At 67.0% G+C, this 115343-nt stretch carries 94 protein-coding genes, 2 pseudogenes and 1 riboswitch (2 of these 97 running past the window's edge); of the genes and pseudogenes, 31 read left to right on the plus strand and 65 right to left on the minus strand.

The genetic code is table 11. The features are described from left to right. Positions 1–325 carry the 5' portion of a 3,4-dihydroxy-2-butanone-4-phosphate synthase gene (gene ribB, locus VG556_RS15480; RefSeq protein WP_053495656.1) on the minus strand. It extends 776 nt beyond the left edge of the window, so only the first 325 of its 1101 coding nucleotides appear in the window; its start codon is at positions 323–325; the stop codon falls past the left edge of the window. Continuing rightward, complete coding sequence (locus VG556_RS15485; protein WP_014645921.1) at positions 322–948, minus strand: riboflavin synthase; 627 nt, start codon at positions 946–948, stop codon at positions 322–324. Before VG556_RS15485 ends, ribB begins: the two co-directional genes overlap by 4 nt. A 77-nt stretch (positions 949–1025) precedes the next feature. Beyond that, positions 1026–1171: riboswitch (FMN riboswitch) on the minus strand. Positions 1172–1548: 377 nt separating this feature from the next. On the opposite strand from VG556_RS15485, the gene VG556_RS15490 reads away from it, so the two are divergent. The 3 genes from VG556_RS15490 to VG556_RS15500 all read left to right on the plus strand — a co-directional run bounded on the left by VG556_RS15490 (position 1549) and on the right by VG556_RS15500 (position 3732). Next, a complete protein-coding gene (locus tag VG556_RS15490; protein WP_014645920.1) occupies positions 1549–2169 on the plus strand; it encodes a hypothetical protein in 621 nt (206 codons plus the stop codon). Between the two features lie 154 nt (positions 2170–2323). Further along, positions 2324–3208: a hypothetical protein gene (locus VG556_RS15495; protein WP_100449334.1), complete on the plus strand. Its 885-nt coding sequence runs from the start codon at positions 2324–2326 to the stop codon at positions 3206–3208. 95 nt (positions 3209–3303) lie between these two features. Beyond that, positions 3304–3732 carry a hypothetical protein gene (locus VG556_RS15500; protein ID WP_080376398.1) on the plus strand — a complete coding sequence of 143 codons (429 nt, stop codon included), beginning with the start codon at positions 3304–3306 and terminating at the stop codon, positions 3730–3732. A 35-nt stretch (positions 3733–3767) separates the two neighbouring features. Here VG556_RS15500 and ribD read toward each other — a convergent pair whose 3' ends face one another. From ribD to VG556_RS15530, 6 genes and pseudogenes are all read right to left on the minus strand, one after another. Then, positions 3768–4853, minus strand: a complete 1086-nt coding sequence (gene ribD / locus VG556_RS15505; protein WP_053495308.1) for a bifunctional diaminohydroxyphosphoribosylaminopyrimidine deaminase/5-amino-6-(5-phosphoribosylamino)uracil reductase RibD — start codon at positions 4851–4853, stop codon at positions 3768–3770. Positions 4854–4973: 120 nt separating this feature from the next. Then, on the minus strand, positions 4974–5495 hold the full coding sequence (gene nrdR / locus VG556_RS15510; RefSeq protein ID WP_010481984.1) for a transcriptional regulator NrdR: 522 nt from the start codon (positions 5493–5495) through the stop codon (positions 4974–4976). 152 nt (positions 5496–5647) lie between these two features. Then, complete coding sequence (locus VG556_RS15515; RefSeq protein ID WP_032962449.1) at positions 5648–6097, minus strand: hypothetical protein; 450 nt, start codon at positions 6095–6097, stop codon at positions 5648–5650. A 27-nt stretch (positions 6098–6124) separates the two neighbouring features. Further along, on the minus strand, positions 6125–6544 hold the full coding sequence (locus VG556_RS15520) for a hypothetical protein (RefSeq protein ID WP_049442181.1): 420 nt from the start codon (positions 6542–6544) through the stop codon (positions 6125–6127). A gap of 124 nt (positions 6545–6668) precedes the next feature. After that, entirely contained in the window at positions 6669–7922 is a 1254-nt protein-coding gene (gene glyA, locus VG556_RS15525) for a serine hydroxymethyltransferase (protein ID WP_014645914.1), read from the minus strand. Positions 7923–8108: 186 nt separating this feature from the next. Further along, positions 8109–8578 (minus strand): annotated as a pseudogene (locus tag VG556_RS15530) (RcnB family protein). A gap of 254 nt (positions 8579–8832) precedes the next feature. Between VG556_RS15530 and ettA the strand changes: the two are divergent. From ettA to VG556_RS15545, 3 genes are all read left to right on the plus strand, one after another. Further along, positions 8833–10497, plus strand: coding sequence for an energy-dependent translational throttle protein EttA (ettA, locus tag VG556_RS15535; protein ID WP_005415249.1), 1665 nt, complete (start codon positions 8833–8835; stop codon positions 10495–10497). A gap of 92 nt (positions 10498–10589) precedes the next feature. Further along, positions 10590–11906 carry an NCS2 family permease gene (locus VG556_RS15540; protein ID WP_032962452.1) on the plus strand — a complete coding sequence of 439 codons (1317 nt, stop codon included), beginning with the start codon at positions 10590–10592 and terminating at the stop codon, positions 11904–11906. A gap of 139 nt (positions 11907–12045) precedes the next feature. Next, positions 12046–13050, plus strand: coding sequence for a DUF4434 domain-containing protein (locus tag VG556_RS15545; protein WP_230548470.1), 1005 nt, complete (start codon positions 12046–12048; stop codon positions 13048–13050). Here VG556_RS15545 and VG556_RS15550 read toward each other — a convergent pair. The 8 genes and pseudogenes from VG556_RS15550 to VG556_RS15585 form a co-directional block, all read right to left on the minus strand. Continuing rightward, a complete protein-coding gene (locus VG556_RS15550) occupies positions 13044–15878 on the minus strand; it encodes an NfrA family protein (RefSeq protein WP_100449333.1) in 2835 nt (944 codons plus the stop codon). The genes VG556_RS15545 and VG556_RS15550 overlap by 7 nt on opposite strands. After that, on the minus strand, positions 15875–18022 hold the full coding sequence (locus tag VG556_RS15555; protein WP_053495311.1) for a glycosyl transferase family protein: 2148 nt from the start codon (positions 18020–18022) through the stop codon (positions 15875–15877). The genes VG556_RS15550 and VG556_RS15555 overlap by 4 nt, the downstream gene beginning before the upstream one ends. A 6-nt stretch (positions 18023–18028) precedes the next feature. Beyond that, on the minus strand, positions 18029–20230 hold the full coding sequence (locus tag VG556_RS15560) for a hypothetical protein (RefSeq protein WP_100449332.1): 2202 nt from the start codon (positions 20228–20230) through the stop codon (positions 18029–18031). Continuing rightward, positions 20227–21410: pseudogene (gene wecB / locus VG556_RS15565) on the minus strand (non-hydrolyzing UDP-N-acetylglucosamine 2-epimerase). Before wecB ends, VG556_RS15560 begins: the two are co-directional and overlap by 4 nt. Positions 21411–21676: 266 nt before the next feature. Further along, complete coding sequence (locus tag VG556_RS15570) at positions 21677–22714, minus strand: fimbrial protein (protein ID WP_046428755.1); 1038 nt, start codon at positions 22712–22714, stop codon at positions 21677–21679. Further along, the gene (locus VG556_RS15575) at positions 22705–25269 is read right to left on the minus strand and encodes a fimbria/pilus outer membrane usher protein (protein ID WP_053495314.1); all 2565 of its coding nucleotides are present in this window, start codon (positions 25267–25269) and stop codon (positions 22705–22707) included. The genes VG556_RS15570 and VG556_RS15575 overlap by 10 nt, the downstream gene beginning before the upstream one ends. 92 nt (positions 25270–25361) lie before the next feature. After that, entirely contained in the window at positions 25362–26090 is a 729-nt protein-coding gene (locus tag VG556_RS15580; RefSeq protein WP_014645904.1) for a fimbrial biogenesis chaperone, read from the minus strand. Positions 26091–26175: 85 nt separating this feature from the next. Beyond that, positions 26176–26715 (minus strand): fimbrial protein, encoded by a 540-nt coding sequence (locus VG556_RS15585; protein WP_014645903.1) that lies wholly within the window; start codon positions 26713–26715, stop codon positions 26176–26178. A 458-nt stretch (positions 26716–27173) separates the two neighbouring features. Between VG556_RS15585 and VG556_RS15590 the strand changes: the two genes are divergently transcribed. After that, the gene (locus VG556_RS15590) at positions 27174–27539 is read left to right on the plus strand and encodes a hypothetical protein (RefSeq protein WP_100449331.1); all 366 of its coding nucleotides are present in this window, start codon (positions 27174–27176) and stop codon (positions 27537–27539) included. Between the two features lie 16 nt (positions 27540–27555). On the opposite strand, the gene pncB is transcribed toward VG556_RS15590, so the two are convergent. The 18 genes from pncB to purL form a co-directional block, all read right to left on the minus strand. Then, positions 27556–28737, minus strand: a complete 1182-nt coding sequence (gene pncB, locus VG556_RS15595) for a nicotinate phosphoribosyltransferase (RefSeq protein WP_014645901.1) — start codon at positions 28735–28737, stop codon at positions 27556–27558. A 101-nt stretch (positions 28738–28838) separates the two neighbouring features. Then, on the minus strand, positions 28839–29678 hold the full coding sequence (locus tag VG556_RS15600; protein WP_032962463.1) for a glycosyltransferase family 2 protein: 840 nt from the start codon (positions 29676–29678) through the stop codon (positions 28839–28841). Continuing rightward, positions 29675–30526, minus strand: a complete 852-nt coding sequence (locus VG556_RS15605; RefSeq protein ID WP_100449330.1) for a glycosyltransferase family 2 protein — start codon at positions 30524–30526, stop codon at positions 29675–29677. Before VG556_RS15605 ends, VG556_RS15600 begins: the two co-directional genes overlap by 4 nt. 610 nt (positions 30527–31136) lie before the next feature. Further along, positions 31137–33356 carry a type II secretion system secretin GspD gene (gene gspD / locus VG556_RS15610; protein ID WP_100449329.1) on the minus strand — a complete coding sequence of 740 codons (2220 nt, stop codon included), beginning with the start codon at positions 33354–33356 and terminating at the stop codon, positions 31137–31139. A gap of 9 nt (positions 33357–33365) precedes the next feature. Further along, on the minus strand, positions 33366–34154 hold the full coding sequence (locus VG556_RS15615) for a hypothetical protein (RefSeq protein ID WP_014645897.1): 789 nt from the start codon (positions 34152–34154) through the stop codon (positions 33366–33368). Next, positions 34144–34857, minus strand: coding sequence for a type II secretion system protein GspM (gspM, locus tag VG556_RS15620; protein WP_049404735.1), 714 nt, complete (start codon positions 34855–34857; stop codon positions 34144–34146). The genes VG556_RS15615 and gspM overlap by 11 nt, the downstream gene beginning before the upstream one ends. Continuing rightward, complete coding sequence (locus VG556_RS15625) at positions 34832–35977, minus strand: PilN domain-containing protein (protein WP_014645895.1); 1146 nt, start codon at positions 35975–35977, stop codon at positions 34832–34834. Before VG556_RS15625 ends, gspM begins: the two co-directional genes overlap by 26 nt. Continuing rightward, positions 35974–36837, minus strand: coding sequence for a general secretion pathway protein GspK (locus VG556_RS15630; protein ID WP_032957949.1), 864 nt, complete (start codon positions 36835–36837; stop codon positions 35974–35976). The genes VG556_RS15625 and VG556_RS15630 overlap by 4 nt, the downstream gene beginning before the upstream one ends. Continuing rightward, positions 36834–37466 (minus strand): type II secretion system protein J, encoded by a 633-nt coding sequence (locus tag VG556_RS15635; protein WP_100449328.1) that lies wholly within the window; start codon positions 37464–37466, stop codon positions 36834–36836. Before VG556_RS15635 ends, VG556_RS15630 begins: the two co-directional genes overlap by 4 nt. Next, positions 37463–37882, minus strand: coding sequence for a type II secretion system protein XpsI (gene xpsI, locus VG556_RS15640; RefSeq protein WP_032956500.1), 420 nt, complete (start codon positions 37880–37882; stop codon positions 37463–37465). The genes VG556_RS15635 and xpsI overlap by 4 nt, the downstream gene beginning before the upstream one ends. Beyond that, on the minus strand, positions 37879–38373 hold the full coding sequence (gene xpsH, locus VG556_RS15645; RefSeq protein WP_014645891.1) for a type II secretion system protein XpsH: 495 nt from the start codon (positions 38371–38373) through the stop codon (positions 37879–37881). Before xpsH ends, xpsI begins: the two co-directional genes overlap by 4 nt. Positions 38374–38379: 6 nt before the next feature. Continuing rightward, the gene (gene gspG / locus VG556_RS15650; protein ID WP_014645890.1) at positions 38380–38823 is read right to left on the minus strand and encodes a type II secretion system major pseudopilin GspG; all 444 of its coding nucleotides are present in this window, start codon (positions 38821–38823) and stop codon (positions 38380–38382) included. A gap of 49 nt (positions 38824–38872) precedes the next feature. Beyond that, a complete protein-coding gene (gene xpsF, locus VG556_RS15655; protein WP_032956504.1) occupies positions 38873–40093 on the minus strand; it encodes a type II secretion system protein XpsF in 1221 nt (406 codons plus the stop codon). Between the two features lie 24 nt (positions 40094–40117). Further along, positions 40118–41839 carry a type II secretion system ATPase GspE gene (gene gspE / locus VG556_RS15660; protein WP_014035931.1) on the minus strand — a complete coding sequence of 574 codons (1722 nt, stop codon included), beginning with the start codon at positions 41837–41839 and terminating at the stop codon, positions 40118–40120. Positions 41840–41975: 136 nt separating this feature from the next. Next, positions 41976–43829: a S8 family peptidase gene (locus VG556_RS15665; protein ID WP_100449327.1), complete on the minus strand. Its 1854-nt coding sequence runs from the start codon at positions 43827–43829 to the stop codon at positions 41976–41978. Between the two features lie 157 nt (positions 43830–43986). Beyond that, a complete protein-coding gene (locus tag VG556_RS15670; protein ID WP_100449326.1) occupies positions 43987–51168 on the minus strand; it encodes an ESPR-type extended signal peptide-containing protein in 7182 nt (2393 codons plus the stop codon). Positions 51169–51458: 290 nt separating this feature from the next. Continuing rightward, entirely contained in the window at positions 51459–51650 is a 192-nt protein-coding gene (locus VG556_RS15675) for a hypothetical protein (RefSeq protein WP_141098899.1), read from the minus strand. Continuing rightward, complete coding sequence (gene purL, locus VG556_RS15680; protein WP_099476194.1) at positions 51608–55492, minus strand: phosphoribosylformylglycinamidine synthase; 3885 nt, start codon at positions 55490–55492, stop codon at positions 51608–51610. The genes VG556_RS15675 and purL overlap by 43 nt, the downstream gene beginning before the upstream one ends. Positions 55493–56323: 831 nt before the next feature. Here purL and VG556_RS15685 point away from each other — a divergent pair. Continuing rightward, positions 56324–58423: a glycosyl hydrolase family 18 protein gene (locus tag VG556_RS15685; RefSeq protein WP_100449325.1), complete on the plus strand. Its 2100-nt coding sequence runs from the start codon at positions 56324–56326 to the stop codon at positions 58421–58423. A 121-nt stretch (positions 58424–58544) separates the two neighbouring features. Here the strand turns inward: VG556_RS15685 and VG556_RS15690 are convergent, their stop codons facing one another. Further along, entirely contained in the window at positions 58545–59330 is a 786-nt protein-coding gene (locus VG556_RS15690) for a thioredoxin fold domain-containing protein (protein ID WP_014645882.1), read from the minus strand. Positions 59331–59430: 100 nt separating this feature from the next. Further along, the gene (gene xerD / locus VG556_RS15695) at positions 59431–60408 is read right to left on the minus strand and encodes a site-specific tyrosine recombinase XerD (protein WP_053495973.1); all 978 of its coding nucleotides are present in this window, start codon (positions 60406–60408) and stop codon (positions 59431–59433) included. 56 nt (positions 60409–60464) lie between these two features. On the opposite strand from xerD, the gene VG556_RS15700 reads away from it, so the two are divergent. Beyond that, positions 60465–60956, plus strand: coding sequence for an RDD family protein (locus VG556_RS15700; protein WP_100449377.1), 492 nt, complete (start codon positions 60465–60467; stop codon positions 60954–60956). A gap of 179 nt (positions 60957–61135) precedes the next feature. On the opposite strand, the gene lptG is transcribed toward VG556_RS15700, so the two are convergent. Both lptG and lptF read right to left on the minus strand, forming a co-directional pair. Next, entirely contained in the window at positions 61136–62242 is a 1107-nt protein-coding gene (gene lptG / locus VG556_RS15705; protein WP_032962258.1) for an LPS export ABC transporter permease LptG, read from the minus strand. After that, positions 62239–63321, minus strand: coding sequence for an LPS export ABC transporter permease LptF (gene lptF / locus VG556_RS15710; RefSeq protein ID WP_100449324.1), 1083 nt, complete (start codon positions 63319–63321; stop codon positions 62239–62241). Before lptF ends, lptG begins: the two co-directional genes overlap by 4 nt. Before the next feature lie 104 nt (positions 63322–63425). Between lptF and VG556_RS15715 the strand changes: the two genes are divergently transcribed. The 5 genes from VG556_RS15715 to VG556_RS15735 all read left to right on the plus strand — a co-directional run bounded on the left by VG556_RS15715 (position 63426) and on the right by VG556_RS15735 (position 69463). Next, positions 63426–64904, plus strand: coding sequence for a leucyl aminopeptidase (locus VG556_RS15715; protein WP_046428424.1), 1479 nt, complete (start codon positions 63426–63428; stop codon positions 64902–64904). Positions 64905–64986: 82 nt separating this feature from the next. Further along, the gene (locus tag VG556_RS15720) at positions 64987–65412 is read left to right on the plus strand and encodes a DNA polymerase III subunit chi (protein WP_014645876.1); all 426 of its coding nucleotides are present in this window, start codon (positions 64987–64989) and stop codon (positions 65410–65412) included. Between the two features lie 19 nt (positions 65413–65431). After that, positions 65432–65623 carry a YqaE/Pmp3 family membrane protein gene (locus VG556_RS15725; RefSeq protein WP_014035920.1) on the plus strand — a complete coding sequence of 64 codons (192 nt, stop codon included), beginning with the start codon at positions 65432–65434 and terminating at the stop codon, positions 65621–65623. Between the two features lie 33 nt (positions 65624–65656). Continuing rightward, complete coding sequence (locus VG556_RS15730) at positions 65657–68485, plus strand: valine--tRNA ligase (protein ID WP_100449323.1); 2829 nt, start codon at positions 65657–65659, stop codon at positions 68483–68485. Between the two features lie 156 nt (positions 68486–68641). After that, entirely contained in the window at positions 68642–69463 is an 822-nt protein-coding gene (locus VG556_RS15735; RefSeq protein WP_032962266.1) for an EamA family transporter, read from the plus strand. Between the two features lie 45 nt (positions 69464–69508). Here the strand turns inward: VG556_RS15735 and rimI are convergent, their stop codons facing one another. The 3 genes from rimI to pssA are packed head-to-tail and all read right to left on the minus strand — an operon-like array spanning position 69509 to position 71279. Then, complete coding sequence (rimI, locus tag VG556_RS15740) at positions 69509–70006, minus strand: ribosomal protein S18-alanine N-acetyltransferase (protein WP_014645873.1); 498 nt, start codon at positions 70004–70006, stop codon at positions 69509–69511. Continuing rightward, positions 70003–70506 carry a hypothetical protein gene (locus VG556_RS15745; RefSeq protein WP_100449322.1) on the minus strand — a complete coding sequence of 168 codons (504 nt, stop codon included), beginning with the start codon at positions 70504–70506 and terminating at the stop codon, positions 70003–70005. Before VG556_RS15745 ends, rimI begins: the two co-directional genes overlap by 4 nt. Beyond that, the gene (gene pssA / locus VG556_RS15750) at positions 70503–71279 is read right to left on the minus strand and encodes a CDP-diacylglycerol--serine O-phosphatidyltransferase (RefSeq protein WP_005415206.1); all 777 of its coding nucleotides are present in this window, start codon (positions 71277–71279) and stop codon (positions 70503–70505) included. The genes VG556_RS15745 and pssA overlap by 4 nt, the downstream gene beginning before the upstream one ends. An 80-nt stretch (positions 71280–71359) precedes the next feature. Between pssA and VG556_RS15755 the strand changes: the two genes are divergently transcribed. The 3 genes from VG556_RS15755 to VG556_RS15765 all read left to right on the plus strand — a co-directional run bounded on the left by VG556_RS15755 (position 71360) and on the right by VG556_RS15765 (position 74703). Next, positions 71360–71737, plus strand: a complete 378-nt coding sequence (locus VG556_RS15755) for a DUF4124 domain-containing protein (protein ID WP_100449376.1) — start codon at positions 71360–71362, stop codon at positions 71735–71737. Between the two features lie 657 nt (positions 71738–72394). Then, complete coding sequence (locus VG556_RS15760) at positions 72395–74098, plus strand: proline--tRNA ligase (RefSeq protein WP_046428415.1); 1704 nt, start codon at positions 72395–72397, stop codon at positions 74096–74098. Positions 74099–74319: 221 nt separating this feature from the next. Then, entirely contained in the window at positions 74320–74703 is a 384-nt protein-coding gene (locus tag VG556_RS15765; protein ID WP_010480700.1) for an H-NS family nucleoid-associated regulatory protein, read from the plus strand. Between the two features lie 92 nt (positions 74704–74795). Here the strand turns inward: VG556_RS15765 and VG556_RS15770 are convergent, their stop codons facing one another. Beyond that, complete coding sequence (locus VG556_RS15770) at positions 74796–76055, minus strand: threonine/serine ThrE exporter family protein (protein ID WP_032957924.1); 1260 nt, start codon at positions 76053–76055, stop codon at positions 74796–74798. A 92-nt stretch (positions 76056–76147) separates the two neighbouring features. Between VG556_RS15770 and VG556_RS15775 the strand changes: the two genes are divergently transcribed. Genes VG556_RS15775 through VG556_RS15790 form a run of 4 tightly spaced genes read left to right on the plus strand, consistent with a single transcriptional unit; the run spans position 76148 to position 79666 of the window. After that, complete coding sequence (locus tag VG556_RS15775) at positions 76148–77269, plus strand: MlaE family ABC transporter permease (RefSeq protein WP_014645867.1); 1122 nt, start codon at positions 76148–76150, stop codon at positions 77267–77269. Between the two features lies 1 nt (position 77270). Further along, on the plus strand, positions 77271–78098 hold the full coding sequence (locus VG556_RS15780) for an ABC transporter ATP-binding protein (protein WP_046428302.1): 828 nt from the start codon (positions 77271–77273) through the stop codon (positions 78096–78098). Between the two features lie 3 nt (positions 78099–78101). Beyond that, positions 78102–79028 (plus strand): MlaD family protein, encoded by a 927-nt coding sequence (locus VG556_RS15785; RefSeq protein WP_014645865.1) that lies wholly within the window; start codon positions 78102–78104, stop codon positions 79026–79028. Next, positions 79025–79666, plus strand: coding sequence for an ABC-type transport auxiliary lipoprotein family protein (locus tag VG556_RS15790; RefSeq protein ID WP_100449321.1), 642 nt, complete (start codon positions 79025–79027; stop codon positions 79664–79666). Before VG556_RS15785 ends, VG556_RS15790 begins: the two co-directional genes overlap by 4 nt. A 75-nt stretch (positions 79667–79741) precedes the next feature. On the opposite strand, the gene VG556_RS15795 is transcribed toward VG556_RS15790, so the two are convergent. The 3 genes from VG556_RS15795 to VG556_RS15805 are packed head-to-tail and all read right to left on the minus strand — an operon-like array spanning position 79742 to position 81746. Beyond that, positions 79742–80329 carry an alpha-ketoglutarate-dependent dioxygenase AlkB family protein gene (locus VG556_RS15795; protein WP_014645863.1) on the minus strand — a complete coding sequence of 196 codons (588 nt, stop codon included), beginning with the start codon at positions 80327–80329 and terminating at the stop codon, positions 79742–79744. A 48-nt stretch (positions 80330–80377) separates the two neighbouring features. Continuing rightward, complete coding sequence (locus tag VG556_RS15800; protein WP_032957921.1) at positions 80378–81010, minus strand: CoA transferase subunit B; 633 nt, start codon at positions 81008–81010, stop codon at positions 80378–80380. 1 nt (position 81011) lies between these two features. After that, positions 81012–81746: a CoA transferase subunit A gene (locus VG556_RS15805; RefSeq protein ID WP_049405964.1), complete on the minus strand. Its 735-nt coding sequence runs from the start codon at positions 81744–81746 to the stop codon at positions 81012–81014. 140 nt (positions 81747–81886) lie between these two features. On the opposite strand from VG556_RS15805, the gene VG556_RS15810 reads away from it, so the two are divergent. Both VG556_RS15810 and VG556_RS15815 read left to right on the plus strand, forming a co-directional pair. Beyond that, positions 81887–83233: a phosphomannomutase gene (locus tag VG556_RS15810; RefSeq protein WP_423180030.1), complete on the plus strand. Its 1347-nt coding sequence runs from the start codon at positions 81887–81889 to the stop codon at positions 83231–83233. An 11-nt stretch (positions 83234–83244) separates the two neighbouring features. Continuing rightward, complete coding sequence (locus VG556_RS15815; RefSeq protein ID WP_049405968.1) at positions 83245–84648, plus strand: mannose-1-phosphate guanylyltransferase/mannose-6-phosphate isomerase; 1404 nt, start codon at positions 83245–83247, stop codon at positions 84646–84648. A 103-nt stretch (positions 84649–84751) separates the two neighbouring features. Here VG556_RS15815 and rfbD read toward each other — a convergent pair whose 3' ends face one another. Genes rfbD through rfbB form a run of 4 tightly spaced genes read right to left on the minus strand, consistent with a single transcriptional unit; the run spans position 84752 to position 88153 of the window. Continuing rightward, on the minus strand, positions 84752–85645 hold the full coding sequence (rfbD, locus tag VG556_RS15820; protein ID WP_100449320.1) for a dTDP-4-dehydrorhamnose reductase: 894 nt from the start codon (positions 85643–85645) through the stop codon (positions 84752–84754). Further along, the gene (gene rfbC / locus VG556_RS15825) at positions 85642–86199 is read right to left on the minus strand and encodes a dTDP-4-dehydrorhamnose 3,5-epimerase (RefSeq protein WP_014645857.1); all 558 of its coding nucleotides are present in this window, start codon (positions 86197–86199) and stop codon (positions 85642–85644) included. The genes rfbD and rfbC overlap by 4 nt, the downstream gene beginning before the upstream one ends. Next, the gene (gene rfbA / locus VG556_RS15830; RefSeq protein ID WP_014645856.1) at positions 86196–87083 is read right to left on the minus strand and encodes a glucose-1-phosphate thymidylyltransferase RfbA; all 888 of its coding nucleotides are present in this window, start codon (positions 87081–87083) and stop codon (positions 86196–86198) included. The genes rfbC and rfbA overlap by 4 nt, the downstream gene beginning before the upstream one ends. A gap of 14 nt (positions 87084–87097) precedes the next feature. Further along, complete coding sequence (gene rfbB, locus VG556_RS15835; protein ID WP_014645855.1) at positions 87098–88153, minus strand: dTDP-glucose 4,6-dehydratase; 1056 nt, start codon at positions 88151–88153, stop codon at positions 87098–87100. A 280-nt stretch (positions 88154–88433) separates the two neighbouring features. Between rfbB and VG556_RS15840 the strand changes: the two genes are divergently transcribed. The 4 genes from VG556_RS15840 to VG556_RS15855 all read left to right on the plus strand — a co-directional run bounded on the left by VG556_RS15840 (position 88434) and on the right by VG556_RS15855 (position 91298). After that, entirely contained in the window at positions 88434–89180 is a 747-nt protein-coding gene (locus VG556_RS15840) for an electron transfer flavoprotein subunit beta/FixA family protein (protein ID WP_014035896.1), read from the plus strand. Further along, a complete protein-coding gene (locus VG556_RS15845) occupies positions 89180–90118 on the plus strand; it encodes an electron transfer flavoprotein subunit alpha/FixB family protein (protein WP_100449319.1) in 939 nt (312 codons plus the stop codon). Before VG556_RS15840 ends, VG556_RS15845 begins: the two co-directional genes overlap by 1 nt. A 97-nt stretch (positions 90119–90215) precedes the next feature. After that, positions 90216–90338: a hypothetical protein gene (locus VG556_RS15850; protein WP_258391320.1), complete on the plus strand. Its 123-nt coding sequence runs from the start codon at positions 90216–90218 to the stop codon at positions 90336–90338. A 3-nt stretch (positions 90339–90341) separates the two neighbouring features. Continuing rightward, positions 90342–91298, plus strand: coding sequence for an acyltransferase family protein (locus VG556_RS15855; RefSeq protein WP_258391319.1), 957 nt, complete (start codon positions 90342–90344; stop codon positions 91296–91298). A 54-nt stretch (positions 91299–91352) separates the two neighbouring features. Here VG556_RS15855 and VG556_RS15860 read toward each other — a convergent pair whose 3' ends face one another. The 14 genes from VG556_RS15860 to VG556_RS15925 all read right to left on the minus strand — a co-directional run bounded on the left by VG556_RS15860 (position 91353) and on the right by VG556_RS15925 (position 107562). After that, positions 91353–91835 carry a hypothetical protein gene (locus VG556_RS15860; protein ID WP_141098653.1) on the minus strand — a complete coding sequence of 161 codons (483 nt, stop codon included), beginning with the start codon at positions 91833–91835 and terminating at the stop codon, positions 91353–91355. A 46-nt stretch (positions 91836–91881) separates the two neighbouring features. Beyond that, on the minus strand, positions 91882–92817 hold the full coding sequence (locus VG556_RS15865) for a glycosyltransferase family 2 protein (protein WP_032957905.1): 936 nt from the start codon (positions 92815–92817) through the stop codon (positions 91882–91884). Continuing rightward, complete coding sequence (locus VG556_RS15870; protein WP_049405977.1) at positions 92814–93185, minus strand: GtrA family protein; 372 nt, start codon at positions 93183–93185, stop codon at positions 92814–92816. The genes VG556_RS15865 and VG556_RS15870 overlap by 4 nt, the downstream gene beginning before the upstream one ends. Then, entirely contained in the window at positions 93182–94489 is a 1308-nt protein-coding gene (locus tag VG556_RS15875) for a DUF6056 family protein (protein ID WP_014645849.1), read from the minus strand. Before VG556_RS15875 ends, VG556_RS15870 begins: the two co-directional genes overlap by 4 nt. A gap of 206 nt (positions 94490–94695) precedes the next feature. Further along, positions 94696–95616: an NAD-dependent epimerase/dehydratase family protein gene (locus VG556_RS15880; RefSeq protein WP_014645848.1), complete on the minus strand. Its 921-nt coding sequence runs from the start codon at positions 95614–95616 to the stop codon at positions 94696–94698. Positions 95617–95620: 4 nt separating this feature from the next. After that, the gene (locus VG556_RS15885) at positions 95621–98989 is read right to left on the minus strand and encodes a glycoside hydrolase family 99-like domain-containing protein (RefSeq protein WP_100449317.1); all 3369 of its coding nucleotides are present in this window, start codon (positions 98987–98989) and stop codon (positions 95621–95623) included. Positions 98990–98992: 3 nt separating this feature from the next. After that, positions 98993–100483 carry a methyltransferase domain-containing protein gene (locus VG556_RS15890; RefSeq protein ID WP_049406241.1) on the minus strand — a complete coding sequence of 497 codons (1491 nt, stop codon included), beginning with the start codon at positions 100481–100483 and terminating at the stop codon, positions 98993–98995. A 35-nt stretch (positions 100484–100518) separates the two neighbouring features. Then, positions 100519–101940: an ABC transporter ATP-binding protein gene (locus VG556_RS15895; RefSeq protein WP_014645845.1), complete on the minus strand. Its 1422-nt coding sequence runs from the start codon at positions 101938–101940 to the stop codon at positions 100519–100521. Beyond that, positions 101930–102790, minus strand: coding sequence for an ABC transporter permease (locus tag VG556_RS15900; protein ID WP_099475629.1), 861 nt, complete (start codon positions 102788–102790; stop codon positions 101930–101932). Before VG556_RS15900 ends, VG556_RS15895 begins: the two co-directional genes overlap by 11 nt. Then, positions 102787–103959, minus strand: coding sequence for a cystathionine gamma-synthase (locus VG556_RS15905; RefSeq protein ID WP_032957893.1), 1173 nt, complete (start codon positions 103957–103959; stop codon positions 102787–102789). The genes VG556_RS15900 and VG556_RS15905 overlap by 4 nt, the downstream gene beginning before the upstream one ends. Positions 103960–104082: 123 nt before the next feature. Beyond that, positions 104083–105453: a pyridoxal-phosphate dependent enzyme gene (locus VG556_RS15910; protein WP_014645842.1), complete on the minus strand. Its 1371-nt coding sequence runs from the start codon at positions 105451–105453 to the stop codon at positions 104083–104085. A gap of 301 nt (positions 105454–105754) precedes the next feature. Then, the gene (locus tag VG556_RS15915; protein ID WP_005407964.1) at positions 105755–105991 is read right to left on the minus strand and encodes a YdcH family protein; all 237 of its coding nucleotides are present in this window, start codon (positions 105989–105991) and stop codon (positions 105755–105757) included. A 324-nt stretch (positions 105992–106315) separates the two neighbouring features. After that, positions 106316–107200: an OmpA family protein gene (locus VG556_RS15920; RefSeq protein ID WP_080281838.1), complete on the minus strand. Its 885-nt coding sequence runs from the start codon at positions 107198–107200 to the stop codon at positions 106316–106318. After that, positions 107197–107562: a DUF4398 domain-containing protein gene (locus VG556_RS15925; RefSeq protein ID WP_005415160.1), complete on the minus strand. Its 366-nt coding sequence runs from the start codon at positions 107560–107562 to the stop codon at positions 107197–107199. The genes VG556_RS15920 and VG556_RS15925 overlap by 4 nt, the downstream gene beginning before the upstream one ends. A gap of 121 nt (positions 107563–107683) precedes the next feature. Between VG556_RS15925 and VG556_RS15930 the strand changes: the two genes are divergently transcribed. The 3 genes from VG556_RS15930 (at position 107684) to VG556_RS15940 (ending at position 111667) form a co-directional block, all read left to right on the plus strand. After that, positions 107684–108811, plus strand: a complete 1128-nt coding sequence (locus tag VG556_RS15930) for a PilT/PilU family type 4a pilus ATPase (RefSeq protein WP_014645840.1) — start codon at positions 107684–107686, stop codon at positions 108809–108811. Positions 108812–108942: 131 nt separating this feature from the next. Next, the gene (locus VG556_RS15935; RefSeq protein ID WP_100449316.1) at positions 108943–110226 is read left to right on the plus strand and encodes a putative DNA modification/repair radical SAM protein; all 1284 of its coding nucleotides are present in this window, start codon (positions 108943–108945) and stop codon (positions 110224–110226) included. After that, on the plus strand, positions 110207–111667 hold the full coding sequence (locus tag VG556_RS15940) for a UdgX family uracil-DNA binding protein (RefSeq protein ID WP_049406236.1): 1461 nt from the start codon (positions 110207–110209) through the stop codon (positions 111665–111667). The genes VG556_RS15935 and VG556_RS15940 overlap by 20 nt, the downstream gene beginning before the upstream one ends. Positions 111668–111711: 44 nt before the next feature. Here VG556_RS15940 and maiA read toward each other — a convergent pair whose 3' ends face one another. Continuing rightward, entirely contained in the window at positions 111712–112395 is a 684-nt protein-coding gene (maiA, locus tag VG556_RS15945) for a maleylacetoacetate isomerase (RefSeq protein ID WP_049406234.1), read from the minus strand. 14 nt (positions 112396–112409) lie between these two features. Next, complete coding sequence (locus VG556_RS15950) at positions 112410–113399, minus strand: fumarylacetoacetate hydrolase family protein (protein WP_049406232.1); 990 nt, start codon at positions 113397–113399, stop codon at positions 112410–112412. A gap of 892 nt (positions 113400–114291) precedes the next feature. Here VG556_RS15950 and VG556_RS15955 point away from each other — a divergent pair. After that, positions 114292–115343, plus strand: partial view of a DEAD/DEAH box helicase gene (locus VG556_RS15955; RefSeq protein ID WP_014035874.1) — the 5' portion only. It continues 370 nt past the right edge of the window; only the first 1052 of its 1422 coding nucleotides appear in the window; it begins with the start codon at positions 114292–114294; its stop codon lies off the right edge, out of view.

Genomic DNA, 115343 nt, shown 5'->3' on the forward strand with positions numbered 1-115343 from the left:
GGATGGTATGCGCGCGGTCATGCGCCGAAATGCCGGTGGTGACGCCCTCGGCGGCCTCGATGCTGACCGTGAAGTTGGTCTGGAACTGGGCGGTATTGGCCTGCACCATCGGCGCCAGGCCGAGGTCGGCGGCGCGGCTGCGGGTCAGCGGCAGGCACACCAGGCCGCGGCCGTGGGTGACCATGAAGTTGATGTCCGACGGCTTGACCAGCTCGGCGGCCATGATCAGGTCGCCTTCGTTCTCGCGGTCTTCGTCATCGACGATGACCACCATGCGGCCCAGGCGGATGTCTTCCAGGATTTCCGGAATCGGGGCGAAGTTCATGCTGCGTCTCCCTGTGGGTGCTGACCGTTGCTCGGCACACCCATCAATCGCTCGACGTAACGGGCCACCAGATCGATTTCCAGATTGACCGCGCTGCCCACGCCGGTGGCGGAGAAGGCGGTGTTGGCCACGGTGTGCGGGATCAGGGCGACTTCAAAACCGTCGTCGTCCACTTCGTTGACGGTGAGGCTGACGCCGTCAACGCAGATCGAGCCCTTCTTGGCGATATAGCGGCGCAGCGAGGCCGGCGCGGCGAAACGCCAGCGCTGGGCCCGCGCGTCGTCATGGATGGACAGCACCTGGCCGAGGCCGTCGACGTGGCCGCTGACCAGATGGCCGCCCAGGCGGTCGGTCGGGCGCATGGCGCGCTCCAGATTGATGACCGCCCCTTCGCCCAACTGGCCCAGCGTGGTCAGGCCCAGGGTCTCGGTGGAGGCATCGGCCTGGAAGCTGCTGGCGTCGAACGCGATGACGGTGAGGCAGACGCCGTTGATGGCGATGCTCTCGCCCATCTGCACGTGGTCGAACGGCAGATTCCCGACGTGGAAGGTGAAGCGGACATCGCCGCCGATGGATTCGCGTGCAGCCAGACGGCCGACGCCTTCGATGATTCCAGTAAACAAGTAACGTTCTCCGCGAAAAGTGAGCGAAAAACGCCGCAAGGCAAACAGGCGGGCGCAGGGCCGCGAAGGCCCTGTGGCACCGTCTTCTTTCATCCGGACTATGACCGTCGGCTCCGGCATTGGACCGGATCTGCTGACCCCCGGCCGTGGGCCGGGGCGCTCGCGGGCTCGTGCTTGCGCACCTACCGCCGGTGGGGAATTGCACCCCGCCCTGAAGACGTTTGTGTACCGGCGAACCGGCGTGGCTAGTGTACCAGCCCGTGCTGAACGGGGTGGGGATGACCGGGGTCTGATCCCTTTCCGCAGGCAAGGGCTCTGGCCCCGGCCCTCTCGAAATCGCTACGGGTCAGAGCCGTTTTCCGACGGAAAACGGATCCGACCCCGATGCAGGCCGGCTCGGCCGGCTCGCATTCTGATGACCGGGGTCGGATCCCTTTCCGCAGGAAAGGGCTCTGACCCCGGCCAAGCCAGACCAGCTTGTGACGGCCGTCTCTCGCATTTTGTAAAACTTTCATTAAAATCCGCAGCGGACGACATGAGGTCGCCACGGGCAGCCGCGAGGGCAGGCCCGCCAATGGACTGAAATTCACAGGAATTCCCATGCGCAAGATCCTGATCGTGGCCGCCCTGCTGGCCGCTGCTCCGTTCTCGGCTTCGGCCGACGCCCTGAGCTACACCTACGTGGAAGGCGGCTGGACCCAGGTCCAGGTTGACGACAACGTGCTGGACGACCCGAAGGTCGACGGTGGCTACCTGCGCGGCTCGGTCGCGCTGGCCGAGCAGGTCTACGTGTTCGGTGGCTGGTCGCGCACCAGCAAGACCCGCCACTACGGCGAAGACTCGCTGAAGCTGGAACTGAACCAGCCGGAGCTGGGTATCGGCTACCACATGCCGTGGACCGACCGCCTGGACTTCACCGCCGATGCCGCCTGGGTGCGCCAGAACGCTGAATCGACCCTGCGCTACGACGGCGTGCGTTACCACGGCAAGGACCACACCAACCTGGGCCGCGTCACCATGGGTATCCGCGGCAAGCCGTCGCGCATGACCGAAGCCTGGGCCAAGGCCGGTTACATGGATGGCGGCAACAACTACAAGGGCACCTGGGTCGGTACCGTCGGCGGCCAGGTCAACTTCACCAAGACCTGGGGTGTAGTGGGCGAGATCGCCGGCTACCGCGACGTCACCCAGTACTCGGTCGGCGTCCGCGCCAGCTTCTGATTTACCGATCGCTCCTCGTCGTGCGATCGAACGGGCCCCGCAAGGGGCCCGTTTTTTTTTGGGCCCGCGCGCGCCGGCAGGCGGCCACAGGGCACCATCGGGCCTGCGCAAAGATGCGCTACGCTTGCGCGCCTCTGGAACAGGAAACACCGTCATGAAGACTCCCTTGCGTGCCCTGCTGGCCAGCGCCCTGCTGGCGGCCCCGCTGCTGGCCGGCGCAGCCCCCGCCACGCTGACGCCCGAACAGGCTTTCGACCTGTACGCACGCGTGCTGCTGGAAGATGACGCCGCGGCGACCCGCGCGCTCAACGATGCGCTGAAGCCGGCGTTCGAAGGCCAGGACGCGGTGACCCCGAACCCGGGTGCGCTGGCCAAGGCGCTGGCCGAACCGTGGCAGGTCGTACTAGCCAGCACCGGCGCAAAGGCCGACGCGGCCGCCACCGAAGCGCTGTATGCCAAGGCCCTGCGTGATTCGAAGTGCCGCGCCAGCAAGAGCGTGATTGAAGACAACGAGTACGTGGAAGACCAGAAGCTGGCGCGCATCACTTTCAGCTGCCAGGTGCCCGACCTCGGCAAGGTGCGCCCGCTGTTCGCCGCCAGCCTTGCAGCCGACGCCAGCCCGGCCGCGCGCAAGCAGTTCACCGACGCCTACACCCAGGCGCTGCAGAGCGGTGCGCGCGTGCCGGTCAGCGGCACCTTCACCCTGTACCCGGCCAAGGACAACGGCTACTGGTACAGCGGCAACTTCGACGATCTGGTGGGTACCGTGACCGGCGCGCTGGCACCGTTCGAGGACTGGGTGCAGGACGCGCAGGCGGCCAGCGCACCGAAGGTGACCGGCGTACCCGGCTGTGACCTGCTGCTGCAGCAGCACCGCGCCTGCGTGGCGAAGATCGCGCCGGACCAGATCAGTGGCGTGGATGCCATGACCGAGGAACTGAAGGCCAAGGCGAAGGTGAAGTCAGCCGAAGACATGACGCAGGAATGCAAGGCACTGCGCCCGATCGCCGAGATGATGTGGACCGACGAATGCGCGTAAGCGCGATGTAACGCCGAGCCTACGCGCTGCCCAGCGTTGCCGACGGCAAGGGCAACTGCATTTTCAGAACCCTTGCATGGCCCTGCGCGGCCTGCATGGTCAATGCTGTTGCCCTCTTCCACCAGGGCAACCGCATGAAACACTGTATGACGTCGACCGCGCTCATGTTGCTGGCGCTGATGGTGTGCTGGCAGGCCGAAGCGTCCAGGTTCAAAGCCACGAAGATCATCGTCGTCCAACCCTCGGTCGCCTTCGAGTCAACGCAGCTGAGCGATAGGCACCTGGATGCGTGGATGAGCAATGACGACCACTGCCGCGATTTCCTGATGTATCACGATCAGTGTGCCGTGCTGGTACTGCCGGATGAGTACGACGACGGTTTTACGCGTCGCCAGTTGCGGTTCAAGGCGAGGCAACTGCCGGGCGAGGCGCTCGGCGCGTACTGCCGCGACCTGCATGTGCTGTGGAAGCAGCAGTGGAAAGGCCAATGCCCCGTTGGCGAAGAAGACGACGAAGCGGCCTGACGCCATGGGCGTAGCCCCTGCTCTGCGTCATTCCTTCATGGGCGCAGCAGCAGCCGGATGTCCTCGCCCACCTGCCGCTGGTCGACCACGCGCAGGCGACGCTGCTGGTCCATGGCATCGATGCCGAGGCCAGCCAGCAGCGGGCGGCCGTTGTCGCCCAGCAGCGTGGGCGCCTGATAGAGCAGAAGCTCATCGACCCAGCCGCCGCGCAGCAGCGCACCGGACAGCGTCGCGCCGGCTTCGGTATGCACCTCGTTGATACCGCGCTCGGCCAGCAGCGCCAGCACCGCGCCCAGGTCCAACCGCCCATCAACGCCATGCACGCTGGCGAATTCGGCATCGGCCGCATCCGGCGCGCTCACCGCCGCAGCGTGCAGGTACAGCGTCGGTGCCCCGCCCTCGCGCACGCGGCTGCATTCGAGCGAGCGCAGGCGCGAATCCAGCACCACACGCAGTGGCGCCATCACTTCGGTATCGGCCAGGCGCACGGTCAGCATCGGGTCGTCGGCCAGCACCGTGTCGGCGCCGGTCAGGATCGCACCGGCGCGCGCGCGCCAGTGCTGCACGTCCTCGCGCGCGGCCGGCCCGGTGATCCACTTGGAACTGCCATCGGCCATCGCGGTACGGCCATCCAGGCTGGCGGCCAGCTTCACCCGCAACCACGGCCGATTGCGCTCCACGCGCGACAGGAAGCCCTTGTTGAGCTCGCGCGCCTGCACCGCCATCAGCCCTTCGGCGACGTCGATGCCGGCATTGCGCAGCAGATCGAACCCACCGCCATCGACCTTCGGGAACGGATCACGCATCGCCGCGACCACGCGCGACACGCCGGCTTCGATCAAGGCCAGCGCACACGGTGGCGTGCGCCCGTAGTGGGCGCAGGGTTCCAGGGTGACGTAGGCGGTGGCACCGCGTGCTTCGCTGCCGGCCTCGCGCAGGGCGAACACTTCCGCATGCGGGCCACCGGCGCGCTGGTGCCAGCCCTGCCCGACCACGCGTTCGCCATGGGCGATCACGCAGCCGACCATCGGGTTGGGGCGGGTGGTATAGGCAGCGCGCTCGGCCAGGCGCAGCGCGTTGGCCATGTGCAGGTGGTCGAGGACGGAGAACGAAGTGGTCATGCAGCCATGGTAACGCCGCCGGTGTTGATCCATGCCGTCAGTGCCAACCAACGGTTGGCACCCACCAGTGAATGCGGCCACCGGTGCCCACCAAGGTTGGCACCCCCAAGGCAGAGGCAGTCAGCCCTTCTTCTTCTTGGTCAGGGCGATCACATCGCCCAGCAGCTGCAGTTGTTCGGTACTGGACGGCAGGTCGCGCTCGAGCTTCTCGATCTCCTCGCGGAAATCGGCCACGTCCTCGAAGCTGCGGTAGACCGAAGCGAAGCGCACGTAGCCGACATGATCGAGCTTGCGCAGTTCGTTCATCACGAACTCGCCGACCTTGATCGAGGGCACTTCGCGCTCGCCGCTGATGCGCAGCTGGTGAACCACCGCACGCACCGCTGCTTCGATCTTGTCTTCGGCCACCGCACGCTTCTGCAGCGCGCGGTCGAAGCCAGCGCGGACCTTGCGCTGGTCGAACGCCTCGCGGGTGCCATCGCTCTTGACGATGGCCGGCAGCTTCAGTTCGACCGTTTCCAGGGTGCTGAAGCGCTCGCCGCAGGCTTCACATTCACGCCGACGACGGATCGTCGCGCCGTCTTCAGAGACGCGCGAGTCGATGACCCGGGTATCGGCATGTTGGCAGAAGGGGCAGTGCATGGAACGCCTGGCTCAGGAAAGTACCTATTGCCACGGTCATGGCAGCGTCGCAAAGGTACCTGAGAAAGGGCGCAGCGGCAAATGCTGTCTGCGCGGAAGTACCTGCATTTCGGCCAACCAGAGCGTCCAGTGAGGTCAGCAGGACCAGACGTTCAACCAGGTGCCGACGGCACCGGGGCCGCGCGTGCCCAGCGCAGCCACGCCAGGTGCCCGGCCATCACCAGCAGCGGCGGGCCGAACCCAAGGAAGGCCAGGGTCGAGATTTCCCCATGCTTGAAGGTGAAGTACAACGCGGCGGCGACCACGGCCAACGCGGCCAGCACCCCCAGCGCAAGGCCGACCCAGGCGACAACCGGTGATTGGCGCAGGCCGGCAACACCGCGCCACAGGAACAGGCCGCTCAGCCACAACCACGACAGCAGGCCGATGATTCCAGCCGACGACCACAGCAGCAACCACGTGTGCTCGTCGCCCGTCAGGTACTTGCCGTCCCATACGACCATCAGCCCCAGCACGGCACCCGTGCCGCCTGCCGCCACGGTGGGCAGGCCCACCAGCAGGCCGGCGATCGCCATCCAGCGTTTGTGCAGACGCTCATCCATGCGTTCGATTTCCTTCCATGGGCCACGTCATGCGCGGCGTTTGATCCACACCAGCATCGCAGCCGGCACCAGCATCGACGGGCCCAGCAGCAACAAGCCGATGCCTTCGGCATGCACGGCGATGCCCCACCACAGCGCCAGCCCCAGCGGGAGCAAGGCGGCGAGACCGCCCGCCAGCAGCATCCACCACCAGAGGCGGTGCACGTGCAGCCCGGCACGCCCCTGCAGCAGAAAACCCGCGCTGAGCCACAACCAGGCCAGGCAGCCGGCAATGCCGGCCAGGCCCCACAGCGGCATCACCGTCACCGAGGCCAGCGTGCCATGACCGAACTGGCCCAGCCCCATCAGCAGCAGCATCGTCGCCGCCGCGCCGCCCATCACCAGGCTGGGCAGGCCAAACAGCACCGCCAGCGCGGTGTACAGGTACTTGAGGTGGCGCTCATCCATGCGCGGTTACTCCGATGCCGGGGTCAGAGCCCTTCCCTGCGGGAAGGGATCCGACCCCTGCGTCGATCCGGAGGGCGGGGTCGGATCCCTTTCCGCCAGGAAGGGCTCCGACCCCACTCTCCGATCAGCCGTAGACCGGGTACTTGCGGCACTGCGCGCTGACGGCGTCGCGCACGCGGGCGATGACCGCGTCATCGTTCGGTGCGTCGAGCACGTCGGCGATCCAGTTGGCCAGATCCACGCAGTCCTGTTCGACGTAGCCACGGGTGGTCACCGCCGGGGTACCCAGGCGCAGGCCCGAGGTCACGAACGGCGAACGCGGGTCGTTCGGCACCGAATTCTTGTTGACGGTGATGTGGGCCTTGCCCAGCGCGGCTTCCGCGTCCTTGCCGGACACGTCCTTGCCGATCATGTCCACCAGCATCAGGTGGTTCTGGGTGCCGCCGGAGACGATCTTGTAGCCACGCGCGATCAGCGTGTTGGCCATCGCCTGGGCGTTCTTCACCACCTGCTGCTGGTAGGCCTTGAAGCCCGGCTCCAGCGCTTCCTTGAAGGCCACGGCCTTGCCGGCGATGACGTGCATCAGCGGACCGCCCTGGATGCCCGGGAACACGATCGACTGCAGCTTCTTGACCAGGTCTTCGTCGGCGCCCTTGGCGATGATGATGCCGCCGCGCGGGCCGCGCAGGGTCTTGTGGGTGGTGGAGGTGACCACGTGGGCGTGTTCCAGCGGGCTCGGGTAGACGCCTGCGGCGACCAGGCCGGCGACGTGGGCCATGTCGACGAACAGGTAGGCGCCGACCTTGTCGGCGATGGCGCGGAAGCGCGCCCAGTCGATCACCTGCGAGTAGGCCGAGAAGCCGGCCACGACCATCTTCGGCTTGTGCTCCAGGGCCAGGCGCTCGACTTCGTCGTAATCGATCAGGCCCTGGTCGTTGACGCCGTACTGCACGGCGTTGAACAGCTTGCCCGAGGCATTGACCTTGGCGCCGTGGGTGAGGTGGCCACCGTGGGCCAGGCTCATGCCGAGGATGGTGTCACCCGGCTGCAGCAGGGCGAAGTACACGGCCTGGTTGGCCTGCGAACCGCTGTGCGGCTGCACGTTGGCATAGTCCGCATCGAACAGCTGCTTCAGGCGGTCGATCGCCAGCTGCTCGGCGATGTCCACGTATTCGCAGCCACCGTAGTAGCGCTTGCCCGGGTAGCCTTCGGCGTACTTGTTGGTCAGCTGGCTGCCCTGGGCTTCCATCACCGCCGGGCTGGTGTAGTTCTCGCTGGCGATCAGCTCGACGTGGTCTTCCTGGCGCTGGGTCTCAGCGGCGATGGCCTTGGCCAGTTCGGGATCGTAGGATTCGATGCGGACGTCACGCGGGAACATCGGGTACTCCAGCAGGCAGGGAAAAGGGGTACGGCTCAGCCCTCGATTGTAGCTCCGCACTGGCCCGCTGGGGCCGAAACGGACGGGGCCGGCATCCCCGAAGGAATCCGGCCCCGTATGGTTTCGATCGATAGTTGAGGTCAGAGCCCTTTCCGTTGGAAAGGGATCCGACCCCGGCCGCGATCCTCAGCGACTGAGCACGTACTGGGCGATCACACCGGTGGCGATGGCCACCAGCAGCATGTTGCCGCGATCATCCCGGATCCACTGATGGCCGTACGGCGGGCGGCGCAGGTTGTAGCGCGGGTAGTCGTTCACCACGTAGACCGGGCCGCGGTAGTAGTCGCGGTAGCGGTGGCCGACCTTCCAGCCATAGCCCGGGCCATAGGCCGGGCGATAGACCACGCGCGGCGGTGCCGGGCGGTAGTAGCGATCATGGTCACGGTGCCAGTCGCGGCGGTCGCGTTCCCAGTCGCGCCGGGCCTCGCGGCGGTCGCGCTCCCAGTCGCGGCGGTCCTGGCGCCACTCACGGCGATCCTCGCGCCATTCGCGGCGGTCGTGGTCGCGGCGATGGTCGTTGTCGGCGAAGGCCGGGGTCACGGCGCCCAGGCCAGCACAGAGGCCACGGCGCCGGCCATTACTCGATTGATGCGCATGTCAGACCTCTGCTTGGGTGGGTGGTGAGCCCATATTGCGCAACCGATCTGAACCGTTTCCGGCTGGAAACGCTTCCCGCTGCAGGACTGTGACGGAGTATTCAGGCCACGGCCAGCCTGAGCGGCTCCGGCCGGGCGCGGGCCGGAACCGGTTCCGGCTATAATTGGCGGTATTCCATTCCAGTCTGTGCCCGCTGCCGCAACGGGATGTTCCCGTGACGGGTCGGGCGCAGGGCCGCGCCTACGGAGACCGCATGTCCTCGCAATACATCTACACCATGAACCGCGTGTCCAAGGTGGTCCCGCCCAAGCGGCAGATCATCAAGGACATTTCCCTGTCCTTCTTCCCGGGCGCGAAGATCGGCCTGCTGGGCCTGAACGGCGCCGGCAAGTCCACCGTGCTGAAGATCATGGCCGGCGTGGACACCGATTTCGAGGGTGAAGCCCGCCCGCAGCCCGGCATCAAGGTCGGTTACCTGGCGCAGGAACCGGAACTGGACCCGAACAAGACCGTGCGCGAGTCGGTCGAGGAAGGCGTGGGCGAAGTGCTGCAGGCCCAGGCCGCGCTGGAGGCGGTGTACGCCGCCTACGCCGAGGAAGGCGCCGACTTCGACGCGCTGGCCAAGGAACAGGAGCGCCTCGAGGCGATCCTGGCCGCCGGCGACGCGCACACCCTGGAAAACCAGCTGGACGTGGCTGCCGATGCGCTGCGCCTGCCGCCGTGGGATGCCAAGATCGCCAACCTGTCCGGCGGTGAAAAGCGCCGCGTCGCACTGTGCCGCCTGCTGCTGCAGAAGCCGGACATGCTGCTGCTCGACGAACCGACCAACCACCTCGACGCCGAGTCGGTGGAATGGCTGGAACAGTTCCTGGCGCGCTATACCGGCACCGTGGTGGCGGTCACCCACGATCGCTACTTCCTGGACAACGCCGCCGAGTGGATCCTGGAACTGGACCGCGGCCGCGGCATTCCGTGGAAGGGCAACTACACCGAATGGCTGGTGCAGAAGGATGAGCGCCTGAAGCAGGAAGAGAACCAGGAAAAGGCCCGCCAGAAGGCGATCCAGAAGGAACTGGAGTGGTCGCGCCAGAACGCCAAGGGCGGCCGCTCCAAGGGCAAGGCCCGTCTGGCCCGCCTGGAAGAGCTGCAGTCGCAGGATTACCAGAAGCGCAACGAGACCAACGAAATCTTCATCCCGCCGGGCGAGCGCCTGGGCAACATGGTGATGGAGTTCAAGAACGTCTCCAAGAAGTTCGGCGACCGCCTGCTGATCGACAACCTGTCGATGCTGATTCCGCCGGGCGCGATCGTCGGCATCATCGGCCCGAACGGCGCCGGCAAGTCGACGCTGTTCAAGATGATCACCGGCCAGGAGAAGCCGGATTCGGGCGAGATCGTGATCGGCCCGACCGTGCAGCTGTCCTACGTGGACCAGAGCCGCGACAAGCTGGAAGGCAACCACAACGTCTTCCAGGAAATCGCCGGTGGCCTGGACATCCTCAACATCAACGGCATCGAGATCCAGTCGCGCGCCTACATCGGCCGCTTCAACTTCAAGGGCCAGGACCAGCAGAAGATGGTCGGCTCGCTGTCCGGTGGTGAGCGTGGCCGCCTGCACATGGCCAAGACCCTGCTGCAGGGCGGCAACGTGCTGCTGCTCGACGAACCGTCCAACGACCTGGACATCGAAACGCTGCGTGCGCTGGAAGACGCGCTGCTGGAGTTCCCGGGCAACACCTTCGTGATCTCGCACGACCGCTGGTTCCTGGACCGCATCGCCACGCACATCATCGCTTTCGAAGGCGACTCGCACGTGGAGTTCTTCCAGGGCAACTACCGCGAGTACGAGGAAGACAAGAAGCGTCGCATGGGCGACGATGCCGCGCCGAAGCGCCTGCGCTTCAAGGCGCTGAAGTAAGAAAGGAAGAACGGCCGCGCTCTGCGCGGCCGTTCTGCATTCGGGTAGGTCACGACCGTTGGTCGTGACACCTTATTGTTGCGAGACGCCCCATGTCCCTGTTCGAACGCCTGTTCCAGCTGCAGCAGCACGGCACCACCGTGCGCACCGAGCTGCTGGCCGGTGTCACCACCTTCCTGACGATGTCCTACATCGTCTTCGTCAACCCGGAAATCCTCGGCACCACCGGCATGGATGCGGGTGCGGTGTTCGTGGCCACCTGCCTGGCCGCTGCGCTGGGTTCGGCGGTGATGGCGCTGGCGGCCAACTTCCCGGTCGGCATGGCACCGGGCATGGGCCTGAACGCGTTCTTCGCCTTCACCGTGGTCGGTGCCGCCGGCCTGCCGTGGCAGCAGGCACTGGGCGCGGTATTCATCTCCGGCCTGGTGTTCCTGGTGCTGTCGCTGACCGGTGTGCGGGCGTGGCTGGTGTCGGGCATTCCTTCGTCGCTGCGCTCGGCGATCGTGGCCGGCATCGGCCTGTTCCTGGCGATCATCGCGCTGCAGAAGTCCGGCGTGATCGTCGGCAATGAAGACACGCTGGTGGCGCTGGGCCCGTTGAATACGGCGCCGCCGCTGCTGGCACTGGCCGGCTTCCTGCTGATCGCGGTGCTGGAAGCGCGCCGTATCCGTGGCGCGATCCTGATCGGGATCCTGGCGGTGACCGGCGCGGGCTGGGCATTGGGCGACGTGCAGTACCAGGGCCTGGTCTCGCTGCCGCCGAGCCTGGCGCCGACCTTCCTGCAGCTGGACCTGCCGGGCCTGCTGCACCACAACGGTGGCGCGCCGATCGCCGTGTTGCTGCAGGTGGTGCTGGTGTTCGTGCTGGTGGAAGTGTTCGATGCCACCGGCACCCTGTATGGCGTGGTCGGTCGCGCCGGACTGCTGAAACTGCCGGGCGCGCAGAAGCGTTTCGGCCGCGCGCTGCTGGCCGACAGCACGGCGATCGTGGCCGGTTCGCTGCTGGGCACCAGCAGCACTACCGCGTTCGCTGAAAGCGCCTCGGGCGTGCAGGTGGGCGGCCGCACCGGCCTGACTGCACTGGTGGTGTCGGCACTGTTCCTGGCCGCACTGCTGTTCTCGCCGCTGGCGGCGATGGTGCCCGGCTATGCCACCGCACCGGCGCTGCTGTTCGTGGCCGGCCTGATGCTGCGCGAACTGGTGGACGTGGACTGGAGCGACCTGACCGAATCGGTGCCGGCCGCACTGTGTGCCCTGGCGATGCCGTTCACCTACTCCATCGCTAATGGCCTGGCGTTTGGCTTCATCGCGTATGCGGCGCTGAAGGCCGGCACCGGCCGCTGGCGCGAAGTGCATCCGGCGGTGTGGCTGGTGGCGGTGCTGTTCGCGCTGCGCTACGCGTTGGAATAATCGGGGCGCGATGCCGGCCAGCGGCCGGCACTACCGGATGGTGATTCACCTGCCACCCGGGGCACGATGCCGGCCAGCGGCCGGCACCACCCGGCGCGGGGTTCACCTCCCACCCACGGTGCTCTGGGATGATGCGGGCATGGTTCGGCCCGACCTTCCCACGGATCCGTCTTCGCCGTTGCGCCGCCGGTTGCTGCGCGCGGCAGTGCTGGCGCCGTTGGCCGCTACGCTCGCCACCCTGCCCGGCTGTTCGCTGCCGGTGCAGGTGGATGGCACCTTCCTGCAGCCCTGGCGCAGCCATCTGCAGTGGGGCCCGGCCGACTGGCAACGTTCGTTGAAGCTTGCCCACGCGCTGGGCTGCCGGCAGCTGGTGCTGCAGTGGACCGGCATCGTCGGTGGCAGCGATGGCGACTGGTCGCTGCCGGACAGCAACCTGCAGCAGCTGTTCACCGCCGCCAGCGAGAACGACATCCGCATCCGCGTTGGCCTGCCCTTCCAGCAACGCTGGTGGCAGGCCATCGGCGCCGACGACGCCACGCTGCAGGCGTTCCTGGCCGACAGCCTGGCGCACGCGCGCAGCTGGTTGGCACAGGCGCCGTGGGCGCAGCAGCCCGCCTTCGGCGGCTGGTACCTGCCCTACGAACTGGAGCAGTTCCACTGGGCCGATCCGGCCCGCCAGCAATGGCTGGCGCAGTGGCTGCACGGGCTGGCGCAGGCCGCCAGCGCGCGCGGCGGTGACTGTGCGATCTCCTGCTACTTCAGCCGCCTGCAGACCGACGGCGACCTGGTCGCGCTGTGGCAGGCGGTGCTGGCACGGGCCGCGCTGCGGCCGATGGTGCAGGACGGCGTGGGGGTGGCCGGCGCCGGCAACGTGCAGCAGCTGCAACCGCTGCTCGGCCATTTCCGGGCACAGGGCATCGGGTTCGATGCGATCGTCGAACTGTTCCGCGAACTGCCCGGCAGCCCCGCCGACGGCAGCGCGTTCAAGGGCGAAACCGCAGATGCCGCGCGCATCCAGCGGCAGCTGGCGTGGGCGCACGACAGCGGTGCGCAGCACGTGCTGGTCTATGCACTGGAGCCGTGGCTGACCCAGGACACGCCGCAGGCCGCGGCGCTGCGACGACGTTGGGGCCTGCCTCAGTAGGAGAGGATGGCGGTGGCGAACAGGCCCTTGGCGCGCTGCGTATCACCGCCGCCGATCGCGAAGCGGTACTGCACGGTCAGGTCCAGGTAGGAACGCGGCGTGTTGTAGTGGTCTTCGCGGAACCAGTAGCGCACGCCCACGCCCGGCCCTGCGCCGAGTGACCAGCTGCGCTGCGTATCGTTGAGTGCGAACGACTGCGCCGGGAACAGCGGGTAGCGGATGTCGCGCACGCGCGAGCGCTGGTCCAGCCAGTCCGCCCCCACCACCACATACGGCGTGACCACCCAGTGGGTCTGCCCGGCACCAAAGCGGAAGCTGCGGCCGGCACGCAGTTCACCGGCAGCGAACCACTGTTCGCGATGCAGGCGCCCGTTGGCATCGCCCACCCGGCGCACCGGCGTGCCATTGGCATCGAGTGCGTCGAGGGTGAAATGCGCGCTGTTGTCATCCCACGTGTAACCGCCCTGCGCGTAGCCACTGACCATCCACCACTGATTCACGTCGGTGCGCAGGTCGGTGCCGTGGTAATAGCCGTAGGTCAGGTAGGACATCCAGCCACCGGAACCGCTGGCCAGGCGGTAGCGGGCCAGTGTGCTGGCTTCCAGTGGCGGGTTGCGGGCCAGCTGCAGGCTGCATTGCACGGCCGCCGAAGCGGGGTAGACATCGCCCGTGCGGGTGGCGCTGCCGAGGAACTGGCGACGCTCGATGCCGGCGCTCAGGCCGGTCTGGCCGAAGGCGTAGCGCAGGCCGAACGAGGCGATGGTGGACGGCCAGCCGGTGGTGGAACGCGAGCGGCTGAGCCGTTCGGCGCGTGCGCGTGCATCGGGCGTCGATTCGCCGGTGCACGGGTCCACGGCGCGGAGCGACTCGTAGGTGCCACCCTGGTCGTACAGGGTGTTGAGCAGCCGCGCGTAAAGCTCCAGCGCGCCGTGCTGGTCATTGAAAGCCGGCGGGCGCCAGAACGCTTCAAGCGTGCTGAACACCGAATCACCCGGCGTACTGATCGCCGCGCCGCCGACATTGGTCGCCGCCTGGCGCGCGCCACGGAAGCCGGCCGAGGCGATCACGCCCCACTCGCGCGAATAGTTGGCGATGGCATTGCGCACGTTGTAGCGCTGGTGCGCATCCAGTGGCAGCTCGCCGGCATCGGCACGATCAATGGCCGTCCGCAGCAGGGTCACCGCCTGCGGGTGATCGCCGTTGGCCGCGCTGGCGTAGGCCTGGTCAAGCACCACGCCCTTTGGTGCCCTGCCGGTCGCCTCGGCGGCACGGAAGTCGGCCAGTGCGCGCGCCGGCTCGTGCGCCTTCTGGTTGAGGTAGCCGCGCTGCATCAGCGCCTCCGCATCGTCAGGGCGCTGTGCCAGCGCCGCATCCAGACGCTGCCGTGCTTCGTCCTGCTGGCTGCGGTTGCCTGCCGCCAGCGTGGTGGTCAGCAGCCCCTGCAGGCTCGCGTCCTCCGGTGCGAGCTGCACGGCCTGCCGCGCCTCGCCGATGGCCTCGGCGTAGTCCTGCCGCGCGTAGGCCGCGTAGGCACGCTGCGCGGCGCCACCGTCGCCCTGCAGGTCGGCCGGCATCAACTCGCAACGGTTGCCGCTGTCGCCAGACTGGCAGTGCTGGAACGGCGCCGGATAGGTCTGCGCGCTCATGCGCGGACGCTCGCGACTGGAACGGACCGCCTTGGCGCGCTGCTCGATGCCCTGCTGCAGCAGCTGCTGCGCGCGTGCATCGCTGGCATCTGCTGGCAATGCCGCGCGCAGCGGCGCCAGCAGTGCAGCCGCACGTGCGCGATCCCCAGCGGCCAGGGCCGCATCCACCGCCAGCAGGCGCACGTTGCGCTGCTGCGTCGTTGAGCCCGGCATGGCGAGCGCGGCGTCGAAGTCCTCGTTGGCGAGCAGGCTGTTGCCCTGGCGCTGGCGCAGGTAGCCGCGCATCACCCGCGCATTGAGATCCTGGCCGTCGGCCTGCAACGCCTGGTCGGCACTGCGCTCGGCGTCGGCCAGCTGCCCCTGCTGCAGCTGCGCGGTAATCAGCAGCAACCGGTACGTCGCCACCTCCGGTGCCAGCTCGACAGCGGCACGTGCCTGCGCAACGGCCGCCGCATCATCCTGCGTGGACAGCGACCGGTACGCCTGCTGGGCCTGCAGCAGCGCGCGCTGTCGATCCAGCGCCACGCGCTGTGCGCGCAATGCCTCGACATTCGGCGCGCCCAGCTGCAGCGCGGTGGCAATGGCGGCGTCGGCCTGTTCGGGCTGCTGCTGTGCCTCCAGCGCGGCCACCCACAGCATCGCCCAGGCGCCCTGCGTTGGCTGCTGCCGGAAGGCCTGCTCGGCCTTGCTGGCTGCCTCTCCCATCCGCCCGGCGTCATAAGCGGCGTAGGCCTCGGTGGCCAGCGCGTAGGCCTGCTGCCTGGCGCGGTCTGCGCCGCTGCCAGCCACGCGCGGTGGGGAGGGTGCGCGCCCGCTCTTGGCATCCGGAGGCGTGCTGCGCGCAGCGGTGGCAGCGGCCAGCGCCGGCAACGCCGGATCCTTCAACCCCGCATCCAGTGCACGACGTGCCTGCTGCTGGGCCTCCGCCGGCCGGCCCAGTTTCTGCAGCGCGTAGATCTGCAACAGGCGCAGCCGCACCACGTCCGGGCGCAGCCGGATCGCTTCGGTGGACTGCCGGTAAGCCGCCGGGTAGTCACCGCGCTCATAGGCGGCAAACGCCTGCTCGGCGACGCGGTAGGCCGCACCGGACAACGGCAGTGCTGCATCGGCCTGGGCCAGCACCGGCGCGGCCGCCGTGGCCAGTGCCACGGCAATGACGGAGGACAGCAGCGTGGTCTTCATGCCGGCAAGGCTCCGGGAGGCGGCGACTGCAGCGCGGCCGCACGCCGGCGCTGTTCCTGCATGGCCTGGGCCACGGCGTCTTCGGTGGTGATGCCCTGCTTGACCAGGTAATCGCCGATGCGGCCGTCGCGCTGCGGCTTGTACGCGTCCAATGCGATCTCGAAGCGCGCGTGGTCGATCAGGCGCATCTCCACCAGCAGGTCGCCCAGCAGGGGCACGTTGTCCAGCTGCCAGTGCCGGTCGCCGCCGATCAGGCGCAGGCCTGCGTTGATTTCGCTTTCGCGGGCAATGCTCTGTTCGATGTGCTCGCTGCGGGTTTCCTGCTTCAGCAGTGCCAACGCTTCTTCGGGCAATGGGCTGGCCACGGCCAGCCGCAGGGTGCCCTGCTGGCGCGGTGGCAGCGGCAACATGCGCCATTGCACGCAGGCATCGGCACTGACCGGGAAGTGGCAGGCGCGCAGGTAGTCCACGTCAATCACCGCACGAGGCAGGTCGCCCTGGAAGGCGATCGCCTCGGCCAGCGTTTCATCATCCAGCCACCCCTGGGTGAGCAGGATGCGGCCCAGTGGCTGCTGCCGGCCGGCATGCTGCTGGTCCAGCGCCTGCTGCAGGCGCTCCGGCTCCACCGCCTGCCAGGTGGTCAACAGCTCGCCGAGCTGCTTGCGCGTCTGCACCAGCTGCGCCGCATCCGGGAAGTCGTGCATGGTCTTGTCCCAGACCATGCGCTTGCCGAACAGCAGGTAAGCCAGGAACACCTTCCACGCACGCGCGGTGGCCATGAAATTGATCATGTTGCCGACCACCATCCGCGGGATCGACATCAAGGCATGCTCCCAGCCGTACAGCCGGTTGACGAAGTAGAAGCGCTGCACGACGCGGGTGGCCAGCGCGGCGGTGGTCAGCAGCGCGACGTTCATCTGCCAGGTACCGGCCTGGAACACGCTGGGGAACTGCATCGTCCACACCCCGGACATCTTCAGCAGCCAGAACAGCAGCAGCTGCAGGAAGATGAGGTAGGCAATGATGCTGACGAACGAGGTGATGATGCCCTTGCGGTCGCGCGCCAGCAGGTACTTGGTGGCCAGCGAGCCGCGCCAGCCCAGCGACTCCCAGCTCTGCAGGCCGATGCCCAGCACCCAGCGCGCCTTCTGCCGGTACGAGGCACGGAAGTTGTCGGGGAAGTACTCGCGCACGCACAGCGCCATCTGCTGGGTGCGCTCGCGCACCGGCCCCCAGCCGAACCAGGACGGGCGACGCACGCGGAACTGCACCGGGAAGCGGGCGAAGATCGACTGCATGCCCATCGCCGCCAGCCGCGCACCGACGTCATAGTCCTCGGTGAGGCTGTCGGTGTTGAAGGGCTGGTTGTCGGTCTGCGCGCTCAGCGCCAGCAGCGCGCGCCGCGAGAAGCAGGTACCGACGCCCGCCGATGGCACCATGCCGGAAACACTTTCACGCACGACCAGATCCTTGGCGTGCCATTCGGCGAATTCGTCCATGTAGACACCGGCAACCAGCTCATACCACTCGCGGTCCAGCGAGGTGACCGGCAGCTGGATCATGTCCTTGCGCGGCAGCAGGTAGTTGTAGAAGCGCAGTTCCATCGGATGCAGCACGTCCTCGCTATCGTGCAGGATCACCCCGGCGAACTCGATGTCGTGGCGCTTCTCGTAGTCGAAGATCGCCAGGATCAGCCAGTTCAGGCAGTCGGCCTTGCTGGTCGGCCCGTCGTGCGGCACTTCCACGCGGCGCAGGCGCTTGTAGCGGCGACGCATGCGCTCGACCTCATCGATGGTCTGCTGGTCGTTGGGATAGGTGCCGACGAACACGACGTACTCGCGGTAATCGAGCACGTTGATCATGTTCTCCACCATCTGCGCGATGACGTCGTACTCCATCCACGCCGGCACCATGATCGCCAGCGGCTGCTGCGGGCGCTGCAGCAGGTCGTCCTGGGTCAGCGGCCGGTAGGCATCGCGGCGCTTGATCGTGAGCGCGCGCCAGCTCTCGCGTACCCAGTACCAGACATCGATGAACAGGTCATCGAGGCTGGAGATCAGGATCAGCACGGCCACCGCCGCCGCCGTGGTTTCCAGGGCGGCGTAGTAGTTGGCCAGCTGGATGTTCCAGAACAGACCGTCCACGGTGGATCAGTGCCCTGTGTTGGCGGACTTGCGGCGACGCACCTGGGTGACGCGGGCGGCCAGCAGCGCGAACACGATCACGCCGACCAGCAGCAGCAGCCAGACCATGTGCCGTTCCCACTTCGATTGCGGGTTGCCGTCCTGCGCGATACGCGTGCCGTAGGGATCCTGGCGGTCGAATTCGCGCACGGCATCACTGCCGTCGAGCACGGCGAGATCGCCCCGCAGCAAACGGAATGGGGCGCCGAACGGCGGTGACTGCGCACCGAGGTCGCTGTAAACAACGCCCAGCTGGCCACCGGACGACCCCACCTGCACCACCGCGGCACGATCCAGCCCGCTCACATCCAACAGCGGTTGCGGCTTGCCGCCGATCAGCAGGTGGCCATCCTTCAGGCCGGCCACATCGACACCGGATGGCGCCACGCCGAACGCCAGCCACGGCGCGCCCGGGCTGACCACGGCACCGGCTTCGACCACCTTCAGTTCCGATGCCTCTGGCGAGGCCCCCACTGCACTGGCCACCGCGATCACCTTGCGCAGCGATGCCGGCGCGTCCTGCAGCCACGTAGCGGGCACGAACATCTGGTTGCCGCGTGACAGCTGGCTGCTGGCACCGACGAAGTCACTGCCCAGCGAACGTTTGGCCAGGGTCAGGTGGCTGCTGGGCAGGATCGAGACCGGATACGCGGTGGCCGGATCGTGGCAATAGGGGCGTGCCGGCTGGCGCAGGAAGCTGACGCGGATCTCGTTGCGTGCCGACAGCGCGTAGGCCGGCACCCTGGCCACCAGCCGCTGCGGCTGGCCGTTGGCCGACAGCACCTTGCCACCCAGCAGGTAATCGTTGAGGTAGATCGTGGCGACCGCGCCCTGCCCGGCCGCGTTGGGGGCCGCCGAGACATCGATCACCACCTGCTCGGGCAGGCGGCCATCGGCCGACAGTGCGCCGAGGTCGAAGCTGGCGCTGCGGTCGGCGCGGGTCACCACATCCATGGTGCCGACGATGTTGCCGAGCCGGCTCAGCAGTACCTGGTCACCATCCAGTCTGGGCGTGCCCGCTGCGCTGACCTGCAGGCTGCGGCCCAGTGCATAGCTGCGCCACTGCTCGGCGAGCAGCCCGGCGACCTTGCCCGCCGCCGCCGGGTCGACCACCAGCGTCGGACGCCCGGCCACGGCCACCACGCTGACCGACGCGTTGGCGGCGGGCTTTTCCAGGCCGCCCATGCCGGTACCGCGCCACGCGGCGAACGCGGTGCCCGCATCGGCCCCCGCCGCGCCGACCTGTACGGCCAGCGCATCCAGCGCCGCACGCACGCCGGCGCGCAGTGCATCGCTGCCGATCATCACATCGGCGGCCAACGGCCCGCTGTCGCGCAATGACAGCAGCGCGCCGACTTCGGCCAGATCCCTGATCGCATGCGCGCGCTCACCCGTGGCCAGCGCGGCGTAGGCCGGCACGCCCTGCAGGCTGGCCGGGATGCTGATACCGGCCAGGTCAACGCTGTCACCGACCTTGGGCAGGGCCACCACCTGCACCTCTTTGCCCCCGGCCTGCAACGCGGTACCGATGCGCCAGGCCGCATCGTAGGCCGGTGCCTGCAGCGCCTTGCCATCCACCAGCAGGCGCACCCGCGGTGGCAGCGCCCCCCACGCCTTGGCAACGGTATCCACGGCGCGGCCGTCGAAGCGGTAGCTGAAACGCGAGTCCGGCGACAGCCGCAGCACATTGGCCGGCGCGCTCTGGTCGGCGCACTGGTAATCGGACACGATCGACCACCAGCCGACGCCGACCCGTACGAAGCCGCTCTGGCGGGGTTCGCCATCGATGGCCAGCAGCTGGCTGGCATCGCCCTGGGCATCGGTGATCGAACGCGCCGCGATCGGGTCGCCATCGACCGACCACAGGCCCGAGGTGCGCCCGGCGTGGCCGCGCACATAGCGCCCATCCAGCTGCAGCTGCGCGTCGCGGGTGGCCACACCGGCCGGCACCGGCAGGTAGACCTCGCGCTGGCTCTCCTGCCCGCTCAGCACCAGTGGCTGGCGGAAACCGAGTTCGCGCAGGGTCATCTGCCGGTGCACCGTGCTGTCGCTGCTCCATTCGGTGAACTGGCCGGCGACGCTGTCGGCGGCATGGGCACTGCCAACCACGCCCGACAGGACGAACGCAGCGGCGGATGCAAACAGGGAAGAGCGGCCGGTCTGGGTCATGGCGTCACTTCGCGTGGATGGGGTGGACGGCGCCGCTGCTGCGGACGCCGGGCGAGAATTCGGGAAGGGGCGCACCGCGCAGGGCGGCGACGATGCGGGCGCTGGCGCGGCCATCCCCGTACGGGCTGGCATCGGGGTCGAAGCGGGCCGGCTGCGGGGGGCGTGCCAACACCGCGTTGACCGCATCGACGATGCGCGAGGGCGTGGTGCCGACCAGCGTGACCACACCGGCTTCGACCGCCTCCGGCCGTTCGGTGACATCGCGCATCACCAGCACCGGTTTGGCCAGCGCCGGGGCTTCTTCCTGCACGCCACCGGAGTCGGTGAGGATGACGTCGGCGCGCTGCATCAGGCGCACGAAGCGGAGGTAATCCTGCGGTGGCACCAGGTGCACGTTGTCGAGGTTGCCGAGGTGGGCATTGACCGGGCCCTGCACGTTCGGGTTGAGGTGCACCGGGTACAGCACCTGCAGGTCCGGCCGCCGTGCCAGCTCGGCCAGCGCACGGCAGATGTCCTCGAAGCCCTGGCCGAAACTCTCGCGGCGATGGCCGGTGACCAGCAGCAGCCGGCGGCCGGGGTCGAGCATATGGAAGGGTTCGTCGGCCTGCGCACGCAGTGCCGGATCGGCATCCAGCCGCTGCACGGTCTGCTGCAGGGCATCGATGACGGTGTTGCCGGTGACCAGGATCTGCCCGCCCAGGTGCTCACGGGCCAGGTTGGCGCGCGAGCCGGGAGTGGGTGCATACAACTGATGGCCGACCACATCGATCACCCGCCGGTTCATCTCCTCCGGCCACGGCCGGTGGATGTCGCCGGTGCGCAGGCCGGCCTCGACATGGCCGATCGGGATGCGGTGATGGAACGCGGCCAGGGCCGCGGTCATCGCCGTGGTGGTATCGCCATGCACCAGCACGTAGTCGGGGCGGACCTGCGTGTAGAGCGCGTCAAGCCGTTCGAACAGCCTGGAACACAGGCCATTGAGGGTCTGGTTGGGCACCATGACATCGAGGTCATGGTCGGCGGTGATCTCGAACAGCGCCATCACCTGGTCGAGCATCGCCCGGTGCTGCCCGGTGATGCAGACCACCGATTCGATATCCGCAGCGTGTGCCAGGGCGCGCACCAGCGGCCCCATCTTGATGGCTTCCGGTCGCGTGCCGAACACCGACAGGACCTTCACCGGAGCGCTCCCGAAAGCCGGCGCGGAAGGGGGCAAGCAGCAGTAGCCACGTCTGGATCCTTTCGGCGTTGCCGTCCAGCACCCGCAGGCAGGAGACGGTCACCTCATGAGGAAACTCCAAATTCGCGACATACATCACACTAGGGCGTCTGTATGCGCGTCGTGGCATCGATCTTCATCGTTGCAGGATCAAGACGCAGTCAACGCCGCCCGTGAGCCGGGCGACGTTGCGGCGGAGCGCAGCAGGGGCAGCCGCCGGGGCGGCCTTACTCGTACTGGATGGTGAACGTGGCCTGGCCGTTTGCGACACCCGCGCCCACCGTACCGGCCTGGGTCTGCACGTAGCGCGCGCGCAGCGGCAGCGCCATGACGCTGGTACCCGGCGCGGTGGTGCCAACGCTGATGGTCTGGCCGAAGCGCACTTCACGCTCGGTGCTGCCATCGCGCTGGACCATCTGGATGCCGATGCGGGTGGCACTGTTGCTGGCCGCGCTCAGCTTCAGCACGCCCGGCATGTTCGAGCTGTCCTGGTCGGCATCGAGGCGGATGCCGATCTTGCTCTGGTAGGCGGCAACGTTGCTGCCCTGGCAGTTCAGGCGGATTTCGAAGTCGCGATCAACGGCCTTGGAGCCGACACCAGTGAAGGTGGTGTTGGGCACGCTGCCGAAATCGACGGCAATGTTGCGGCTGCCGGCCTGCACTTCACAGGTCGGGCTGACCACGGTGGTGCCCGAGCCCTTGAACGTCGAGGTCAGTACCGGGCGCCCGGGGCCATCGCCGTCGAAGTAGTAGTTGGTGAAGCGGCCGTTCGGCGCGATCACGCCCGAACCGGTCTGCGCAGCGGTCTTGATCAGCTGGATGCGGAACTGGCCACCGATGAGGCTGACCACGGAACCGCCACCGAAGTTGATCGAGTGCGGGTAGTAGGTCTGGATCGCACCCGAATCGCGGTACAGGCGGATGCCGACGCCTGCCACATCGGTTTCATAGACGTTCGAGAAGCCGGCCACGGGGCGCTTCTGCGCTGCGTTGACGTACTCACCGATCGAACGACCGCCGGTCCAGGAATCGCAGCGGGCAACGCTGTTCTGCTGGGTGATCGGTTCACTGATTTCCTTGATCACACCGCCGACCGGGGTGCTGGGCAGGATCACGATCTGGCCCATGTCCATGGTCACGTCCTGGGCGATGAACCAGCTGTTCTGGATGCGGCAGGCGGCGCTGGCCTGCTGCGCCAGCAGCACGCCGCCCAGTACGGCCAGCGCGGCCAGCGCCTGGCGGCCACGGGAAGAAATCATCGGCATGCTGCCTCCAGCGGGATGAAGCCGGTCTTGGACGCATCGGCGCCCGCCGGTACCTGGTAATCAATGGTGCAGCGCTGGTCGGCACCGGCGCCCCACTCGACCTGCAACTGGCCCTGGTTCTTCTCGCTGCGCACGTACAGGCGGCCGCCCTGGCTGACCATGCCGACCGGCTGGCCCTGTTCGTCCTTGACCTGCGCACCGAACGGCATGCTGCGGCCATCGGCGTTGCGCACCTGGATCAGCAGCGCGTTGCCCTTGCGGGTGTCGAAGCGCAGGTAGCTGATGGCACCGGCGAACGGCGCGATGGACTGGCTGGTGCTTTCCAGTTCGACGTCGTGGGCCATGCCCTGCGGATCGAGGGTGACGGTGTTGAGGCGGTACGGCGACACGTACGGCACCACGGCGTAGCCGCGGCCATCGACGCGCAGGCCCGGCGCGTTGCTGACGATCGCATCGCGCGCGCCCGGCGCTTCGACCAGCACCATGGTGTCGCCGCGCTGCGGGGTGAATGTGAAGCCGCCCGGATGCACGACCACGCTGCCGTTGGCACCGACCGACGCCTGGCGGAAATCACGCGAGTGGCTGTAGGTGGCGTTCAACGCCGAGTAGCGGCTGCGGTACTCGGCATTGCCGACCGCAGTGGTGCCACCCTCGCGGGAATCGGACAGGGCCACGCCGTAGCTGAAGTTGTTGTCGACGCCGGCCGAACCGGTGATGCCGACGCGGCTGTTGTCGTAGCCACCGCGGTCGCGCGCGCCAAGGTCGGCGCTGAACGACACCGGGTGGGTGCCCCGGCCCAGCGGCACGCTCATCGACAGCAGGTACTGGGTATCGGAACGGCCGAGCACGCCTTCTTCGGTGCGCAGCGCCGAGAAGCCGTAGTTCACCGAGCGCCAGGCGTTGTTGTAGCCCACCTGGTACTGCTTGGAGGTGCCGGAACGGTCGTAGAAGTCACGCACCGAGCCGGTCACGTACAGCGCACCGCCACGTCGGCCCAGCGGCTGGTTCAGCGTTACCTGGAACTGGCTGCGCTGACGGCCACGGGTGGTCGGATCGATGCCGCGCTTGTCCGAATCACGGCCATACAGCGCGTCCTGCAGGCTGTAGAAGCCTTCAGTGGAGTAGCGGTAGGCGGCCAGGGTCAGGTTGGTCCCGGTCTCGCCGATCATGTTGCTGTAGCTCAGCCGCACACTGGCGCCGGTATGGCTGCCGTAGTGGTCGAACGAGGTCCGTGCATGGGTGACGTCGGCAGCGAAGGCACCGACGCGCGTGGACAGGCCGACACCGTACAGCAGCGACAGGTAGCCTTCGCTCAGCGCGCTGCCGCCGTACAGGGTCAACTGGTTGCCGATGCCACGCTGGTAGGTACCCTGCACCAGCCACGGCTCATCGGCCAGCAGCTTGTTGCGCACCTGGCCGGCGGTCAGCGAGTAGCGCGACACGCCTTCGCGCAGCATCTGCGGCACAGAACCGAACGGCACCTTGAATTCGCGGCGGCGGCCGTCGGCCTCGATCACGCTCACTTCCAGGTCGCCGCCGTAGCCGGTCGGGTACAGGTCGTCGATGACGAAGCTGCCCGGCGATACGGTGGAGGAGTAGATCAGCTGCTGGTTCTGGCGCACTTCGATGCGCGCGTTGGTTTCGGCAATACCGCGCACGACCGGCGCGTAACCGCGCAGCGAATCGGGCAGCATGCGGTCGTCGCTGGCCAGGCTGGCACCCCGGTAGCCGATCGAATCGAACAGCTCGCCCGTGGTGTAGGCCTCACCAATGGTGAGCATGCCGCGCACCTGCGGGATGCCGCGCTGCGCATAGGTGGCAATGCTCTGCCAGTGGCGGCCGTTGCCTTCGGACCAGGTCAGGTTGGAATCGTGGCGGAACTGCCAGCCTCCCAGGTTCAGGCCGGCGTTGAGGCCGAGGTAGGCGCTGCGATTGCGCTGCCCCCCTTCAACACGGCTGTCGCTGTCGATGGCGTTGAAGCTGTAGCCGACGAAGCCAGCGTTGATGCCGCGGTCCCACAGCGACGGATTGACGTAGCCGCGCGCCTCGCGGCGCAGGAACACCTGCGGGATGCTGAGATCGTAGCGCAGGTTGCCGCTGTCATAGATGCCATAGGCATTGGCCATGCGCCGCTGTACCGGCACGCAGCTGTTCGTGTCGGTCGGCAGCGTCGGGTCCTGCTGCAGCAGCACGGCCTCGCTGTCCACACCCATTTCTTCCAGCATCGGCAGCGGCAGGCAGGCGTCGACGCGGCCCTGCTCATCGGCCTTGAACTGCAGATCGCGACGGCCCTGCCAGCCACCGTTGACGTAGACGTCGACACGGTAGGTGCCAGCCACCATCGGGTTGCCATTGGTGAAGGAGGCCAGGTCGACCTGCTTGGCCTGGCCGGAGAGGAAGCTGGAGTTGAACTGGGCCGACTCGGGTGCACGCGCATTGGCCGCACCGCTCTGCGCCATCAGCGCCTGTTCGCCGAGATTGGCCGGCGCAGCCAGCGCCCATCCTGGGCAGGCCACGCCAGCAACCAGCAGGCAGATCGCCTGGTGGATCGACAATGTCAATCTGTTTCCGATCACACTGACATTCCTTCAATTCGCCGCACGGCGGCGGTGGCGGGATGCGCAGGCCCATGGCCGGCGCGGCGCGTTCAGCCCCCGGTACTGCCGAGGCGGACCGTGTGCTCCACCCGACCGCCGTAATCGTTGATGGTGATGAAGCGCACCTGGTCGGAGCCCGCCGGTGCGGTGAACTCCAGGCTCTGCTTCGGCGCGACCATGGCGCCCTTGTCCTCGACGGTCTTCTCGCTGCTGCCGGTCACGGCATGCACTTCGGCCAGCGTGACGTGGAAGGGGCTGGGGTTTTCCACCCGCAGGCGATCGCCCGTGCGGGTCCAGCGCAACGCTGCCGGCGCGTCGTTGGCGACGCCCTTCAGGCCCTGCGGCCGGTAGAACAGTTTCAGGCGCGAACGGAACGCGACCTGCAGGTAATTCTGGTCGCCGCTGTCGGCGTTGTCGGGCGACGGCGGCACATCCAGCACGTTGAGCCAGAACACCGACTCACGGTCGGTCGGCAGCTGCGCACCGGAGAAGATCACGCGCAGCGCCTGGCTGCGGCCCGGCTCGACACGCGCGATCGGCGGCGTCAGTACAAACGGGGCGTCGCTGTTGTCGGCGGTCTGGTTGGCGTCGCCGCTGTCGATCCAGGCCTGGACCAGCGCCGGCGAATCGCCCACGTTGTCGACCTGCACGGTCACTTCGCGCGCCTGCGCCGGATAGATCACTCGCGTGCCGTTGACCACCACGCCGGCCAGAGCGTTCTGGCAGAAGGGCAGCGTGAACGCTGCCAGCAGCAGCGCCCGGGGAAAGATTGCTTTCATCGGAAGTACTACGCTCGAGGGGTGTGGCCAGGGGCCGCGAAGCACTGGCCGGCGCGTACGCCGGCCAATGCGGGTACGACGACGATCAGTTGTAGATGATCGTGTACTTGACGCTGCTGGTGACGTCGCCCGGGGTGGCGGCGGCAGTGGCGTAGTACTCAGCGTAGTAGTTCAGATCGGCCGAGCCGTCGGTGCCGACGGTGACCCACTGCGAGTTGGTCTGCGCCAGGCCAGCGCCAGCAGCCTTGATCGGCAGGAACTGGTTGTTCGAGCCCAGCAGCTGCAGCTGCACGTTGGTGGCAGCGTTGGCCGAGGCCTGGTTGACCAGGCGGCCGCTGTTGAAGTCGACGGTCGAACCCGGCTCGAAGTAGGTGGCGACGTTGCCGGCGCTGCACTTGGTCAGGTTGATGGCGAACGGGGTACGGCCCGCAACGGCACCGGCGGTGGCCAGGGTGTTCTTGGACACGGTCGGCAGGGTCACGGCGAAGTCCTTGCCGCCCGGGGTCGAGATGGTGCAGGTCTTGTCGGTCACCTTGCCATTGAAGGTGATGGTGCCGTCGGCGGCGTTGGCGGCCAGCGGAGCGGCGGCCAGCATCAGAGCGGCAATGAGGTTCATCTTGTGCATTCGCTTTTACCTAACCCTACTGAAGAGATGAGAAGTAGAGGAGGAAGCAAGGAGCACTGCCGGGCTAACAAGACCCATCCTTGCGTCTCACCTGTGGCCGGACTCGGACATACCTCTCCCTGAATCCGTGACGCAAGTATAGGCACAACTGTGATGAAAGTCTCATTATTTTTCTGAACGCCAATTCATTGACGCCTTAAATGTGACGTGTTAGGCGAATCACAGCCTCGGGGTGCGGGGGATTTGACGCGGGGCCCGGTCACGCTACAAACGACTGGGGATGTCGCATTGCGCGACGCGTTCGGCACGCGCGGAAACAGGCATTTTTCAGGGGGAATTTGGCTTCTTTGATGCGCATCACTCTTTCTTGGTGATGGCCCTAGCAGATTCGGAATCGTCCTATTAAAGGTTGATCGATCCTGTCGCTAACTAGGACACACCGAACCAGAGAACGTGTCATGAGGAACTCCATTCTGCTGTGCGTGGCCCTGATGTCCGTCAGTGCGCTGGCCCAGGCCAGCAGCGGCAGCATCCGTTTCAGCGGCCGTATCGCCGAGCCGGGCTGCACGACGAACCTGTCCCAGGGTGAGCTGAGCCTGGCGGCCTGCCCGCCGTCGGCCAAGGGCTCGACGGTGGCCGTGACGGCACTGGCCGATGGCCAGGCGGCGACGCTGCGTGACGGCAAGCGCCAGGGCCAGAAGCTGTCGGTGTCGGCCAGCGCGATGCGCGCCGGCGATATCGCCTTCTCCGAGCGCTACAGCGTGCAGGCTTCGAGGCAGCAGCCGCTGCAGGGCGCCTACCTGGTGGTCGTCGACTACCTGTAAGCCCTGCAGGCCGGTATTACTCCGGCTGCGGCAATTCGAACACCTGGCGCAGGTAGGCCAGGTAACCCGGGTCGTCGCACATGCTCTTGCCCGGCGAATCGCTGAGCTTGGCCACCGGCTGGCCGTTGCAGCGGACCATCTTGATGACGATGTTGAGCGGCGTCGGGCCGAGGTCATTGGTCAGGTGGGTGCCAACGCCGAACGCGACCTGGCAGCGACCGCGGAAGTAGTCGTACAGCCGCATCACCTTGGCGATGTCGAGCCCATCGCTGAACACCAGCACCTTGCTGCGCGGATCGACCCGGCGCTGCTGGAAATGCGCCAGCATGCGGTCGCCCCAGTCGAACGGATCGCCGGAGTCATGGCGCACACCGTCGAACAGCTTGCAGAAATACATGTCGAAGTCGCGCAGGAACGCGTCCAGGCCGACCACGTCGGACAGCGCGATGCCAAGATCGCCGCGGTACTCGCGCGCCCACGATTCCAGTGCTGCCACCTGCGAATCACGCAGGCGCGGGCCGAGCGCCTGGAACGCCTGCAGGTACTCGTGGGCCATGGTGCCGTGCGGGGTCATGCCATACAGGCGCGCGAAGTGGACGTTGCTGGTACCGACCAGCTGCGGGCCGAGCGCGTCGCGCAGCAGCGGCAGCAGGCGGGCATGCCAGTCACGCGAGTAGCGGCGGCGGCTGCCGTAGTCGGCGATGCGGCAGTGCTCGAAACCGGGGGTATCGCGCAGCAGCGCGGCCTTGGCCTGCAGGCGGCGCTCGCCTTCGGCGAAGTCGGCCGTGGTGGTGTTGCGGAACCAGACTTCGTTGATGATCGCCAGCAGCGGCACTTCGAACAGGATCGTGTGCAGCCACGGGCCGGTGATGTCCAGCTCGATCTCGCCGGGCACGGCCGTCGACGCACGCAGCTGGATGTACTTGCGGTCCAGATGGAACAGGCCGAGGAAATCGGCGAAGTCCGGCTTCACGAAGCGCAGGCCACGCATGTAGTCCAGTTCCGCGTCGCTGAAACGCAGGCTGCACAGGTGGTCGATTTCCTCATCGATCTGGGCGATGTAGCTTGCCAGGTCGATGCCGGGGGTGCGGCACTTGAACCGGTACTGCACCTGGGCGCCGGGGTGCTGGTGGAGCACCGCCTGCATCATGGTGAACTTGTACAGGTCGGTGTCGAGCAGGGACTGGATGATAGGCATGGGGCGGATTATGCGCCCGGCGGAGTGAACCGTGGGCGCGGCGAGTGGAGCCACACCATGCGTGGATGCCCCTATCCATGCAGCCGAGCGTGGGCTCGGCTCTACAACGACCTGCGCAGCAGGCGCGGCACCAGCATCAGCGCATGCACCCAGATCGCAGCCCATACCGCCGCGCGCACCGGCAGCGAACGCTGCCTGGCCTCGAACTTCTGGAAGTAGCGCCACAGCCCCCTGTGCTTGTGCCATTCCACGAAGAACGGCCGCGAGCGGCTGGAGACACCGCGCACATGGGTAACCTGCAGGTCGTTGGCGATCGCTACCACCGCGCCGGCTTCGCGCGCGCGCCGGCACAGGTCCAGGTCCTCGGCGTGCAGGCGATAGCCCGCGTCCCAGCCACCGATACGGTCGAACAGCGCGCGCGGCATCATCAGCAGTGCGCCGGACAGTGCCGGCACCCGCTGCAGTGCCTGGTGCGGCTCACGCGGAACCGCCAGCTTCGAGCCCTTGCCGGGCGAACGCAGCATCCTCAGGAAATCCGGGTCGCGGCGGCGCACCGCCTCGTCGGCATGGCCATGCTCGTCCACCTGTTCAACGCCCAGCAGGCAGTCGCCCAGCGCTTCGGCGCGGGAGCGCAGTTCGGCCAGCGTGTCCGGCTCGACCATCAGGTCCGGGTTGATGAAGGCCAGCCACGGGCTGTGCGAGTCGGCCACGCCCTGGTTGTTGGCGGCGGCGAAGCCGGGATTGTCCGGGTTGCCGACGAAGCGCACGCGTGGATCGTGGCTGGCATGCCGCTGCACGATGTCCAGGGTGCCATCCAGCGAACCATTGTCGATCACCCGGATCTCGGCCACATCCTGCGCCTGGCGCAGGCGCGAGAGGCAGGCATCGATGGTGCTGCCACTCTGGTAAGTGACGACGATGGCGGCGATGGCAACATTCAAACGGGTGGCTCCGGCACTGACGGGACGAACAGGTCGCCCTGTTCCTTCGGCATTATCGCCTGCCGCATGCGCTGCTGCAGGTCGGCGCGCAGCCCGTGCAGCGGGTCGTGCATCAGGAAATCGGCCAGCCGCGGTACCCAGGCCGGCCAGCGCGCGGCCAGGGCCTCCAGATCGCCATCGCGGCTGACCGCCTCCCCTGCCCGGCTGACGAAGGCGGTCTCGCACAGCACGTTGCGCCAGCCAAGGCCTGCCATGCGCAGGCTGAGGTCGACCAGTGCCGCGTTCCAGCCAGCGTAGCTGTCCACGTCCAGGCCGCCGGCGCGACGGCGCGCGTTGCCGCGCACCAGCACCGCGTGGGTGACCGCCGATGGCAGCTCCGGGTGAAGCGTCGGCAGCGTCGCGCAGGTGTGCGCCAGCAGGACCGGGTCCTGCGGCTCGGGATTGATCTCGCCCAGCCGTGGCCACGCGGCGGTTTCGCCGGCATTGCACCACGGGGTTGCGGTCGCGATGGCGGCATCGCGGGCGAAGGTGTCCTGCAGCTGCTGCAGCCAGCCCGGCGCGGGCACGCTGTCCGGTGCCAGCACCGCCACGTCCATGCCATCGCAGGCGCGCAGCATCTCGTCCAGGTGCGCCACCTCGCCCAGCGGCCGCGCACGGCGGGTGTACTCGGCCTGCAGTGGCGTATGCGCCAACCAGTGGTCCACCACCGCCTGCGCGCGCGGCCCGGTCTGCGCGTCGTCGGCCAGCCAGACCGCGGTTCCCGGCGCGGTGCCGGCATCCAGTGCGGCCAGGCAGCGGTCGAGCGCGGCATCGTCCACGCACAGCGGCAACAACACGATCGCCCCCATCCCGCCTCCGTGGTTGTCGGTGGCCACAGCGTAGCACCGGGAGGGTATCGGCCGGGTTGCACCCGGCACCCGCGGTAGTGCCGGCCGCTGGCCGGCAACAGCAACAGCCGAAGCAGAAGCCGGCCATCCGTGGGTTGGCGGGGTGGGCCCGGTTGCGGGGGACGCTGCAAGTACGTCCATGTAAGCTCGGTCGCCGCATCCATGCGGCTCACGCCCCCGCAACCGGACCCACCCCGCCTTCGACAGATTTCTGCGATCTGTCGGCAAAGCCTGGGGTCAGATCCGTTTTCCAGAGGAAAACGGATCTGACCCCATTTTCTGATTTCGAAATCTGACAGACAGTCATCCACGCATGGCGCGGATCTACCGTGTCGACCAAGGTCGACACCTACCAACAGCCGCAGGAATCTGTCAGAGGTGTGTCGGCGTGGGGTGGCAGGACCGTTGGCGCCATGGATGGCGCCATCGAGCCCCCAGGGACGGGTTTACGGCGTGTCCTGCCACCCCACGCCGACCCACCCTCCCTCAGTAAACCCGCTGTTGCTTTCGCTTTGGCCGTTGCCGTTGCTCCGGCCTCGGCGGGTGTCGGGCGCCGCCCGGCCGTCACCCCTTACTTCTTCGCGCGCGGCTGGTTCAGCGGCTCCATTGCGCGGAAGCGCTTGCTGTACTCGTCGGTCAGGTTGCGCGATTCCTGGCTGTTGCGGACGATGGTCGGGGTCAGCAGCACGATCACTTCCGAACGACGGCTGGTGCGGGTCTTCTGCCCGAACAACGCACCGACCACCGGAATCCTGCTCAACCCCGGGATGCCGCTGCTGCCGTCGGTGGCCGAATCGGTGATCAGGCCGGCCAGCATGATGGTGTCGCCACTCTGCACCGCCGCTTCGGTGGACAGCTTCTTGGTCGAGATGCGCGGGTTGCAGTTGCGCTCGGTCGGGTTGCAGTCCTCCGGCACGTCCGAGGCGCTGCTGACTTCCTGCACGATGTCCAGGAACACGGTGCCGTCGCGGGTCACGCGCGGGCGCACCTTGAGGATCACGCCGGTGTCGATGTACTGCACCGAGCTGTAGGTGCTGGTGCCCACGCCAGTGTTCACCGTGGTGGTGTTGATCGGCACCTTGTCGCCGACGTTGAGCGTGGCCTCGGCGTTGTTGCGGACGAACACCGACGGCGTCTGCAGCAGGCGCAGGTCGGTCACCTTGTCCAGTGCACTGACCACCGCGGCCGCGTTGTGGCCGGTGAAGGCCCAGCCCACACCGTCATTGCCGGTGACGCCGCCGGCGAAGGTGTTCCACGAGCCACCTGCAGCCGGCGGCAGGGTCAGGCCCGCCAGGGCTCCGGTGAGCGCGCGACCGGCCACGGCATTGTCGAAGAACCAGTTCACACCGTACTTCAGGTCACCGGTCAGCGCGACTTCGGCCACCTGTGCCTCGATGTGTACCTGCAGCGGCATCACGTCCAGCTTCTCGATCACCTCGCGGATCGAGCGCCACGCCTGCGGCGTCGAGCGCACCAGCAGGGTGTTGGTTTCCTCCACCGCCGACACGCCGACGCGGTCGCCCTCCACTTCCAGGCTGACACTGACGTTGCCGGGCTGGCGCTGCGGCAGGTTCAGGCTGCCATTGCTGCTGCCATTACTGCTGCCACTGCCACTACCACTGGTTCCGCCCAGCGTCGAACCCAGGTTGCTGCTGCTGTTGTCCATGCCACGGTCGCCGTCGCCGCCTAGCTGCGACGGAATGGCGCCCGGTGCCAGCGAGGCCGGGCTGGAGCCGCCGCGGTTGCCACTGCTGGCGAAGGCCTCGCTGAGGCGCTCGGCCAGGTCGCGCGCCTTGATGTAGCGCAGCTCGTAGGAGAACAGGCGGGCGCTGCCACCAGCGGTGTCGATACGATCCAGCCACTGCTGGATCTGGTCCAGGTAGCGCACCTGCGGCGTGATCACCAACACGGCGTTGGCATTCTCCAGCGGCAGGAAACGGAACATGCCGGCGCTGGGCGTCTTGCTCTCTTCGCCGAACACCTTTTCCAGGTCGGCCGCGACCTGCTCGGCCTTGCCCGACTGGATCGGGAACACGCCCACCGACATGCCCGACAACCAGTCGACGTCGAAGATCTCGACGGTGCGCAGGTAGTTTTCCAGTTCCGCGCGGGTACCCCCCAGGGTGATCACGTTGCGGCCACTGTCCACGTTGACGATGGCGTTGGGGCGCGCGTACGGCTCCAGCACCTTCTTCATTTCGGTGGCGGAGATGAACTGCAGCGGGACCACGCGGACTTCGAAGCCGCGCGCGCTGGCCGCGGGTGCCGTGCTTGGCGCGACCGTGCCGGCCAGCGCCTGGTCGGCGGCGACGATGTTGTAGCGCCCACCGCTGTAGACCATCCGCGCGTTGTTCCAGCCCAGCACCATCTCCAGCAGGTTCAGTGCCTGCGCCGGCGATACCGGCTTGGGCGTGGCCAGGGTGACCGTGCCCTGCACGCCTGGTGCGATCACGTAGTTCTGGCCAAGCATGTCACCAAGGATGGCCTTGACCACCGCATGCAGCGATTCGCCTTCGAAGTTGAAGGTCGCCTCGCCGGTACTGGCACCGTGCAGCGCCGGTGCCGGCGCACGCGCGGCCTCGCGGTTGATCATGGTGCCGGTGCCGCGGCGGATCACCGCCTGCGGTGCCCCCTGGCTTTCACGGGCGGCATCGGCAGCGACATCGGCCGCCTGGCCGGCGTCGGCGCTTGGCGACAGATTGCCGTTGCGCTGCACGTGCGGCGCGGACACCGTACTGCAGCCGACCAGCAGCGCGAGGGCAAAGGACCAGGGAAGAAAACGCAGGTTCATGCATTCACTCTATCGGTTGGTGCCATCGCCCGGGGGCGGCGACGGTTGTTGCTGCTGTTGCTGCAGCTGGCGGCGGCGGGCCTGGATGCGCTCGCGGATGGCCTGCATCTGCGCTTCACTGGGACCGTTGTTGTTGGCCGGTGGGGTTGTTGCAGCGGCCGCCGCAGGCGCTGGTGCATTGCCAGCGGGCGACGGCGATGGGATTGCCGCGGGCGGTGGCGGCGCCGGCGGAGCGCCCGCCGAGGGCGGCACCACGATCGCACCTGCAGGCGGTGCGCCGTTGGCACCGCGCAGCACCGTCGGCGGCTCACCGCCCTGGCCGTTGAACACCGCCAGTTCCAGGACCTGGTTGCCACCGGGGCCGATCACCGTCGCCTGGCGCGGCTGCAGCGCCACCAGCTGCCAGCCATCCACGGCTTCGCCGTTGAGGCGCAGGCGCAGCGAGCGGTTCTGTTCGGTGGTGAACGTGGCCATGCCGAAATCGCCGGTCAGCAGCACACCGGTGAGGCGCAACGCGGCGCTGGCCGCCGGTTCGCTGCCACCCAGCAGATAAGGCCGCGGCCTGCGGTCTTCGGCGAACAACGGGCGCTCACCGATCGCGCTGTAGCTGTCGGCGCTGGCCATGCGCTCGGCCGCCAGCGGCGGCAGCGATGGCAGCGATGGCGCGGCGTCGGCATCACCGCCGGCACCCGGCAGCTGGCTGCCCAGCCCGAAGCCGGTCGCCAGCCAGACGGCGGCCGCCCAACCGGCCAGCGCCAGCAGGAAGCCGGTACGCAGGCTGATCTGCTCAAGTTTCATCGGCCACCTCCTGCCCTTCGGACGGGGGCGCCGGCTGCGGCGCAGGTGCGGCCTCGGCCGGCGACGCGGACGGTGCCGGTGTCGCAGCAGGCGCCGGAACCGTGCCATCGGCGGCAGCGCCCGGCAGCAGATAGCCGGCCAGCTCGAAGGACACGTCCAGGCCCAGCCCCGATTCGTTCGGTGATTGCTGGAAGCGCTGCGCGATCAGGTTGAGGTTGTCGACGAACAGGCGTGGGCTGCCGGTTTCCAGGCTGTGCAGCACGGTGGCCAGTTCGGCCACCCCGCAGCGCAGGCGCACCTGCATGGCGACGCGCACGAACTCGGCGTCGCGCCGGTTGTCGGTCAGCGGCGTGCGGTTGCTGATGGTGCAGCTGCGGTTGCCCGGGCTGGCCATCGCCACCGCATCCTGCAGCCGGGCGCCCAATGCAGCGGCGGCAGCTTCGGCAGTGGCTTCGCGCAGGAAGCCTGGCCGCTGCTGCAGTGCCTCGCGGGTAGCGCGAAGGCGCTGTTCGATCTGCGGCTGCTGCTGCAGCTGCGCCTGCACGCGCGACTCGCGTTCGCGCAGGGCGGCGACATCGGCATCGATCGCACGCAGCGGCTGGGTGAACCAGGGGTGCACCAGCAGCAGATAGGCCAGGCCCAGCACTGCCAGCAGCAGTGCCAGCGCCAGCCAGCGGTCACGGCGTGCGCTTGGCATCGGCATCGGCCGCCTCCGGGGTTGGTGCGGCGGCCGGCAACGGCTGCAGTTCGGCGGTCATGGTGAAGCGGTCGCGGCCACTGGCCGCGCCATCGGCCTGCAGCACCCCGGTCAGGTTGACCTTGCGCCACTGCGGTGCGTCCTGCAGCAGCTGCACCAGCTGCGACGCCTCGCGGCTCAGGCCGATCAGCTGCAGGTTGTTGTTCTCGATCGCCAGCTTCTCCAGGTAGGTACCTTCCGGCAGGCGCCGGGTCAGTTCGTTCCAGATTTCAACGGTGCCGGCGCGCTGGCTGCGCTGCTTCTCCAGGAATGCGGCGCCATCGATCAGCGCCTGCAGCTGCGCGCGTTCGCTGGCCACACCTCGCGCACTGCGCGCGCTGCGCTCGACCTGTGCACGCAGCTCATCGGCGGCGGCCTGGCGGTTGTCGAGCAGCTGCACCGCGGCCAGTACCAGCATCACGACGGCAGCCACTGCCAGAAGCAGGTTCCAGCGTCGCATCGGGTCTGGCCGCAGTTGGCGCTGTGCGGGCGGCAGCAGGTTCACCTGCAGCACGTTGCCCTGCGCATCGATGGCATCGACGCCCGCCAGCGCATCGGCCCATGGGCCCACACTGGTGCGCCATGCGTCCAGCTGCCGCAATGGCCACGCCACCAGTTCGACCTGCAGCTGGCCCTCGCCGCCCGCGCCGAGCTCACGCACGTCATAACTGACCTGGGATGATTCGAACGGGGTCTGCCGGTCGATCTCGAAACCGACCACGGCGCGCAGGCGGTCGGCCGCTGCAGCGGGCAGGCGCAGGCTACGCCGCAGGACGTCCGTCGCCGGCAGCAGCCACACCCGCGGCAGAGTACGCAGGCGAGGCTCCAGCACGCGGTCCAGCTCCACCGGCGACAGCGGCCACGGCAGGCGCGCCACCGCTTCGCGGCGTTCGCCGGCTTCACGCCAGACCTGCAGCTGGTCGCCCTCGTGCTGCAGCAGCAGGCGTGCCTGGCCCCAGCCCAATGCCCATTGCCAGCGCACCGGCACCCAGGCCAGCAGCGACTGCCGCCACCAGCGCAGGAAACGGCCGGCGCCCGGGCCGATCCGGCCCTGCACCTGCCGCAGACTGTCCTGCCACGCCGTCATCTTGCTGTCATTCCCTGCTCCCAGCGAAGCACTGTGTAAGTCCGCCCGGGAACCCCGCCCGAGCCACTGCGTACCACTGCCTGCAACACCGACCTGCGTCCACTGCCGTCGATGGCACCGGACTCGATACTATAGGTGCCGCTGCTGCTGGCAAGCGTTGTCGTGCCGCCAGCGGAATCTGCATCACGCTCCTGCTGTGCGCGCTGCGCCATCACGCTGTCCGCATCCAGGCCCAGCGCGGTCAGCACCGGCGCGCTGGCGAACCGCGGATCCGGCCGTGCCTGGCGGCTGTAGAGGGTCAGGTGCGGCAGCATCGCCCGGTACAGGGGTCCGCGCATGCCCAGGACCCGCTGCAGCTCGCCCAGGGTCTCGAAGCGCTTGTTGCGTGGGCCGTAGGGCAATCCGGCTGCGGCGTAGTCCGGCGCTTCGGCGCCACCGCCCGGTTGCAGCAGGCTGTCCTCGTCGCGCCAGTCGATGATGGCGCCGGCCAACTGCCGGGCCTGTGCATCGTCTTCGCCCAGCGCCTTGAGGAAGGCGGTCAGCAGTGCGGCGTCGGCCAGGTTCAGGTTGATCTTGCCGTTCTCGTCCAGCACCTTGATCTCGATGCTGGCGTCGTCGAACTGCCAGCGGTAGGTACGGCCATCGGCACGCCAGGGCGCCCGTTGCGGATCGGCTGACAGGCGCAGGAGGGCATATTCGAGGCCGGCGCGCGCACGTTCCTGCCCGCGTGCATCGTCATCCAGCACGCGCTGCTGCAGGTGCTCGACCCGTGCGCTCAGCGCGAACGCACCGACCAGCGCCGTCATCAATGCGATCAGCCACAGCACCAGCACCAATGCCGCCCCGCGCTGACGGCTCATCGCGTGCCTCCACTGCCACCGGCACGCAGCGCCACCACCAGTGGCGGCCACGGCGCGCCCCGGGATGGCACGATCTGGATTTCCACCAGCATCGGCAGGCGGCGGGTGTCATCCCAGCGCGGCAGCCAGTCGGTCACCTGCCCGGTGCCGGCATCGATGCCGCGATAGCGCAGCTGCACCGACTTCAGGTTGTCCACCAGCACCTCCGGCGGGCGCGGCGGATTCTCGGCGATGCGCTCGCCTTCCTGCAGCAGCACGAGGTCCAGTAGCAGGCGCTGTTGGCCACCGCGTCCGTCCACCTGCAGCGCGTGCAGGTAGGGGCCGCCACGGCCGAGGTAACCGGGCAGGTCGGCGGCGAACAGCATGCGTTGCTCCTCGCCCTGGAAGAAGATGGGTTCGCGGGTGGGGTCCGGGGCCTCCAGCGGGGTGCGCAGTGCACCCGCCAGCTGCCTGCGCAGCAACGACTCGACCGCGCGCATGCGTTCGCTTTCAGCGGCGATCTGCTCGCCGCGCTGGCTGACCGCCATCGCCGAGCGCACGCTGGCAAAGGCCAGTGCCAGGCCGCCGGCCAGCAGCACGGTGGCCAGCATCACTTCGACCAGGGTGAAGCCCGCGGCGCGCCGCTTCATCGCGCGTTCTCCAGGTCGGGCGGCAACAGGCGCAGGCTGCGCCAGTGCAGTTGTTCGCGCTCGCTGTCGCCCCAGCGCACCCGCAGCTGCAGCTCGGCCAGCCATGGGGTGCCCGCTGACGTGGCCTGCACGACGTTGCCGGCGCGTGGCTCGACCCACGGCTGGACCTGCAGCTCCCAGTGATAGCGCCCCTGTTCCCAGTCACCCTGCTGGCTGCCCACCTGCAGCGGCGCGTCGACACCGGCCTGGGCCAGCAACGACTGTGCATGCAGCACCGCACGCGTGCGCAGCTCGGCGTCACGTACCTGCTTCGCGCCACCGGACAGGCTGCCCAGCAGCAGGGTCAACGCCAGGCCCAGCAGGGCGAAAGCGATGATCACTTCCAGCAGGGTGAAGCCACGCGCGCGCCGCTTCATTGCGCCCGCCAGGGGCCGGAGCGGACCTCGCCGGTCAGCCAGCCGACGTCGACGCGCCATTCGGCACCGTCGCGCTGCAACCGGATACGGCCGCCGCTGGAGCCACCATCGGGATGGAACTCGATCACGCCCTGCCCCGCCGCGGTGGCCAGCTGTGCGGCACCTTCGAACTGCACCTGCAGCTGTGCCGGCACCTCACCGTGGCGCTGGTTGGCCCCCTCCCAGCGGCGCCGTGCCGGTTCGATCACGAAGCGCTGCGGTTCGCCGCGGGCGATCGCCTGCGCGCGCACCATGCGCAGCTGGCTGGCGATGTCCTTGCCGGCGCTGCGCAGCTGCATGCCGGCGAACCCGCGCGACAGGCCGGCGGCGGTGATCAGGCCGATCGCCGCGATCAATGCGATCACCAGCAGCATTTCCAGCAACGACAGTCCAGCCGCGCGCCTGCCGTGCAGGCGCGGGCGTGGCAACCGGCGCGGCAGGAAGTGCGTCATGCGCGGTTACGGCTGGTAGCGGATGTCAGCGTCGACGCTGCTGCCGCCAGCCTTGCCATCCTTGCCCAGGCTGACCAGCTCATACGGCTGGCCTTCGCCCGGCGCCCGGTACTCCAGTGCGTGGCCCCACGGGTCATTCAGGTCGGCGGGCTTGGCGTACGGGCCGAGCCAGCCGCCGACACCGGCCGGCGCCGTCACCAGGTCGTTGAGCGTGGCCGGCAGCTTGCCGGTGTCGATCTGGTAGTTGTCGATCTTGGAGGCGACGGTCTGCACCTGCGCCTTGGCGATGTTGGCCTTGCCACGGTCGGCGCCGCCCAGCACGCGGCTGGCGACCAGGGTCAGCACCGCGCCGATCAGCACGATGACGATGATGATTTCCAGCAGGCTCATGCCCGACTGGTTGCGCGCGGCGGTGAAGGAAAGGCGGATCGGTCGGCGACGGGCAATCATGGACGGTCCTTTCAGTTGCGGAGTGTCGGGGTTGCAGGGAGTGCCATCGTCAACCGATGGCATTGGTCAGGTCATACAGCGGCACCAGCACGGCCACGATCACCGCGCCGACCACCGAGGCCAGCACCAGGGTGATCGCCGGCACCATCGCCGCCAGCATGCGGTCGATGCGCCGGGCGCTGTCCTGTTCGAAGGTGTCGGCGGCCTTGAGCAGCATGGTATCGAGTGCGCCGGATTCCTCGCCGACCTGGATCATCTGCAGCGCCAGGCGCGGGAACCGCTTGCCGCGCGACAGGGCCAGCGACAGGCCGGCGCCGTTCTTCACTTCATCGGCGGCCGTTTCGACGTCAGCGGCCAGGGCGCGGTTGCCCAGCACGTTGCGCGCGATGCCCAGTGCCCCCAGCAAGGGGACGCCGTTGCGCAGCAGTGTGCCCAGCGTGCGCGCCAGCCGGGCGGTTTCCAGCTCGCCGATGAGGCGACCGATGCCACGCCGCTGCAGCAGCCAGCCATCCAGCGCCAACCGGAACGCCGGTTGCCGCGCCTTGCGCTCGAAGAACAGCACCAGCACGCCGGGCACCACCAGCAGCAGCACCCACCAGTCACGCACGAACAGGCCCAGCTGCAGTACCGCGTTGGTGAACCACGGCAGCGCCACGTCCAGGCTTTCGTACATCTGCGCGAACTGCGGCACCACGTAGCCGAGCAGGAACAACAGCGCGCCACCGACCACCACCAGCAGTATCGCCGGGTAGACCAGCGCGTTGATGACCTTGCCCTGCAGCGCGCGGCTGCGCTCGAGGTAGTCGGCCAGGCGTTGCAGGGTTTCATGCAGGCTGCCACCGGCTTCGCCGGCGCGCACCATGTTCACGTACAGGCGCGAGAACAGCCCATGCTGGCGCTCCAGCGCGGTGGACAGCGGTGCGCCACCGCGCACCACGTCGCGGATGTCGGTGATCGCGCGGCGCGATCGTTCGTCCTCGGGCAACCCCAGCAGGATCGACAGCGCGCGGTCCAGCGGCTGGCCAGCACCGAGCAGAGTCGCCAACTGCTGGGTGAACTGCAGCAGCGCGGCCCCCTGCAGCGGGCGCTGCTGCAGCAGGTTGCGCCAGCTGCTGCCGCCGATCGCGCCGGCGTCGGCCAGCTGCGTCTCCATCGGCAGGTGGCCCTGGTCCTGCAGGCGCGCGATCAGCTCGGCCTCGCTGGCCGCTTCCATCTGCCCATCGAAGACCTCGCCATGCGGATTGAGCGCCTTGTAGCGATAGTTCGGCATGTCAGCCCCGGCGTCCTGCACGCATCAGCTTTCCTCGGTCACGCGCAGCACTTCCTCGATGGTGGTCTGCCCGCTCAACGCCTTGGACAGGCCATCCTCGTACATGGTGCGCATGCCGGCCTCGCGGGCGATGCGCTCGATCTCACCCATGCCATCGCGGCGCATCACCGCACGGCGCAGCGCATCGTTCATCACCAGGAATTCCATGATGGTGGTACGCCCCAGGTAGCCGGTCGGCGCCAGCGCAGACGGCTTCGGGCGGTACAGGTGGATCGGCCCTTCCGGCTGCAGGCGGCGCAGTTCGAACCGCTCGATCTCTTCCGGCGAGGCTTCGTAGCGCTCGGCGTGGGTCGGCTCCAGCCGGCGTACCAGGCGCTGGGCCAGGATGCCGTTGATGGTGGACGTGAGCAGGTAGTCCTCCACGCCCATGTCGAGCAGGCGGGTGATGCCACCGGCTGCGTTGTTGGTATGCAGGGTGGACAGCACCAGGTGGCCGGTCAGCGCCGACTGGATGGCGATGCGCGCGGTTTCCAGGTCGCGCATTTCACCGATCATGATGATGTCCGGATCCTGGCGCACGATGCTGCGCAGGGCATTGGCGAAGTCGAGGCCGATCTGCGGCTTGGCCTGGATCTGGTTGATGCCTTCTATCTGGTATTCCACCGGGTCTTCGACCGTGATGATCTTGACGTCGGCGGTGTTGAGCTGGCTCAGCGCGGTGTACAGCGTGGTGGTCTTGCCCGAGCCGGTCGGGCCGGTGACCAGCAGGATGCCATGCGGCTGTTCCAGCACCTTGCGGAACTGCGGCAGGAAGGCATCGGTGAAGCCGAGCCGGTGGAAATCGAACACCACCGTTTCGCGGTCCAGCAGGCGCATCACCACGCTTTCGCCATGCGCGGTCGGTACCGTGCTCACGCGCAGGTCCAGCTCCTTGCCCTGCACGCGCAGCATGATGCGGCCGTCCTGCGGCAGGCGGCGCTCGGCGATGTTGAGCCGGGCCATGATCTTGATGCGGCTGATCACCGCAGCGGTGAGGTTGGCCGGCGGGCTTTCGCCCTCCACCAGCACGCCATCGACGCGGTAGCGGACCTTCAACCGGCTCTCGAACGGTTCGACATGGATATCCGAAGCGCGCAGCTCCACCGCACGCTGGATCACCAGGTTGACCAGGCGGATCACCGGTGCTTCCGACGCAAGGTCGCGCAGGTGCTCGATGTCGTCGACCGCACCGCCCTCGCCATCCGCGGTTTCCACGATCGCGCCCATCGCGCTGCGGCCCTGGCCGAACCAGCGCTCGACCAGGTCATCGATCTCCGCGCGCATGCCCAGCACCGGTGTCACCGGGACCCCAAGGGCCAACTGCACGGCCTGCTGTGGATAGGCGTCGTGGGCATCGGCCAGCCACAGCCGCACCCCGTGTTCATCCAACTCCAGCGGGCACACATGGAACTGCTTCAGGAAGCGCAGCGACAGCGGAAGTCCCTCGGCCAGCGCCTGCGGCGGGGCCTCCGGCACCTGCTTGCCCTCCAGCAGCGGCAGGCCCAGCACCTCAGCGCTGGCCTGTGCCTGGTCGCGTTCAGACACCAGGCCCAGGCGCACCAGCAGGCCCAGCAGACTGCCGCCGGCCTCGGCATGCAACGGCCGCGCGCGTGCCAGGTCTCCTTCCTTGAGCCGGCCGCGCGCCAGCAACGCATCCAGGATGCGGCCTTCGGCGTCGTCGGTAACGGTTGCAGCGAGCGCGTTCACGTGACTCTCCTGTCAATCGGCCCGACTTTAGCAGTTAAGCCGTGATTTCCGCCGCCCTGCGGCCACCTTTCGTAAAAAGACGAAGCCCGTCACACAGGGTGACGGGCATCGGCCGTTCAACTACGACACGAGGTGATTACTGCGTGGCGAGAATGCTCACGCCGTTGTATGCCGCTTCGCCCACCACCTTGATGTAATAGGTGCCCGCCACCGGCTTGTTCACCCGCACCGTTTCGGACGTGCCGGGACGGGTCGACTTGCCGTCGTTGTCGCTGGCGCTCGGCTCACGCCCCTGGGCAATGTAGACCGAGACGTTGCCGGTGCCACCGTAGGTGATCACGCTGAGCTGCTTTCCGGCGACGGCTTCGAAGCTGTACAGCTTGCTGCTGCCGGCAGCACCGTTCAGGCCGCCGACTGCGGCCTTGTTGGTCAGCGGCGTGGCCACCGGCCCGCAGTTCTCGGTGCACGGTTCTTCCAGTGCCTTGGCCAGCGCGGCCTTGGCATCGAGGATGCCGGTACCGATCGGGGTCGCCGCCGGGATGGCGACCGGGAACGGACGCGCCGTTTCCTTCAGCAGGGTACGCATCGCGGCCGGGGTCAACGGATCCTTGCCCTTGGCGATCAGTGCGCTCTGCACCAGTGCCGCAACGGCGGCCACATGCGGCGAGGCCATCGAGGTACCGCCCATGCCCATGTAGCCCGGCGTGCCCGATTCCGGCGTGGTGGCCGCATTGGAGCCGGTCTGCCAGATGTAGCCGCCCGGGTTGCCGTCGACACTGCCGCCACCGCCCGGACCGGACAGGTCCACGCGGGCTCCATAGTTGGAGTAGTAGGTGATGCCACCGGTGATGCGGGTGGCACCCACGGTCACCACGCCTTCGCAGCTGGCCGGCTGGTACTTGGACGCGTTGTCGGCTTCATTGCCGGCAGCCACCACCACCGTGGTACCGCGCGAGATCGCGCCGTTGATCGCGTCCTGGTAGGTGCTGGCGCAGGAACCACCGCCCCCCAGGCTCATGTTGATGATCTCGGCCGGATTGGTGTTGGCCGGGATGCCGGTCACGGTACCGCCGGAAGCCCAGGTCACCGCATCAGCGATGTCGGACAGGTAGCCGCCGCACTTGCCCAGCACGCGGACCGGCAGCACCTTGGCCTTGTAGGCGACACCGGCCATGCCGACGCCGTTGTTGGTCTGCTCGGCCACGGTGCCGGCGACGTGGGTGCCGTGCCAGGAACTGTCGTCGGCCAGCGAGCCGTCATAGCACTCGTTGTCGTTCTCGACCCAATCACCGTAGTCCTGCGCACCCGGCACGCGATCGTTGGTCGGGCGCCGCGAGGTCTCCGCATCGCTGATGAAGTCGTAGCCTTCCAGCAGGTTTCCGACCAGGTCCGGATGCTGCGGCAGGACGCCGGTATCGATCACTGCCACCACGATGCCCTCGCCCTGCGAGACATCCCACGCCGCCGGTGCGTTGATGCCGCCGACCGCATTGTGCAGATGCCACTGGTTCTGCTGGTAGAAGGGATCGTTCGGCACCAGCGCCGGCTGCACGTTGCCGGCACGCAGTTCGCTGCGGCGCAGCTTCACGTCGGCTTCGGCGTACTGCACCGACGGATCGGCCTTCAGTTCCTTCAGCACGCGCTGCAGTTCGGCCGGTGCCAGGCGGCCCTGCACACGGATCAGGTCCGCACCGGTAGACAGCTTGCGGACCACCTGCGGGCCGAGCGTGTTGGCGCGTGACGTGCCGCCGGAGAGACTGGCACGGGTCAGTGCGGACTGCACGGTGGACAGCTTCGCCGAGCGGTCGGTGGCGGCAGCAGCGCCGGCCCGGTACTTGACGATGATGCGCTCGGTACCCGGCTGGGCGGTGCTGGCCTGGCGCACCGGTTCACGGGTCGGCAACCCGGCGGCGTGGACGGCACCGACCGCCGTCATCGACAGCACGGCGGCGGCAAGCACATTGATGCGAAGGTTCTGCTTCTTGATCACGTCGAATTCCTCTTCTGGGTCATGGATCGAACCAACACTGCGGCCATCATTCCTTGACGACTCCCGGCCGGCCCAGCCGGGATTGCCGTGACCTCCCCCCAGGCCCTCACTGCAGGTACGGCGCCGGCGTGGGTGGCCGCCGGCGCGATGGAGTGGCTTACCAGCCGAAGCCGGCACCGACGCCGACCGAACTGTCGTCACTGCTGAAGGCGCCGCCGAAGGTGACCGTGGCGCGATCGCTGATCGCACGCTGGTAACCCAGCGACAACGCCGACTCGCCACCCTGGAAACCGATGCCGACGCCGACACGGTTCTGGGTGCGGATACCGGCGGCACTGGTAGCCATGTTGAGCATCGCTGCGCTCATCGCGCCCTGGCGATCGATGCGGCGGTCCATGTGGCGCAGGCGTCCGTCGATCTCGCCCTTGAACACATCGAAGCTGTCGGCAACGGCCTGGACGCGACTGTCGGTGTAGCTGTTCGCCGTCGCCATGCCACGATCCAGCTGGCCCTTGTTGACGGCGTCGGTGGCGGTGGTGCCCGCGGCGACGTTGGTGACCTGGCGTTCGTTGCCTTCGCTGCCCACCGAGACCGTGTTGGCACGATCGGCAACCGAGCCCTGGCCCAGCGCCACGGCATTTGCCGCCGTGGCACTGGCGCCCTGGCCGATGGCCGTGGACGAAGCGCCGCTGGCTACCGCGCCATCGCCCATGGCCACGGCGTTGAAGCCGGTGGCCGGGGTGCCGACCGGAATGCCCGCCCCCGCCGCGGCCACCGTCGGCGTGCCCTGCACGCGTGCGGTACTGGCCGGTGCGGCATCGGCCGTTGCCGGTGCGTCGGCCACGCTGGCCTGCGGGCTTTCATCCAGCGAAGCACTCATTGCGCGCAGGCTGGACGCGCCTGCACGCGTGCCACCGGCAGTACGACGGTCAATCTCACTGACCTTGCGGTCCAGCGCGCCCAGCGCATCGCCGACATTGCTGTAGGTGGCGCCCTGGATCACGTAGTTCGGCGCCACGAACACACCCTGCATGCCGACGCTGGCACCACCGCCGAGGAAGCTGGCGGCATCACTGAGCGACTGGAACAGCTGCCCGCCATTGATCGCCTGGCGGCTGCCGGCGGCGATGTTGCCCGCGCCGACGTTGTCGATGGTGGTGCCCTGGAAGCCGGACAGGGTCAGGCGGTCACGGCTGGCGTCGTCATAGCCGACGGCGCTGGCCGCCGTGGTCTCGACCGTGGCGATGCGCGAGTCAAAATCACCGACACGGGTTTCCACGGCGCCCACGCGCTGGTTGGTGACGTTGAGCTGCGAGCCGGTGACCGCGTCGCTGCTGCCGGCGGCGATGCGGCCGTCGGCCACATTGACGATGCGGCGCGCGGCCGGGCCATCGGTGCCGTTGCCACCACCGACCGACACCACGTTGGCATCGAGCGCACGCGAGCCCGCACCCAGTGCCACCGAGTTCGCACCGGACGCGCCGGCACTGTTGCCCAGTGCAAGCGCACCGTTGCCGATGGCCATCGCATTGGCACCCAGCGCATTGCTGCGTGCGCCGCTGGCACTGGCGGCCGAACCGATCGCTGCGGCATCGCTGCCGCTGGCACTGGCGGTACCCGCGCCGCTGGCCTTGACGTAGCGTGCGGTGCCATCGGCGGTCGCCGCGACCGCATCGAGCTGGCCACGATTGACTGCATCGGTGCGCTCGGTACCGGCGGCGACACGGGTGATCTGACGATCACTGCTGGCACTGCCGACCGACACGGTGTTGGCACGATCAGCCACCGAGCCTGCGCCCAGTGCGATGCTGCCGGCCGCCGAAGCGTTGGCACTGACACCCACCGCGGTAGCGTTCGCACCGGTGGCCTTGCTGCCGTAGCCCACCGCAGTACCCAGTCGACCACTGGCTTCGGCGTAGCTGCCCAGCGCCGAGGCACCATCGGCCGAGGCAGTGGCGCGGAAACCGCTGGCCTGCGACTGCGTGCCGCTGGCCGTGGCCTGCGCGCCGCTGGCGGTGCTGTAGGCGCCCTTGGCCTGCGCGCCGGCGCCGGTAGCGCTTGCACCGAGTTCACTGGCGCTGGCAGCGCTGCCCACGGCCACGCTGTCGACACCACTGGCCTGTGCGTTGGTACCCAGTGCCGCCGCGTTGCTGCCGGTCGCCAGGGCATCGGCGCCTACCGCCGTGGCGTTGGCGGCCATCGCGTTGGCGCCACTGCCCAGCGCGGTGGCACCGTTGCCGATGGCGTTGGACGCGTTGCCGGCGGCCAAGGCGTTGTCACCGTCCACCAGGGCACCGGCCTCGCCATCGGCGTTGCCGCTGGCCTGGAACTGGCGGCTGGTCTTGTCGGCGACGCTGGCAACGGCATCCAGCTGGCCCTTGTTCACCGCGTCGGTGGCTTCGGTACCGGCTGCCACATGGGTCACCTGGCGTTCGCCACCGGCCTTGCCGACGGCCACGGTATTGTCACGGTCGGCCTTGGAGCCGGCACCGAGGGCGACACTGTTGCTGCCGTTGGCGGTGGCGTTGGCGCCCAGGGCCGTGGCATTGCTGCCGGCGGCCCACGAGTTCCAGCCGATTGCCGTGGCGTAGTCTTCGGTCGCCCATGCGCCGGCGCCGAACGCCGCCGCACCGGTGCCACTGGCACGCGACGGGATCAGGCCGAAGAAGGTGCTGCCACCGATGGCCACGCTCTCCTCGCCGCTGGCCTCGCTGGACTGACCCACCGCCACGGCACCGGTACCGGCTGCAGCAGCACCGAAGCCGACGGCGGTCGTGTTGGCCCCACTGGCCGCCGAGCCGTAGCCCAATGCGGTGCCGAGGCGTCCACTGGCCTCGGCATAGCCACCGACGGCAGTGGTGCCATCGGCAGAGGCGGCACTACGGAAGCCGCTGGCCAGTGCCTGTGTGCCGCTGGCGTTGGATTCGGTGCCGGTTGCCGTGCTGTACGCACCACTGGCCTGTGCACGCGCACCGACCGCGCTGGCGCCGAGCTCGCTGGCACTGGCACCGGTGCCGAGCGCAAGGCTGTCTTCACCGCTGGCCTGCGCTGTGCTGCCCAGCGCCGCCGCGTTGTTGCCGGTGGCCAATGCATCCATGCCCACGGCCGTGGCGTTGGCCGCCAGCGCGTTGGCACCGCTGCCCAGCGCGGTGGCACCGTTGCCGATGGCGTTGGCCGCATCGCCGGCCGCCAGCGCGTTGTCGCCCTCGACCAGTGCCCCTGTTTCGCCATCGGCGTTGCCGCTGGCCTGGAACTGCCTGCTGGTCTTTTCCGCTGCGGCGGCTACGGCGTCGAGCTGGTTCTTGTTGACCGCATCATTGCCCTGCGTGCCATCAGCCACGTTGGTGATCTGGCGGGTGTTGCCACCGCCGCCGACCGACACGGTGTTGTCGCGGTCGGCGATCGAATCGGCACCCAGCGCCACGCTGTTGGCAGCGCGCGATTCGGCGGCGTTGCCCAGCGCGGTGCTGTTGATGCCACCGGACCAGGCGCCGCCACCGACGGCGGTGGAGTAGTTGCCCGATGCTTCGGTGGCCAGCACGCCGAACAGCGATCCGCCGACGGCGACGCTGTTGGTGCCGGTGGCCAGGCTGCCCTGGCCAGTCGCGGTGCTGTAGGCACCGGAGGCTTCCGAATCACCGCCCAGCGCCACGCTGTTGGAGCCGGAGGCATTGGCGAAGTTGCCGAAGGCCGTGGCATTGAAGGCCGAGGCCTGTGCATAGCCACCGATGGCGGTGCTGTAGCCGCCGGTCGCCTCGGCACCGATGCCGAACGCTGCCGACGCGGTGCCACTGGCGACACTCTCGCTGCCGACCGCGGTGGCGCCGCTGCCACTGGCATTGCTGAAGTACCCCACTGCCACTGCCTCCTCGCCGGAGGCTTCGGACAGCACGCCGGTCGCGGTGCTGCCAGCACCGCTGGCGATGCTGGCCGCACCGAACGCCGCACTCTGCTCGCCACTGGCCTCGCTTTCCGCACCCTGCGCGGTTGCGTATTCAGCGGTCGCCTGTGCATTTGCACCGACCGCGCTGGCGTTGGCGGCGCTGGCCAGGGCGTTGACGCCCAGTGCCTGCGCATTGCTGGCCAGCGCGTTGGCGCCACTGCCGAGTGCGGTGGCCCCGTTGCCGATGGCGTTGGCCGCATCACCGGCGGCCAGCGCGTTGTCACCGTCCACCAGTGCACCGGCCACATCACCGCCGTTGCCGCTGGCCTGGAAGAAGCGGCTGGTGGTGGCTGCCGCGCCCGCCACGGCATCCAGCTGCGCCTTGTTCACCGCGTCGGTGGCCTGGGTACCGGCGGCGACGTTGGTCACCTGGCGTTCGTTGCCGGTGCTGCCGACCGAAACGCTGCGGGCGCGGTTGGCGACCGAGCCGGCGCCCAGTGCGACGGCGTTGCTGGCGCTGGCGTTGCTGCCGGCACCGAGCGCGATCGCGCTTTCACCACCGGCCACCGTGTTGGTGCCGATGGCGATGCTGTTGAGGCTGTTGCCCAGCGCCTGGAAGCCCAGCGCCACGCTGTTGTCGCCATAACCGAATGCGCCGCGACCGACGGCGGTGGAGCTGGTGCCGTTGGCCCAGCTGTTGTAACCGATGGAGGTCGCACCACTGCCACTGGCCCAGGCCGCGTTGCCGAATGCCGAGGCATTGGTGGCCGTTGCCCAGGCGCCGGAACCGAACGCACTCGCCCCGCTTGCGGTAGCCCAGCTGTAGCCACCGACGGCGGTGCTGTCGTCACTGCTGGCGAAGGCGCTGTCGCCAACCGCAACCGCGTAGCTGCCGGTCGCACGCGACTTGCCGCCGGCCGCGAAGCTGTTGTCTCCGCTGGCCCTGGCGGCGTTGCCGAACGCACTGCTGGCAGCGCCGGTCGCCTGCGCACCACTGCCGACCGCCGTGGCGTCGGCAACGGCAGTGGTGCCGACCTGCTGTGCTGTACCGTCGGCACCGATGATCGGCTGGTTGTACTCGTCGTAGGCCTGGCCGAGGCCACCGATGGCAACACCGCCATTGCCGGTGGCGTTGCTGTTGCGCCCCACCGCCACGGCGTCGTCACCGATGGCCGAGGCCGCTGCGCCCTGTGCAATCGCGCCAGCGCCGATCGCATTGCTCGACGAACCCGCCGCAACCGCACCTTCGCCCTCGGCCAATGCACCGGCATCGCTGCCTGCTTCCGGCTGGGCCTGGAAGAAGCGCGCGGTGCTGTCGGCGGTGCTGGCCACCGCGTCGAGCTGCGCCTTGTTCACTGCATCGGTGGCTTCACTGCCCGCGGCGACGCTGGTGATCTGCCGTTCGTTGCCGGCACTGCCCACGGCCACGCTGTTGGCACGCACCGCTTCGGAGTTGGCGCCGAGCGCAACGCTGTTGGCACCGCGTGCGGTGGCGTAGTAGCCCACGGCGGTGCTCTGCGCGCCGCTGGCCCAGGTCTGCGCGCCGAGCGCGCTGGCGTTCTCGCCCGGAGCGTAGGCGAAGTAGCCGACCGCAGTCGCTTCGGCGCCGGACGCTTCGGTCAGGCTGCCGTTGGCCACCGCGCGATCACCGCTGGCGATGGCGCCGGCGCCGACGGCGGTCGACGCTTCGCCGCTGGCCTGGGTCTGCACGAAGAAGCCCAGGCCTGGAATCAGATCGGCCGGGCCGCCGATGGCCACGCTACTGGTGCCGGTGGCGTTGCTCTGCGTACCCAGCGCGGTGGAGTAATCACCGATGGCATTGGCAACCGCACCGAACGCGGACGACTGCGCGCCGGCGGCATATGCGCCAACGCCATAGGACGACGCGGCGAAACCACCGGCCTCGGCACTCGCACCCACCGCAGTACCCCCGACACCGGCACTGGTGGCGCCGGTTTCCACCGGCACGCCGCCACTGGTGATCAGCGGATTGCCATCGGCATCCACCGCAGCACCACCGACGGCGACACTGCCTGGGCCGTTGGCCTGCGCGTTGTTGCCGAACGCGGCACTGTTCTGGCCCGAGGCCAGCGCGTTGTTGCCAACGGCGGTGGCGTTCTGCGCGACGGCGGTCGCACCGGCGCCCACGGCCGTCGCACCCTTGCCGATCGCATTGGCGGCCTCGCCAGCCGCCAGCGCCTCGTCGCCCTCGGCCAATGCACCCGCATCACTGTTGCTGCTGCCGGTGGCCTGGAAACGCTTGGCGGTGGCATCGGCCACGGCGGCGACGCCCTTCAACTGGCCGACGTTGACCGCGTCGGTATCTTCAGTACCCGCAGCGACGCTGGTGATCTGCCGGGTCAGGCCGTAGTCGGCGGCGCCGACCGACACGGTGTCGACACGGTCGGCCAGCGAGCCGGCGCCCAGCGCCACGCTGCCGGTGGCGACCGCCGCCGAGTTGGACCCCAGCGCGGTGCTGTACTCACCCACGGCAGTGCTGAACGCCCCCACCGCGATCGATGCTTCATTGGCGGCAGTGGCGCCGCGGCCCAGTGCGGTGCTGCCCGGGCCCATCGCCACGGCACCACCGCCGACGGCCGTCGCGCCATCGGCAGTGGCTTCGGACAACGCACCGAGTGCGGTGGCCGCGCCGTTCTCGCTGGCTGCGTACGCGCTGGCGCCGACGGCCGTATCGCCAAGCCCGAACGCGGCCGCGCTCTGCCCGACCACCACGCTGGCATCGCCGATGGCCAGGGCGCCCTGGCCGAAGGCACTGGCGCCGAGACCGGCGGCAATGGCCTGGGTCCCGATGGCGGTGGTGGCGTTGGCCAGCGCCTGTGCACCGGCGCCGGCCGCGACTGCGCCCTGCCCCTCGATCTTCGCCGCGTCGCTGTCATCGCCTGCGCCGTCGGCCTTGAAATAGCGGTTTCCATCGGCGGCGACATCAGCCAGCGCGGCCTGCGTGGCGCGCGCCTGCGCGTCCAGCTGCGCCTTGTTCACCGCATCGGTGCCCTGCGTACCAGCAGCCACGTTGGTGAGCTGGCGCTCCTTGCCAGCATCGCCGATGGACACGGTATTGGCCCGCGTGGCCTTGGAGCCAGCGCCCAGCGCCACGCTGTTGGCGGCGCTGGCATTGCTGTTGCTGCCGATCGCCACCGCGTTGCTGCCCTTGGCCGTGGCCGAGCCTTCGATCAGGCACTTTTCCAGCAGCTTGCCGCTGAATGCAACGCAGGTGGCGCTGCCGCCGATCTGCACCGACTGTGCCGTCGCGCTGCCGCTCATGCCCAACCCCAATACCAGGCCCAGTGCCACCGCCAGCAGTGCGGGCGTGGCCTGTGTCGCATCGCGGCGCTGGTCGACGACCCCGCCACTGCTGCTGTCGGAGGAGGCCAGTTCCGAGGCCACCACCAATTGACCCAGTGCTTTGTTCCAGACCTTGCGATAAATCCGATTCATCGGTACGGCTCCTGATTGGACTGGTTTTGGGCAAAGCAACGCCACCGCTGGGCTTTCCGGCCCAACGTCCCCTGGGGGCGTTTATTCGCGTGATTTACTGCGGGGTATTGCCGAACGGCGCGCAGCGACAGAAAACCGAGCGCGTGCGCCAACCGGTTACTGCGAAATGAATGATTCTGAAACGGGGTTCAAGTGTTAACGGCAACTTTGCAGATCGTCAAGACTTTGACACGACAAATCCTATTGCCGTGAAGCAGTTCACTATTTCACGTGTTTATAAAGGCATTTTGTTAGACATACGTGACGAACTGCTGGCGCATGAAAACGGATGTAACTAGCGGCCAGATCAGCAATTTCACGCACACAAAGAAAAACCCGCCGACAAAGCGGCGGGTTTTTCCATACGCGGTGGCATTGCGGCCTGCGCGGAACGATGCGATCAGCCGCACCACACCCGCGCGTTGCGGAACATGCGCATCCACGGCGAATCACCCTGCCATTCAGCCGGTGCCCAGCTCAGGTTGAGCGCGCGCGGGGTGCGCTCCGGGTGCGGCATCATGATGGTGACGCGGCCGTCGGTGCTGGTCAGGCCGGTGATGCCGTCCGGCGAACCGTTCGGGTTCAGCGGGTACTGGCTGGCGACGTTGCCATGGCCATCGATGTAGCGCAGCGAGACGCGGGCGGCAGCCTGGTCGACGGCGTTGTCGAACACGGCCTGGCCTTCGCCGTGCGCCACCGCTACCGGCAGGCGCGAGCCGGCCATGCCACGCAGCAGGATCGACGGCGATTCCACCACTTCCAGCAGCGCGGTGCGGGCTTCGAACTGCTCGCTGGCATTGCGGCGGAACTGCGGCCAGTGCCCGGCACCCGGGATGATGTTCTTCAGCTGGCTCATCATCTGGCAGCCGTTGCACACGCCCAGCGCGAAGCTGTCTTCGCGCGCGAAGAACGCGGCGAAGGCATCACGCAGCGCACTGCGCTCCAGGATCGAGGTGGCCCAGCCACGGCCGGCACCGAGCACATCGCCGTAGCTGAAGCCGCCGCAGGCGACCAGGCCGGTGAAATCCTGCAGCGCCACGCGGCCTTCGATCAGGTCGCTCATGTGCACGTCGAAGGCGCGGAAGCCGGCACGTTCGAAGGCGTTGGCCATTTCGATCTGGCCGTTGACGCCCTGCTCGCGCAGCACCGCCACGCGCGGACGCGCACCGGTGCTGATGAACGGTGCCGCCACATCCTCGTTCAGGTCGAAGCTGAGCTTGGGCTTCAGGCCCGGTGCGTTGAAGGCACGGGCGACCTCGCGCTCGGCATCGGCGTTGGCCGGGTTGTCGCGGCGCTTCTGCATCGCGTGGGTGACCGACCACCAGGCGTCGAACAGTGCGTCCCAACGCCATTCGGCCAGGTTCTCGCCACCCAGCGACACGCGCACCACCGGCGCGGTGGTCGGCTTGGCGATGCGCTGTGCGCATTCGGTCAGTGCGTGGCGTTCGACCAGGTCGGCGAACGCAGCGCGGTCTTCGCGCGCGATCTGCACCACCGCACCCAGTTCTTCATTGAACAGGCTGCGGAACGGATCATCGCCCCAGGCATCGAGGGTGATGTCCAGGCCAAGGCGCGAAGTAAAGGCCATTTCGCACAGCGCGGCGAAGGCACCACCGTCGCTGCGGTCGTGGTAGGCCAGCAGCAGGCCAGACTGGCGCGCATCGCGGATCAGCTCGAAGAAGCCACGCAGGCGCTGCGGATCGTCCAGGTCCGGAGCGGCACCGGCGAAGGCCGGCAGATCGCCATGGTCGGCGTGCACCTGGGCCAGGATCGAACCGCCCAGGCGCTGCTTGCCGGCACCCAGGCCGATCAGCCACAGCTCGCTGTCCACGTCGCGGTCGAGCAGCGGGGTCAGCTGCTGGCGCACGTCGGCGACCGGCGCGAACGCCGAGATCACCAGCGACACCGGCGACACGCTCTTGTGCGCTTCGCCCTGGTCGTGCCACTGCGCCTGCATCGACAGCGAGTCCTTGCCCACCGGGATGCTGATGTCCAGCTGCGGGCACAGTTCCATGCCCACCGCCTTCACCGCGTCGTACAGCAGTGCGTCTTCGCCCGGATGGCCGGCCGCGGCCATCCAGTTCGCCGACAGCTTGATTTCATCCAGCGCATCGACCGGGGCCGCACACAGGTTGGTCAGCGCTTCGCCCACCGCCATGCGTGCCGACGCAGCGGCGTCGAGCAGGGCCAGCGGGGTGCGCTCGCCGATCGACATCGCTTCGCCGGCCACGCCATCGAAGTCGGCCAGGGTGATCGCCACGTCAGCCACCGGCAGCTGCCACGGGCCGACCATCTGCTCACGCGCGGTCAGGCCACCGACGCTGCGGTCACCGATGGTGACCAGGAAGTTCTTCGAGGCGACGGTCGGGTGCGCGAGTACGCGCAGGCCGGCTTCCTGCAGGTCCAGGCCGCCGGTCTTCAGCGCCGGCCAGCGCGGTGCCGGCGGGTGCGCGGTGTCGCGGTGCATCTTCGGCGGCTTGCCGAACAGCACGTCCATCGGCAGGTCGATCGGCGCATCGGCCGGGGTGTGGCCCGGCACGGCACCGTAGGCCACCACCAGGTGCTCCTCGGCGGTGGCCACGCCAACGGCAGCGAACGGGCAGCGCTCGCGGGCGCACAGCGCGGCGAACTCGGCCAGGCGCTCCTGGGCCACGCCCAGCACGTAGCGCTCCTGCGACTCGTTGCACCACAGCTGCATCGGCGACAGCGACGGATCATCGGTGGGCACCTTGCCCAGGTCGATGACACCGCCGACCTTGGAGTCGTGCAGCAGTTCGGGGATGGCATTGGACAGGCCACCGGCACCGACGTCGTGGAAGAACTTGATCGGGTTGTTGGCGCCCATCGCCACGCAGCGGTCGATGACCTCCTGGCAGCGGCGCTCCATTTCCGGGTTGTCGCGCTGCACGCTGGCAAAGTCCAGGTCCTCGGCGCTCTCGCCGGAGGCCACCGAACTGGCTGCGCCGCCGCCCAGGCCGATCAGCATCGCCGGCCCGCCGAGCACGATGACCGCATCACCGGCCTGCAGCGGGATCTTGTCGACCTGCACGCGATCGATCGCGCCGAGGCCGCCGGCCAGCATGATCGGCTTGTCGTATGCACGCACCAGATCGGCGCCTTCGGGCAGCTCGAAGCTGCGGAAGTAGCCGAGCAGGTTCGGGCGGCCGAATTCGTTGTTGAACGCGGCGCCGCCGAGCGGGCCGTCGGTCATGATTTCCAGCGCCGGCGCCATGCGCGGGTTCAGCGCGCGCGGCGCTTCCCACGGCTGCGGCAGCTCGGGGATGCGCAGGTGCGAGACCGAGAAGCCGGTCAGGCCCGCCTTCGGCTTGCCGCCACGGCCGGTCGCGCCCTCATCGCGGATCTCGCCACCGGCACCGGTCGAGGCACCCGGGAACGGCGCGATCGCGGTCGGATGGTTGTGCGTTTCCACCTTGATCTGGAACGCGCTGGGCACCTGCGGCTCGCGGCGGTATTCGCCACTGGCCGGATCGGGGCGATAGCGCGAGGCCGGATGGCCTTCGATCACCGCGGCATTGTCGCTGTACGCGCTGAGCGTGTGCTGCGGAGTCTGCTGGTGGGTGTTCTTGATCATCCGGAACAGCGAGCGGTCCTGCTCCTGGCCGTCGATGGTCCAGCTGGCGTTGAAGATCTTGTGGCGGCAGTGCTCGGAATTGGCCTGCGCGAACATCATCAGTTCCACGTCCGACGGCGACCGGCCCAGCGCAGTGAAACGCTCGCGCAGGTAGTCGATCTCGTCCTGGGCCATGGCCAGGCCGAGGCGCTGGTTGGCGGCCTCCAGCTGGTCTACCGGCACGCGCTCCAGTTCACCCCGGGCCGGTGCCGAGAACAGCGCCTGGCCCTGTTCCACGGTCTCCAGCACCGACTGCGTCATCGGGTCGTGCAGCGCCTTGACCAGCGCCTGCTGGGCGGCGGCATCGGCCGGCCAGCCCTGCACGTCGATGCGCAGGCCACGCTCGACCCGGCTGACCGACTGGCCGGCACCGCGGACCAGTTCGGTGGCCTTGCTCGACCACGGCGACAGCGTGCCCAGGCGCGGCACCACGATGCGGCTGACCGCGCCGTCGGCCACGGCTTCGGCCTGCGGCGCCGCTTCGAGGATGCGGCACAGGGTGGTCAGGTCGGGGGCGGCGCTGCCTTCGGGCTGCACGAAGTAGACGTGCCAGGCACCGCTGATGCGCAGGGAGGGAGCGATGGACTGCAGGCGGGATTCAAGACGTTCGCGGCGGAACGGCGACAGGGCGGGCGCGCCCTCGAGGACCATCATGTCCGGGGAACCGTAGTTGGGAAACGGGCCCGACATTGTACCGGAAGCGGGGGGATGGGCTTTGGCCGGGCGGCGCCCGGCACCCGCCGAGGCCAGGGCAACGGCAACGGCAATGGCAACGGCAATGGCCCAAGCAAAAGCTGGGTTCCCGTGGGACGGCGGGGTGGTGGGGGCCAGCAGGACACGCCGTAAACCCGTCCATGGGGGCTCGATGGCGCCATCCATGGCGCCAACGGTCCTGCTGGCCCCCACCACCCCGCCCCCGACAGTTTCCCGCGATGTGCGGTGGATCCACGCCATGCGTGGAGGCTCTGCGGTAGTGCCGGCCGCTGGCCGGCAACCAGGGAACATCAGAAATCAGGCATTGGAGAGCGCAGCGACCGGCTTCTGCTTTTGATTTCGATTTTTTGTTCTGTCTTTCGTGGCTGGCTGCGCAGGAACCTGTCAGAGGCCGGGTGGGTGGGGTCAGTCGGGGTGTCCGCGGCATGGATGCCGCGGCCAAGCCCCCCAGGGACGGGTTCACGGCGTCCCCGCCTGACCCCACCCACCCGGCCAAACCCATGAATTCGCGCCCGACCAGCCACGAGGGGCTCCGCCGATGGCCGCCGACCGCGCGCAGCGCCGCTCTCCGCCCGAATCCCGGAACCATGCGCTTGCTCACGGATTGACCACGCGATTGATGACAACGTTGTCCCCACCTGGCGCCGGACTCTCTCCCCGGCCCCCCAGGTACCCCGTCCGCCCCCTCCGTCGCCTTCCCAGGCGACGCCCGGACCTGCGTCACGCGCGGCGCCATCGGGGCCCGCGCGCCCTTTGATCGGAGACTTACCCATGTACGACCCGATTGTGCGCAGTGCCGAACGTTCGACCCGAAGCTGTCGTCCCCGCCACCTGGCCTGGCTGCTTGCCCTGGCCGCCGGTACCGCCGCCCTGCCCGGCCTGGCGCAGGCTGCCAGCTGTGCCGGCGTGGCCCAGTGGGACCAGGCCAGGATCTACCGGGCCGGCGATACCCTGCAGAAAGGAGGCGTCCTCTATCGGGCGAACCAGGACATCTGGAACGCGCCGCCGGACCATCCGGCCGGTGCGCCCTACTACACCAACCTTGGTGCCTGCGATGGCAGCGGCAGCAACCAGCCGCCGGTGGTCAGCCTGACCTCGCCGGCCAACGGCGCCACCTTCAGCGCCGGCAGCACGGTCAACGTGACCGCTACCGCCAGTGACCCGGACGGCAGCGTCGCCAAGGTCGAGTTCTTCCGCGACGGCAGCTCGCTGGGCGTGGCCACCGGTGCGCCGTATGCGGCCAGCTGGGCCAATGCCAGCGCCGGCAGCCACACCCTGCGTGCGGTCGCGACCGACAACAACAACGCCACCACCAGCACCCCGACCATCACCATCACCGTCAACGCCGCCGGTGGCGACACCACCGCACCGAGCGTGCCGGGCGGGCTGGCGGTCGGCACCCGTACCGCCAACAGCATCGCGCTCAGCTGGAGCCCGTCCACCGACAACACCGGCGGCAGTGGCCTGGCTGGCTATGACGTGTACCGCAACGGCAGCCTGGTCGGTTCGCCGTCCAGCGCCAGCTATGTGGATGGCGGGCTGACCGCATCGACCACCTACCGTTACCGCGTGCGGGCGCGCGACAACGCCGGCAACACGTCGGCGCAGGGCACCGAAATCAGCGCCACCACGCTGGCCGGTGACGGCGGCACCACCGGCAAGCGGGTCATCGGTTACTTCACCCAGTGGGGCATCTACGGCCGCAACTACCGGGTCAAGAACATCGACAGCAGCGGCTCGGCCGCACGCCTGACCCACATCAACTACGCGTTCGGCAACGTGCGCAACAACCGATGCGAAGTCGGCATCACCCAGCCGTCGGATCCGAACAGCGGTGCCGGTGGCGATGCTTTCGCCGACTACACCAAGGCCTTCAGTGCCGCCGAGAGTGTCAGCGGCAGCGCTGATACCTGGGACCAGCCGCTGCGCGGCAACTGGAACCAGCTCAAGCAGCTCAAGGCCAAATACCCGGGCATGAAGGTGCTGATCTCGCTGGGTGGCTGGACCTGGTCGCGCGGCTTCTCCAGCGCAGCGCGCCCGGAAAACCGCCAGGCCTTCGTCGCCTCGTGCATCGACGCCTACATCAAGGGCAACCTGCCGGTGACCGACGGTGCCGGCGGTGCCGGTGCCGCGCTGGGCGTGTTCGACGGCATCGACATCGACTGGGAATACCCGGTGGCCTGTGGCATCGAATGCGGCAAGCCGGAAGACAACGCCAACTTCACCGCGCTGATGGCCGAGTTCCGCCGCCAACTCGATGCGGTGCGTCCGGGCCTGTTGCTGACGGTGGCGGTGGGTGCCGGCATCGACAAGATCCGTGTCACCGATCCGGCCGCATACCACCCGTACCTGGACTACATCAACGTGATGACCTACGACTTCCACGGCGCGTGGGATGCGAAGACCAATCACCAGTCGGCGCTGTTCGATTCGCCGAATGATCCGTCCACCGGCGACCAGAAGCTGTACAACAGCAACGACGCCATCGAGGCCTTCATCAGCCGCGGCGTGCCCGCCGCCAAGCTCAACCTGGGCATTGGCTACTACGGGCGTGGCTGGACGGGTGTGGCCAACGCCAACAACGGCCTGTACCAGACCGCGACCGGCGCCGCCCCGGGTACGTATGAAGCCGGCATCGAGGACTGGAAGGTGCTGAAGAACCTGGCGTGGCCGGGCTACACCGACAACACCGCCGGTGCCACCTGGATCTACAACGGCAGCACACTGTGGAGCTTCGACACCCCGGCCAACATCAACCGCAAGATGGGTTACGTGAAGACCCAGGGCCTGGGCGGCGCGTTCGTCTGGGAGTTCAGCGGTGACGATGCGCAGGGCACGCTGACCAAGGCGGTCAGTGATGGCCTGAAGTAAGCAAAAAGCCGGGGATGCGACACGCATCCCCGGCTTCCTGCCTGTAGAGCCGAGCCCATGCTCGGCTGCTGTTTCCGCAGCCGAGCATGGGCTCGGCTCTACAGGAAAAGACCAGCGACGATCAGCGCTTGGCCGACAGCTTCTCCAGCGCGGCACGCAGCTGCGCCGGCGGCAGGTAGCCGCCCAGCTGGGTGCCATCCGGCGCGAAGATCGCCGGCGTTCCATTCACGCCCAGCTGCTGGCCCAGCGCGTACTGCATCGCCACCGGGTTGGTGCAGTTCCTGGCCGGCACGCTGCCACCGCGCTTGGCGTTGGTCAGGGCCTGGCGACGATCCGCTGCACACCAGACCGAGATCATGTCGGTGTAGTCCTTGCTGCCCAGGCCCATGCGCGGAAACGCCAGGTACTCGACGGTGATGCCGTTGCGGTTGAGTTCGGCGATGTCCTGGTGCAGCTTGCGGCAGTAACCACACTCGATGTCGGTGAACACGCTGATGGTGTACTTGGCGTTCGGCGCGGCGAACACGATGCGATCGCCGTGGTTGGCCTTGGCCAGCAGGCCGCGGCGGTAACCAAGCAGGCCCTCGCTGTTGGCCGGGCCCTTGGCGCGGGTGTCGTAAGGCTGCGACTGGAACAGGTAGCGGCCGTCATCGGACACGTACAGCAGCTGGCCGGAAACGACGACCTCGCGGAAGCCGGGGAACGGCGCGGCACCGATGTAATCGACCTGGAAACCCGGATTGAGCGCGGTCAACGCGGCACGTACCGCCTGGTCGGCCGGCGCGTTGGCGGCCGGGCTGGCCTTGGCCGCAGCGGCAGCAGGCGCCTTGGCGGCCGGCGGAGCCGGCTGGGCGCAGGCGGTCAGGCTGAGCGCACCGAACACGGCGGCGATGGCAAATCGGAGCATGGAGCGATCCGCAGCAGAAGAAGACCCCGGATTCTGACACAGCCGCCGGTACCGGGCCGCGACGCCCGGCACGGCCCCGGGCAGCGATTCAGCCCGGCGCTCAGCCGCGCGGATGGTGGCGGGCGTGCAGCTTCTGCAGATGCTCGCGCGCTACCAGGGTGTAGATCTGGGTGGTCGACAAGGAACTGTGGCCGAGCAGCATCTGCAGCGCGCGCAGGTCGGCACCGCGGTTGAGCAGATGGGTGGCGAAGCTGTGGCGCAAGCCATGCGGGCTGATCCGCGCCGCGTCGATGCCGGCCACCTGCGCGTGGCGCTTGACCAGGTGCCAGAACGCCTGCCGGGTCAGCGCATGCAACGTCGGCTCGATGAACAACGGGGTCTGACCATCCGCCAGGGCATGCACCTTGCCCTTGCCGACCAGCAGCGGGCGCGACTGCTGCAGGTAACGCTCCAGCCAGTGCTGCGATTCCTCGCCCAGCGGCACCAGCCGTTCCTTGCTGCCCTTGCCGGTGACCCGCAACACGCCCTGGCGCAGGTTGACCGCCGTGGCCGGCAGCAGCACCAGCTCGCTCACGCGCAGGCCGGCGGCATACATCAGTTCCAGCATGGCGCGGTCGCGCAGGCCCAGCGGGCTGTCGATGTCCGGTGCCGCCAGCAGCGCATCGATCTGGCTCTCGGCCAGCGCCTTGGGCAACAGCCGCGGCAGCTTCGGGGGGTCGAGCAGCGCACTGGGGTCTTCGCTGCGTTCGCCACGGCGCACGCCATCGGCGAAGAACGCCCGCAGCGCTGACAGCAGGCGCGCGTTGCTGCGCGGCGACCAGCCGTGGCGGGTGCGCCAGGCCAGGTAGTCGAACAGCCCGGGACGTTCGATGCCGGCCAGGCCACCGTCGCGTCCATCCATCCAGCGCGCCAGCCCTTCCAGGTCGCGCCGGTAGCTGTCCAGGGTGGCGCGGGCCAGGCCGTTCTCGGCCCAGATCGCATCGAGGAAGCGCTGGATGCGCACACTGTCGTCGGCGCGCAGCTCGGGCAGCTGCTGGACCAGCTGGCGGCGTTCGGCGGGGGTGGAAACAAGGGCCATGCATGCAGGATACGAGGGCCACTGCGGGCACGGCCAGCTTTGCGTATGCTCGGCGCATGTCCCGCCCTGCCACCGACACGGCCCCTGCGGCCGCTACTGAAACGCCCCGTCCGCGCGCGCTGCTGCCCTGGCGCATGCTGGCGATGGTCTACGACGCGCTGCCGGTGCTGGCGCTGTGGATGCTGGCCGGCACGCTGTTCACCCTCGCCTACACCTTCAGCGGCCACGCGCAGCGCGAGAACATCGCACCGTTCAGCGCTTGGCAGTGGCTGCTGTGGGCGGTGTGCTGGGCGATCACGGGGTGGTATGCCACGGCCAGCTGGCGCCGCGGCGGGCAGACGCTGGGCATGCGGCCGTGGCGGCTGAAACTGCAGTCGCGCGATGGCACGCCGTTGCGGCGCGGCCAGCTGTGGCTGCGCTTCGCGGTGGGGACGCTGTCGCTGCTGCTGGGCGGTCTGGGATTCTGGTGGGCCTGGGTCGACCGCCAACGCCTGACCTGGCACGACCGCGCCAGCGGCACCCGCCTGGTGCGCATGCCCAAGCGGTGATGCACGATCTGTAGAGCTGAGCCCATGCTCGGCTGGCAGGCGGTGCGCAAAAAGCAGCCGAGCATGGGCTCGGCTCTACAGAATCCAGCACGCTGGGCCGGGATGCTGGTGGTCGTGGCACGGATGCCGAAGCGGTGGATTGCCCCGGTAGCGCCGGGCATGGCCCCGCGCTACCAGAATCAGCCCGACTTGCGCCGGAACAACAGTCCGGACACGGCAAGCATCACGATCGGCGGCAGCGCATAGGCAATGCGGTAATCGAACTTCAGCGCACCGGCCATGCGGCCGAAGAACAGCTGCAGCAGCCAGAAGCCCAGTGCAAACAGGATGCCCAGGAACAGGCGCTTGCCCATGCCGCCGCTACGCAGCGACCCGAACGCGAACGGCACCGCGGCCAGGCACAGCGCCAGCACGTTCACCGGGTAGAACCAGCGGCTCCAGTACACATCCTCGAAATCGCGCGCATCCAGCCCGTTGCGCTGGCGATAGGCAATGCTGGTACTCAGCTCGGCCACGCTGAGGTTTCGCGGCTTGGCGATGCCGGTGGCCAGCGCCGCCGGATCCAGCTTCGAGTTCCACGGCTCACGCGCCACTTCCTGGCGGGTGGCCGAGCGCTCGCCGAAGGTGTCGCGACGCACCCCGGTCAGCACCCAACCGTCCTTGTCGTGCTCGGCGGTGGCGGCATGGGTCAACGAGGCGATATTGCCGTCTTCGGCGATCCGGTACAGGCGCACGTCACGCAGGATCAGCCGCGTGCCCTTGTCGCCCACCAGCTGTTCCTCGCCGCTCTGGGCGTTGAGGAAGGTGTCGCCTTCGCGTGCCCATAGGCCGGAGTAGCGGGTGGTGGAGATGTCCCGCCCCCACTTGGCACTGGCCTTCAATGCATCGGCACGGTCCTGCCCCCACGGGCCCAGCGTCTCGGCGCTGAGCACCATCACTGCGGTCAGCAGCGACAACGCGATCGCCACCGACACGCTCAGGCGCTTGCGCGACAGGCCCAGCGCACGCAGGGCGGTCAGCTCCGAGGTCGCGGCCAGCTGGCCCAGACCCATCAGCGCGCCGATCACCGCGGCGGTCGGGAACATCGTGTAGGCGCGGCGCGGCACCGTGTACAGCACCCAGGCGGCGGCATGGCCCAGGGTGTAGCCGTTCTTGCCGATGTCCTTGAACTCGCCGGAGAACGCCATCACCACGTCCAGGCCGACCAGCACCGCCCAGGTCAGCAGCACCGTGGTGAACACCGACTGGCCCAGGTACAGATCGAAACGCATCGGGCGCAGCCTCATGCGCGGGCTCCCTTCGAGCGGCCCAGACGGCCATCACGTGCATACATCCAGATTGCCAGCGCCAGCAGCGGCACGGTCAACCACCACAGGCCGAGCACGGCCGGAATCTTGCCGTTGGCGATCCAGCCACTGCCGATGAACATCAGGTTGGTGCCCACCATGTAGGCCATCAGGGCCAGCATCATGCGGCCGTAGCGCTGCTGGCGCGGCGAGCTGCGGCCCAGCGGCACGGTCAGCAGGGCGAAGGCCAGCGCGATCAGCGGCGGTGCCAGGCGGCGGTGCAACTGCGCCTGCGCCTGCGGGCGCTCATCGCCGATCAGCTGCAGGGTCGGCATCAGTTCCGGGTCGTCCTCGGTGCGGGTCTGTGCACCGTCGGGCAGGGCCACGTCGTTGCGGGCAAAGGTCGCCAGCCGGTAATCCAGCGCGCCGGCCACCGGGCCTTCCACCTGGTGGCCGTCATCCAGCTCCAGGAAGCGCTGGCGGGTGCCCTCGAAGAACATGCGGCCACCATTGGCGGACACCACTTCCAGGCGGTCATCCTTCTGGCGCTGCAGGAACACCTTGCCCAGCTGGGTGCCATCGGGCGAGATCGAGGACAGGTACACCACGCCGCCATTGGGCAGCGGGGTGAAGCGGCCCGGCTCCAGGCCGGCCATCAGCACGCTGCGGTTGGCCTCGATGATCATCTGCTCGGCCATCCGGCCGGCCCACGGGCCCAGCCACAGCGAGCAGGCGCCGACCAGCAGCACCACCGGCACCACCAGCATCAGCAGTGGCCGCAGCAGCCGCTTGGGCCCCACGCCAATGGCGGTGATGACCGCCATCTCCGAGTCGCGGTAGAGCCGGGCCACGGCCAGCAGCAGGCCCAGCATCAGCGCCAGCGGCAGGATCAGCGGCAGGTAGGCGATGAACTGCAGGCCCAGCTGGGAGAACAGCAGCTTGGCCGGCAGGCGTCCGTCGGCGATGTTGCCGAGGATGTCCACCAGCACGCCGCCCACGCTGACCACCAGCAGGACGATCAGGGTAGCCAGGAAACTCTGGACGAAATCGCCCAGCAGGTATCGGTCGAGCTTCAGCATGGGGCGGTGGTTTAAACTCTGGGGTTCGTTCGCGGTGCCGCCCAGTCTACTGTCTGGGCGTAAACGGCCTGCGATTGTACGGACTCGCCAATGGAATCTGCTCAATGGCCCTCGAATTCACCCTGAACCACGTTGCTCCGGCCGCCGCCACCGTTGATTGCCTGGTGGTCGGCGCGTATGCCGACCATACCCTGACCCCGGCCGCGCAGGCCCTGGACGCCGCCAGCGGTGGCCGCCTGGCCGCCCTGGCCCAGCGTGGCGACCTGTCCGGCAAGACCGGCGCGACCACCCTGCTGCACGACCTGCCGGGCGTGACCGCGCCGCGCGTGCTGGTGGTCGGCCTCGGCGACGCCGCCCGCTTCGGCGTGCCGCAGTACCTGAAGGCCGTGGGCGACGCGGTGCGCGCGCTGAAGGCCGGCGCCGCCCGCAGCGCGCTGTTCACCCTGTCCGAAGTGGCCATCAAGGACCGCGACGCGGCCTGGGCGATCCGCCAGGCAGTGATCGCCGCCGATCACGCCGCCTACCGCTACACCGCCACCCTGGGCAAGAAGAAGGCCGACGATGCCGGCCTGGCCCAGCTGGCCGTGGCCGGTGACGACGCCCAGGCCCTGGCCCAGGGCCAGGCCATCGCCGCCGGTGTCGAGTTCGCCCGCGAGCTGGGCAACCTGCCGCCGAACTATTGCACCCCGGCCTATCTGGCCGACGTGGGCGTGAAGTTCGCCGGCGAGCACGAGGGTGCCGAAGCCGAGATCCTCGACGAGCACCAGATGGAAGCGCTGGGCATGGGCTCGCTGCTGGCCGTGGCCCGCGGTTCGGCCAACCGCCCGCGCCTGGTCGTGCTGAAGTGGAACAATGGCGGCGACGCCAAGCCCTACGTGCTGGTCGGCAAGGGCATCACCTTCGATACCGGTGGCGTCAACCTGAAGACCCAGGGCGGCATCGAAGAGATGAAGTACGACATGTGCGGCGGCGCCAACGTCATCGGCACCTTCGTCGCGGCGGTCAAGGCCAAGCTGCCGCTGAACCTGGTGGTGGTGGTGCCGGCGGTGGAAAACGCCATCGACGGCAACGCCTACCGTCCTTCCGACGTGATCACCTCGATGTCGGGCAAGACCATCGAAGTCGGCAACACCGACGCCGAAGGCCGCCTGATCCTGTGCGACGCGCTGACCTACGCACAGCGCTTCGAGCCGGCCGCGCTGGTCGACGTCGCCACCCTGACCGGTGCCTGCATGGTCGCCCTGGGCCACCAGACCGCCGGCCTGATGAGCAAGCACGACGACCTGGCCAACGAGCTGCTGGCCGCCGGCGAGCACGTGTTCGACCGCGCCTGGCGCCTGCCGCTGTGGGACGAGTACCAGCCGATGCTGGATTCGACCTTCGCCGACGTCTACAACATCGGCGGCCGCTGGGCCGGCGCGATCACCGCCGGCTGCTTCCTGTCGCGCTTCACCGAAGGCCAGCGCTGGGCCCACCTGGACATCGCCGGCGTCGCCAGCGATGAAGGCAAGCGTGGCATGGCCACCGGCCGCCCGGTCGGCCTGCTGAGCCAGTGGCTGCTGGACCAGGTCGCCCGCGCCTGATGCCGTACCCGACCCTGGCCGGCAGACGCCGGCCGGGGCCTCGCCCGGCACTGCCGGGCCCTTGCCTGACCCGGACCCTGCCATGCCCCGCGCCGACTTCTACCTGATCGCCAAGCCCCGCTTCCTGACCGAGCCGTTGCGCCTGGTCTGCGAACTGGCGCGCAAGGCCAACGACGCCGGGCTGTTCACCCTGGTGCTGGCCCGTGACCAGGCCCAGGCCGAGGAACTGGACGAGCTGCTGTGGGCGTTCGACAACGATGCCTACATCCCGCACCAGATTGCCGGCGAAGACATGGACGAGGAAGAGGCCCTGGTGCTGATCGCCGTACCCGGCACCGACGCGCCGGCACGCCCGCTGGTGATCAACCTGCGCGATGAGCCCTGGCTGGGCCAGTGCGAGCGTGTGCTGGAAGTGGTTCCGGCCGATCCGGAAGCGCGCGAACCGCTGCGCGAGCGCTGGCGCCAGTACAAGGCCGCCGGTTACGACCTCAACAAGCACGACATGTGAGCCCGGCGAGGACCCCTTGATGCGCCTGCTGATCGCCCTGATTCTTCCCTGGCTGTCCTTCTTCACCATCGGCCGGCCGCTGGCCGGGATCGTCTGCCTGATCCTGCAGATCACCCTGATCGGCTGGCTGCCCGCCGCCATCTGGGCCGCCTACGCGGTCAGCCAGTACCACACCGACCAGAAGATCCGCCGCGCCCTCGGGTCGCGCTGATCTCCCTTCCGCCTTGATTACCGGTTCCCCCGCATGACCCAACTCGCCTCCAGCTACGACCCGACGTCCTTCGAGACCGACCTCTACGAGGCCTGGGAGAAGGCCGGCCACTTCAAGCCGTCCGGCACGGGCGAGCCGTACACCATCCTGCTGCCACCGCCGAACGTGACCGGCACCCTGCACATGGGCCATGCCTTCCAGCAGACCCTGATGGATGCGCTGGTGCGCTACCACCGCATGCGCGGCTACGACACGCTGTGGCAGGTCGGTACCGACCATGCCGGCATCGCCACCGAAATGGTGGTCAGCCGCAACCTGGCGCTGGAAGGCAAGGGCGAGACCCGCGATTCGCTGGGCCGCGAAGGCTTCATCGGCAAGGTCTGGGAGTGGAAGCAGCAGTCCGGCGACACCATCGAACGCCAGATGCGCCGCCTCGGCACCTCCGCCGACTGGTCGCGCAGCACTTTCACCATGGACCCGCAGCCATCGGCGGCGGTCAACGAGGCCTTCGTGCGCTGGTACGAGCAGGGCCTGATCTACCGCGGCCAGCGCCTGGTGAACTGGGACCCGGTGCTGAAGACCGCCATTTCCGACCTGGAAGTGGAGAGCGCCGAGGAAGACGGCTTCCTGTGGTCGATCGCCTACACGCTGGATGACGGCCTGAGCTACGAACACGTCGAGCGCGATGCCGACGGCGTGGAAACCCTGCGCGAAACCCGCGACTACCTGGTCGTTGCCACCACCCGCCCGGAAACCCTGCTGGGCGATACCGCGGTGATGGTGCACCCGGAAGACGAGCGTTACGCGCACCTGATCGGCAGGAACGTGGTGCTGCCGTTGACCGGCCGGCGCGTGCCGGTGATCGCCGACGACTACGTGGACCGCGCGTTCGGCACCGGCGTGGTCAAGGTCACCCCGGCGCACGACTTCAACGACTATGAAGTGGGCGTGCGCCACAGCCTGCCGATGATCAACCTGTTCACCCCGGTGGCGGCGCTGAACGAGAACGCGCCGGAACGCTTCCGGGGCCTGGACCGCTATGAAGCACGCAAGGCCGTGCTGGCCGAGCTGGAAGACCTGGGCATCCTGGTCGAGACCAAGGCGCACAAGCTGCAGGTGCCGCGTGGCGACCGAACCGGCCAGGTGATCGAGCCGTACCTGACCGACCAGTGGTTCGTGAAGATGGACGACCTGGCCAAGCGTGGCCTGGACCTGGTCGAGGACGGAAGCATTGCCTTCGTGCCGCCGAACTGGATCAACACCTACCGCCACTGGATGAACAACATCCAGGACTGGTGCATCAGCCGCCAGCTGTGGTGGGGCCACCGCATCCCGGCGTGGTTCGATGCCGCCACCGGCAGCTGCTACGTCGGTCGCAGCGAAGAGGAAGTGCGGGCCAAGCACAACCTGGGCAGCGAGGTGGTGCTGAACCAGGAAAGCGACGTGCTGGAGACCTGGTTCTCCTCGCAGCTGTGGCCGTTCTCCACCCTGGGCTGGCCGAACCAACAGGCCATGGCCGAGCGCGGCTTCGACCGTTACCTGCCGTCGTCGGTGCTGATCACCGGCTTCGACATCATCTTCTTCTGGGTGGCGCGCATGATCATGGCCACCGACAACCTGGTCGGGAAGATCCCGTTCAAGGACGTGTACTTCACCGGCCTGATCCGCGACGGCCAGGGCCAGAAGATGTCCAAGAGCAAGGGCAACGTGCTCGACCCGCTGGACATCATCGACGGCATCACCATCGACGACCTGGTCGCCAAGCGCACCGGCGGCCTGATGCAGCCGAAGATGGTGGAGAAGATCGAGAAGGCCACCCGCAAGGAATTCCCGGACGGCATTGCTGCCCACGGTGCTGATGCGCTGCGCTTCACCATCGCCGCGCTGGCCACCCACGGCCGCGACATCAAGTTCGACATGAACCGCGCCGAGGGCTACAAGAACTTCTGCAACAAGCTGTGGAACGCCAGCCGCTTCGCGCTGATGAACACCGAAGGTGCGGCGTTCACCGGCGTGCCGACCCCGCGCACCGATGCCGAGCGCTGGATCCTTTCGCGCCTGGCCGCCACCACCGCCGAAGCGCAGGGCCATTTCGCCGCGTACCGCTTCGACCTGCTGGCGCAGTGCCTGTACGAGTTCGCCTGGAACGCGTTCTGCGACTGGTTCCTGGAGCTGAGCAAGCCGGCACTGAACGGTGCCGACGCGGCTGATGCCGAAAGCACCCGGCACACCCTGCTGTACGTGCTGGAAGCGCTGCTGCGCCTGCTGCACCCGCTCACCCCGTTCATCACCGAACAGCTGTGGCAGCAGCTGGCCCCGCGCCTGGGCCTGGCCGAAACCACGCTGTCGCTGCGCCCGTACCCGACCGCCGCCGAATTCGCCGGTGATTTCGCCCAGGCCGAGGCCGACGTGGAATGGCTGAAGGCGGTGATCAGTGCGGTGCGTCGCGTGCGCAGCGAATTGAACGTCGCGCCGTCCAGGCAGGTGCCGCTGCGCCTGCAGGCCGGCCTGGAGCAGGACCGCGTGCGCATCGAACGCTTCAGCGCCTCGCTGTCGTTCCTGCTGAAGCTGGACAGCATCCAGTGGCTGGCCGAGGGCGAAAGCGCACCGCCGGCGGCCGCCGCGATCGTGGGCGAGCTGAAGCTGCTGGTGCCGCTGGAAGGCCTGGTCGATCTCGATGCCGAGCGCGCGCGCCTGGACAAGGAGATCAAGCGCGTGGAAGGCGAGCAGGAAAAGAGCGAAACCAAGCTGGCCAGGTTCACCGACAAGGTGCCACCGGCGGTGGTCGACCAGGAGCGCGTGCGCCTGGTCGACTGGAACACCCAGCTGGCCGGCCTGCGCGAGCAGCGCGCGAAGCTGTAACGCCGCGCTCTGGTGCGTGCCAACCAAGGTTGGCACCCACCACGGCAGGGGAGGGTTGGCACCTGCCGCGGGAGAGGTTGGCACCCACCGAAGCGGAATCGGAAACGCCGGGCGATGCCCGGCGTTTCCATTTGCCCCGCATGGCATCATCGGCGGATGCCGCTTTCCATCTTCCTGCTCGTCCTCGCTGCCGCGGCGCTGCATGCCAGCTGGAATGCGATCGTCAAGCGCGGCCCGGACAAGTTCCTCGGTACCGTGCTGGTGACCGGCAGTGCCGCGTTGCTGTCGGCCGCCGCCCTGCCCTTCCTGCCCTTCCCGGCCGCGCACAGCTGGCCCTGGCTGGCTGCGTCGGTGCTGCTGCAGGTGACCTACTACGGGCTGGTCGCGCGTTGTTACCAGCAGGTCGACATGAGCCTGGCCTACCCGCTGATGCGTGGCAGCGCGCCGATCCTGGTCGCACTGGCCGGCACCCTGCTCGGTGAGCCATTGCCCGCCGCAGCGTGGCTGGGCGTGGTGCTGGTGAGCACCGGCATCCTGTGCATGGCACTGGGTGCGCGTGGCGGCCAACTGCGCCTGCCGCTGCTGACCGCAGCGATGATCGCCACCTACACGCTGGTCGATGCGCAGGGTGCGCGCCAGTCCGGCAGCGCGCTCAGCTACACGTTGTGGTTGTTCCTGCTGTCGGGCATCCCGCTGCCGCTGTGGGCGTTGTATACGCGCGGCGGCGCGGTACTGGACTATGCGCGGCAGCATTGGCCGCTGGGACTGGCCGGTGGCGTCGGCACCACCGCCTCCTATGCGATGGCGTTGTGGGCCATGACCCAGGCGCCGGTGGCAATGATCTCGGCGCTGCGCGAATCCTCGATCCTGTTCGCGCTGCTGATCTCGGTGTTCCTGCTGCGCGAGCGGGTGCCGCGCACGCGCTGGCTGGCAGCGTCGCTCATCGTGGGCGGCGTGCTGGCGTTGCGGCTGGCGTGAGCGACGCATCGGTAGTGCCGGCCGCTGGCCGGCACCCCCTCCCCGTTACAGCGGCGGCATTTCCTGCAGATCGCCGTCGACCAGTTCGATCGCCATCACGACCGCGTCCTCGCGGCCCTGTGCAGCCGGGTAGTAGCGCGGGCGGCGGCCGATCTCATTGAATCCTTCGCTGTGATACAGCGCCAGCGCCGGCGTATTGGACGGACGCACTTCCAGGAAGACGCGCTGTGCGCCACGGTCGGCGGCCAGCTGCACCAGCGCGCGCAGCAGCTGGCGGCCCAGCCCGCGCGACTGTGCCAGCGGATCGATGCAGATGTTCAGCACGTGCGCTTCATCGGCGGCGATGCTGAGCACGCCATAGCCGACCAGCAGGCCATCGCGCTCCATCGCCAGGCCGGGATAGCCGGCACGCAGGCAGTCGATGAAGATGCCGCGGGTCCAGGGAAAAGGGTAGCCGCGCAGTTCGATCGCCATTACCGCATTGAGGTCGCTCTCGCGCAACGCACGCAGGCTGACCGGGCCGGGCCGGGTGACCGCGCTCATGGCGTGCCCCGCTTGCGCAGGGCACGCAGCTGCGGCCACAGCGCACGCTTGGCGGCCGGGTCGTGGCGCAGCTGGTCCAGCGGCCAGCTGTCCATCAACCGCTGCGTAGCCGGGTCGTTCGGGTTGCAGCCGGACGCACGCAGCAGCGCGATCTGCAGGCGATCCGGCAGGCGGACCACCGGCTGGCGCGCGTTGCCGCTGGGCATCGGGCGCTCAGCCGCCGGCACGGTATCCGGGGCACTGACCGGCGTTTCGCGGCGCGGCGGTGCCGGCCGTTCCGGGCGGGCTGCGGGCGCCACCCCGGCATGCTGTTCGCGCGACGGCACGGGGGCCCGCACCGGTTCCGGCGGGGCGACGCTGGCCTCGGCTTCGGCCACGCTCAACTGCAGCGCGGCATCCAGCTCGGCAGCCAGCTGGCCATCGTGATAGACGGCGTAGCCCATGGCCTGCAGCCAGGCCTGCTGGGCCGGTGACCACAGCACGGGCAGGTCCTGGCTCACGCGGCCTCGGGCTTCTTGCGCAGGCGCTGCACGGCCCACATCACCGGGCCGGACAAGGCGTACAGGATGCCGACCGCGAACAGCACGCGCGGCAGGTCGATGACCGCAATCGCGATCGCCACCGGCACCAGTGCCAGCACCAGGAACGGCACGCGGTCCGAACGGGTGCCCTTGGCAGCGCCACCCTTGAAGCTCCAGAAGCGGATGCGGCTGACCATCAGCAGCGCAGCGATGATCGTCACCGCCAGCGCCACGTACCGCAGCTGGTTGCCGTCCCAGCCCAGGTTGCCATCGGCGAACGCCCAGACGAAGGACATCATCAGGCCCGCTGCTGCCGGGCTGGCCAGGCCGACGAACCAGCGCTTGTCGACCACCGCCACCTGGGTATTGAAGCGGGCCAGGCGCAGCGCCGCGCAGGCCGCATACAGGAAGGCCACGGCCCAGCCGACGCGGCCGAGCAGCGGATCGTCGAACTTCAGCCACGACAGCGACCAGTGGTACATCACCAGCGCCGGGGCCATGCCGAAGCTGACCAGGTCGGCCAGCGAGTCGTACTGCACGCCGAATTCGCTGCTGGTACCGGTCAGGCGCGCCACGCGCCCGTCCAGGCCATCCATCACCGCCGCCACGAACACGGCGATGCTGGCATTGACGAAATCCCCGTTGGCCGCGGCGATGATCGCGTAGAAACCGGCGAACAGGCCGGCGGTGGTGAACAGGTTGGGCAGCAGGTAAATCGTGCGCGAGCGCGGCGGCGGTGTGATCGGGTCCATGCAATCCAGTTTAATCGACTTGCCAGCGGTCGGCGCCAATGCTGCAATCGGCGTTCTGCGCCCATTCCGTGGAGTCTGCCATGCGTGCCCTGTCCTGCCTTGGATGCCTGCTGCTGTTGGCCAGTGCCAACGCCTTGGCCGGCCCCGTCTACAAATGGAAGGACGCCCATGGCGTAACCCAGTATTCGGAGACCCCGCCGGCGGGCAAGCAGTTCGAGACCCGCGAGCAGGCCCGCACCCCGCAGGCCGCAGCCAGCACCGAGACCCCGGCCGCGCCGGTCCCCGGGCAGTGCAGCACGGCCCGGGCCAACCTGGCCCTGCTGGACGGTGGTGGCCAGGTGATGCAGGACACCGATGGTGATGGCAAGGCCGATACCCCGTTGACTCCGGAGCAGCACACCGCGCAGAGGGGATTGGCGCAGGCCGCCATCAAGGCGTACTGCCCACCGGCCGGTTAAGGGTATCGGCAGGGCTGCGCCCTGCACCTGCAGAGGCTGCAAGCAACGGCAACGTCAAAAGCGGGCATTCCGTGGAATGGCGGGGCGGTGTCGGATTGCGGGGGCGCCGTAAACCCGTCCATGGGGGCTTGGCCGCGGCATCCATGCCGCGGACACCCCGCAATCCGACACCGCCCCGCCTTCGACAGTTTCCCGGTGACGGTGGTAGATCCACGCCATACGTGGATGAAATCTGTCAGATCTCGAATTGAATTCGGGGTCAGATCCGTTTTCCTGCGGAAAACGGATCTGACCCCAGGAGCCATTCCGACAGCTCGCAGGAAACTATCGAAGGCGGGGTGGGTCCGGCGGCAGGGGTGTGAGCGGCGTGGGCCCGAGGCATGCCTCGGGCGGGTTGGGCAGGACGCTCAACACCGGTCTTGCCGTGTGCGCAGGACAGCGCACACGAGCAAGGCGCGACCAAGCCCCCAGGGATGGGTTTACGGCGTCCCCTGTAACCGGACCCACCCCGCCATCTCCCAGGAGACCCGTTTTTGCTGTTGCTGTTGCCGGCCAGCGGCCGGCACTACCCGCGGGTGCAGGGCGCAGCCCTGCCGATACCCCTCCCCCCGGCCGGGCTGGCAGAATAGAGGTCTCTGCCGTTATCCGAAGCCGACGATGCGCCTCTCCCAGTTCCACCTGCACACCACCAAGGAAACCCCCAGCGACGCCGAGCTGACCAGCCATCGGCTGATGCTGCGCGCGGGCATGATCCGCAAGCTGGCATCGGGCCTGTACACCTGGTCGCCGCTGGGCCTGCGCGTACTGCGCAAGGTCGAGCGCATCGTGCGCGAGGAAATGGACCGGGCCGGTGCCGTGGAATTCCAGATCCCGACCATCCAGCCGAAGGAACTGTGGGAGCAGACCGGCCGCTGGCAGAAGTTCGGCCCGCAGCTGCTGAAGATCAAGGACCGCAAGGACCAGGTGTTCTGCTACAGCCCGACCGCCGAAGAAGCCGCCTGCGACTTCGCGCGCAGCGAGCTGTCCAGCTACAAGCAGCTGCCGGTGAACTTCTACCAGGTGCAGACCAAGTTCCGCGACGAGATCCGCCCGCGCTTCGGCGTGATGCGTTCGCGCGAGTTCCTGATGAAGGACGCCTATTCGTTCCACCTGCACGATGAGTGCCTGGTGCGCGAATACGAGAACATGAAGTCGGCCTACAGCCGCATCTTCACCCGCCTCGGCCTGGATTTCCGCATGGTGCAGGCGGACTCCGGTGCCATCGGCGGTGATGCGTCGCAGGAATTCCACGTCATCGCCGATTCCGGCGAGGACGCGCTGGTGTTCTCCACCGGCTCGGACTACGCAGCCAACATGGAAGCGGCGATTGCCGCCGATCCGGCGCCGCGTGCGGCCGCCACCGAAACGATGCGCAAGGTGGATACCCCCACCCAGAAGACCTGCGAGGACGTCGCGGCGCTGCTCGGCATCGACCTGCAGCGCACGGTGAAGTCGGTGGCGCTGATCGCCGGCGAAGGCAAGGCACAGCAGTTCGTGCTGGCGCTGGTGCGTGGCGACCATGAGGTCAACGAGATCAAGCTGGCCAAGGTCGCCGGCCTGGACGAGCAGCGCTTCGCCAGCGAGGCGGAAATCGCCGAGCACCTGGGCAGCGTGCCGGGCTTCCTTGGCCCGGTCGCGCCGGCCAAGGCCATCCGCGTGGTCGCCGATCGCGAAGTGGCGGCGATGGCCGACTTCGTCGTCGGCGCCAACGAAGCCGGTTTCCACCTGGCCGGCGTCAACTGGGGCCGCGACCTGCCGGAACCGGAAGTGGCCGACATCCGCAACGTGCGGGCCGGCGACCGTGCCGTGGACGGCGGTGAACTGAAGATCGCACGTGGCATCGAAGTCGGCCATGTGTTCCAGCTCGGCCGCAAGTACGCCGAAGCGCTGGATGCCACCGTGCTGGACGAGAACGGCAAGGCCGCGGTGATGGCGATGGGGTGCTACGGCATCGGCATCTCGCGCGTGGTGGCTGCCGCGATCGAACAGAACCATGACGATGCCGGCATCATCTGGCCGGACGCGATGGCGCCGTGGCAGGTGGTGGTGTGTGTGATCAACCCGAAGGGCGATGCGGCCGTGGCCGACGCCGCTGCCAACCTGCTGCAGGAGCTGCGCGACGCGGGCCTGGACGCTGCACTCGACGACCGCGGCCTGCGCCCGGGCGCGATGTTCGCCGACATGGAGCTGATCGGTATTCCGCATCGCGTGGTGGTCAGCGAACGCGGCCTGGCCGCTGGCACCTACGAGTACCGCTCGCGCCGCGCCAGCGACGCGGAGAACCTGGACAAGGCCTCCCTGCTGCAGCGTCTGCAGGGCTGATCAGGAAAAGACCGGGGCCTGCCCCGGTCTTTTTTTTTGCCCGCGCCCTTCCCCGATATTGCAGCGGACATAATCCGGTCAAAATCACCGCGACGGCGTCTGCATGCCGCCACGCCATGACCCGCCTGCATTTGTGCTGTGATTAATTCATCTCTATTCTGTCCGCCGACGCCATGGACTGGCTTGTCCCGTCCACACATTAGTTTCCGGAGTAACCGTAAATGAGCATTGACCTGACCGGCCTGTCAGCACGCGAGCTGGGCGCCCTGATCCGTACCGCCAAGAAGCAGCAGACCATCGTCGCCAAGCGCCGGCCGATCACCAAGGTCCGGGCCCAGCTGACCAAGCTGGCCAAGACCGAGGGTTACACCATCGAAGAACTGTTCGGCAGCGCCCCGGCCACGCGTGCCCGCAAGGCCGCCCCGGCCGCCAAGGCCCCGTCGAAGACCGCCGGCCGCAAGCTGGGCAAGGTTGCACCGAAGTACCGCAACCCGGCCAATCCGAAGGAAACCTGGACCGGCCGTGGCAAGCAGCCGCGCTGGATGGCTGAACTGACCGCCAAGGGCAACAAGAAGCCGGAAGATTTCCTGATCAAGAAGGCCTGAGGCCGGGATCAGGTTGGAATGAAAAACGCCGGCGGACGCCGGCGTTTTTCATTCTCCGGTGTGTGGACCGGGGTCCACACCCACCGACATCATCACAGGGTCTTGCGAGCGGGCATCAGCAGGTTGCCGAACAGCAGGCCGGCGACCAGCGCCATCACCACGTTGAGCACGGTGAGGAACACGCTCTGGCCGGCGCCGACATCCTGTTGTTGGACCAGGGTCAGAACACCGCGCAGGCTGGTGCTGCCGGGCACCATCATGATGATGCCGGGCAGGCGGATGATCGCGCCTGGACGCCCGATCAGGCGACCGAACAGATTGCCGCCCGCGGTCAGCAGCATCGCCGACAGGAAGATGCCGGCCGGCGCGCCCCAGGCATGGCCGCCGAACTTGGAGATCGCATAACCGGCCACCGAGGCGGCGATCACCCACGGGTAATCGCGCCGGTTGGCCTTGAACAGCATCGCGAACGCAAAGGCCGCGGTCAGCAGCGAACCCCACTCCACCCACGGCCCCTGCGGCCGCGCGGCGCGGATCACCGGATCCAGCCCGAGCACGTCGGCCAGGGTTACCGCGATCATCGCGCCGACGCTGAGCTTCATGATGGTGGTCAGCGCGCCGGCAAAGCGCGCGGTGCCCGACACCCAGTGCTGGCTGGCCAGCTCATTGACCGCATTGGTCAGTGACATGCCGGGCAGCAGCACCACCAGCGAGGCGATGATCACCGTATTGAGGTTGAGCGCGCCAATGAAGGACGCCACCAGGGTGGCGACCATGCCGGCCAGCAGCGCCGCCAGCGCCTCGGCCGCTTCGCGGGTGGCCGGGCGGCGGTCGGTGACCATGCCGAGCAGGCCGATCATCAGGCCGATGACACCGGCGGTGGCGATGTCCAGCCACGGCAGCTTCCACATGCCGGCCACGCCGGCCGCGCCGAGGGTGAATGACAGGATGGTGCGCAGCTTGCCGCGCCGGCCCGGATCCTTGTCCAGCTGGCGCAGCGCGGTATGGCCTTGGGCGATGCTCATCCGCCCGTTGGACACTTCTTCGGCGATATGGTCGGCGACGCTGAGCTTGTGCAGGTCGTTCTCACCGGGCGCCAGGCGGATCACGCGGGTGATGTCGCTGGAGCCGATCGCCTGCGCCGGATCGCTGAAGCTGAGGATGATACCGGTGGGATTCGACCACGGTTCACAATCCAGATCGAGCTGGCGGGCCAGTGCCACCACCGCCGTTTCCAGGCGCTGGGCCGTGGTGCCATAGCTGTGCAGGCGTCCGGCGATCTCGGAAACAAAGGCCACGCGCTGTGCGTAGGTGGCCTGGGGCGTGGGGATCGTGTGAGCGTCTGCGGACATGCGCCGTAGTATTACCTACGCTGGGGCCCACCGGAGAAATTCATCCGAGTTCGACGCGAAGCCCGATACAGAACGGTTATGCTGCGACCCGAATGGCCCACGTCACCCCGAACCTCGCCCCCCAGCTCGAACAGGATGCCCATGACCCGGGCCTGATCCACCTGTCCGGCACCTGGACCTTGAAGACCGCGCTGGCCGCGGCCGAGGTCCTGCACGGCGTTCCCGACAAGCTGACCGGCATCGATGCCACCGGCATCGAGCAGCTGGATTCGGCCGGCGTGCTGCAGGTGCTGCGCGTGGCCCACCGTGCCGATCTGCACGAGGACGCACTGCAGTTCCGCGCGGACCACCAGGCGCTGGTGTGTACCATCGAGGAAGTGGCCGACGACCGCCCCAAGCCCAAGCGCGATTTCGGCGTGCTGGCCGCGCTGGAACGGCTGGGTGTCAGCGTCCACGCCACTGGCCACAACATCAAGGCGCTGTGCAGTTTCCTCGGCGAGAACCTGGTCAAGGCGGCCCGGCTGGTCAAGGAACCCCGCCGCTTCCGGCTGACCGCCACCGTGCACCAGATGGAGCAGGTGGGGCTGGATGCGGTACCGCTGGTGGCGCTGCTGTCCTACCTGGTGGGTGCGGTGATCGCATTCCTCGGCTCGACCATCCTGCGCGACTTCGGCGCCGAGATCTACGTGGTCGAGCTGGTCAACATCGCCTTCCTGCGCGAGTTCGCGGTACTGCTGACCGCGATCGTGCTGGCCGGCCGCACCGCCAGTGCGTTCACCGCGCAGATTGGTGCGATGAAGGCACGCGAGGAGATCGATGCAATGCGCACGCTGGGCCTGGACCCGGTCGACCTGCTGGTGCTGCCGCGACTGCTGGCGCTGCTGGTCACCCTGCCCTTGCTGACCTTCATCGCGATGATCGCGGGCCTGGCCGGCGGCATCACCGTCGGCGCGTTCGACCTCGACATCCCGCCGCAGATGTACATCGCGCGCATGCACGAGACGATGGAAGTGCGGCACCTGCTGGTCGGCCTGTCCAAGGCACCCGTGTTCGCGCTGGTGATCGGCCTGATCGGCTGCCTGGAAGGACTGAAGGTCGAGGGCACCGCGCAGTCGGTCGGCGAGCGCACCACCTCCAGCGTGGTGCAGACGATCTCGCTGGTGATCATCATCGACGCCTTCGCGGCGTTGTGGTTCATGCACATGGACTGGTGACATGAGCACATCCGCCCTCCCCGACTCCATCGACATGCGCGACGACCAGGGCCACGAACTGGCCATCCGCGTGCGTGGCCTGGTCAACCGCTTCGGCAGCCAGACCGTGCACGAAGACCTGGATCTGGATGTGCGCCGCGGCGAAATCCTGGGCGTGGTCGGCGGCTCCGGTACCGGCAAATCGGTGCTGATGCGCTCGATCCTCGGCCTGCGCGTGCCCGATGCCGGGCAGATCGAAGTACTCGGCCGCGACGCGCGTGCCGACGACGCCGAGAGCCGGCTGCACATCGAGCGCAACACCGGCGTGTTGTTCCAGGACGGCGCCCTGTTCTCCTCGCTGACCGTGGGCGAGAACGTGCAGGTGCCGCTGAAGGAACACCATCGCGAGCTGCCCGAGCGCTGGCACTACGAACTGGCGCTGCTGAAAGTGAAACTGGCCGGCCTGCCCGCCGATGCGATCAACAAGCTGCCCTCGCAGCTGTCCGGCGGCATGCGCAAGCGCGCCGGCCTGGCCCGTGCGCTGGCGCTGGATCCACCGCTGCTGTTCCTGGACGAACCCACCGCCGGGCTCGACCCGATCGGCGCGGCCGCGTTCGACCGCCTGATCAAGACCTTGCAGGAAGCGCTGGGGCTGACCGTGTTCCTGATCACCCACGACCTGGACACGCTGTACGCGATCTGCGACCGGGTCGCGGTGATCGCCGACCGCAGGGTGGTGGCCAACGCACCCTTGCCTGACATCGAGAAACTGGATCATCCGTGGATCCAGGAATACTTCCACGGACCCCGCGCGCGCGCCGCGCGTGGCGAACAGATCGAGAGTGCCTGAGCCATGGAAACCAAAGCCAACTACGTGCTGATCGGCGCGTTCACCCTGATCACCGGCCTGGCCCTGCTGGCCTTCGGCCTGTGGGCCGCCAAATATTCCTCCGACCGTACCTGGCAAGAGTACCGCGTGGTGTTCCGCGAAGCGGTGACCGGCCTGTCGGTGGGCAGCCCGGTGCAGTACAACGGCATCGCGGTGGGCTCGATCACCGAACTGAACCTGGTGCCGGACGACCCGCGCCAGGTAGTCGCGCGCATCCGCCTGAACTCCAACACGCCGGTCAAGACCGATACCCGCGCCAAGCTGGCGATCACCAGCCTGACCGGCCCGTCGATCATCCAGCTCAGCGGCGGCACGCCGCAGTCGCCGGCGCTGACCACGGTCAACAAGGACCCGGCACCGATCATCCCGACCACGCCCTCTGCGCTGCAGAACATCACCGACGTCGCCAACCGCATCGTCGAGCGCATGGACCAGATCCTCAGCGACCGCAACGTGGCCTCGATCAACGCGACGCTGGCCAACCTGGAGACGATCAGCGGCGGCCTGGCCGACCGTGACCAGGGCACGCAGGCGCTGCTGCTCAGCGCGCGCGATGCCGCCCGCAGCCTGGACACCACGCTGAAGACCACCAACGGCACCATCGAGCGCCTGGACAGGAACCTGGTGCAGCAGCTGCCCGGCATCATCGACAAGCTCGACGCGACCCTGGCCAAGCTCGACTCGGCCGCCGGCAACGCCGATTCGATCCTTGGCGAGAACCGCGCCGCGATCAACAGCTTCGCCAACGATGGCCTCGGCCAGCTGGGCCCGACGCTGACCGAACTGCGCGGCCTGATCCGCGACCTGCGCCGGGTCAGCGACCGCCTCGAGAACAACCCCGCGCGCTACCTGCTGGGCCGCGACGCACCGAAGGAGTTCGAACCCAAATGAGCCCGACCACCCTTCCACGCCTGTTGCTGGCCGCTTCGATGGTCACCCTGCTGGGGGGCTGCTCCATCCTCGGCAGCAGCGAGAAATCCGCGGTGACGCTGTACTCGCCATCCGTGCAGGTCAAGGCAGACCCGGCGTGGCCGCAGGCCAGCTGGCAGCTGGTACTGGCCAAGCCCAGCGCCGCGCGCATGGTCGACAGCCCGCGCATCAATGTGCGGCCGACACCGTCGCAGCTTGAGATCTACAAGGGTGCCAGCTGGGCGCAGCCGGCCACCGACATGATCGAGGACACGCTGCTGCGTGGCTTCGAGGATTCCGGCCGCATCCGCGGCGTGGCCCGCAGCACCGCCGGCATCCGCGCCGACTACAAGCTGTCCACCGATGTGCGCCGCTTCGAATCGGATTACCAGGGCCAGGCCACGCCCACCGTGGTGATCGAGGTCAACGCCAAGCTGATCCATGTCGCCGACCAGCGTGTGGTCGCTGACCGCACCTTCCGCCAGGCGCAGCCGGTCGGCAGCACCGACGTACCGGCGGTGACCGCCGCGTTCGAGCGTGGCCTGCAGCAGCTGGCGCAGGACGTGGTGGGCTGGACGCTGCAGAGCGGGCAGGCCGACCAGCCGACCGTTGCGCGCTGATCGCAGCATTCGCCGGGCATGTGGTTACGGGGTCAGGTCCCTTTCCGGCCGGAAAGGGATCTGACCCCTTCTTCGTCAACGCGGCGAAATCCAACGGAACGTCAGGTTGATCCGCTCGCCGTGCACCCGCGCCATCTTCGGCAGCGCGTGCTGGTAGAAGCGCTGGGTCTGTCCGGCCATCAGCAGCAGGTCGCCGTGGCCCAGCACGAATTCAGCCTTGCGTGCCGGGTCGTCGCGGCGTCGCAGCAGGAATCGGCGCGCCGCGCCCAGGCTCAGCGAAGCGATCACCGGGGCCGGGCCCAGCTCCGGCTCGTCATCGCTGTGCCAGCCCATGTAGTCACCGCCACCGCGGTAGCGGTTCAGCAGCACGCTGTTGAAGCGGCCGTGGCCTTCGGCTTCCAGGCGCCCGCGCATGGCCTGCAACACCGGCGGCCAGGGGCGCGGCACGAACTCGGCACCGGAATAGCGATAGCGGGCCTGCGGGTCGCCGATCCAGCAGCTCAGCCGCGGCGAGTCCACCCAGTTGCCGAACATGCGGATGCGATGGGTTTCCCAGGGCACTTCGGCCTGCAGCGAATACAGCAGCTGGTCGGCCTCGGCCGCAGCCAGCCATCCCGGCAGGTGCAGGACATCGGCATCGGGCAGGTCGTGGGGGAACAGCATGGCGGCACCTCAAGAAGCAGGGCGGCACGTTTGGCCGCCCTTGCAGCCTCAGCCGCGCTGGAACGCGACGCCGGTCTTTTCCTTCAGCTCTTCATCGCTGACACCCGGCGCGGCCTCCACCAGCAACAGGCCCTTTTCAGTCACGTCGAACACCGCCAGATCGGTGATGATGCGGTCGACCACGCCCACGCCGGTCAACGGCAGCGTGCATTCGGCCAGGATCTTGTGCTCGCCGTTCTTGGCAGTGTGCTCCATCAGCACCACAACCCGCTGCACGCCGGCGACCAGGTCCATTGCCCCGCCCATGCCCTTGACCATCTTGCCGGGCACCATCCAGTTGGCCAGGTCACCCTTGTCGGTGACCTGCATGGCGCCAAGGATGGCCAGGTTCACATGGCCACCGCGGATCATCGCGAAGCTGTCGTGGCTGCCGAAGTAGCTGGCACCGGCACGCGCCGTAACCGTCTGCTTGCCGGCATTGATCAGGTCCGCGTCGACTTCAGCGTCGGTCGGGAACGGGCCGATGCCGAGCAGGCCGTTCTCCGACTGCAGCCACACGTCCACGCCTTCGGGAATGTGATTGGCAACCAGCGTCGGCAGGCCGATGCCCAGGTTCACGTAGGCGCCATCGGTCAGCTCCTGGGCGGCGCGTGCCGCCATCTCGTCACGGGTCCACGCCATGTCAGTTGCCCTCCGCGCGGATGGTGCGCTGTTCGATTCGCTTCTCAGGATGCGCGTTGTGCACGATGCGGTGCACATAGATGCCTGGCAGGTGCACCTGGTCCGGGTCGATGGCACCGACCGGCACCACCTCCTCCACTTCCACGATGCAGACCTTGCCGGCCATCGCACAGGCCGGGTTGAAGTTGCGTGCGGTCTTGCGGAACACCAGGTTGCCGGCCTCGTCGGCCTTCCAGGCCTTGACCAGCGCCACATCGGCGCGCAGCGCCGTCTCCATCACGTAGTGCTTGCCGTCGAACTCGCGGGTTTCCTTGCCCTCGGCAACCACCGTGCCATAGCCGGTGGCAGTGAAGAACGCCGGAATACCCGCACCACCGGCACGCAGGCGCTCGGCCAGAGTGCCCTGCGGGTTGAACTCCAGCTCCAGCTCACCAGCCAGAAACTGCCGTTCGAATTCCTTGTTCTCGCCCACGTAGGACGAAATCATCTTGCTGATCTGCCGGGTTTCCAGCAGCTGGCCCAGTCCGAAGCCATCGACACCGGCATTGTTGGAGATCACGGTCAGGCCCTTGACGCCACTGTCGCGCAGCGCAGCGATCAGCGCCTCGGGGATGCCACACAGGCCAAAGCCGCCCACGGCCAGGGTCTGTCCATCGGCGACCACCCCCTGCAGGGCCTCCGTCGCACTGGCGAAGCGCTTGCCGCGCTTTGCGCCGGTCGTTGCCGGATTGCTCATCTACGCCCTCACTTCGTTGATGTAATCACACCATTCTAGGCCAGCACGGCAGGCGGTCACGTGGCGTTGCGGCATGGAAACGCTTCCCATACAAGACAGGTACTACAATCGCGTGCTGAGCCACCCAAGGATCCCGATCAATGCCCCTGCCCGCCTTCAAGGCCTATGACATCCGCGGCCGCGTGCCGGAAGAACTGAACGAAGATCTGGCCCGCCGCATCGGCGTTGCCCTGGCGGCGCAGCTTGCGCCGGGCCCGGTGGTGCTGAGCCATGACGTGCGCCTGACCAGCCCCGCGCTGCAGGATGCACTGGCCGCAGGTCTGCGCGGTACCGGGCGCGAGGTGATCGACATCGGCCTGTGTGGCACGGAAGAGGTCTATTTCCAGACCGACCACCTGGGCGCGGCCGGCGGTGTGATGGTCACCGCCAGCCATAATCCGATGGACTACAACGGCATGAAGCTGGTCAAGGAAAACGCACGACCGATCAGCTCCGATACTGGCCTGTTCGCGATTTCCGATGCGGTTGCCGCCGATACGTCCGCGGCACAGCCGCCGCGTGCCGCGCAGAGCGCGCAGCACGACAAGAGCGCGTACATCCAGCACCTGCTGAGCTATGTCGACGCTGGCAAGCTGCGACCGCTGAAGCTGGTGGTCAACGCCGGCAACGGCGGTGCCGGGGCCATCGTCGACCTGCTGTCGCCGCACCTGCCGTTCGAGTTCATCCGCATCTGCCACGAGCCGGACGGCAGCTTCCCCAACGGCATTCCCAACCCGCTGCTGCCGGAGAACCGCGCCGCCACCGCCGACGCCGTGCGCGAACACGGTGCCGATTTCGGCATTGCCTGGGACGGTGACTTCGACCGTTGCTTCTTCTTCGACCATACCGGCCGCTTCATCGAGGGCTACTACCTGGTCGGCCTGCTGGCCAAGGCAATCCTGGCGCGCAATCCCGGCGGCAAGGTCGTGCACGACCCGCGCCTGGTCTGGAACACCGTGGACATGGTCGAACAGGCCGGCGGCGTACCGGTGCAGTGCAAGAGCGGCCACGCTTTCATCAAGGAAAAGATGCGCGCCGAAGACGCGGTGTACGGTGGCGAGATGAGCGCCCACCACTATTTCCGCGAGTTCGCCTATGCCGACTCGGGCATGATTCCGTGGCTGCTGATCGCCCAGCTGGTTTCCGAAAGCGGGCGCTCGCTGGCCGACTGGGTCGAAGACCGCATGGCTGCCTACCCGTGCAGCGGCGAAATCAATTTCAAGGTCAGCGATGCCAAGGCCGCCGTCGCACGCGTGATGGAGCACTTCGCAGCGCAGTCGCCCACGCTGGACCACACCGATGGCATCAGCGCCGACTTCGGCGACTGGCGCTTCAACCTGCGCAGCTCCAACACCGAGCCGCTGCTGCGCCTGAATGTTGAAGCCCGGGGCGATGCCGCACTGATGCAGGCACGTACCGACGACATCTCCCGCCTCATCCAGCAGTAATCGAGGAACGCATGAGCAGCATCCAGCCCGTCATCCTGTCCGGTGGATCCGGTACCCGCCTGTGGCCGCTGTCGCGCGAGGCGTACCCAAAGCAGTTCCTGTCGTTGGCGGGCGAACTGACGATGCTGCAGGCCACCTGGAAGCGCGTGGCGCCGATCGCCGCGCGTGGACCGCTGGTGATCGCCAACGAAGAGCATCGCTTCGTAGCCGCGGAGCAGCTGCAGCAGGTTGGCGCCGAGCCAGCCGCGATCATCCTTGAGCCGGTCGGCCGCAACACGGCACCGGCGATCGCGGTGGCCGCGCTGGAAGCCACCCGCGACGGCGGCGACGCGCTGCTGCTGGTGCTGCCCTCCGATCATGTGATCAACAACGAGACTGCATTCCGCAGCGCCGTCCAGGCCGCCGCCGCTGCCGCCGAAGCCGGAAAGCTGGTGACCTTCGGCATCGTGCCGACCGGCCCGGAAACCGGCTACGGCTATATCAAGGCCGCCGATGGCCAGGGCCTGCGCGCGGTCGAGCGCTTCGTCGAGAAGCCCGACCTGGGCACCGCCACCCGCTACGTCAGCAGCGGCCAGTACTACTGGAACAGCGGCATGTTCCTGTTCAAGGCCTCGCGCTACCTGCAGGAGCTGGAACGCTTCCAGCCCGCCATGCTCGCCGGCAGCCGCCAGGCCTGGCAGCAGGCGCGTCGCGATGCCGATTTCACGCGCCTGGACAAGGAGGCCTTCACTGCCGTTCCGTCCGATTCGATCGACTATGCGGTGATGGAGAAGACCGCCGATGCCGTGGTGATTCCACTGGATGCCGGCTGGAACGATGTCGGCTCGTGGACCGCGCTGCGCGATGTCTCGCAGCAGGACGGCGATGGCAACGCCCACCAGGGCGACGTGATCGCCATCGACTGCCGCAACACCTATGCCTACGCACAGCGCCTGGTGGCGCTGGTCGGGCTGGATGACGTGGTGGTGGTGGAAACCGACGACGCGGTGCTGGTCGGCAAGGCCGACCGCATGCAGGACGTCAAGACAGTGGTTGCGCAGCTGAAGGCCGAGGGCCGCAGCGAGGCCACCTGGCACCGCAAGGTCTATCGCCCGTGGGGTGCCTACGATTCGATCGACAACGGCGAGCGCTTCCAGGTCAAGCGGATCACGGTCAAGCCCGGCGGCACGCTGAGCCTGCAGATGCATCACCATCGCGCCGAACACTGGATCGTGGTCAGCGGCACCGCTGAAGTGACCCGTGGTGACGAGGTGATCCTGCTCAGCGAGAACCAGAGCACCTATATTCCGCTGGGCGTGACCCACCGCCTGCGCAACCCGGGCAAGCTGCCGCTGGAACTGATCGAAGTGCAGTCCGGCAGCTACCTGGGCGAGGATGACATCGTGCGCTTCGAGGATACCTACGGGCGCCGCTGAGGTTTGCCCGGGGTCGGATCCCGTTGCTGCGCAGCGGGCTCTGACCCGTCCCTGATCGGCCCGGCAGCGCTGCGTCGCCGGGCTTGGCCCGGCGCTACGGCCGTCAGGCCAGCTCCGCCATCACCCGCTTCAGGCCATCCTGCCAGCTCGGCAGCACGACGCCGAAATCCTGCTGCAGCTTGCGGTTGTCCAGCACCGACCAGGCCGGGCGCTTGGCCGGGGTCGGATATTCGGAACTGGGAATCGCCTCGACCGTCGGCACCTTGGCCAACACGCCGCTGGCCAACGCCTCGGCAAATATGGCCTCGGCAAAGCCATGCCAGCTGGTCTGGCCGCTGGCGGTCAGGTGCCAGGTACCCGACAACTGTCCAGGATGCTGCAGTGCCTGCGCGGTGACATCGGCGATCAGCGCCGCCGGCGTCGGCGTACCGATCTGGTCAGCCACCACACGCAATACGTCACGCTCTGCACCCACACGCAACATCGTGCGCAGGAAGTTCGCGCCGTGCGAGGCATACACCCACGCCGTGCGGAAAATCAGATGGCGGCCACCGGCCGCGCGCACCGCGTCCTCGCCATCGCGCTTGCTGGTGCCATACACGCCCAGCGGTGCGGTCGGCTCGTCCTCGCGGTAGGGCGCGCTGCCCTGGCCGTCGAACACGTAGTCGGTGGAGTAATGCACGAACGGCACGCCATGCGCCGCACACCAGCGCGCGATCACGCCCGGCGCCTGCGCATTGGCAGCGAAGGCCGCTTCGACCTCCTGCTCCGCACGATCAACTGCGGTATAGGCGGCCGCATTGACCACCAGCGACGGCTGCACGCGGTCCAGCAATGCCGGCAGGCTGTCGGGCTGGCCGAAGTCGGCCGTTTCGCAGGTACTTCCGTCGGGCAGTTGGCCGCTGCGCGTGGTTGCAATCACCTTCCCCAGCGGCGCCAGCGCGCGCAGCAACTCCTGGCCCACCTGCCCGTTGCCACCGAACACCAGCACGGTCATGGCACGTAGACCGGCAGGCGATCTTCAGCAATGTCCTTCAGGAACGGTGCGTTCTCGTCCTTGGCTGACAGGGTCGGTGCGCTGACCGGCCAGTCCACGGCAATGCCTGCGTCATTCCAGCGCACGCCGGCATCGAAGTCCTTCAGATAAACCTCGGTGCACAGGTAGCTGAACACCGCACGCTCGGACAACACAGCAAAGCCATGGGCAAAGCCCTCCGGAATCCAGAACTGCTTCTTGTTCTCCGCGCTCAGCACCACCGCTTCCCACTGGCCGAAGGTCGGCGAACCGCGGCGGATATCCACGGCCACGTCATAGACCTCACCTTCCAGCACGCTGACCAGCTTGCCCTGCGGCCGCGGCCATTGGTAATGCAGGCCGCGCAGCACGCCCTGCGCAGAGGTCGACACGTTGCTCTGCACGAAACGGTCCGGCAGGCCCAGCGCGGCGAAGCGCTCGGCGTTCCAGGTTTCGAAGAAATAACCGCGGGCATCGCCGAACACCGCCGGCTCGATCACCACGCAGCCGGGCAACTTGGTTTCAATCACTTTCACGGAACGACTCCACGCAGGGCGAGCTTGTGCAGGTACTGGCCGTAGCCATTCTTGATCAACGGCGCAGCCAGTGCTTCCAGCTGCTCGGCGTTGATCCAGCCCTTGCCGAACGCGATTTCTTCCGGGCAGCACACCTGCAGGCCCTGACGGGTCTGGATGGTCTCGATGAAGTTGGACGCCTCAAGCAGCGACTGATGGGTGCCGGTATCGAGCCAGGCGTAACCACGGCCGAGCGCCTCAAGATGCAGATGGCCCTCGCGCAGGTAGCGCTGGTTCAGATCGGTGATCTCCAGCTCGCCACGCGGCGACGGCTTGAGCTCGGCCGCATAGTCGCTGGCATTGCCGTCATAGAAATACAGGCCGGTAACCGCATAGTTCGACCGCGGATTCTCCGGCTTCTCGACAAGATCGATGACCTTGCCGTCCTTGTCGAACTCGGCCACGCCGTAGCGCTCCGGGTCGTTGACCCAGTAGCCGAATACGGTCGCGCCCTGCTCGCGCTGGTCGGCGTTGCGCAGCACTTCTCGCAGACCGTGGCCGTGGAAGATGTTGTCGCCCAGCACCAGGCAGCTCGGCTTGCCGGCGACGAAGTCGCGGCCGATCAGGTAGGCCTGGGCCAGACCATCCGGACTCGGCTGCACCGCGTACTGGATGTCCATTCCCCACTGCGAGCCGTCGCCCAGCAGCTGCTGGAACAGCGCCTGCTCGTGCGGGGTGTTGATGATCAGCACTTCGCGGATGCCCGCCAGCATCAGCACGCTGAGCGGGTAATAGATCATCGGCTTGTCGTACACCGGCAGCAGCTGCTTGCTGACGCCCTTGGTGATCGGATACAGCCGGGTGCCGGAGCCACCGGCGAGGATGATGCCTTTACGCTGGGTCATGAAATCTCCTGGATTCAGGCTGCGGTGCCGATGCGCTGCAGACGGTAGCTGCCGTCCAGCACGCCGTTGACCCATTCCTGGTTGTCCAGGTACCAGTCAACGGTGAAGGTGATGCCCTGTTCGAAGGTGTAGGCCGGTTCCCAGCCCAGATCGTTCTTCAGCTTCGAGGCATCGATCGCATAGCGGCGGTCATGACCGGGGCGGTCGGTGACGTAGGTAATCTGGCTGCTGCGCGGCTGGCCGTCTTCGCGCGGACGGCGCTGGTCCAGCAGTGCGCAGATCGCCTGCACCACTTCAATGTTCTGCTTTTCCGAATTGCCGCCGACGTTATAGGTCTCGCCCACCTGGCCCTTGGCCAACACGGTGCGGATCGCTTCGCAGTGGTCGGACACGAACAGCCAGTCGCGCACCTGCTTGCCATCGCCGTACACCGGCAGCGGTTCGCCAGCCAGCGCCTTGGCGATCACCAGCGGGATCAGCTTCTCGGGGAAGTGGTACGGACCGTAGTTGTTGGAGCAGTTGGTGGTCAGCACCGGCAGCCCGTAGGTGTGGTGGAAGGCGCGGACCAAGTGGTCCGAAGCGGCCTTCGACGCCGAATAGGGGGAATTCGGAGCATACGGCGTGGTTTCGCTGAACTTGCCGGTCTCACCCAGGGTGCCGTACACCTCGTCAGTGGACACGTGCAGGAAGCGGAAGGCGGCGCCCTGCTCGGCTGGCAGCGCCTTCCAGTAGTCGCGCACCGCTTCCAGCAGCCCCAGGGTGCCCACTACGTTGGTCTGAATGAACGCACCCGGGCCATCGATGGAACGGTCGACGTGGCTCTCGGCGGCGAAGTTCAGCACCGCATCGGGCTGGTGCTCGGCCAACAAACGGGTCACCAGAGCACCGTCGCCGATGTCACCCTGCACGAACACGTGGTTCGGGTTGCCGTCCAGGCTGGACAGGGTCTTCAGGTTGCCGGCGTAGGTCAGGGCGTCGAGGTTGATGACCTTGATGCCACGGGCAACTGCCTCGAGGACGAAATTTCCGCCGATAAAGCCGGCACCGCCGGTGACAAGCCATGTGGGCACTACCTGATCTCCTGTTCAATGATGACGTCCACAGGCACCCACGGTGCCCGACATAGCGGGACAGGATACATCGGGGAAACCTTCACGACTGCCTGCATGACGTGAACATGACATCAGAAAGCTGCCTTCACGCCAAAGCTATGCGGCGGCGCAGCATCACTACAAGACCATACGCATTCGCATGGTCCCCTCAAGCCAGCTAGAATCGGGGTCCCACCCCCGAACCGGTTGCTGTGCGAGGACCGGACGTTCTCTCCGTTATTGAAGGACCCCGTACCAGATGAAAATCCTCGTCGCGTACAAGCGCGTGGTGGACTACAACGTCCGCATTCAGGTCAAGCCGGACGGTTCCGGCGTGGTCACCGACGGCGTCAAGCTGTCCCCCAACCCCTTCGATGAAATCGCCCTGGAAGAGGCCCTGCGCCTGCGCGACAAGGGCATCGCCAGCGAGGTCGTGGTCGCCACCATCGCCCCGGCCGATGCCCAGGCGCACCTGCGCAACGGCCTGGCCATGGGCGCCAACCGCGCCGTCCATGTGGTCACCGACCAGGCCATCCAGCCGCTGACCGCCGCGCGCACCCTGCTCAAGCTGATCGAGAAGGAACAGCCGGACCTGGTGATCCTGGGCAAGCAGGCGATCGACGACGACGCCAACCAGACCGGCCAGATGCTGGCCACGCTGTGGGGGCGCCCGCAGGCGACCTTCGCCAGCAAGCTGGACATTGCCGACGGCAAGGCCACGGTGACCCGCGAAGTCGACGCCGGCCTGGAAACGCTGGAAGTCGATCTGCCGGCCGTGGTCACCACCGACCTGCGCCTGAACGAGCCGCGCTTCATCAAGCTGCCGGACATCATGAAGGCCAAGGCCAAGCCGCTGGAGACCCTGCAGCTGGCCGACCTCGGCGTTGAAGCCGCCGACACCTTCAAGACCACCCAGTACGCCGCGCCGTCCAAGCGCAGCAAGGGTGTGATGGTCAAGGACGCGGCCGAACTGGTTGCCGCACTCAAGCAGAAGGGGTTGCTGTAATGAGCTGGATTCTCGTCATCGCCGAGCACCACGACGGCAAGCTCAACGCCGCCACCGCCAAGACCGTCAGCGCTGCTGCCGCCATCAGCGGCGCCAGCATCGACGTGCTGGTGCTGGCCGCCGATCCGGCTGCCGTGGCTGCCGAGGCCGCGAAGATCGCTGGCGTCGCCAAGGTCCTGACCGTGGCCAACGCTGCCAACGCGCAGGCCATCGCCCAGGTGCTGGCACCGCAGATCGCGCAGCTGGCCAAGGGTTACACCCACGTGTTCGGCCCGTCGACCACCTTCGGCAAGGACCTGATGCCGTGCGTGGCCGCCCTGCTGGGCGTCAACCAGGTTTCCGACCTGATGAGCGTTGAAGGCAGCCACACCTTCAAGCGCCCGATCTACGCCGGCAACGCGATCATCACCGTGGAAGCCCCGGCCGACCAGATCGTGGTCGCCACCGTGCGTGCCGCCTCGTGGCCGGAAGCCGCCCAGGGCGGCAGCGCCACCATCGAAGCGGCCAGCGTCGATGCTGCCCTGCCGACCCACACCCGCTTCGTCGGCCTCGCCGCTGGTGCCAGCGACCGCCCGGACCTGCAGAGCGCCAAGCGCGTGGTCTCCGGTGGCCGTGGTGTCGGTTCGGAAGAGAACTTCAAGGTCATCTTCCAGCTGGCCGACAAGCTCGGTGCCGCCGTCGGTGCCTCGCGCGCTGCGGTTGATGCCGGCTACGTGCCCAGCGACCTGCAGGTCGGCCAGACCGGCAAGATCATCGCGCCGGAACTTTACGTGGCCGTCGGCATCAGTGGCGCCATCCAGCACCTGACCGGCATCAAGGATGCCGGCACGATCGTCGCGATCAACAAGGATCCGGACTCGCCGATCTTCGAGATTGCCGATATCGGTCTGGTGGGCGATCTGTTTGCGATCCTGCCGGAGCTGGAAAAGGCGCTCTGACGACTCAGCGCAGAGGCCTTTCGCCATCCAAGGGCCGGCTGAAGTTCAGCCGGCCCTTTTCTCCTTCACGGGTTCACTTCTTACTATGAACAATCAGATGCAAGACCGCATCCACGGGCCGGACGTCCTCCGCGGATTGGCGGCGCTCGGCGTGGTCATGTTTCATGTCCTCTATCTTTCGGGCATCCCGATCAATGAGACGGCTGCGGCCATTACCTGAAGGATGGACTTCTTCGTCCGCGTGTTCTTCGTGCTGAGCGCGTTTGCTATCGGTCATGCCTACTATTCACGCATGAGCAGTACCGAAGCGATCAAGGTCTTCTACCAGAAAAGATTCTTCCGAATCGCTCCGCTGTTTTACTTCATGATCCTCACAGGCGTGGCTTTTCGGCTGGCCATGGATCAACCGATGCCACCTCTGCTCGACTTCATGCTGTCAGGAAGCTTCCTGTTTACGCTTGTACCAGGCAAGCAGAGCGGCCTCGTCGGCGGCGGTTGGTCCATCGGTATCGAATGGCTTTTCTACTTCATGTTCCCGCTGCTGCTTTCGACCATCAGGACAGTCAAGTCGGCAGCACTCGCGTGGGTAGTGCTATGCCCGATTGCAGTACTTTCAAAGCGCTACCTGCAGGACAGCTTTGATGGCCAACTGAACGAGTTCGCATCACTCAACGTACTGGTCCACAGCCAATATTTCGTTCTCGGCCTCCTTATCCTACATCTCAGCCGTGCCGGCATGCCGACAGCACGCAATGCAATGCAGCGCCAAGCCGTAGGTGTTGCTTTCCTGGCGCTGCTGGCATGCACCATCTATTCCTTGCACGCACCGTTCGGCCTGCCAGAAGAAGTTCTGCTTTCGATTGCAGCGCCCTTGATGGTCGGCATGTCGATAGCGGGTTTCCCGCGATGGCTCGACAACAAGGTAACCCGCTGGCTTGGCCTTGTAAGCTACAGCACCTATCTGGTGCAGTTCCCGCTGATCCAACTCCTGCAGATGCATGGCATCTACGCGCAAATAGATGCGCACATCGGACACGGTGGACTCGCATTTGCCACTGCAGCTTTGGTCACGCTCGCCTGCGTGTTAGTGACGGCAGCTTTCACATATTACTTCGTGGAAGTACCTGGCCAACGTCTGTACGACAAGCTGCGCGGGGGCAGGCTCACGCGAACCTCATAAAACAAGTGAATCCGCTGTGCAGGAAGTGGCCCGCGGAGCGTGCAGGATCAGACTTCAATTGCCCCTCTGCAGACTGAATGGTTGGGCACATACGTAAGAGCCTCGCTTCAGCGTGAGGGCGTATGTGCCCGGCGACAGCTTTGATCCATCTAGGAGAGCTTCGAATCCTGCCGCGGACAACGCAGGCTCTCCGAGAGAACGCGCAACATCCTCACGGTGATGAACATCTGCTCCGGCGACGTTAATTTCCGTGGTTCCGGGACCCGCAGAAAACACCAGCGAAGTCTCGCCGACCAGCTCGCCACGATCATCGATCTGGCCCGCGACCCAACCACTCAATGCAATCTGACCGTTTGACGCCTGGACCGGTAACGAGGCGACGGGCTGCCCATTGACGGTCTCAAGATTGCAGCCCTGCGCGACATGCGGCTTTTGGATGACGGCGGAGGGGCTTGCCCGCTCGCCGTGGACCATCCCGGCCGGAACTGTCACCTCGGGCACCTGTTCTGAGCACCCGGCTATTCCGACCAGGCTCACCAACAGTCCCGCTACCCACATACGGTACGCGCCAGCCTCCATCCGTTCAGTCCTTCTTCTCATGCTGCACTGTGCTGCGGACGATGTAGCGGGGACGACGCTTCACCTCGGAATAGATACGCCCGATGTACTCACCGAGGACGCCAATTCCAATCAACTGGACGGCACCGAGAAAGAGAATGGCTGCAATCAAAGAGGAGTAACCCTGCACTGCGTTCCCATGCAGCAGCTTGTCGATCACAATCCAGACCCCGTAGGCAATCGAGAAAAATCCAATCGTGCTGCCGACGTACGTCCACACGCGCAACGGCGCGCTACTGAACGAGGTGATTCCCTCAAGCGCAAAATTCCACAGCTTCCAACCATTGAACTTCGAGACACCGGCAGAGCGCTCGGGTCGTGAGTAGTCGACAAAGTCGGTTGAAAAGCCAACCCAACTCAACAAGCCCTTCATGAACAGCCGGTTCTCGGGCAGTTGCTTGATCGCTTCAACGACAGGCCTGGACATCAGGCGGAAGTCACCAACGTTTGCCTCTACAGGACTTTCTGAAATCGCATTGATCAATTTGTAGAACCAGTTGGCACTGTTTCGCTTGAGGAAGCCATCGCTACCGCGATCAACGCGCCGTGCGAGTACAACATCGGCACCTGCCTTGAACTTTTCGACCATGGCGGGAAGCAACTCCAGTGGATCCTGGAGATCGACATCCATCGGGATGACGACATCGCCACGCGCTGCGTGTATGCCAGCCAGCAATGCTGGTTCTTTACCGAAATTACGCGAGAAATTGATCAGCGTGACTTTGGGATCCGCCGCCGCCAACGCAGTGATGACCGACTCGGTTCCATCGGAGCTGCCGTCATTTACAAAAACAAGCTCGAGATCATGCCCCTCAAGTCCAGGCAGCATCTGCACCGCCCGGTAAAAGATGGGGATGGCCTCTTGTTCATTGAAGACCGGTATGACAAGACTGATTTTCAAGGGACCTCCCGGAAAACAATGAACTTTGCAATAAGGTAACCAATCACCAAGCTTACGGCAGAAAACCCGACCATTGTAACGATCGGATGCAGTGAGAGCGCATCTGCGACGGCACCCAGAACGAAGCTGAGCGTCCCCATTGTCAGAACCATCACCACATACCGCTTGATGCTGGTCCGGGTCTTGAATGTCCACTGAGCATTCAGGAAGAAAGACAATGTGACCGCCACCAGGAACGCGCAGAGGTTGGAGATGGACTGTGGGTTACCCAGCCATACCAGAAGCACAAATATCATCCAGTGCACGGCAGTATTCAGGCCACCAGTGACCGCATATCGCAGGAATGGCATCCATCGGCGACTGCTCATTGCGGCAGCACCTTGCAACCGTAGTAGGCGCTTACGTAAGCAGGATTTGCGACGAACCAGGCTTCGCGACTGTTCAGATACTTATAAGAATATGCTTTAGTAGCATGCCCGACATCAATGCCTTGCTGGCAGCGCTCGGTCCTAGACATGATTCGTATGTAGGAATCTCGCTCTTCCAGGCTGCGCGCAAACTCAACATATGAGAGATTCGCCTGCAGCGGAAGGTAAAGACTGGCAACGGCTACAATCGCTGCACCCGAGCGGAACCAACTGATCGACACCAGTCGAATGACAGCGGCGACAACGAGCATGTACCAGATTGCCCACGGAACAATAAAGGCACGAGGCTCCGTGTAGGGCGCGGCAATGACACTGAGCACAGTGAGAGAGGACACCGTCCACGCCAGCACCACCTGCTGCCGCCATCCGTGCACGCGCCACAGGTAAACGCTAGCCGCCGTCCCTGCCAACACGAGCAGCCAGCCTGTACTCACCAACGTGCCAAAAACACTATGGGACCGCTCAAGCACGTGACCAACACCGAGGTTGGCTGGATACATGGCTGCGTATGCGGCACGACGGATTGCTGTGGAGGGCGCCAGCATCAACACTCCCCACGCAGCGGCGAGTGCGATGATGGGAACAATTGCGCGTATTCGCCAGCGAGCCCTTCCGCTCAGCAGAAGTACCAGCCCCATTCCCGCACCCAGCGCAGGCGGTACGTTCTCGAACGAAAGGCCAACAAGGCACGCCAGTACGACCGCAACAAGACAGCGGAGGTTCGATTCACCAAGCTTCTGCGTCGCCTCGGCGGTAAAGTAAAAGGACATCAACAGAAGGGTGAGAATCATCGGCTGGAAGTAGGCCGCTTGGGCCGTCGTCCAGAAAAAAACTTCGTAACCCGGCCAGAACAACCAGAGCATCGCCAGCGCGTAGATTGAGCCATGCAGGAACGAATCGCGATCCGTTTGCCTGCGCCCATACACGGCAACCACGGCACAGAAGAACAGCAGCGAGGCTGTCGTCGCCAGGACGAAGTAGATCCGAGGTACGCTCAGCCAGAGGATTGCGAGCTGCTCTCCAAGACGTGCGTTCCACTGCGTAATCTGTGCCGACGAACGTTCAATGATCCAGCCGAAACGATCCATCGGCGCAACGCCGGCCATATCCCGCGTCAATGCGAAATCCTCGCCGTTGAGAGGTGAAATCATGGCAGTCGCCACGTACACGAATAGTCCGAGGGCGGCGCAGATAGCCACTATCAGCGGGAAGTGACTTGTTTGGGAGGACGCTGTTCTGCTCATTCCTTTGTGCCGATACTCGAAAAATTCCGCAGACTCGCTCGTCGAGACTGCAGTTGGGAAGGGAATCGCACTTGAAGACGAGCGATACGAGGACTGGAGGCCAGATTCAGTTCACACTGAGTTGTGTTCGATGAAGCCACACGACTGCTTGCTGGGCACATTCACCTGCGTCTCCGTGCGACGCCGTCGCGGAGATTCAAGCGAATCTAGCTGCCCGTCGCGTCCTGCATGCTTCGCCAGGCGAGGATCAACCCCTCCGCCAGCGCGATCTTTGGTGTCCAGCCCAGCAACTGCTTGGCGCGCTGGACGTCGAGAACAATGGATCGCACATCAAACGTGCGACCAGGCTTGTACTGCACAGGCAATGCCCTGCCCGAAGCTACCCGAATTGCCGCGCAGAGCTCATTCAGACTGATGCCATTACCAGACGCCGCGTTGAATACTCCTGTCCTTCCGGACTCCGTTGCCAACAGCGCAAGATCGATGAGGTCGTCGATGAACACGTAGTCTCGGACGGTTTCCCCGTCACCCCATATCTCGACAGGCAATCCTGCCAGCGCGCGTCCCAGGAATACAGCCACTGCGCCCTGGATCCCTCGCGTGGACTGCCCTGGCCCGTAGGGATTTGAGGGACGGATGATCACCGGATCCAGCCAACCCTGACGTTGGAACATCGTCAGATAGTGCTCGATGGCGACCTTTACGATGCCGTAGGAGGAAATCGGTCGCAGCGCGTGCGTTTCGGGAACGGGAAGGGTGTCGGGGTTGCCATACACCGTTCCTCCAGAGGAAAAGTAGCAGAGCCTACGCACGCCCCGTACGCGCATTGCCTCCAGCAAACGGTGGGTACCGATTAGATTGCCTTCGATATCAGCGATCGGATCAGCATCAGCAGTGCTCGGCACAGTGCAGCTGGCGAGGTGGTACACGGAATCGACATCCTGCAGCGCCTGCTCCAGTACATCAGCGTCGTGGAAATCGCCCTGAAAGTAGCGCACACCAGCCCAGTCCATGTCCGTGCGGGCAGGGAAGCGATCCAGCACCGCCGTCTCTTCACCACGCGTACGCAGCGCGGCGACGAGTCGTGAACCGATGAAACCATTGCCACCGATGACCAACGCGCTCATGCAATCACTCCGTCCCAGCTGAATGGTTCCGCAACCCGAAGTGGGTGCGCAGCTTGTCTTCGTATGCCGCGGCCGCGCTCCGCGTGGCTGCGCTCAACGGGAAAAGCCGCTGGGCGTGGGCATGCAGGCTGCGGATTTCATCCAGGTGACCCTGCGCTTTGGAGCCGATGGTCACGCTGTTGCCATGGCGGCGGTGCTGGTTGAGCGATTCCGCATTGAAGCTGAGGCCGCCATCGCGCAGCAATAGCAGGTAGACCAGCCAGTCGCCCGCGATCCGATACTGAGTGATCTCTTCGATGTGCTCCTGCATCACGCGCAGCAGCGCCTCGCGACGGAACAGCACGGCGCTGACGTTGGGCAGGGTGTTCTTAACAGCCAGACCGGCTTCAACTTCTTCGGAACCCATCGCCGAATAGCTGCTGCGCCAGCGATCACGCGAGAGATCATTGGTGTATTCCAGATAGTCGCCAGCCATCACCTCGCCGAACTCGTCGATCTGTTCCGACTGCGAGAACGCCATCACCGAGCGGGGGTTGGACTCGAGCAGGTCCACCAGCGAGCGCAGGAATGCTGGCTTGGAAAGATCGTCGGCCTCGGCGATCCAGACGTACTCGCCGCGCGCCAGGCTCACGCCCTTCATCCACTGGCGGAAGACCGACCCGCTGTTGTCCGACGACGCCTCAAGGCGCGGCTCCGGATCAAATGTTGGCCAGAGGCGTTCGAGTTCTGCCAGGCTCCCATCCGATGAGGCGTCATCCAGGATGATGACCTCATACAGGGGGAAGTCCTGCCCGTACACCGACGCCAGACGCTCTTCCAGGTAGTGGGCGTAGTTGTAGTTCGGCACTACCACCGAGACACGCGGAATGCGATGCCCGGCCAGATCCAGCAAGTCCAGCAGGTAGCTGCGGAAGGAGAAGTCGGCATTGACAAGGCGTCGTCCGGCTTCGCCTGCCGTTGCTCGCACCGAATCCTCATCGAGCAGACGCGCCAAGGCGCCGCCATAGGCGACGGCGTCCAGTGCCGGCACGACCACGCCCGCCTGGTGCTGGGCCACGAGGTCCGCACCGCCCCCCGTGCCTGCGAATGCGACGACCGGCAGCTCGACAGACAAGGCCTCCAGCACGACGGATGGGAAAGGATCTTCCCGCGACGCGAGCGCGTAGATGTCAGCGCCTGCGTAGTAGTCATCGGTGTCAAAGTCGAGACCGGCGAAGTGAAACCGCTCCAGCATGCCATGGCTGCGGAGCACCTTTTCCGCGGCCTCACACGCAGCCTCTTCACGGTGACCGACCCAAACGACGTGGACATCAGGTCGCTGGGCGAATGCGCTGGTGAACGCCTCGGCCAGCAGGTCGACACCCTTACGCGCATCGGCGTAGCCCACCGACAACACGATCCTGTCCGTGGATTTGAGACCCAAGCGCTGCCGCAGCGCTGCGCGCGCAGCGTCTCGATTGCGCTTCCCGCGATGGCGGTTGGCTGCAAACAGCCCCTGCGGCAGCTTGGTTACCTTGGCCTGCCCTGCCGGGTCGAGGAAGGGCTGCAAACCTTCGCGTACTGCGTCCGAGGCGACGACGATGCGCTTGGCCACACGGGAAATGTCCGCCAGTGCAGGCTGCAGGCCGTAGCTCTGGATGACACCCGGCAGCTCGTGGATCATCGACACCACGGTAAGACCTGCATCACCCAACGCCTGCACGATGCGGCCGCTGACCGCCGTATTGGCAAGCACCGAGCGCACGCCCAGCTGGCGTAGTTCATTGGCCAGCACCGCTGGATCCCGGTCGCCCAGCAGGTGGACCGTGGAGCACTCGGCGAACTGGCTGTGCAGGCGGCCGTCTTCGAGCAGCACGACATGCACGTCCAGTCCCAGGCCGGCCGTCATCTTGCGTGCCATGTTGAGCGCGAGGTACTGCGCGCCATGCGGGTGCGCATCATGGGAAATCAGTGCGACACGCGGCTTCGCCGTGCTGGCGGTGACATTGCGCGTCGCCTGCAGGAAGGCATAACCGTAGTAACGGTCCGGTTCCAGATGGGCGCCTTCGGCCCACTCGTTCCAGGCGTTGATGAAGACCACGCTCTCGCCACGCACAGGTTTGGCCAGTGCGAACTCGCCCGCCGATTCCAGCCAGCGCTGGTACTCGCTCGGCGAGGAATGGGCGAACGTGTAGCCGCGCCCCGGCTTTCGCGCTTCATTGTCCCAGCGTGGCGTAACCCCCTTGAACAGCGGATAGTCTTCTTCCGGCCAGTTCCTGGAACGTTCGGCCATCTCGCGGTAGTCGACCACGTAGCCTTCATAACGCGGGTTGGCGATGTGCAGCGTGTGGTTGATGCTGGACAGGCCACGCGCCACCTTGTGCGGCGGGAACTCGAGGGCTGCATCGAAGCCGTACGTGCGCGGATCATCGACGTCGAACTGGACCATGGCGATGAACAGCTCGCCAAGGCCCTGCTCACGCGCATAGCCGCGCCAGACATCCAGCGACTTGCGGGCATCGGGAAGCAGCGATGGCCGGTAGATGATGAGCAACGGCCGACCATCGATGCGGATATACCGCGGATCAGACAGGTACGGCATCGCATCACGAATGAACGCGATGTCGTTGTCAGCCGTGTAGTTCTGACCAATCAGCACATCGTTTTCATGCCCATCCCAGCGCCGGGTCCAATTCTCGTTGGCCCAGCAGATGCAGAACGGCAGGTCAATCTCCGGATGCGCGAGCAGCTGGTCCACCGGCCGCTCCATCAGTCGATGACCGGAGAACCAGTAATGGTGGAAGCAGAAGCCGTGAACGCCGTACAGCTTGGCAAGCTCGGCCTGGCGCTTGAGCACATCGATCAAGCGCAGGTCATAGAAACCCAGTTCACCGGGCAGGTGCGGCTGGCGATGCCCCTGGAACTGTGGCACGGCCTTGCTCACATTGGTCCACTCGGTGAAGCCCCTGCCCCACCATGCGTCGTTTTCGGCGAAGGGGTGAAACTGCGGCAGGTAGAACGCGATCGTCTTGAAGCGGAGGCTGGTCGGTGGCTGTAGCGCAGGCGCCAGCTCCACGTACTCAGACCCGCGCACGCCTGCAGCGACGTCGAAGGCGTCTGCGTAGATACGCGCCACGGAGGACACCTTCACGCCTTCGGCAACGATCGGAGCGGCAGCGGCTGGCGGCTGCTGCGCGCCCGCCGTGACAACAGCAAATTCCTGCCCTGCGCCGAAGGTTTTCCATCGGCGGTAGGCATTTGTATTGGCAAAGGCGAAGCTGAAGTTCCGGAACAGGAAATCCTTCAGTGCAAGCCGCGCATTCCAGCCCGGCACCGCCATGTACATGCGGCGTGCAACTGCCCCCAGTTTTCCCATTTTCTGACCCTGATGCATCGCTTACAGGTGCCTCCTGGCACTTCCTGACAGTTTCCTGAGCCATGCAGTGTAACGCCAACTCCGTGACGCCTTAAGCAGTTCCACATCCCGTTCGCGGTGCTCGCTGATGACGCGCTGCTCGGTTACGGCCAACTGCAGCTGCTGCACGGACTGCCTTGCCTCATCCCGTTCGGCCATGGTCCGGTCGATTTCCGCACGCAGAGCGGACATTTCTTCGCGCAGGCTGCCGTTGGCATTGATATGCCCCAACACCATCTCCTGGGACTCGGAAAGCATGCGCTCGAGGGAGCGGACCCTTTCCTCGGTGGCAACGGCCTGAATCAACTGCTGGCGGAGTTCGGCCAGCTGAGCCTTGAATTGACCGTTGTCGATCGACTGGCTGCTGGCTGCTTCAGCAACCAGCGCTCGATTCTGATCCAGCGCATTCTGCAGGCTTTCCAGCCTGCGTTCCTGGGCCAGCCGATCATGACCGCCTTCGCGGCGAACATCATCGACCAGCGAACCCAGCACGGAGATCGAGGACAGCACCTCGTTGCGGCTGTCACGAAGCCGCTCGATCTCGGCCAGATGCGCTTCGCGCGTCCGCCGCAGTTCCTCCGCCGCCTCCAGGGAAGCGGCTTCCCGATGGGAAAGATGGGACTGGGCCTGGGCCTCGAGTTCCTCGACCTTGGCGCGAAGCTGCAGGACTTCGATATCCGCGTTCTGGACGCGCTCAGGCAAGTGCACCCCGTAGAAGGCGCCGGCATCCATTCCATGAACCTTCAGTTCGAAGAACGAGGACGACTGCACAGGCAGCACCCCATCCGTCGCAACCACCAGGTCGTAGAGCGGGCGGCTGAGGCCTTCGGCCCATTCACTGGTTTCAGGGCCGGTGCCCAGGATTGAATCGAAGGCCGCCGGACCGTCAGCGACCAACAGGGAACCGTAGACGACGCGCTGCGAATACACCTGCTGCTGCGGGAAGTAGCGCTGGATGAGTTCGATCAACTCGTGACGGAACAACTCCTTCACGTGATAGGGGTTTTCGTAGCCCGGGTCGATCGAATAGTGCTGCTTGTTCGGACTGGACATGATCAGCATCCCACCCGGACGTAGAACGCGCCGGATCTCCGACAGCATTTCCTCATGCTGGTCGTGGTGCTCGATGGTCTCGAAACTCACCACCACGTCAACGGAGTCGTCCTCCAATGGCAGCAAGGCAGCAGACGCCTCGACGAAGCGCAAGCGATCGGACCCGTAGCGGCCAGCCGCATGGGCGACGGCCTCGGCCGAGATATCTATGCCGGTCACCGAGTCCGCAACGCCAGACAGGATCTGGCTGCCATAACCTTCGCCACAGGCCACGTCCACCACCTGCTTGCCGGCACAGAACCTGGCGGCGAAGTGATAGCGATGGAGATGTTCGAAGGCGATCTGACCGGCCACTTCGGGCATGAACCGTTCGCCGGTGAATGCGAGATCTTCTACGTGCTCGTCAAGCTGGGTTGCCATGGGTCACCTCAATACATGATTGCTGCTGAAGCCGGTCACCCGGATACCAGATCTTGTTGCTCGACTACAAGGCGCACGCGCTGCATGGGTGCGCCGAACAATCCAAGGCAGATGCCACGTGCATGAACATGGAAGGCAAGCGCGTCATGCAGCCAATGGTGCTGGACATGGTGATGCTGATTGCCGTCTGCGATGGCTGCACTCATGGTGTAGTCACCCTCGCGCAGGACAGGCATCCGGAAATCAAAGGAAGCCACCAGTACCTGCCCCGCTTGAGCGCCGGGAGGGGGATCGATGGAGGCGACATACGTGTTGTCCGCGAACAGGGTCTGCCCCAGGCGGTCGTACACCTCAAAACCGATGATGGGCGAGCTCAACACCTGGTTCACACGGCAGCGGATCTGCAGCCGGACCGGCTCTCCACCCACCACCCAGGACAGCGGGTTGCCATCCACGTCAACAAAGGCAGCGAACTCGACCTGCGCCCCGCCTTGTCCGAACCCCTTGTTTGCATTGAACTCAAAGACCCGGATTTCCTGCCGATGCTCACTGGCGTTGATCAGATCCTGGCGGAAATCACGGGGCGCCATGCCTGCGTGGTCCGGTTCGATGGCGGTCGCACCAGCAGCTGCCGGTTGCGCGTCACTTTCGGGAGCGTCAACGGCCACCGCAGCAGGACCAGCAGCGGCCATCTCCACCGCGTAGAGATCTTCCAGATACTTGGCGGTGACTTCCTTGGGGGCGCCATCTGCAACGATCTTCCCGTGCGACAACCAGACCACTCGGTCGCAGAGATTGATGACGGCGGCGGTGTCATGGGATACAAAGACCACCGTGCCGTTCTGCATGAAGGAACGGAGGAATCGCATGCACTTCTGCACGAAGAACGCGTCGCCGACACTCAGTGCCTCGTCGATGACCAGAATGTCAGCTTCCACGTGCGCGATCACGGCGAAGGCCAGCCGCACGAACATGCCGCTGGAGTATGTCTTCACCGGCTGGTCGATGAACTCGCCGATATCGGCGAATTCGACAATGGAGTCGTACTTGCTGCGCAGCTGCTCGTCCGAAAGTCCCAGCAGGGCACCGTTGAAGAACACGTTCTCGCGGCCGGTGAAATCAGGATTGAAGCCCGCCCCAAGCTCCAGCAGTGCCGCAACCCTTCCGTCGACCAGGATCTGGCCTTCCGATGGCGCCAGCGTACCGCTCAGCAGCTGCAGCAGCGTGGACTTGCCCGACCCGTTGCGTCCGATGATGCCGACCGTTTCACCCTTGCGAATCTCGAATGAAACATCCTTCAGCGCACTGAACTGGCGGCCATAGGATTTGCCTCGGCTTCCCACGACACGCGCAGCGCGCGAAAAAAGGGCGTCCTTCAACCGGTCCTGGGGCGAGCCGTAGACCTGATAGTGCTTGGAAACGCCGTCGATCTTGAGAACGACCGGATCAGATGACATCGGCAAATCCATCTCTAGATTTCTGGAAGAAAGCGTAACCAGCCATGGCCATGAGCAGGCCCACCAGCAGGCCGATCCCGAAGTACGCAGGAGACGGGATGTCACCGAACATCAATACCTTGCGTGCCGCCTCCAGGACACCCGTCAGGGGATTGGCCTGGATCAGGGGACGATAGCGTTCAGGAATCGAATCAAGCGCGTAGAACACGGGAGAAAGGAACAGCAGCAGCGTCGCAAGCGTGCCGGTAATCTGTGCCACGTCTCGGAAGTAGACGCCGATCGCGGCAAGGAACCAGGAAACGCCAAGGCAACCGAGCAACAGCGGCAGCATCACCACGGGGAACAGGATCACGGTCCAGGGCAGCGCAACGCCCATGCACAACTGGGCAATGGTCAGCACGATCCAACTGACGAACGCATGGAAAACCGCCGAACCGAGCGTCACCCACGCGTAGACTTCCAGCGGAAACACAACCTTCTTCACGTAGTTGGCATTGCTCGTGATCAATGCCGGGGAGCGATTGATGCATTCGGCTACCACGCCGTGCACGATCAGTCCGGAAAAGAGGATCAAGGCAAAGCCACCGCTGGTATCAAAGTCCTTCCACTTTGCCTTGAACACGATGGAGAACACGAACGTGTACAGGACCAGCATGATCAATGGCGTGATGAACGACCAGGCCAGGCCGGCGAAGGAACCGCGATAGCGGCCCACGATCTCACGCTGGATCAGACGGAAGATGAGTTGACGGTGCTCCAAGGGCGAACGCAGGAAGCCCGCCAATGGCCGCCGCCGGGCAGTTGCATAGGGCGTCAGCCCGGAAGATCTCTTTTCCAAGCGACTGCTCACGCCAGCGCCCTCTCCAGATCCACCTGCAGATCCCCCAGCTCCTCCACGCCCACGCTCAGCCGCACGAGCGCATCGCTGATGCCCAGCTGTTCGCGGCGCGCGACCGGAATCGAGGCATGGGTCATCACCGCCGGATGGTTGACCAGGCTTTCAACACCGCCCAGCGACTCGGCCAGGGTGAACAGTTCGGTCTTCTCGCAGAAGCGCTTGGCCGCCTCGAACCCGCCCTTGAGCACGATCGAGACGATGCCGCCGTAGCCGGCCATCTGCTTGCCGGCCAGTTCATGCTGCGGGTGCGAGGCCAGGCCCGGGTAGATCACCTTCTCCACCGCCGGGTGCTTTTCCAGCCATTGGGCCAGCGCCAGCGCGTTGGCGCAGTGTGCCTTCATGCGCAGCGGCAGGGTCTTCAGGCCGCGCAGGGCCAGGAAGCTGTCGAAGGGGCCCTGCACGCCCCCCACCGAGTTCTGCAGGAAGGCCATCTGCTCGGCCAGTTCGGCGTTGTCGCCGACCACGACCATGCCACCGACCATGTCCGAGTGGCCATTGAGATACTTGGTGGCCGAATGCAGGACCAGGTCCGCACCCAGTTCCAGCGGACGCTGCAGCATCGGCGAGGCGAAGGTGTTGTCGACCACTACGATCAGGCCATGGCGCTTGGCGATGGCGGCGACCGCGGCGATGTCGACGATCTTCAGCATCGGGTTGGTCGGGGTCTCGATCCAGACCATCTTCGTCTTCGACGTGATGGAGGCTTCGAATGCCGCCAGATCGGTCAGGTCGACGAAGCTGAAGTCCAGCCCGGCGGTGCGGCGACGCACGCGCTCGAACAGGCGGAAGCTGCCGCCGTAGATGTCGTCCATCGCCACCACGTGGCTGCCAGCGTCGAGCAGCTCGATCACGGTCGAGCTGGCCGCCATGCCCGAAGCGAAGGCAAAGCCGCGGGTACCGCCTTCCAGCGAGGCCACGCAGCGCTCATAGGCGAACCGGGTCGGGTTGTGGGTACGCGAGTACTCGAAGCCCTGATGCTCGCCCGGGCTGGACTGGGCATAGGTCGAAGTGGCGTAGATCGGCGGCATCACCGCGCCGGTGCTGGGGTCGGGCGACTGGCCGCCGTGGATGGCCAGCGTGGCCAGGGCCAGCGCGCGGTCCGGGGAAGAAGCGTTGGACATGTTGTTTCCTGATTGGCGCCGATGACCGGCGCCGTCGAAGGAGCGGGAGTCTATCAGCGCGGCCTTAACGAGCTTTGACGCGGATAAACCGGGATTCAGCAGCGATCTGCGGCGATAAACGCCTTACTGAACGCGCCGACGCAGGTAATTCAGCAGGTCGATGCGGGTGATCAGGCCGAGGAAGGCGTCGCCGTCCATCACGATCGCCACCTGGCCGCGGTCGAACACCGGCAGCAGGGCCTCGATCGGCGACTTCACGTCCAGCCGGTCCAGCTTGCTGACCATCGCGGTGGCCACGGTGTCGCGGAAGCGCGCCTCGTCGCCATAGACATGCAGCAGCACGTCGCTTTCGTCGACGATGCCGACCAGCTTCTCGCCGTCCATCACCGGCAGCTGCGAGACGTCGTACAGCTTCATGCGCTGGTAGGCGGTGGTCAGCAGGTCGTTCGGGCCGATCACCACGGTGTCGCGCTGGCCGTACGGGCGCAGGATCAGGTCGCGCAGGTCGCCGTGCTGCGGGCGCTGCAGGAAGCCGTTGTCCAGCATCCAGTAGTCGTTGTACATCTTCGACAGGTACTTGTTGCCGGTATCGCAGACCAGCACCAGCACCCTCTTCGGCGTGGTCTGCTCCTTGCAGTACTTCAGCGCCGCCGCCAGCAGGGTGCCGGTGGACGAACCGCCCAGGATGCCTTCCTTGCCCAGCAGCTCGCGCGCGGTGTGGAAGCTCTCGGCATCGCTGATCGCATAAGCCTTCTTGACGCGGCTGAAGTCGGAGATCGAGGGCAGGAAGTCCTCGCCGATGCCTTCCACCAGCCAGCTGCCCGACTTGTCGTTGAGCACGCCGTCGTTGATGTATTCGGCCAGGATCGAGCCGACCGGATCGGCCAGCACCAGCTCGGTCTTCGGCGACAGCTTGGCGAACGCGCGCGACAGGCCGGTCATGGTGCCGGAGCTGCCGCAGCCGAACACGATGGCGTCGAGGTCACCGCCCATCTGCTCGAGGATTTCCGGGCCGGTGCCGAACTCATGCGCGGCCGGGTTGTCCGGGTTGCCGAACTGGTTGATGAAGTAGGCGCCCGGGGTCTGCTCGGCGATGGTCTTGGCCAGGTCCTGGTAGTACTCCGGATGGCCCTTGGCGACGTCTGAACGGGTCAGGCGCACTTCAGCGCCCATCGCCTTCAGGTTGAAGATTTTCTCGCGGCTCATCTTGTCGGGAACGACGAGGATCAGCTTGTAGCCCTTCTGCTGTGCCACCAGCGCCAGGCCCAGGCCGGTGTTGCCGGCGGTACCTTCAACCAGGGTCGCCCCCGGCTTCAGGTCACCACGCTGCTCCGCCGCCTCGATCATCGACAGGCCGATGCGATCCTTGATCGATCCGCCCGGGTTGGCGCTCTCCAGCTTCAGGTAGAGCTCGCAGACGCCGGTGTCCAGGCGCTGGGCCTTGACGATCGGGGTCTGGCCGATGAGTTCGAGGACGGAAGAATGGATGGGCATTCGGAGGACTTTCGGTTCGCGCCACGCAGGGCCGGACCGATGATTATCCGACGGATGGCGCTGAATGTCAGGTCGGTGCAGGCATGCCGCCCGCCTGCCCCATGAAGGGATGCGGGCGGCCCCGGATCGACGAGGAGACCGGTACCGCCCGCATCGGTGAGTTGTGCCTGCTGGCCAAGGCACCACCGCCTGTGATGCCTTGGCGCGGCCGCCTCATCGGCGGTGCCGCGATGCCGGGGCGGGGTCGCCCGGCGGGGCCATCGATGGCCGGGTCACGCCGTTCCGGGCGCGACGGGGTGCGTCAAAGCGTGGGGGACGTCGTTGGGAGCGGTGTTTCGTACATTCGCAGAAGGCGTTGCTTGGCCAGCAGCTTCTCACGCTTCATGCGACCCAGGGTGACATCATCGATCGGGAGTACACCCAACTCCGCGTCCATGCACTTCTTGTTCAATTTGCGGTGCTGGTCATGGAGTGCCCTGAACTCCGGATCACGCGCGCGACGGGCGTCGATCTCGCTCTGGGGCTGATCTTCAAACATGATGGACCTCCTTCGACAGATACACGAACGCCCCGGCCACAAGGCACGGGGCGTTGTTCATGGAGGAGCGCCGGCCGATGGCCACCTGGACGCCTGCAACGACCTGCGGCACTGGCCTGCGCACGTCGATCTGCTGCGGTTCGCGCCCTGCTTGCATCGGCCCGGCCCTCCCATCGTCCGGTCCGCGGCATTGCGTCCCGGACGATTGACCCTACGCCTGCTCAGGGCGGGGTACAAGACCCCTGCGTCAAAAAGACCGAACCCCGCCGGGGCGGGGTTCAGGCTGAATGCTCATTGCAACGAAAAACAAACAATATCAATGCATTACGGGGCGATGATGACCTCGGCCGAACGGGCCCGGGTGGAGGCTGCCTTCTTGCCGCTGACCTGGATCCGGTTGCTGGCGACACCAGCCGCGACCAGGGCGTCGCGCAGCGCTTCGGCCCGCTTCTGACCCACGCCGTTGGCATTGTCGTAGGCCTCGATGCGCAGGCGGCCCTTCTTGCCGATGTTCAGGTACTCGGCCAGCGCCTTGGCCTGGTTGCGGGCCCCACCGGACAGGCTGGAGGCACCTGCAGCGAACGCGTCGCCATTGAAGGTGAAGACTTCGCCTCGCCCGTCGAACTTCGAACCCGGCAGTTTCTGCCCGGAGACCAGCTCGGCCTCCTCACGGGCCAGCTTGGCGGCGTTCTGCTGGGCAGCGCTGAGCCGCTGCTGCTGCTTGCCGGCCACGCTGGTCAGGGCGTTTTCGGCGTCCTGGCGGGCCAGGGTTTCGGCCTCGGCGGCCTGGCGCAGGCGTTCGGCCTCCTCGGCCTGCATCTGCGCCTGCATGCGCAGCTGCTCGGCTTCCTGGCGGGCGCGGGCAGCGTCGCGGCGGCTGGCCTCGATCAGCAGGTCGCTGCGGGTGCGCTCCAGGCGGTCGACCTCGCGCGCGGCCATCGCCGTGCGCACGGCCGTCTCGGCAATCTCCACCCGGCGCTCGGCCAGGTAGGTGGCCAGCTCCTGGTCACGGCGCTTGGCCTTGTCCAGGGTCGCGATGGCCTGCTGGGCCTGCATGCGCTCGAAGGCGCCCAGCTCAGCGGTGTCCGGGTTGGCCTGGATGGCCATCAGGCGCTGGCTCAGCTGCGCCACCATCGGGTTGTCGGCGGCCACGGCCAGGGTCGGCAGCGCCAGCAGCGCGGCCAGGGTTGCGGCGGTCATCGGCTTCACCGGCGGTCCTCCCCGGTCGACAGCTGGCGTTGCAGCTGGTTGACCTCGTTGCGGCGCAGCTGCAGCTGCGCGGTGACGGTGGCTTCCTCGCTGCGGACGCGTGCCAGGTCGGCATCGGCGGCGGCGCGCAGGGCCATCGCCGGGGCGTTCTTCCGTTCGCGGCGGTCGCCGGCGGCGCGCTGGGCCTGCTCCAGCCCCTGCCGGGCCAGACCGATCAGGTCCGGGGCGTACTGGTCGGCGTCGGCCTGGGTGGCCTTGTCGACCGCCTGCCGGGCCTGCGCCAGTTCCAGGGCGGCGTCCTGCGCCCAGGCGGGGGCAGACAGTGCGAATGCAAACGCCATCACATACAGGCCATGGCGCATTCGTGCGAAGCTAAGTCGTTTCATTGGGGAGGCCGTACCGGTTGTCGGTTCACGGCCATTGTCGTCAAGCCGACACCGTGCTGGCAACGGGCGTCGGCCGTTTCGTTGGGGAAAATTCGCAATGGATATCGGCTACTTCCTGAAGCTGATGACCGAAAAGAACGCTTCGGACATGTTTCTGACCACCGGGGCACCGGTCTACATCAAGATCGAGGGGAAGCTCTATCCGCTGGGCAACACCGGCCTGCCGCCGGGCATGGTCAAGAAAATCGCCTACTCGCTGATGGACGAAGGCCAGGTGCCGCAGTTCGAGCGCGAGCTGGAGCTCAACATGGCCATCGCCCTGCCCGATGCCGGGCGCTTCCGCGTCAACGTGTTCAAGCAGCGGGGCGAGGTCGGGATGGTCATCCGCGCCATCCGCAGCCGCATCCCTAGCATCGAGGAGCTGAACCTGCCGCAGGTGCTGAAGGACGTCATCATGACCCCGCGCGGGCTGGTGCTGGTGGTGGGGTCCACCGGTTCCGGCAAGTCCACCTCGCTGGCGTCGATGATCGACCACCGCAACAGCACCACCACCGGTCACATCCTCACCATCGAGGATCCGATCGAGTACCTGCACAAGCACAAGATGTCGATCGTCAACCAGCGCGAGGTCGGCCTGGACACCCACGCCTTCCACAACGCGCTGAAGAACGCGATGCGTGAAGCGCCGGACGTGATCCTGATCGGCGAAATCCTGGATGCGGAAACGATGGAGGCGGCGATCGCCTTCGCCGAGACCGGGCACCTGTGCCTGGCCACCCTGCACTCCAACAACGCCGACCAGACCATCGAGCGCATCCTCAACTTCTTCCCGGAAAGCGCGCACAAGAACGTGCTGATGAACCTGGCGCTGAACCTGCGTGCGGTGATCAGCCAGCGCCTGGTGAAGAACAAGGAGGGCCGTCGCCTGCCGGCCACCGAGGTGCTGATCAACACGCCGATGATCCGCGACCTGCTGCGTCGCGGCCAGGTGCACGAGATCAAGGCGGCGATGGAAGGCTCGCTGGAAGAAGGCATGGAGAGCTTCGACCAGTGCCTGTTCCGGCTGGCCAAGGCGGGCATCATCGAGCAGGAGGAAGCGCTGCGCGCGGCCGACTCGCGCGATGGCCTGGCCCTGAAGTTCCGTTTGTCCGAAGGCAGCAGCGGCGAGCACGACCCGTACGCCGATTTCTCGGCCGGCGCACCCAGCATCACCCACGGCTTCTGACCCCACGAAAAAGGGGACGGAGGGGATTAAGTCGTTTGTGCATTTGCGACTTAATCCCCTCCGTCCCCTTTTTTCTGAAGCGTTCATGGGCGGTCTCATCCAATGAGACCCCTCATCCGTAGGTTTCCTCAATGGAAACCATCCGCAAGCTGGCCATTCTGGCCGACGCCGCCAAATACGACGCGTCCTGCGCCTCCAGCGGCTCGGGCAAGCGCGATTCGCGCGCCAGTGGCGGTATCGGCAGTACCGAGGGCATGGGCATCTGCCACAGCTACACGCCCGATGGCCGCTGCGTTTCGTTGCTGAAGATCCTGCTGACCAACTTCTGCATTTACGACTGCGCCTATTGCGTGAACCGGGTCTCCAGCAACGTGGCCCGCGCGCGTTTCAGCGTGGACGAGGTGGTCACGCTCACCCTGGACTTCTACAAGCGCAACTACATCGAGGGCCTGTTCCTGTCCAGCGGCATCATCCGCAATGCGGACTACACCATGGAGCAGATGGTGGAAGTGGCCGGGCAGCTGCGCGAAGAACACCGCTACGCCGGCTACATCCACCTCAAGACCATTCCCGAGGCCTCGCCGGAACTGCTGGCCAGTGCCGGGCGCTATGCGGACCGCCTGTCCATCAACGTGGAACTGCCGACCGAAGCCGGCCTGAGCGCCTTGGCACCGGAGAAGACGGTGCACTCGATCCGTGGCGCGATGGGCGAACTGCGCTGGCGCATCGAGGAAGCCAAGGAGGCTCGCAAGTCCCCCGCAGCGGTGGCGCCGACGGCCAGTCGCAGTGTTCGCCCGCGCCCTCCGCGTTTCGCACCGGCCGGGCAGAGCACCCAGATGATCGTCGGCGCGGACGGGGCAAACGACCAGCAGATCCTGGCCAGCGCCGACAGCCTGTACGGCAACTACCGCATGCGCCGGGTCTACTACTCCGCGTTCAGCCCGATTCCGGACGCCAGCCGGCAGCTGCCACTGCAGCCGCCACCGCTGCAGCGCGAACATCGCCTCTACCAGGCTGACTGGCTGCTGCGCTTCTACGGTTACGGTGTGGAGGAGATTACCGACACCACCCAGGACGGCATGCTCGACCTGGATATCGACCCCAAGATGGCCTGGGCGATCCGCCATCCCGAGCGCTTTCCGGTCGATCTGAACCGGGCACCGAAGGAAATGCTGCTGCGCGTGCCCGGCCTTGGCGTGCGCAACGTCAAGCGCGTGCTGATGGCACGCCGCCACGGGCGGCTGCGCGTGGCCGACATCGCGCGCCTGAAGGCACCGATGAGCAAGCTGCTGCCGTTCGTGCTGCTGGCCGACCATCACCCGCGCAAAGCACTGGATGATCCGGCGGCGCTGCGCGCGCAGCTGGCCCCGCCGCCGCGCCAGGGTTCGCTTTTCGATGCCCCGTCTGCGTCCTGACGCGCAGCGGTGGTCGCTGCGGGTGGATCCGCCGTGGTCGCTGCAGGCCTGGCGCGATGCTGCGCGCGAAGCGTTGCTGCGCGGCGTTGCCCCGCCGCAGCTGGACTGGCTGGAAGGGAGTGACACGTCGCTGCTGGATGCGCCGGCCGTGCAGCAGGCGCCGATGCTTGCCGATGCCGGTGCACCCAACGTTCCACGTGACTTCCTGGAGCTGGCGGCCACCTGCCTGTGCCATCGCGATCCCCAGCGCCTGGCCTTGCTGTATCGCCTGCTGTGGCGCATCGCCCATGGCGAGCGATCAGTGCTGGGCAACCCCGCCGACGCCGATGTCCTGCGCGCGACAGCCCTCGCCCAGGCCGTCCGCCGTGACACGCACAAGATGAAGGCATTCGTGCGCTTCCGCGAGGTACCTGGCCAGCCTGATGCGTTCATCGCCTGGTTCGAGCCGCAGCACCACATCGTCGACCGGGTCGCGCCGTTCTTCGCGCGCCGCTTCACCGGCATGCGCTGGGCGATCCTGACCCCTTCGCGCAGCGTCGCCTGGGATGGGCAGGCGCTTGCCTTCGGCCCCGGTGCACGGCGCGAAGATGCCCCGGCCGAGGATGCACGCGAGTCGCTGTGGCAGACCTACTACGCCAGCATCTTCAATCCGGCGCGGCTCAACACACGGATGATGATGCAGGAGATGCCGGCAAAGTACTGGCGCCACCTGCCTGAAGCACAGTTGCTGCCACGCCTGGTGCGCGACGCGGCCGACCGCGTGCAGGAAATGCATGACCGGCCGGCACAGGCACCGCAACGCAGGATTCCCCCGCGTGCGAACGCTGCGACGCCGGCAGCCGATGCCAGCAGCCTGGACAATCTGCGCGGACAGGCCAGTGCCTGCCGCCAGTGCCCGCTATGGGAGCAGGCCACGCAGACCGTGTTCGGGCAGGGGCCTGCCGATGCGCGGGTGATGGTGATCGGCGAGCAGCCCGGTGATACCGAGGATCTGCGCGGGCAGCCGTTCGCAGGACCTGCCGGCCAGGTGCTGGACCGCGCACTGGCGGAACTGGGAATCGATCGCGCCCAGCTGTACCTCACCAACGCGGTGAAGCACTTCCACCATGAGCGGCGCGGCAAGGTGCGGCTGCACAAGCGGCCGGAAAGCCGCCACATCCAGGCCTGCCGCCCCTGGCTGATGGGTGAGATCGCACGCGTGCGGCCCCAGGTGATCGTATGCCTCGGCGCGACAGCCGCAGCCTCGGTATTCGGTCGTGGTTTCGACCTCGCACGCGACCGCGGACGCTGGCACACCCTCGAGGACGGCACGCGCGGCTACGCCACGGTGCACCCGGCATGGGTGTTGCGGCAGGCCGACGATGCGCGCCGCGAGGAAGCCTACCGGGTGTTCCGCGATGACCTGGCCCGTTTGCGGCAGAAAGGGGACGGAGGGGATTAAGTCGTAAGTGCATATACGACTTAATCCCCTCCGTCCCCTTTTTTTCAGGCGGCGTCGGGCTGGTTTTCCGGGCGTGCGCGGTCGAAGGCATCCACTGCCTGGCAGGCCGCTTCGATGCGGCGCAGGGTCGGGTACGGTGCCAGGTCCAGGCCGAAGCGGTGGGCGTTGTACAGCTGCGGCAGCAGGCAGATATCGGCCAGGCCGGGACGGTCACCATGGCAGAAGGCGCCGGTGTCACGACTGTTGACCAGCAGGGCTTCCATCGCCGCGAAGCCCTCGGCGATCCAGTGCAGGGTCCACTGCGTGCGCGCATCGGCCGGCACCTGCAGATCGCGCTCCAGGTACTGCATCACCCGCAGGTTGTTGATCGGGTGGATGTCGCAGGCCACCAGCTGGGCCAGCGCCCGCACCCGCGCGCGGCCGGCGGCGTCGGCCGGCAGCAGCGGTACCTGCGGAAAGCGCTCGTCCAGGTATTCGAGGATCGCCAGCGACTGGGTCAGCACATGCCCCTCATGCAGCAGGGTTGGCACCTGCTGCTGCGGGTTGAGCGCCCGATAGGCATCCCGGTGCTGCTCGCCACCGTCGCGCACCAGATGCACCGGCCGGGCCTCCCAGGCCAGGCCCTTCAGCTCCAGGCCGATGCGCACGCGGTAGGCGGCGCTGGATCGCCAGTAGGTGTACAGCACGATGCCGTCGTCGACCGGGCCGTCGTCAACCAGGATCTCCATGGCCGCCTCCATGCTCAGGGCCTGGCCGCCTGTTCGATGCGCTGCTCGATCGCACCGAAGATGCTGTTGCCGGCGGCATCGAGCATCTCGATGCGGACCACGTCGCCGAAGGACATGAACGGCGTGCTCGGCTTGCCATCGCGCAGGGTTTCGACCACGCGCTGCTCGGCGAAGCACGACGCACCCTTGCTGGTGTCCTCGTTGGCGATGGTGCCCGAGCCGACGATGGTGCCGGCGACCAGCGGACGGGTCTTGGCCGCATGCGAAACCAGCTGGGCGAAATTGAACTGCATGTCCACGCCCGCTTCCGGCGCACCGAACCACTGGCCGTTGATGTGGGTCAGCAGCGGCAGGTGCACCTTGCTGTCCTGCCACGCGGCACCCAGCTCGTCAGGGGTGACGAACACCGGCGACAGCGCCGAGCGCGGCTTGGACTGCAGGAAGCCGAAACCCTTGGCCAGCTCGCCCGGGATCAGGTTGCGCAGCGAGACATCGTTGACCAGGCCGACCAACTGGATATGACCGGCTGCCTGTTCCGGGGTCGCCGCCATCGGCACGTCGTCGGTGATCACCACGATCTCCGCTTCCAGGTCGATGCCGTGGTCCTCGCTGACCACCTTGACCGCATCGCGCGGGCCGTAGAAGCCGGCGCTGGTGGCCTGGTACATCAGTGGATCGGTGTAGAAGCTCTCCGGCACCTCGGCGCCACGGGCACGGCGCACGCGCTCGACGTGCGGCAGGTAGGCGCTGCCATCGACGAACTCATAGGCGCGCGGCATCGGCGCGGCCAGTGCCTGCGGGTCGAGGTCGAACACGCCATCGGCATCGCCAGCGTTGAGCGATTCGTACAGGGCGTTCAGGCGCGGGGCGATGTGGCTCCAGTCCTCCAGGGCCTGCTGCAGGGTGGCGGCAATGCCGGTGGCGCGCACGCCGTGGCGCAGGTCACGCGAGACGACGATCAGGGTGCCGTCGCGGCCGCCTTCCTTCAAAGAACCAAGCTTCATGGGTGGGTGTCCGGAGTCGTGGGCAAACAAGTTTCAAGTGTAATCAAATCTGCGGCGACGCCAAGCTGCAGCGCGGCATCGGCCCACCCTACCGTAGTGGGGGGTTCGGCAGGGCTTGCTGCCCTGCACCTGCTCAATGCAACAGCAACGGCAACGTCAAAAGCGGCTCTGGCTTTCTACTGGTTGGGCGGGGCGGTGTGGGTGGGCAGGACACGCCGTAAACCCGTCCATGGGGGCTCGATGGCGCCATCCATGGCGCCAACGGTCCTGCCCACCCACACCGCCCCACCCCCCCCCCCCCCCCCCCCCCCCCCCCCCCCCACCCCCGACAGGTTCCCAATGACTGATCGAACATCCACATCATTCATCGTCGAGATCCGTCGGACACCGAAATTGATCGAATGAGATTCGACAGATCGCGGAAAACTGTCGAAGGCGGGGTGGGTCCGGTGACAGGGGCGTGAGCCGCATGGATGCGGCGACCGAGCTTACATGGACGTACTTGCAGCGCCCCCTGCCACCGGACCCACCCCGCCTCCCACAGGAACCCGGCCTTTGACGTTGCTTCAGCCTCTGCGGGTGCAGGGCGCAGCCCTGCAGAGAGAACCCCTACCTGAACAGGCCTTTTTGCGCGAAGTCTCGAACATCGTTTAGACTTGCAGGGTCTGCAGCGGCCGTCCGTTTCCCTCCGGGATCGCCGGCGACCAGGGTCCGCCCTCTTCGCCCGCCCCCACTCCGACGCCGTTCGTCACGCATTCCAGCCTGCGCTTCGTGCCGGCTGCACCCAATTCTCGCAGCGCGGTTCACGGGAACGCTCCGAGTCAGCCGATCAGTTTGATCTGCCCCCGTCTGTCCGCTCGGACAGGCGTTTCTTGTACTTGGAGCAAACTCAATGTCTTTTGAATCGCTGGGCCTGGCGCCCTTCCTGCTGCGCGCGCTCGCCGAGCAGGGCTACGAAAACCCGACCCCGATCCAGCAGCAGGCGATCCCGCTGGCGCTGGCCGGTCGCGACCTGCTGGCCGGCGCACAGACCGGCACCGGCAAGACCGCCGCGTTCGGCCTGCCGCTGCTCCAGCACCTGGGCACCGCCTCGCAGGAGGTACGTGCCGGCCCGCGCAAGCCGCGCGCGCTGATCCTTGCCCCGACCCGCGAGCTGGCCACCCAGGTGCATGACAGCCTGCGTGGCTACAGCAAGTACCTGCGCATCCCCAGCGCCTGCATCTACGGCGGCGTCGGCATGGGCAACCAGCTGGACATCCTGCGCCGTGGCGTGGACCTGCTGGTGGCCTGCCCGGGCCGCCTGATCGACCACCTTGAGCGTCGCAGCGTCGACCTGTCCGGCATTGAAGTGCTGATCCTGGACGAAGCCGACCGCATGCTCGACATGGGCTTCCTGCCGTCGATCAAGCGCATCCTGGCCAAGCTGCCGAAGCAGAACCGCCAGACCCTGCTGTTCTCGGCCACCTTCGAGGACAACATCCGCCAGCTGGCGCTGGAGTTCATGCGCAACCCGGAACAGATCCAGGTAACGCCGAAGAACACCGTGGCCGAAACCATCACCCACCGCGTGCATCCGGTCGACGCCGGCCGCAAGCGCGACCTGCTGCTGCACCTGCTGGCGCAGGACAGCCGCGAGCAGACCCTGGTGTTCGCCCGCACCAAGCATGGCAGCGACAAGCTGGCCACGTTCCTGGAAAAGTCGGGCATCAAGACCGCGGCGATCCACGGCAACAAGAGCCAGGGCCAGCGCCTGCGTGCGCTGGGTGACTTCAAGGCCGGCCGCGTGACCGTGCTGGTGGCCACCGACATCGCCGCGCGCGGCATCGACATCAACGAGCTGCCGAAGGTGATCAACTTCGACCTGCCGATGGTGGCCGAGGACTACGTGCACCGCATCGGCCGCACCGGCCGCAACGGCGCGACCGGTCAGGCGATTTCGCTGGT

Source organism: Stenotrophomonas sp. CASM106, from assembly GCF_049384825.1.
GTDB lineage: Bacteria > Pseudomonadota > Gammaproteobacteria > Xanthomonadales > Xanthomonadaceae > Stenotrophomonas > Stenotrophomonas muris.

Coding starts and splice junctions, on each gene's coding strand:
- VG556_RS15855 (WP_258391319.1), top strand. CDS start 90,342: ATGGACTTCTTCGTCCGCGTGTTCTTCGTGCTGAGCGCGTTTGCTATC.
- VG556_RS15550 (WP_100449333.1), bottom strand. CDS start 15,878: ATGAAGACCACGCTGCTGTCCTCCGTCATTGCCGTGGCACTGGCCACG.
- VG556_RS15735 (WP_032962266.1), top strand. CDS start 68,642: ATGCCGCTTTCCATCTTCCTGCTCGTCCTCGCTGCCGCGGCGCTGCAT.
- VG556_RS15590 (WP_100449331.1), top strand. CDS start 27,174: ATGAGGAACTCCATTCTGCTGTGCGTGGCCCTGATGTCCGTCAGTGCG.
- VG556_RS15730 (WP_100449323.1), top strand. CDS start 65,657: ATGACCCAACTCGCCTCCAGCTACGACCCGACGTCCTTCGAGACCGAC.
- pssA (WP_005415206.1), bottom strand. CDS start 71,279: ATGGACCCGATCACACCGCCGCCGCGCTCGCGCACGATTTACCTGCTG.
- glyA (WP_014645914.1), bottom strand. CDS start 7,922: ATGTTCCCGCGTGACGTCCGCATCGAATCCTACGATCCCGAACTGGCC.
- VG556_RS15725 (WP_014035920.1), top strand. CDS start 65,432: ATGCGCCTGCTGATCGCCCTGATTCTTCCCTGGCTGTCCTTCTTCACC.
- VG556_RS15800 (WP_032957921.1), bottom strand. CDS start 81,010: ATGGCGTGGACCCGTGACGAGATGGCGGCACGCGCCGCCCAGGAGCTG.
- VG556_RS15700 (WP_100449377.1), top strand. CDS start 60,465: ATGTCCCGCCCTGCCACCGACACGGCCCCTGCGGCCGCTACTGAAACG.
- VG556_RS15765 (WP_010480700.1), top strand. CDS start 74,320: ATGAGCATTGACCTGACCGGCCTGTCAGCACGCGAGCTGGGCGCCCTG.
- VG556_RS15615 (WP_014645897.1), bottom strand. CDS start 34,154: ATGAAACTTGAGCAGATCAGCCTGCGTACCGGCTTCCTGCTGGCGCTG.
- VG556_RS15670 (WP_100449326.1), bottom strand. CDS start 51,168: ATGAATCGGATTTATCGCAAGGTCTGGAACAAAGCACTGGGTCAATTG.
- VG556_RS15560 (WP_100449332.1), bottom strand. CDS start 20,230: ATGACCCAGACCGGCCGCTCTTCCCTGTTTGCATCCGCCGCTGCGTTC.
- lptG (WP_032962258.1), bottom strand. CDS start 62,242: ATGAGGCTGCGCCCGATGCGTTTCGATCTGTACCTGGGCCAGTCGGTG.
- VG556_RS15495 (WP_100449334.1), top strand. CDS start 2,324: ATGAAGACTCCCTTGCGTGCCCTGCTGGCCAGCGCCCTGCTGGCGGCC.
- ribD (WP_053495308.1), bottom strand. CDS start 4,853: ATGACCACTTCGTTCTCCGTCCTCGACCACCTGCACATGGCCAACGCG.
- VG556_RS15915 (WP_005407964.1), bottom strand. CDS start 105,991: ATGTTTGAAGATCAGCCCCAGAGCGAGATCGACGCCCGTCGCGCGCGT.
- VG556_RS15605 (WP_100449330.1), bottom strand. CDS start 30,526: ATGGGGGCGATCGTGTTGTTGCCGCTGTGCGTGGACGATGCCGCGCTC.
- VG556_RS15760 (WP_046428415.1), top strand. CDS start 72,395: ATGCGCCTCTCCCAGTTCCACCTGCACACCACCAAGGAAACCCCCAGC.
- lptF (WP_100449324.1), bottom strand. CDS start 63,321: ATGCTGAAGCTCGACCGATACCTGCTGGGCGATTTCGTCCAGAGTTTC.
- gspM (WP_049404735.1), bottom strand. CDS start 34,857: ATGCCGATGCCAAGCGCACGCCGTGACCGCTGGCTGGCGCTGGCACTG.
- VG556_RS15850 (WP_258391320.1), top strand. CDS start 90,216: ATGCAAGACCGCATCCACGGGCCGGACGTCCTCCGCGGATTGGCGGCG.
- xpsI (WP_032956500.1), bottom strand. CDS start 37,882: ATGAAGCGGCGCGCGCGTGGCTTCACCCTGCTGGAAGTGATCATCGCT.
- rfbA (WP_014645856.1), bottom strand. CDS start 87,083: ATGACCCAGCGTAAAGGCATCATCCTCGCCGGTGGCTCCGGCACCCGG.
- VG556_RS15580 (WP_014645904.1), bottom strand. CDS start 26,090: ATGAAAGCAATCTTTCCCCGGGCGCTGCTGCTGGCAGCGTTCACGCTG.
- VG556_RS15810 (WP_423180030.1), top strand. CDS start 81,887: ATGCCCCTGCCCGCCTTCAAGGCCTATGACATCCGCGGCCGCGTGCCG.
- VG556_RS15685 (WP_100449325.1), top strand. CDS start 56,324: ATGTACGACCCGATTGTGCGCAGTGCCGAACGTTCGACCCGAAGCTGT.
- VG556_RS15795 (WP_014645863.1), bottom strand. CDS start 80,329: ATGCTGTTCCCCCACGACCTGCCCGATGCCGATGTCCTGCACCTGCCG.
- VG556_RS15515 (WP_032962449.1), bottom strand. CDS start 6,097: ATGGATGAGCGTCTGCACAAACGCTGGATGGCGATCGCCGGCCTGCTG.
- rimI (WP_014645873.1), bottom strand. CDS start 70,006: ATGAGCGCGGTCACCCGGCCCGGCCCGGTCAGCCTGCGTGCGTTGCGC.
- VG556_RS15790 (WP_100449321.1), top strand. CDS start 79,025: ATGAGCCCGACCACCCTTCCACGCCTGTTGCTGGCCGCTTCGATGGTC.
- VG556_RS15905 (WP_032957893.1), bottom strand. CDS start 103,959: ATGTCCAACGCTTCTTCCCCGGACCGCGCGCTGGCCCTGGCCACGCTG.
- ettA (WP_005415249.1), top strand. CDS start 8,833: ATGTCCTCGCAATACATCTACACCATGAACCGCGTGTCCAAGGTGGTC.
- VG556_RS15875 (WP_014645849.1), bottom strand. CDS start 94,489: ATGAGCAGAACAGCGTCCTCCCAAACAAGTCACTTCCCGCTGATAGTG.
- VG556_RS15815 (WP_049405968.1), top strand. CDS start 83,245: ATGAGCAGCATCCAGCCCGTCATCCTGTCCGGTGGATCCGGTACCCGC.
- VG556_RS15625 (WP_014645895.1), bottom strand. CDS start 35,977: ATGACGGCGTGGCAGGACAGTCTGCGGCAGGTGCAGGGCCGGATCGGC.
- VG556_RS15780 (WP_046428302.1), top strand. CDS start 77,271: ATGAGCACATCCGCCCTCCCCGACTCCATCGACATGCGCGACGACCAG.
- VG556_RS15870 (WP_049405977.1), bottom strand. CDS start 93,185: ATGAGCAGTCGCCGATGGATGCCATTCCTGCGATATGCGGTCACTGGT.
- VG556_RS15785 (WP_014645865.1), top strand. CDS start 78,102: ATGGAAACCAAAGCCAACTACGTGCTGATCGGCGCGTTCACCCTGATC.
- maiA (WP_049406234.1), bottom strand. CDS start 112,395: ATGGAGATCCTGGTTGACGACGGCCCGGTCGACGACGGCATCGTGCTG.
- VG556_RS15715 (WP_046428424.1), top strand. CDS start 63,426: ATGGCCCTCGAATTCACCCTGAACCACGTTGCTCCGGCCGCCGCCACC.
- nrdR (WP_010481984.1), bottom strand. CDS start 5,495: ATGCACTGCCCCTTCTGCCAACATGCCGATACCCGGGTCATCGACTCG.
- VG556_RS15500 (WP_080376398.1), top strand. CDS start 3,304: ATGGTCAATGCTGTTGCCCTCTTCCACCAGGGCAACCGCATGAAACAC.
- VG556_RS15805 (WP_049405964.1), bottom strand. CDS start 81,746: ATGAGCAATCCGGCAACGACCGGCGCAAAGCGCGGCAAGCGCTTCGCC.
- purL (WP_099476194.1), bottom strand. CDS start 55,492: ATGATGGTCCTCGAGGGCGCGCCCGCCCTGTCGCCGTTCCGCCGCGAA.
- xerD (WP_053495973.1), bottom strand. CDS start 60,408: ATGGCCCTTGTTTCCACCCCCGCCGAACGCCGCCAGCTGGTCCAGCAG.
- VG556_RS15540 (WP_032962452.1), top strand. CDS start 10,590: ATGTCCCTGTTCGAACGCCTGTTCCAGCTGCAGCAGCACGGCACCACC.
- xpsH (WP_014645891.1), bottom strand. CDS start 38,373: ATGACGCACTTCCTGCCGCGCCGGTTGCCACGCCCGCGCCTGCACGGC.
- VG556_RS15925 (WP_005415160.1), bottom strand. CDS start 107,562: ATGCGCCATGGCCTGTATGTGATGGCGTTTGCATTCGCACTGTCTGCC.
- VG556_RS15755 (WP_100449376.1), top strand. CDS start 71,360: ATGCGTGCCCTGTCCTGCCTTGGATGCCTGCTGCTGTTGGCCAGTGCC.
- VG556_RS15635 (WP_100449328.1), bottom strand. CDS start 37,466: ATGAAGCGGCGCGCCGCGGGCTTCACCCTGGTCGAAGTGATGCTGGCC.
- gspG (WP_014645890.1), bottom strand. CDS start 38,823: ATGATTGCCCGTCGCCGACCGATCCGCCTTTCCTTCACCGCCGCGCGC.
- VG556_RS15630 (WP_032957949.1), bottom strand. CDS start 36,837: ATGAGCCGTCAGCGCGGGGCGGCATTGGTGCTGGTGCTGTGGCTGATC.
- VG556_RS15840 (WP_014035896.1), top strand. CDS start 88,434: ATGAAAATCCTCGTCGCGTACAAGCGCGTGGTGGACTACAACGTCCGC.
- gspD (WP_100449329.1), bottom strand. CDS start 33,356: ATGAACCTGCGTTTTCTTCCCTGGTCCTTTGCCCTCGCGCTGCTGGTC.
- VG556_RS15770 (WP_032957924.1), bottom strand. CDS start 76,055: ATGTCCGCAGACGCTCACACGATCCCCACGCCCCAGGCCACCTACGCA.
- rfbD (WP_100449320.1), bottom strand. CDS start 85,645: ATGACCGTGCTGGTGTTCGGTGGCAACGGGCAGGTGGGCCAGGAGTTG.
- VG556_RS15885 (WP_100449317.1), bottom strand. CDS start 98,989: ATGCATCAGGGTCAGAAAATGGGAAAACTGGGGGCAGTTGCACGCCGC.
- VG556_RS15935 (WP_100449316.1), top strand. CDS start 108,943: ATGGAAACCATCCGCAAGCTGGCCATTCTGGCCGACGCCGCCAAATAC.
- VG556_RS15880 (WP_014645848.1), bottom strand. CDS start 95,616: ATGAGCGCGTTGGTCATCGGTGGCAATGGTTTCATCGGTTCACGACTC.
- VG556_RS15585 (WP_014645903.1), bottom strand. CDS start 26,715: ATGCACAAGATGAACCTCATTGCCGCTCTGATGCTGGCCGCCGCTCCG.
- VG556_RS15690 (WP_014645882.1), bottom strand. CDS start 59,330: ATGCTCCGATTTGCCATCGCCGCCGTGTTCGGTGCGCTCAGCCTGACC.
- VG556_RS15545 (WP_230548470.1), top strand. CDS start 12,046: ATGGTTCGGCCCGACCTTCCCACGGATCCGTCTTCGCCGTTGCGCCGC.
- VG556_RS15890 (WP_049406241.1), bottom strand. CDS start 100,483: ATGGCAACCCAGCTTGACGAGCACGTAGAAGATCTCGCATTCACCGGC.
- VG556_RS15910 (WP_014645842.1), bottom strand. CDS start 105,453: ATGCCCATCCATTCTTCCGTCCTCGAACTCATCGGCCAGACCCCGATC.
- VG556_RS15490 (WP_014645920.1), top strand. CDS start 1,549: ATGCGCAAGATCCTGATCGTGGCCGCCCTGCTGGCCGCTGCTCCGTTC.
- VG556_RS15845 (WP_100449319.1), top strand. CDS start 89,180: ATGAGCTGGATTCTCGTCATCGCCGAGCACCACGACGGCAAGCTCAAC.
- VG556_RS15570 (WP_046428755.1), bottom strand. CDS start 22,714: ATGCCGATGATTTCTTCCCGTGGCCGCCAGGCGCTGGCCGCGCTGGCC.
- VG556_RS15720 (WP_014645876.1), top strand. CDS start 64,987: ATGCCCCGCGCCGACTTCTACCTGATCGCCAAGCCCCGCTTCCTGACC.
- xpsF (WP_032956504.1), bottom strand. CDS start 40,093: ATGCCGAACTATCGCTACAAGGCGCTCAATCCGCATGGCGAGGTCTTC.
- VG556_RS15930 (WP_014645840.1), top strand. CDS start 107,684: ATGGATATCGGCTACTTCCTGAAGCTGATGACCGAAAAGAACGCTTCG.
- VG556_RS15940 (WP_049406236.1), top strand. CDS start 110,207: ATGCCCCGTCTGCGTCCTGACGCGCAGCGGTGGTCGCTGCGGGTGGAT.
- VG556_RS15895 (WP_014645845.1), bottom strand. CDS start 101,940: ATGTCATCTGATCCGGTCGTTCTCAAGATCGACGGCGTTTCCAAGCAC.
- VG556_RS15520 (WP_049442181.1), bottom strand. CDS start 6,544: ATGGATGAGCGCCACCTCAAGTACCTGTACACCGCGCTGGCGGTGCTG.
- VG556_RS15950 (WP_049406232.1), bottom strand. CDS start 113,399: ATGAAGCTTGGTTCTTTGAAGGAAGGCGGCCGCGACGGCACCCTGATC.
- pncB (WP_014645901.1), bottom strand. CDS start 28,737: ATGCCTATCATCCAGTCCCTGCTCGACACCGACCTGTACAAGTTCACC.
- VG556_RS15775 (WP_014645867.1), top strand. CDS start 76,148: ATGGCCCACGTCACCCCGAACCTCGCCCCCCAGCTCGAACAGGATGCC.